Source organism: Alteribacter salitolerans (assembly GCF_016901055.1).
Taxonomy (GTDB): Bacteria; Bacillota; Bacilli; order Bacillales; family Salisediminibacteriaceae; genus Alteribacter; species Alteribacter keqinensis.
Genome location: NZ_JAFEUX010000001.1, coordinates 115,344 through 230,686, shown reverse-complemented (window position 1 = coordinate 230,686; position 115,343 = coordinate 115,344). Strand labels below are relative to the sequence as shown.

Annotated in this window: 111 protein-coding genes (2 of these 111 cut by a window edge); 16 read left to right on the top strand and 95 right to left on the bottom strand. The window is 44.6% G+C overall.

From position 1 onward, the window contains the following. On the bottom strand, positions 1 to 472 hold the 5' portion of the coding sequence (locus JSY36_RS01125) for a DUF3891 family protein (protein WP_205164889.1). 302 nt of this gene lie to the left of the window's left edge; 472 of the gene's 774 nt are visible here — the first part of the coding sequence; it begins with the start codon at positions 470 to 472; its stop codon lies off the left edge, out of view. 118 nt (positions 473 to 590) lie between these two features. Next, positions 591 to 722, bottom strand: a complete 132-nt coding sequence (yhfH, locus tag JSY36_RS01120) for a protein YhfH (protein ID WP_205164888.1) — start codon at positions 720 to 722, stop codon at positions 591 to 593. Positions 723 to 1,272: 550 nt separating this feature from the next. On the opposite strand from yhfH, the gene JSY36_RS01115 reads away from it, so the two are divergent. Further along, positions 1,273 to 1,470, top strand: coding sequence for a hypothetical protein (locus JSY36_RS01115; protein ID WP_122896949.1), 198 nt, complete (start codon positions 1,273 to 1,275; stop codon positions 1,468 to 1,470). Positions 1,471 to 1,602: 132 nt separating this feature from the next. On the opposite strand, the gene JSY36_RS01110 is transcribed toward JSY36_RS01115, so the two are convergent. From JSY36_RS01110 to JSY36_RS01090, 5 genes are read right to left on the bottom strand one after another with little or no spacing between them, the layout of a single operon-like run. After that, positions 1,603 to 2,391 (bottom strand): ABC transporter permease, encoded by a 789-nt coding sequence (locus JSY36_RS01110; protein ID WP_205164887.1) that lies wholly within the window; start codon positions 2,389 to 2,391, stop codon positions 1,603 to 1,605. Further along, complete coding sequence (locus tag JSY36_RS01105) at positions 2,388 to 3,089, bottom strand: ABC transporter ATP-binding protein (RefSeq protein WP_205164886.1); 702 nt, start codon at positions 3,087 to 3,089, stop codon at positions 2,388 to 2,390. The genes JSY36_RS01110 and JSY36_RS01105 overlap by 4 nt, the downstream gene beginning before the upstream one ends. Beyond that, the gene (locus tag JSY36_RS01100) at positions 3,070 to 3,462 is read right to left on the bottom strand and encodes a GntR family transcriptional regulator (RefSeq protein WP_122896952.1); all 393 of its coding nucleotides are present in this window, start codon (positions 3,460 to 3,462) and stop codon (positions 3,070 to 3,072) included. The genes JSY36_RS01105 and JSY36_RS01100 overlap by 20 nt, the downstream gene beginning before the upstream one ends. Positions 3,463 to 3,516: 54 nt before the next feature. After that, positions 3,517 to 4,473, bottom strand: a complete 957-nt coding sequence (locus JSY36_RS01095; RefSeq protein ID WP_205164885.1) for an ABC transporter permease — start codon at positions 4,471 to 4,473, stop codon at positions 3,517 to 3,519. Further along, complete coding sequence (locus JSY36_RS01090; protein WP_205164884.1) at positions 4,470 to 5,369, bottom strand: ABC transporter ATP-binding protein; 900 nt, start codon at positions 5,367 to 5,369, stop codon at positions 4,470 to 4,472. Before JSY36_RS01090 ends, JSY36_RS01095 begins: the two co-directional genes overlap by 4 nt. Positions 5,370 to 5,680: 311 nt before the next feature. On the opposite strand from JSY36_RS01090, the gene JSY36_RS01085 reads away from it, so the two are divergent. After that, on the top strand, positions 5,681 to 7,267 hold the full coding sequence (locus JSY36_RS01085; RefSeq protein ID WP_205164883.1) for an alpha-amylase family glycosyl hydrolase: 1,587 nt from the start codon (positions 5,681 to 5,683) through the stop codon (positions 7,265 to 7,267). A gap of 951 nt (positions 7,268 to 8,218) precedes the next feature. Here JSY36_RS01085 and JSY36_RS01080 read toward each other — a convergent pair. Next, entirely contained in the window at positions 8,219 to 8,770 is a 552-nt protein-coding gene (locus JSY36_RS01080) for a DUF5983 family protein (protein WP_205164882.1), read from the bottom strand. Between the two features lie 279 nt (positions 8,771 to 9,049). Here JSY36_RS01080 and JSY36_RS01075 point away from each other — a divergent pair, with 279 nt between their 5' ends. Beyond that, the gene (locus JSY36_RS01075) at positions 9,050 to 9,433 is read left to right on the top strand and encodes an alpha/beta hydrolase (RefSeq protein ID WP_205164881.1); all 384 of its coding nucleotides are present in this window, start codon (positions 9,050 to 9,052) and stop codon (positions 9,431 to 9,433) included. 93 nt (positions 9,434 to 9,526) lie between these two features. On the opposite strand, the gene JSY36_RS01070 is transcribed toward JSY36_RS01075, so the two are convergent. Beyond that, the gene (locus tag JSY36_RS01070; protein WP_205164880.1) at positions 9,527 to 10,252 is read right to left on the bottom strand and encodes a peptidylprolyl isomerase; all 726 of its coding nucleotides are present in this window, start codon (positions 10,250 to 10,252) and stop codon (positions 9,527 to 9,529) included. Between the two features lie 173 nt (positions 10,253 to 10,425). Between JSY36_RS01070 and JSY36_RS01065 the strand changes: the two genes are divergently transcribed. After that, positions 10,426 to 10,806, top strand: coding sequence for a YhjD family protein (locus JSY36_RS01065; protein ID WP_122896958.1), 381 nt, complete (start codon positions 10,426 to 10,428; stop codon positions 10,804 to 10,806). Positions 10,807 to 11,012: 206 nt separating this feature from the next. On the opposite strand, the gene JSY36_RS01060 is transcribed toward JSY36_RS01065, so the two are convergent. The 3 genes from JSY36_RS01060 to JSY36_RS01050 all read right to left on the bottom strand — a co-directional run bounded on the left by JSY36_RS01060 (position 11,013) and on the right by JSY36_RS01050 (position 15,597). Continuing rightward, positions 11,013 to 11,870, bottom strand: a complete 858-nt coding sequence (locus tag JSY36_RS01060) for an amidohydrolase family protein (protein ID WP_205164879.1) — start codon at positions 11,868 to 11,870, stop codon at positions 11,013 to 11,015. A 6-nt stretch (positions 11,871 to 11,876) separates the two neighbouring features. Further along, positions 11,877 to 14,996, bottom strand: a complete 3,120-nt coding sequence (locus JSY36_RS01055; protein ID WP_205164878.1) for a GNAT family N-acetyltransferase — start codon at positions 14,994 to 14,996, stop codon at positions 11,877 to 11,879. 79 nt (positions 14,997 to 15,075) lie between these two features. Next, positions 15,076 to 15,597 (bottom strand): YwpF-like family protein, encoded by a 522-nt coding sequence (locus JSY36_RS01050; protein WP_205164877.1) that lies wholly within the window; start codon positions 15,595 to 15,597, stop codon positions 15,076 to 15,078. A 500-nt stretch (positions 15,598 to 16,097) separates the two neighbouring features. On the opposite strand from JSY36_RS01050, the gene JSY36_RS01045 reads away from it, so the two are divergent. Beyond that, positions 16,098 to 16,841, top strand: coding sequence for a hypothetical protein (locus JSY36_RS01045; RefSeq protein WP_205164876.1), 744 nt, complete (start codon positions 16,098 to 16,100; stop codon positions 16,839 to 16,841). A gap of 176 nt (positions 16,842 to 17,017) precedes the next feature. Here the strand turns inward: JSY36_RS01045 and JSY36_RS01040 are convergent, their stop codons facing one another. From JSY36_RS01040 to JSY36_RS00970, 15 genes are all read right to left on the bottom strand, one after another. After that, positions 17,018 to 18,016 carry a DUF2207 family protein gene (locus tag JSY36_RS01040; RefSeq protein ID WP_205164875.1) on the bottom strand — a complete coding sequence of 333 codons (999 nt, stop codon included), beginning with the start codon at positions 18,014 to 18,016 and terminating at the stop codon, positions 17,018 to 17,020. A 158-nt stretch (positions 18,017 to 18,174) separates the two neighbouring features. After that, positions 18,175 to 18,867 (bottom strand): TVP38/TMEM64 family protein, encoded by a 693-nt coding sequence (locus JSY36_RS01035; RefSeq protein ID WP_205164874.1) that lies wholly within the window; start codon positions 18,865 to 18,867, stop codon positions 18,175 to 18,177. A 268-nt stretch (positions 18,868 to 19,135) separates the two neighbouring features. Beyond that, positions 19,136 to 20,821: a methyl-accepting chemotaxis protein gene (locus JSY36_RS01030; RefSeq protein ID WP_205164873.1), complete on the bottom strand. Its 1,686-nt coding sequence runs from the start codon at positions 20,819 to 20,821 to the stop codon at positions 19,136 to 19,138. Between the two features lie 171 nt (positions 20,822 to 20,992). Further along, complete coding sequence (locus tag JSY36_RS01025; protein WP_205164872.1) at positions 20,993 to 22,177, bottom strand: MFS transporter; 1,185 nt, start codon at positions 22,175 to 22,177, stop codon at positions 20,993 to 20,995. A gap of 199 nt (positions 22,178 to 22,376) precedes the next feature. After that, positions 22,377 to 23,597, bottom strand: a complete 1,221-nt coding sequence (locus JSY36_RS01020) for an EAL domain-containing protein (RefSeq protein WP_205164871.1) — start codon at positions 23,595 to 23,597, stop codon at positions 22,377 to 22,379. A gap of 250 nt (positions 23,598 to 23,847) precedes the next feature. Then, a complete protein-coding gene (locus JSY36_RS01015) occupies positions 23,848 to 24,900 on the bottom strand; it encodes a hypothetical protein (protein ID WP_205164870.1) in 1,053 nt (350 codons plus the stop codon). 65 nt (positions 24,901 to 24,965) lie between these two features. Next, positions 24,966 to 25,808: a PHP domain-containing protein gene (locus JSY36_RS01010; protein WP_122898576.1), complete on the bottom strand. Its 843-nt coding sequence runs from the start codon at positions 25,806 to 25,808 to the stop codon at positions 24,966 to 24,968. 3 nt (positions 25,809 to 25,811) lie between these two features. Next, positions 25,812 to 26,639 (bottom strand): ammonia-dependent NAD(+) synthetase, encoded by an 828-nt coding sequence (gene nadE / locus JSY36_RS01005; protein WP_236784365.1) that lies wholly within the window; start codon positions 26,637 to 26,639, stop codon positions 25,812 to 25,814. 22 nt (positions 26,640 to 26,661) lie between these two features. After that, positions 26,662 to 26,961, bottom strand: coding sequence for a hypothetical protein (locus tag JSY36_RS01000; protein ID WP_205165179.1), 300 nt, complete (start codon positions 26,959 to 26,961; stop codon positions 26,662 to 26,664). A 146-nt stretch (positions 26,962 to 27,107) separates the two neighbouring features. Further along, positions 27,108 to 27,338 (bottom strand): small acid-soluble spore protein Tlp, encoded by a 231-nt coding sequence (tlp, locus tag JSY36_RS00995; protein WP_205164869.1) that lies wholly within the window; start codon positions 27,336 to 27,338, stop codon positions 27,108 to 27,110. Positions 27,339 to 27,410: 72 nt separating this feature from the next. Beyond that, positions 27,411 to 27,827, bottom strand: a complete 417-nt coding sequence (locus tag JSY36_RS00990; RefSeq protein WP_205164868.1) for an acyl-CoA thioesterase — start codon at positions 27,825 to 27,827, stop codon at positions 27,411 to 27,413. Further along, the gene (locus tag JSY36_RS00985; protein WP_205164867.1) at positions 27,827 to 30,193 is read right to left on the bottom strand and encodes an AAA family ATPase; all 2,367 of its coding nucleotides are present in this window, start codon (positions 30,191 to 30,193) and stop codon (positions 27,827 to 27,829) included. The genes JSY36_RS00990 and JSY36_RS00985 overlap by 1 nt, the downstream gene beginning before the upstream one ends. Before the next feature lie 399 nt (positions 30,194 to 30,592). Then, on the bottom strand, positions 30,593 to 30,808 hold the full coding sequence (locus JSY36_RS00980) for a hypothetical protein (protein ID WP_122896974.1): 216 nt from the start codon (positions 30,806 to 30,808) through the stop codon (positions 30,593 to 30,595). 63 nt (positions 30,809 to 30,871) lie between these two features. Continuing rightward, positions 30,872 to 31,813 (bottom strand): DMT family transporter, encoded by a 942-nt coding sequence (locus JSY36_RS00975; protein WP_236784363.1) that lies wholly within the window; start codon positions 31,811 to 31,813, stop codon positions 30,872 to 30,874. A gap of 740 nt (positions 31,814 to 32,553) precedes the next feature. Further along, complete coding sequence (locus JSY36_RS00970) at positions 32,554 to 33,840, bottom strand: LysM peptidoglycan-binding domain-containing protein (protein ID WP_205164866.1); 1,287 nt, start codon at positions 33,838 to 33,840, stop codon at positions 32,554 to 32,556. Between the two features lie 164 nt (positions 33,841 to 34,004). Between JSY36_RS00970 and JSY36_RS00965 the strand changes: the two genes are divergently transcribed. Further along, positions 34,005 to 34,655, top strand: a complete 651-nt coding sequence (locus tag JSY36_RS00965) for a TVP38/TMEM64 family protein (protein ID WP_205164865.1) — start codon at positions 34,005 to 34,007, stop codon at positions 34,653 to 34,655. Between the two features lie 22 nt (positions 34,656 to 34,677). Here JSY36_RS00965 and JSY36_RS00960 read toward each other — a convergent pair whose 3' ends face one another. The 6 genes from JSY36_RS00960 to acnA all read right to left on the bottom strand — a co-directional run bounded on the left by JSY36_RS00960 (position 34,678) and on the right by acnA (position 40,475). Beyond that, entirely contained in the window at positions 34,678 to 35,205 is a 528-nt protein-coding gene (locus JSY36_RS00960; RefSeq protein WP_236784359.1) for a VanZ family protein, read from the bottom strand. Positions 35,206 to 35,842: 637 nt separating this feature from the next. Then, the gene (locus JSY36_RS00955; RefSeq protein WP_122896978.1) at positions 35,843 to 35,977 is read right to left on the bottom strand and encodes an acid-soluble spore protein N; all 135 of its coding nucleotides are present in this window, start codon (positions 35,975 to 35,977) and stop codon (positions 35,843 to 35,845) included. A gap of 60 nt (positions 35,978 to 36,037) precedes the next feature. Continuing rightward, positions 36,038 to 36,178, bottom strand: coding sequence for an FbpB family small basic protein (locus JSY36_RS00950; protein ID WP_122896979.1), 141 nt, complete (start codon positions 36,176 to 36,178; stop codon positions 36,038 to 36,040). Positions 36,179 to 36,230: 52 nt separating this feature from the next. Then, positions 36,231 to 36,974, bottom strand: a complete 744-nt coding sequence (locus JSY36_RS00945; protein WP_122896980.1) for a DUF421 domain-containing protein — start codon at positions 36,972 to 36,974, stop codon at positions 36,231 to 36,233. Positions 36,975 to 37,083: 109 nt separating this feature from the next. Next, positions 37,084 to 37,233, bottom strand: coding sequence for a hypothetical protein (locus tag JSY36_RS00940; RefSeq protein WP_183163735.1), 150 nt, complete (start codon positions 37,231 to 37,233; stop codon positions 37,084 to 37,086). Positions 37,234 to 37,739: 506 nt separating this feature from the next. Next, the gene (gene acnA, locus JSY36_RS00935) at positions 37,740 to 40,475 is read right to left on the bottom strand and encodes an aconitate hydratase AcnA (RefSeq protein ID WP_205164864.1); all 2,736 of its coding nucleotides are present in this window, start codon (positions 40,473 to 40,475) and stop codon (positions 37,740 to 37,742) included. Positions 40,476 to 40,706: 231 nt separating this feature from the next. Between acnA and sspO the strand changes: the two genes are divergently transcribed. Further along, complete coding sequence (sspO, locus tag JSY36_RS00930; RefSeq protein ID WP_122896982.1) at positions 40,707 to 40,856, top strand: small acid-soluble spore protein O; 150 nt, start codon at positions 40,707 to 40,709, stop codon at positions 40,854 to 40,856. Positions 40,857 to 40,937: 81 nt separating this feature from the next. Here sspO and JSY36_RS00925 read toward each other — a convergent pair whose 3' ends face one another. Further along, positions 40,938 to 41,195 (bottom strand): DUF1216 domain-containing protein, encoded by a 258-nt coding sequence (locus JSY36_RS00925; RefSeq protein ID WP_122896983.1) that lies wholly within the window; start codon positions 41,193 to 41,195, stop codon positions 40,938 to 40,940. 165 nt (positions 41,196 to 41,360) lie between these two features. Between JSY36_RS00925 and JSY36_RS00920 the strand changes: the two genes are divergently transcribed. Further along, the gene (locus tag JSY36_RS00920; protein ID WP_205164863.1) at positions 41,361 to 41,495 is read left to right on the top strand and encodes a small acid-soluble spore protein P; all 135 of its coding nucleotides are present in this window, start codon (positions 41,361 to 41,363) and stop codon (positions 41,493 to 41,495) included. Positions 41,496 to 42,025: 530 nt separating this feature from the next. Here the strand turns inward: JSY36_RS00920 and JSY36_RS20570 are convergent. The 3 genes from JSY36_RS20570 to JSY36_RS00910 all read right to left on the bottom strand — a co-directional run bounded on the left by JSY36_RS20570 (position 42,026) and on the right by JSY36_RS00910 (position 44,610). Further along, positions 42,026 to 42,154 carry a hypothetical protein gene (locus JSY36_RS20570; RefSeq protein ID WP_272873229.1) on the bottom strand — a complete coding sequence of 43 codons (129 nt, stop codon included), beginning with the start codon at positions 42,152 to 42,154 and terminating at the stop codon, positions 42,026 to 42,028. A 147-nt stretch (positions 42,155 to 42,301) separates the two neighbouring features. Beyond that, a complete protein-coding gene (locus JSY36_RS00915; protein ID WP_205164862.1) occupies positions 42,302 to 42,454 on the bottom strand; it encodes a hypothetical protein in 153 nt (50 codons plus the stop codon). A gap of 515 nt (positions 42,455 to 42,969) precedes the next feature. Continuing rightward, the gene (locus JSY36_RS00910) at positions 42,970 to 44,610 is read right to left on the bottom strand and encodes a PQQ-binding-like beta-propeller repeat protein (protein WP_122896985.1); all 1,641 of its coding nucleotides are present in this window, start codon (positions 44,608 to 44,610) and stop codon (positions 42,970 to 42,972) included. A gap of 320 nt (positions 44,611 to 44,930) precedes the next feature. On the opposite strand from JSY36_RS00910, the gene JSY36_RS00905 reads away from it, so the two are divergent. Continuing rightward, positions 44,931 to 45,473, top strand: coding sequence for a GNAT family N-acetyltransferase (locus JSY36_RS00905; protein WP_122896986.1), 543 nt, complete (start codon positions 44,931 to 44,933; stop codon positions 45,471 to 45,473). A gap of 68 nt (positions 45,474 to 45,541) precedes the next feature. Here the strand turns inward: JSY36_RS00905 and JSY36_RS00900 are convergent, their stop codons facing one another. Further along, positions 45,542 to 46,609 (bottom strand): SDR family oxidoreductase, encoded by a 1,068-nt coding sequence (locus JSY36_RS00900; RefSeq protein WP_205164861.1) that lies wholly within the window; start codon positions 46,607 to 46,609, stop codon positions 45,542 to 45,544. Positions 46,610 to 46,833: 224 nt separating this feature from the next. Here JSY36_RS00900 and JSY36_RS00895 point away from each other — a divergent pair, with 224 nt between their 5' ends. Beyond that, complete coding sequence (locus tag JSY36_RS00895) at positions 46,834 to 47,643, top strand: alpha/beta fold hydrolase (RefSeq protein ID WP_205164860.1); 810 nt, start codon at positions 46,834 to 46,836, stop codon at positions 47,641 to 47,643. A gap of 217 nt (positions 47,644 to 47,860) precedes the next feature. Here the strand turns inward: JSY36_RS00895 and JSY36_RS00890 are convergent, their stop codons facing one another. Continuing rightward, positions 47,861 to 48,655, bottom strand: a complete 795-nt coding sequence (locus JSY36_RS00890) for an alpha/beta fold hydrolase (RefSeq protein WP_205164859.1) — start codon at positions 48,653 to 48,655, stop codon at positions 47,861 to 47,863. 189 nt (positions 48,656 to 48,844) lie between these two features. Here JSY36_RS00890 and JSY36_RS00885 point away from each other — a divergent pair, with 189 nt between their 5' ends. From JSY36_RS00885 to JSY36_RS00875, 3 genes are all read left to right on the top strand, one after another. Next, positions 48,845 to 49,123 (top strand): hypothetical protein, encoded by a 279-nt coding sequence (locus tag JSY36_RS00885; RefSeq protein ID WP_205164858.1) that lies wholly within the window; start codon positions 48,845 to 48,847, stop codon positions 49,121 to 49,123. 126 nt (positions 49,124 to 49,249) lie between these two features. Beyond that, positions 49,250 to 49,447 (top strand): hypothetical protein, encoded by a 198-nt coding sequence (locus tag JSY36_RS00880; RefSeq protein WP_236784355.1) that lies wholly within the window; start codon positions 49,250 to 49,252, stop codon positions 49,445 to 49,447. 113 nt (positions 49,448 to 49,560) lie between these two features. After that, positions 49,561 to 49,974 carry a DUF2621 domain-containing protein gene (locus JSY36_RS00875; RefSeq protein WP_205165176.1) on the top strand — a complete coding sequence of 138 codons (414 nt, stop codon included), beginning with the start codon at positions 49,561 to 49,563 and terminating at the stop codon, positions 49,972 to 49,974. A gap of 291 nt (positions 49,975 to 50,265) precedes the next feature. Here the strand turns inward: JSY36_RS00875 and JSY36_RS00870 are convergent, their stop codons facing one another. The 19 genes from JSY36_RS00870 to yneA form a co-directional block, all read right to left on the bottom strand. Then, a complete protein-coding gene (locus tag JSY36_RS00870; RefSeq protein WP_272873228.1) occupies positions 50,266 to 50,778 on the bottom strand; it encodes a CcdC family protein in 513 nt (170 codons plus the stop codon). 134 nt (positions 50,779 to 50,912) lie between these two features. Next, the gene (copZ, locus tag JSY36_RS00865; RefSeq protein ID WP_205164855.1) at positions 50,913 to 51,119 is read right to left on the bottom strand and encodes a copper chaperone CopZ; all 207 of its coding nucleotides are present in this window, start codon (positions 51,117 to 51,119) and stop codon (positions 50,913 to 50,915) included. A 16-nt stretch (positions 51,120 to 51,135) separates the two neighbouring features. Beyond that, positions 51,136 to 51,459, bottom strand: coding sequence for a metal-sensitive transcriptional regulator (locus JSY36_RS00860; protein WP_205164854.1), 324 nt, complete (start codon positions 51,457 to 51,459; stop codon positions 51,136 to 51,138). Positions 51,460 to 51,509: 50 nt separating this feature from the next. Beyond that, positions 51,510 to 51,962 carry an SRPBCC family protein gene (locus JSY36_RS00855; protein WP_122896994.1) on the bottom strand — a complete coding sequence of 151 codons (453 nt, stop codon included), beginning with the start codon at positions 51,960 to 51,962 and terminating at the stop codon, positions 51,510 to 51,512. Between the two features lie 27 nt (positions 51,963 to 51,989). Further along, positions 51,990 to 53,783 carry an ABC transporter ATP-binding protein gene (locus JSY36_RS00850; protein WP_205164853.1) on the bottom strand — a complete coding sequence of 598 codons (1,794 nt, stop codon included), beginning with the start codon at positions 53,781 to 53,783 and terminating at the stop codon, positions 51,990 to 51,992. Continuing rightward, positions 53,780 to 55,537 carry an ABC transporter transmembrane domain-containing protein gene (locus JSY36_RS00845; protein ID WP_205164852.1) on the bottom strand — a complete coding sequence of 586 codons (1,758 nt, stop codon included), beginning with the start codon at positions 55,535 to 55,537 and terminating at the stop codon, positions 53,780 to 53,782. Before JSY36_RS00845 ends, JSY36_RS00850 begins: the two co-directional genes overlap by 4 nt. A 219-nt stretch (positions 55,538 to 55,756) precedes the next feature. After that, positions 55,757 to 56,395 carry a PepSY domain-containing protein gene (locus JSY36_RS00840; protein ID WP_205164851.1) on the bottom strand — a complete coding sequence of 213 codons (639 nt, stop codon included), beginning with the start codon at positions 56,393 to 56,395 and terminating at the stop codon, positions 55,757 to 55,759. Positions 56,396 to 56,499: 104 nt separating this feature from the next. Beyond that, positions 56,500 to 57,213 carry a PepSY domain-containing protein gene (locus JSY36_RS00835; RefSeq protein ID WP_205164850.1) on the bottom strand — a complete coding sequence of 238 codons (714 nt, stop codon included), beginning with the start codon at positions 57,211 to 57,213 and terminating at the stop codon, positions 56,500 to 56,502. After that, entirely contained in the window at positions 57,210 to 58,568 is a 1,359-nt protein-coding gene (locus JSY36_RS00830) for a sensor histidine kinase (protein ID WP_205164849.1), read from the bottom strand. Before JSY36_RS00830 ends, JSY36_RS00835 begins: the two co-directional genes overlap by 4 nt. 1 nt (position 58,569) lies before the next feature. Next, the gene (locus tag JSY36_RS00825; RefSeq protein WP_205164848.1) at positions 58,570 to 59,268 is read right to left on the bottom strand and encodes a response regulator; all 699 of its coding nucleotides are present in this window, start codon (positions 59,266 to 59,268) and stop codon (positions 58,570 to 58,572) included. 593 nt (positions 59,269 to 59,861) lie between these two features. Then, positions 59,862 to 61,382: a D-alanyl-D-alanine carboxypeptidase/D-alanyl-D-alanine endopeptidase gene (gene dacB / locus JSY36_RS00820; RefSeq protein WP_205164847.1), complete on the bottom strand. Its 1,521-nt coding sequence runs from the start codon at positions 61,380 to 61,382 to the stop codon at positions 59,862 to 59,864. 253 nt (positions 61,383 to 61,635) lie between these two features. Next, a complete protein-coding gene (locus JSY36_RS00815) occupies positions 61,636 to 61,845 on the bottom strand; it encodes a YneF family protein (RefSeq protein ID WP_110517864.1) in 210 nt (69 codons plus the stop codon). Between the two features lie 145 nt (positions 61,846 to 61,990). Beyond that, positions 61,991 to 62,440: a sporulation inhibitor of replication protein SirA gene (gene sirA / locus JSY36_RS00810; RefSeq protein ID WP_205164846.1), complete on the bottom strand. Its 450-nt coding sequence runs from the start codon at positions 62,438 to 62,440 to the stop codon at positions 61,991 to 61,993. Positions 62,441 to 62,594: 154 nt separating this feature from the next. Beyond that, the gene (gene tkt, locus JSY36_RS00805) at positions 62,595 to 64,592 is read right to left on the bottom strand and encodes a transketolase (RefSeq protein ID WP_205164845.1); all 1,998 of its coding nucleotides are present in this window, start codon (positions 64,590 to 64,592) and stop codon (positions 62,595 to 62,597) included. A 203-nt stretch (positions 64,593 to 64,795) separates the two neighbouring features. Further along, the gene (locus JSY36_RS00800; protein WP_205164844.1) at positions 64,796 to 66,265 is read right to left on the bottom strand and encodes a flotillin family protein; all 1,470 of its coding nucleotides are present in this window, start codon (positions 66,263 to 66,265) and stop codon (positions 64,796 to 64,798) included. Continuing rightward, positions 66,258 to 66,836 (bottom strand): NfeD family protein, encoded by a 579-nt coding sequence (locus JSY36_RS00795; protein WP_205164843.1) that lies wholly within the window; start codon positions 66,834 to 66,836, stop codon positions 66,258 to 66,260. The genes JSY36_RS00800 and JSY36_RS00795 overlap by 8 nt, the downstream gene beginning before the upstream one ends. Positions 66,837 to 67,428: 592 nt before the next feature. Beyond that, positions 67,429 to 67,671 carry a DUF896 domain-containing protein gene (locus tag JSY36_RS00790; RefSeq protein ID WP_122897007.1) on the bottom strand — a complete coding sequence of 81 codons (243 nt, stop codon included), beginning with the start codon at positions 67,669 to 67,671 and terminating at the stop codon, positions 67,429 to 67,431. A gap of 68 nt (positions 67,672 to 67,739) precedes the next feature. Next, positions 67,740 to 68,402: a YneB family resolvase-like protein gene (locus JSY36_RS00785; protein ID WP_205165175.1), complete on the bottom strand. Its 663-nt coding sequence runs from the start codon at positions 68,400 to 68,402 to the stop codon at positions 67,740 to 67,742. 4 nt (positions 68,403 to 68,406) lie between these two features. Beyond that, the gene (gene yneA, locus JSY36_RS00780; RefSeq protein ID WP_205164842.1) at positions 68,407 to 68,703 is read right to left on the bottom strand and encodes a cell division suppressor protein YneA; all 297 of its coding nucleotides are present in this window, start codon (positions 68,701 to 68,703) and stop codon (positions 68,407 to 68,409) included. A gap of 184 nt (positions 68,704 to 68,887) precedes the next feature. Between yneA and lexA the strand changes: the two genes are divergently transcribed. Next, positions 68,888 to 69,517 (top strand): transcriptional repressor LexA, encoded by a 630-nt coding sequence (gene lexA, locus JSY36_RS00775; protein WP_122897009.1) that lies wholly within the window; start codon positions 68,888 to 68,890, stop codon positions 69,515 to 69,517. A gap of 58 nt (positions 69,518 to 69,575) precedes the next feature. On the opposite strand, the gene JSY36_RS00770 is transcribed toward lexA, so the two are convergent. From JSY36_RS00770 to spoVK, 7 genes are all read right to left on the bottom strand, one after another. Continuing rightward, positions 69,576 to 69,758 carry a YqaE/Pmp3 family membrane protein gene (locus JSY36_RS00770; protein WP_122897010.1) on the bottom strand — a complete coding sequence of 61 codons (183 nt, stop codon included), beginning with the start codon at positions 69,756 to 69,758 and terminating at the stop codon, positions 69,576 to 69,578. A gap of 73 nt (positions 69,759 to 69,831) precedes the next feature. Continuing rightward, the gene (locus JSY36_RS00765) at positions 69,832 to 70,080 is read right to left on the bottom strand and encodes a hypothetical protein (RefSeq protein ID WP_122897011.1); all 249 of its coding nucleotides are present in this window, start codon (positions 70,078 to 70,080) and stop codon (positions 69,832 to 69,834) included. 593 nt (positions 70,081 to 70,673) lie between these two features. Beyond that, positions 70,674 to 71,006 carry a hypothetical protein gene (locus tag JSY36_RS00760; protein WP_205164841.1) on the bottom strand — a complete coding sequence of 111 codons (333 nt, stop codon included), beginning with the start codon at positions 71,004 to 71,006 and terminating at the stop codon, positions 70,674 to 70,676. Between the two features lie 710 nt (positions 71,007 to 71,716). After that, positions 71,717 to 73,054, bottom strand: a complete 1,338-nt coding sequence (gene glnA, locus JSY36_RS00755; protein WP_122897017.1) for a type I glutamate--ammonia ligase — start codon at positions 73,052 to 73,054, stop codon at positions 71,717 to 71,719. A gap of 359 nt (positions 73,055 to 73,413) precedes the next feature. Continuing rightward, complete coding sequence (locus JSY36_RS00750; RefSeq protein ID WP_205164840.1) at positions 73,414 to 74,706, bottom strand: methionine gamma-lyase family protein; 1,293 nt, start codon at positions 74,704 to 74,706, stop codon at positions 73,414 to 73,416. Positions 74,707 to 74,717: 11 nt separating this feature from the next. Beyond that, entirely contained in the window at positions 74,718 to 75,986 is a 1,269-nt protein-coding gene (gene hflX / locus JSY36_RS00745) for a GTPase HflX (RefSeq protein WP_205164839.1), read from the bottom strand. 14 nt (positions 75,987 to 76,000) lie between these two features. After that, on the bottom strand, positions 76,001 to 76,945 hold the full coding sequence (gene spoVK, locus JSY36_RS00740) for a stage V sporulation protein K (RefSeq protein ID WP_205164838.1): 945 nt from the start codon (positions 76,943 to 76,945) through the stop codon (positions 76,001 to 76,003). A gap of 160 nt (positions 76,946 to 77,105) precedes the next feature. On the opposite strand from spoVK, the gene JSY36_RS00735 reads away from it, so the two are divergent. Next, the gene (locus tag JSY36_RS00735) at positions 77,106 to 78,137 is read left to right on the top strand and encodes a tyrosine-type recombinase/integrase (protein WP_205164837.1); all 1,032 of its coding nucleotides are present in this window, start codon (positions 77,106 to 77,108) and stop codon (positions 78,135 to 78,137) included. Between the two features lie 102 nt (positions 78,138 to 78,239). On the opposite strand, the gene hfq is transcribed toward JSY36_RS00735, so the two are convergent. The 9 genes from hfq to miaB form a co-directional block, all read right to left on the bottom strand. Next, entirely contained in the window at positions 78,240 to 78,470 is a 231-nt protein-coding gene (gene hfq, locus JSY36_RS00730) for an RNA chaperone Hfq (RefSeq protein WP_122897022.1), read from the bottom strand. Positions 78,471 to 78,504: 34 nt separating this feature from the next. After that, entirely contained in the window at positions 78,505 to 79,452 is a 948-nt protein-coding gene (miaA, locus tag JSY36_RS00725; RefSeq protein ID WP_336511415.1) for a tRNA (adenosine(37)-N6)-dimethylallyltransferase MiaA, read from the bottom strand. A 7-nt stretch (positions 79,453 to 79,459) separates the two neighbouring features. After that, the gene (locus JSY36_RS00720; protein WP_205164835.1) at positions 79,460 to 80,266 is read right to left on the bottom strand and encodes a class I SAM-dependent methyltransferase; all 807 of its coding nucleotides are present in this window, start codon (positions 80,264 to 80,266) and stop codon (positions 79,460 to 79,462) included. 27 nt (positions 80,267 to 80,293) lie between these two features. Further along, on the bottom strand, positions 80,294 to 82,192 hold the full coding sequence (gene mutL / locus JSY36_RS00715; RefSeq protein WP_205164834.1) for a DNA mismatch repair endonuclease MutL: 1,899 nt from the start codon (positions 82,190 to 82,192) through the stop codon (positions 80,294 to 80,296). Between the two features lie 19 nt (positions 82,193 to 82,211). After that, positions 82,212 to 84,860: a DNA mismatch repair protein MutS gene (gene mutS, locus JSY36_RS00710; protein WP_205164833.1), complete on the bottom strand. Its 2,649-nt coding sequence runs from the start codon at positions 84,858 to 84,860 to the stop codon at positions 82,212 to 82,214. A 55-nt stretch (positions 84,861 to 84,915) separates the two neighbouring features. Further along, a complete protein-coding gene (locus JSY36_RS00705; protein ID WP_205164832.1) occupies positions 84,916 to 85,971 on the bottom strand; it encodes a putative amidoligase domain-containing protein in 1,056 nt (351 codons plus the stop codon). A 67-nt stretch (positions 85,972 to 86,038) separates the two neighbouring features. Continuing rightward, on the bottom strand, positions 86,039 to 86,611 hold the full coding sequence (locus JSY36_RS00700; protein WP_122897028.1) for an outer spore coat protein CotE: 573 nt from the start codon (positions 86,609 to 86,611) through the stop codon (positions 86,039 to 86,041). Between the two features lie 646 nt (positions 86,612 to 87,257). Further along, the gene (locus tag JSY36_RS00695) at positions 87,258 to 87,674 is read right to left on the bottom strand and encodes a YlbF/YmcA family competence regulator (RefSeq protein WP_122897029.1); all 417 of its coding nucleotides are present in this window, start codon (positions 87,672 to 87,674) and stop codon (positions 87,258 to 87,260) included. Position 87,675: 1 nt separating this feature from the next. Continuing rightward, positions 87,676 to 89,220: a tRNA (N6-isopentenyl adenosine(37)-C2)-methylthiotransferase MiaB gene (miaB, locus tag JSY36_RS00690; protein WP_205164831.1), complete on the bottom strand. Its 1,545-nt coding sequence runs from the start codon at positions 89,218 to 89,220 to the stop codon at positions 87,676 to 87,678. Between the two features lie 546 nt (positions 89,221 to 89,766). Here miaB and JSY36_RS00685 point away from each other — a divergent pair. After that, positions 89,767 to 91,080 carry a C40 family peptidase gene (locus tag JSY36_RS00685; RefSeq protein WP_205164830.1) on the top strand — a complete coding sequence of 438 codons (1,314 nt, stop codon included), beginning with the start codon at positions 89,767 to 89,769 and terminating at the stop codon, positions 91,078 to 91,080. A 126-nt stretch (positions 91,081 to 91,206) separates the two neighbouring features. On the opposite strand, the gene JSY36_RS00680 is transcribed toward JSY36_RS00685, so the two are convergent. The 21 genes from JSY36_RS00680 to JSY36_RS00580 form a co-directional block, all read right to left on the bottom strand. Then, entirely contained in the window at positions 91,207 to 92,382 is a 1,176-nt protein-coding gene (locus JSY36_RS00680; RefSeq protein WP_205164829.1) for a glycine C-acetyltransferase, read from the bottom strand. A gap of 48 nt (positions 92,383 to 92,430) precedes the next feature. Beyond that, the gene (tdh, locus tag JSY36_RS00675) at positions 92,431 to 93,471 is read right to left on the bottom strand and encodes an L-threonine 3-dehydrogenase (protein ID WP_205164828.1); all 1,041 of its coding nucleotides are present in this window, start codon (positions 93,469 to 93,471) and stop codon (positions 92,431 to 92,433) included. 224 nt (positions 93,472 to 93,695) lie between these two features. Further along, positions 93,696 to 94,562 carry a 2-oxoacid:ferredoxin oxidoreductase subunit beta gene (locus tag JSY36_RS00670; protein WP_122897034.1) on the bottom strand — a complete coding sequence of 289 codons (867 nt, stop codon included), beginning with the start codon at positions 94,560 to 94,562 and terminating at the stop codon, positions 93,696 to 93,698. 1 nt (position 94,563) lies between these two features. Next, positions 94,564 to 96,306: a 2-oxoacid:acceptor oxidoreductase subunit alpha gene (locus JSY36_RS00665; RefSeq protein ID WP_205164827.1), complete on the bottom strand. Its 1,743-nt coding sequence runs from the start codon at positions 96,304 to 96,306 to the stop codon at positions 94,564 to 94,566. 380 nt (positions 96,307 to 96,686) lie between these two features. Next, entirely contained in the window at positions 96,687 to 96,947 is a 261-nt protein-coding gene (locus tag JSY36_RS00660) for a stage V sporulation protein S (RefSeq protein ID WP_122897036.1), read from the bottom strand. A gap of 221 nt (positions 96,948 to 97,168) precedes the next feature. Then, positions 97,169 to 97,963: a TIGR00282 family metallophosphoesterase gene (locus JSY36_RS00655; protein ID WP_205164826.1), complete on the bottom strand. Its 795-nt coding sequence runs from the start codon at positions 97,961 to 97,963 to the stop codon at positions 97,169 to 97,171. Between the two features lie 101 nt (positions 97,964 to 98,064). After that, positions 98,065 to 99,633, bottom strand: coding sequence for a ribonuclease Y (gene rny, locus JSY36_RS00650; protein ID WP_205164825.1), 1,569 nt, complete (start codon positions 99,631 to 99,633; stop codon positions 98,065 to 98,067). A 555-nt stretch (positions 99,634 to 100,188) separates the two neighbouring features. Then, the gene (gene recA / locus JSY36_RS00645; RefSeq protein ID WP_205164824.1) at positions 100,189 to 101,247 is read right to left on the bottom strand and encodes a recombinase RecA; all 1,059 of its coding nucleotides are present in this window, start codon (positions 101,245 to 101,247) and stop codon (positions 100,189 to 100,191) included. Between the two features lie 258 nt (positions 101,248 to 101,505). Then, the gene (locus JSY36_RS00640; protein WP_122897040.1) at positions 101,506 to 101,838 is read right to left on the bottom strand and encodes a hypothetical protein; all 333 of its coding nucleotides are present in this window, start codon (positions 101,836 to 101,838) and stop codon (positions 101,506 to 101,508) included. Positions 101,839 to 102,249: 411 nt separating this feature from the next. Then, positions 102,250 to 103,857, bottom strand: a complete 1,608-nt coding sequence (locus JSY36_RS00635) for a DEAD/DEAH box helicase (protein ID WP_236784348.1) — start codon at positions 103,855 to 103,857, stop codon at positions 102,250 to 102,252. Then, entirely contained in the window at positions 103,857 to 105,083 is a 1,227-nt protein-coding gene (locus JSY36_RS00630) for a competence/damage-inducible protein A (protein WP_205164823.1), read from the bottom strand. Before JSY36_RS00630 ends, JSY36_RS00635 begins: the two co-directional genes overlap by 1 nt. 18 nt (positions 105,084 to 105,101) lie before the next feature. After that, positions 105,102 to 105,680: a CDP-diacylglycerol--glycerol-3-phosphate 3-phosphatidyltransferase gene (gene pgsA, locus JSY36_RS00625; protein ID WP_122897042.1), complete on the bottom strand. Its 579-nt coding sequence runs from the start codon at positions 105,678 to 105,680 to the stop codon at positions 105,102 to 105,104. Positions 105,681 to 105,824: 144 nt separating this feature from the next. After that, entirely contained in the window at positions 105,825 to 106,712 is an 888-nt protein-coding gene (locus JSY36_RS00620; RefSeq protein WP_205164822.1) for a helix-turn-helix domain-containing protein, read from the bottom strand. Positions 106,713 to 106,729: 17 nt separating this feature from the next. Further along, the gene (locus JSY36_RS00615) at positions 106,730 to 107,503 is read right to left on the bottom strand and encodes a DUF3388 domain-containing protein (RefSeq protein WP_122897044.1); all 774 of its coding nucleotides are present in this window, start codon (positions 107,501 to 107,503) and stop codon (positions 106,730 to 106,732) included. Between the two features lie 198 nt (positions 107,504 to 107,701). Further along, a complete protein-coding gene (locus JSY36_RS00610; RefSeq protein ID WP_122897045.1) occupies positions 107,702 to 107,950 on the bottom strand; it encodes a DUF3243 domain-containing protein in 249 nt (82 codons plus the stop codon). A gap of 75 nt (positions 107,951 to 108,025) precedes the next feature. Next, positions 108,026 to 108,751, bottom strand: a complete 726-nt coding sequence (ymfI, locus tag JSY36_RS00605) for an elongation factor P 5-aminopentanone reductase (protein ID WP_336511414.1) — start codon at positions 108,749 to 108,751, stop codon at positions 108,026 to 108,028. A gap of 1 nt (position 108,752) precedes the next feature. After that, entirely contained in the window at positions 108,753 to 110,048 is a 1,296-nt protein-coding gene (yfmH, locus tag JSY36_RS00600) for an EF-P 5-aminopentanol modification-associated protein YfmH (RefSeq protein ID WP_122897047.1), read from the bottom strand. Further along, positions 110,041 to 111,333, bottom strand: coding sequence for an EF-P 5-aminopentanol modification-associated protein YfmF (gene yfmF / locus JSY36_RS00595; RefSeq protein WP_205164820.1), 1,293 nt, complete (start codon positions 111,331 to 111,333; stop codon positions 110,041 to 110,043). The genes yfmH and yfmF overlap by 8 nt, the downstream gene beginning before the upstream one ends. A 186-nt stretch (positions 111,334 to 111,519) precedes the next feature. Continuing rightward, complete coding sequence (locus tag JSY36_RS00590; RefSeq protein WP_122897049.1) at positions 111,520 to 112,239, bottom strand: GntR family transcriptional regulator; 720 nt, start codon at positions 112,237 to 112,239, stop codon at positions 111,520 to 111,522. A gap of 311 nt (positions 112,240 to 112,550) precedes the next feature. After that, a complete protein-coding gene (locus JSY36_RS00585) occupies positions 112,551 to 114,965 on the bottom strand; it encodes a DNA translocase FtsK (RefSeq protein WP_205164819.1) in 2,415 nt (804 codons plus the stop codon). Positions 114,966 to 115,203: 238 nt separating this feature from the next. Then, on the bottom strand, positions 115,204 to 115,343 hold the 3' portion of the coding sequence (locus JSY36_RS00580) for a YlzJ-like family protein (RefSeq protein ID WP_205164818.1). 106 nt of this gene lie beyond the right edge of the window; the window shows 140 of its 246 coding nt (coding positions 107-246); its start codon lies beyond the right edge, outside the window; its stop codon occupies positions 115,204 to 115,206.

The window sequence follows — 115,343 nt, the reverse complement described above, 5'->3', positions numbered from 1 at the left end:
CTGAAAATTGAAGAAGATCGTAATGAAACTTCAGAGCCTGTTCATCTTTTTCGGTAAACGCTAAAGATTCCCTGAGCCTTGACTGCCGGTTCTGCTCTTCTTCTCTGAAGGTACAGCCGGCTATATCAAGCTTCCCCCTGAAAAAACTTGTATAATGCAGACTCATTAATAGCGCGCTGTACAGATTTATCTGTTCAATTTCATCAACCCCCTGTTTATAAACAGCTATTTTTTTCCTGAGGGGGTAATCAATAAAAGAAAGGGGACGTTTCGTCTTATGATGCAAAAGGATCTCCCTGTCGAGTAAAGCCCATCCTCTGTCGTGGTGTGTAATGGCAAGTCCTGTGCTTGTTCTCTTGTCAATCCCTGTAAAATACCTGTTATCCCACGCTTCGCTGATAATTCCAGACAGGTGCGCGTGCCGGTCCTGTTCGAACAGAAAAAAACCTGACTCATCTTCACGGACAATCACCTGTGTCGCCCCCCTTATAAAAACACCTTATCTTTTTCAATTCTTTGGAAATGACAATTTCCCTTCTAAAACTTAAACGCAAAAAAATCCTCCGGCCCATAAACCGGAGGATTTTAAACTATCGGATCTCTGATACGCATTTATCACATTTGTGATAATAACACTCTGCCATCTCTTCAAATACTTCGCCGCACTTTGTACACTCTTTTGGTGGAAGATTCTGAAAAAACTCTTTACTCGATTGGATCATGTTTTTCCCCTCCGTTTTCTTTGATATGGTCATTGTAATACAACAATAAATTAAAATCAACAGCTATTATAAAACAGTTAATGATCTTTACCTTGAATCATCCTGTATTAAACGTCTTTATTCCTTTTAATTCAGGTAAACACAATAAAACAGTTCTATTTCTTACTATTGTTATATGACAGATATCTGATTTGTTGACGGCTCTTCCCCTGAGATATTTTTATTAATGAGTATACCTCTTAGTCAGTGAGCCATTAAAGATCAAGTGATGGTCCTTGTTGTCATGCGCAGCTGAACACCAGCAGCGAGATTCCTGCGGCAGTGGGGGCCAGGAGAGACCCCGCAGGGCAGTGCCCGAGGAGGCTCACCGGCACCGTCGCGGAAAGCGAGCGGATGGTGTTCAGCGGAACTTTTACAACCACTTGTACTGAAGTAAGGGTAAATTCATATTTTTATTTTAGAACAACCTTTTGCCTTTCATCGCTCCGTTGTCTATAATTAAATTGAACGTTTTCCAAATGACGCAATGTTCGACAAGGAGGTATGACAGATGACATTAAAGAAATGGCTCTCATCAATGTTTTTATTTGCTGCCTTTTTCTTCACCCCAGTAATGATGACTTATGCTGCCGGCGGTGGCGGTGGTAATGGTGAAGAGGAATCAGTTTCATGGGTTACACAGCTGCCATTAACAATCATGGCTTTTGCAACGATTATTGTGATGATCTACTATGCGTTCCGTGACTGATAAAGAAACAGATACTTACAATCACCGGTAAATTACTTAATCAAAAAAAGCGGGGCGAACAAGTCGCCCCGCTTTTTTTATCGTTTTAAGTTTTTTTAGAAGGTTTGTTTGAGGTACAGCGCGTCCGGGCTGTTACACTTCTGCTTTTTTGTCAAACAGCCAGCAGATGCCGGCGAACGCAGCTGTGAGCAGTCCGAATTCAATAATGACCTGGCTCAGATACAAAACCTCGATGCTTCCCTGTGCATTTACAGGAAGGCCCTCCATTTCCAACTCTATACCTTCAGGGATGTTATCAATCTTGAGCAGGGGGATCCATTGTGCAATTCCCGTGTAAAGGGCTGTATCATTGACCCATGACCAGACGATGTTCAGCCCGATCGAGATTCCAATTCCCAACAGCCAGCCCAAAGGTTTAATGACTTTTGACAGCACGTAAATAAATAAGCCTGTAAGACCAAGCCACAGGGCCCCGTGAGTGATAAACGCAAAAATCCAGCCGAAGTATTCCAGGTACAGAGACGAAAAATCCGGAATTCCCATCCCTATAAACGCATCCCTTGAAGCCAGAAGTAAAGCATAAAGAGAAGTCATCGTAATCAAAAGTGAAGCCGTAAAAAGAATAAATGCCGAAGCCAGCTTGGCCGACAGCAACTTCCAGCCTCTGTGGGGCAGGTTCATCCAAAGCAGCGCCGTCCCCTCTTTCCATTCTCTTCTCATAGATACAAGGATAACGATAAACACGTAAAAAAGATGAAAGAAGACAACCGGTATCAAAAGAAAGATAAACATGGTGTTACCCGGGTTTCTGTCAACCTGGTACCATAGAAAGACAAGGATGACCAATAAAAGTGCCAGATTTAATCCTGCGACAAATGTATTCTGCCGCAACTCTTTTTTCAACAACATGAGCCAGCTCATTTCAGCACCTCCCTCATTGCCTCAACAACACTTTTCCCTTGTGTTTCCCTGAGGGTTTCTACATTCTCAGAAAGCAGAATCCGCCCTTCCTTCATAAACAAAATGTGATCAAGAAAGGGCTCCACCTCTGCCACTTCATGAGTGGATAGAATTGTCATCTGATTTTCGATGTCGGTATAGCGGATGATCATATTCAATATCTCTTCTCTTACAATCGGATCGAGACCGGACAGAGGTTCATCCAGCAGAAGAAGCGGAACATCCCTTGCAAGGGTGAGCGCTAATTTGACCCGTGCTCTATTTCCCTTGGAGAGGTGCTTGATTTTATCATTCAGGTCAATTTCCAGCTCCCTTAACATCTCCTTCGCTTTTTCCGGTGAAAATTCCGGGTACATCCGGCTGAAAAATGTCACAGCCTCTCCTGCTTTTTGATAATCATATAGGGAGTCCACTTCTGAGAGGTATGCTGTCTCCTTCGAGATCAGCCTGTCGGGCACTTGATTCATCACAAGTACTTTTCCTTTAGACGGCCTCAGCATTCCTGCAATAATTTTCAAAAGCGTTGACTTGCCGCTGCCATTTGGACCCACTAGGCCTACAATTCCCGGTTCATTCAGGTCGATGCTGACCCCGTTCAGTGCCGGCTTCCCAAGGTATTTCTTAGTCAGATCCTCTGTACTAACCCTTCTCGTGGTCATGTGCTTCACCTCTTTGGTTCAGATATTCGTGTAACAGTGTCAAAACTTCTTTTTCTGTATAGCCATACTGTGTAAGAGCGTCTACAAATCTCTCTGTCTCTTTTGTGGCTGCTGATTCTTTTAGCTCGTCAATGACCGACTGTTCTTTTGTAACAAAGGTCCCTTGTCCACGCTTGGTTTCAACGACTTTTTCTCTTTCCATTTCCATATACGTCCGTGAAATTGTATTCGGGTTTACCCCGGCGCTTACAGCCATCTCCCTTACAGAAGGCAGCTTGTCCCCGGGATTCAGTTCTCCCCGGCACACCTGTCCATAGACGTGCTCCATTACTTGTATATAAATCGGCCGGTTATGATCAAATGATAAAGTCACTTTCTCAAGCCTCCTTTTCCAGAGGTTTTCATAAGCTCTATTGTACCAAACCCATCAGTCTGCCACATCTCTTTTCATAAACACAACAAACGTCAGAAGCATAAAGGCGGTAAAATAAAGAATCAGCATCGTTACAGAAAAACCTGCCGTGAGCGATGGTATTAACGGTGCCCCATCAAGGAACTGGACGAGCCTGCTATTGGCAAACAGAATGTATTTTGCCCATTCATAGCCGCTCAGAAGGTAAACAACCTGTCCACCCATAAACATAGCCACCAGTGAAACCCCTACTGCCAGTGCCTGGTTTCTGAAAACGGTGCCTATCATAAAGGCCATTGCAGCGATCATGATGAGCTCGACAAACTGAAGGCTGTAGGCGCTCAGGATGTAGGAAATCACATGCCAGTCCCGGATCTCCCCGTTTATGACTTCTACATGACGAACAGGAGTAAAGTCAAAACCGAACACGAAGAGGCCCGTGATTAATGTTGATAAAAGCAGGATAGCCGTCATTAATAATGCAGTAAGAAGTGTCGCAGCCCATTTTGATAAAAGGATCCGCCACCGTCTTACAGGGCGTACGAGTAAAAGTTTAATCGTGCCTGTTGAGTGCTCCCCCGAAACGATTCCTGCCCCGATAATAACAGCAAAAACGGTCACAATGGATGTGAGCATGGCATGGTCAATGACAAGGGAGTAGGCATGATCACCTGGAAGCGGGGCCACTTCGTGTTCAAGGTGATACTCGTTTTTCATAAGTGTTTCCTGTAATTGATATTGCGTCCCTGGAGGAAGATTTTCTTCGGTGAGTTGCTCTTCGATTATCCGGTTTTCCGCTGCGAGCTGATCTTGCCAGTTTTCTGATGAAGAAGTGTTTTCGTCAGCTAAAAGAAACGATGTCATTACAGCTCCGAGGATAACGAAAGCAAGGAGCAAAAATACCATCACTTTTGTCCCTCTCCGCCGTCTGATTTTCATCCATTCATTTTGAATTAGCCTGATCATCATCATTTTGCTCCCCCTGTAACTAATAGGAATTCTTCTTCAAGACTAGCCTTTTTGATTGGTGAGACTTCATAAATACTGCACTCTTTTTCTACTAAAGAAGCAATCACTGAAGGAATTTGTTCTTTCTTGGCTTCAATCGTTACACTTCTTTCTTCTGCTGAGTAAAGGATGCCTTTTTCTGCAAGGACCTTTTCGGCTGTCTTTACCTCATTCAATAAGATGAGCCATTTCTGTTTTTTTGCCCCCACGAATGAATCCACTTGTTCTACACCAATCAATCTGCCTTTATCGATAATTGCAATTTGGTCACACATTTTCTCCATTTCAGCGAGAAGGTGACTTGAGACGATCACAGCTATTCCTTCTTCACGGGCAAGGCGTTTCAGGTACTCTCTCAATTCCCGAATGCCCGCCGGGTCGAGTCCGTTTGTCGGTTCATCAAGTATAAGTACCCCCGGTTTGTGCAGAAGCGACTGTGCAAGACCGAGACGCTGCCTCATGCCCAGAGAGTACGTTCTAACTTTTTCATGAATCCTTTCTTCAAGTCCCACAAGCCCGACTACTTCACTGATCCGGCCTTTCGTTATTGTTTTATGCATCCGGGCGTAGTGAAGAAGATTTTCGTACCCTGATAAATATCCATACATTTCAGGATTCTCTACAACCGCCCCTATATTTTCGATCGCTTTTTCAAATTCACCTGTAACGGAATAACCGGCGATTGTTACTTCCCCCTTCGTCGGTTTAATGAGCCCTGTAATCATTCTGATTGTGGTGGTTTTTCCTGCTCCGTTTGGTCCGAGAAGACCGAAAACCTCCCCTTTACCGATTAAAAGTGTTAAATCATCTACCAGTGTGTGCCGGCCGATCCGTTTAGTGAGTCCTTTAAGTTCAACCATTGCCGATTCCCCTCTACCCTGTATTTGCGTTCTAGTGTACTAACAAAATAGTACACTAGAACGCAAGATGTGGTCAAGAGAGAAAAATGCGTTTATGGGACCGGCCTGACTTTGTCTCACCGGTTAATATTGGAAGACCGCGAATGACCACTTTTAGACGTTAAATCAATTTGTAAAGTCGTTATTTACCACCACAAAGCCGTCAAAGAGAAATCTCATGCAGATAAAACGCATTGAATACGTTTACATAATGAGGTAAACTAGCTTTATAGAAATCAGTGCAATCGGTTGCATTTGAAGGGGAGAAAAAAATGAATAAGTACAGCTGGCTTGGTATTACTGCCCTTGCTCTTCTGCTTGCTTGTGAACAGAACGAAGATGCAGGAGGATCGGAAGAAGAAGAGGATTACTATACACCTGAGGTCCTTCAGAACGATGAGCAGTCCGGCCTCATCACCCATTTTCCCGAAACGGTTTTTTATGAAATCTTCCCCAGAGCGTTTTATGATACTACCGGTGACGGGATCGGAGATATCCAGGGAATGATTGAGAAGCTTGATTATCTGGATGAAATGGGCGTCGAAGGCTTGTGGCTCATGCCGATCCACCCTTCTCCCACATATCACGGATATGATGTCCTTGATTATTACGGTATCAACCCGGATTACGGAACAATGGAGGATTTTCGGGAGTTTGTAGAGCAAGCCCAGGCGCGGGATATTAAAGTTCTGGCAGACTACGTTGTTAATCACACAAGTGTGGAGCATCCCTGGTTTACAGATGCGGTCTCATCTGAAGACAGTGAATACCGGGACTGGTATATCTGGGCGGACGAAGATACGAGGCTCTCAGAGCGCGGAGAATGGGGCCAAAGGCTGTGGCACGGGGAAGCACCGAACCAGTATATGAGTGTTTTCTGGGAAGGCATGCCCGATTTAAATCTGGATAACCCTCAAGTAAGGGAAAAGCTAATTGAAATCGGCACCTTCTGGCTGGATGATGTAGGGGTGGACGGATTCAGGCTGGATGCGGCCAAACACATCTTCCCCGGCAAGCACGATAAAAACCTCGACTGGTGGGCAGAATTCCGCGAAGCAATGGAAGATGTAAAGGAAGACGTCTTTTTGGTCGGTGAGGTCTGGGATATTCCTTCTGTTACGGCACCTTACCTAGAAAACGGTCTTCACTCGGTCTTTCACTTTGACCTGGGAGAGGCAATGGTACAGGCTGCCCGGAGTGAAAGAGGAAGCCGTCTCGTGTCCGGCCTGAAGCGGGATCTTGACCGGTTTGACCAGTTTTCGGATGACTATGTATTATCAACCTTTCTAACTAATCACGATATGGATCGTGTGATGAGTGAACTGCGTGGTCATCCTGAGCGTGCCCGTATGGCAGCATCTCTCCTGCTGACGCTTCCAGGCAGCCCGTTCATCTATTACGGAGAGGAAATCGGTATGGAAGGCCAAAAGCCTGACGAACACATCCGTGAACCAATGGTCTGGTATGAAGACCGCGGCCAGGATGGGATGACAAGCTGGATTGAACCCCGTCACGATCAGGATGAAAAGGTTCTTTCAGTCGAAGAGCAATTGAACGATCCCGATTCCCTTCTTCGCCACTATCAGACGATGATTCACTTAAGACGAACGACACCGGCTCTTTTGTACGGGGAAATTGAAGAAGCCTACACAAACGAGCAAAGCATTGTTACTTTCTACCGGGAAGCTGACGACGAACGTGTTCTCGTTTTTCATAACTTGGGAGATGAGGAAGTCACAACCGATCTTCCTGAAGAGAATGAACTCTCATGGCACTTCCGTCAGTCGGACAATCAGACAATGATTAATGGAAGCCTCACCCTTCCGCCATACTCCACAGCCGTACTGACTGTCCGCTAGAGAGGGGTCACGGTGGGGTCTGGGGCAGGGCGGGGTCTGTCCCCGCACAATTCTGTGTAAAATTGTGGATGCAGCAGGAGATCAGGACAGTACACCTTGGTATTAAAAGAAGGAGGCCGGGACAAAAGTGTTTTAGTTGAACGAAAACCCGAACGAATAGTATGCGGTGTAATAAAACCGCTCCTGAAATATACTCCGCTTTCCGCGGGAAGCTGGTGAGCCTCCGTGTGCTATCGCACTCCGGGGTCTCACCTTTGCTTTTCCTCCCGCAGGAGTCTACGTATATTTCATCCGCTAAGCCAGCGCATAGTTCGGATTTTCAGCTAAACACTTTCTTTATGTCCCAGCCTCTTTGAAGTTTCACAGATCATTACCTCAGAACGCTCAGGGTGGACCAAGAAAGTAAAAGAGAACTTTATGACATTTAATAAAATCGCCAGGAAATGTACCGCTGAGAAAGACATCTCGCATTCAATTGAAGAGCTCATCGCCATTGTGGATGATTTATCATTAACTTTGAGAATGTCCGTACCAGCAATTATTAATAAAAGAAATGCTTAATTTTACAAGCCAAGTTAAAAGCGACCCTTCAACGCGTCATCCTAAAGAGTGAATGGAAACGGATTAAGGAAGAAGCGAGAAAGGGGCGGCTTTTATCTCAAATAAATTCCCTCACTGGGAGGTTGCATTAGATTTAAAGGATGAATCCATTAAAGGTGACACTTTACTAAACAAAACACCTGATCATTCTATCAATGTGACTTTTTAGGGAATGGAAACAATGGAGTCCTTGACCGAACCCTGAATCACATAAAAAACAAAAAGAGCTTTTCATCCCATACCTTTCCCTCCCCGAAAAAATCATGGAGACATTGTTGAAGGGAACTCATCAGAAGGTTATTTTAAACGATTGAAAAAGCGAAGAGGTTTTGCATCTTCGCTCTTTTGGCATTACCAGTCATATTCTGTTAATTTGTTCGTTAACCCGCCATCCTGATCGAGGCATACGATCGCACATTCGTGACGGTGCGCAAACTTCAGCACCTCAATCAGATCATCTGGGAGCCGGCGGTATAGCGCGTTATCGGGGGTCGGTGTTTCAATAAACCAGCTGTTTTCCCGCTTTTGGTAAACATTCAGCCCCTCAAATGACCGATACGCCAGTTTGGCAGCTGTTTTTTCACTCACATGTCCTGTTGAAAGTGTAATCATTTTTTCATGCTTCGGCGATTCATTCTTATTGATGTCCGAATCAACCACCAGCATGTACGTATTGTTTTTTAAACACTCTCGCGCTACCTTCCTGAAGCTCTTTGGCAGCTCCTTAACATCCTCTTCTGTAAAATCCGTGAAGTAAACGTACCATCCTTTCTCCCCTTTTGGATAGGTTACCAGAAGGTCTGATACGCCCATTTGGAGATCCTCCAGCGCTGCCTTGGTCAATTCCTCTTTTGAAATGGTTTTCGTATTCCTGATCTCCAGATTTTCGCTTGTCTTCATCATCAGCATTCATCCTTTCGTTCTGTGATACCTGCAGTATAAGCGCTTTTTCTCCCTAACATTGAAGTTTTCCCGAAAAGTACTCTGAAAACCCTGTTTTCATGCTATTTTATTAAGGATTACCATCTGCGAAAGGATGATGAAATTGGAACTGTCAAAAGTGTCATTCCCCCACCCCATCAGCAACAATGCAATTCTTTCTTCGCTTCGCTCGATCTTCATTCTGCTGCTTGCTCCCGCTGCGCTGGAGCGGATCGCAAACGCTGACATTGCAAAGACAATGTGGATGGGCTGATCCAGGGCACATACCGGGACCGTGCTAATATGCTGGCCGACTTTGGTGATCTGTTCTTTGGTAAAAAACCGAGCGAAGCCTATGCGAGTTGGTTTCACGCATTAGGAATGGAGGCTGCACCTCATTCAACCGTTAATTGTGCCCGTACACTGCGGGATGCTGATCTTCGAGGCGACCTGGGGTCTATTCATGTCCCCACCCTCATCCTGCATGGTAAAAAAGATGAGATTTGTCCGTTCGAACTGGCTGAACAGCTGCATACCGGCATCCCTGACGCCCATATTATTCCGTTTGAAGAAAGCGGCCACAGCCTCTTCCATGATGAAAGCATAAAATTTGACGGAGAGCTTCTCCGTTTCATTTCTGAATGACCACAGACCGCTGCTTACCGGACCGGCAACACGATCTTCTTCTCAGTAACACAAAAACAACGCCGGAATCCTAAAAGGATTCCGGCGTTTTCGTCAGTTTACCACTTCAATTTCTTCGATTACAACGTCTTCATCGGGACGTCCCTGCCCGTCGACGTTCACAGCAGCAATGTCATCGACAACGTCCATTCCGTCAATGACGTGGCCAAATACAGTATGACCACCATCGAGGTGAGGCGTTCCACCATTATCGATGTAGGTTTGGGCTGCTTCTTCGTCCAATTGCCCCTCTTCTACAGCATTTTCAACGGCCTCAACAACCTGGCTGTCCAGTTCGTCATTTTGTACGATGAAAAACTGGCTTGAGTTTGTATTCGGGCCCGCGTTTGCCATGGAAAGGGCTCCCCTGAAGTGTCTGAGTTCCTCAGCAAATTCGTCTTCAAAAGGTTCACCGTAAATACTTTCACCACCCATACCGGTTCCGTCAGGGTCTCCTCCCTGAATCATAAAGTCTTCAAGAACACGGTGGAAGATGACACCTTCGTAAAACCCTTCCTCTGCGTGAGTTACAAAGTTTTCAACCGCTTTTGGCGCGTATTCAGGAAAAAGCTTGAGGGTGATATCCCCCATTGAGGTTTTCATGATCACTTCCTGCTCGTCCTCGGCCACTTCCCCGTTTAGCTGTGGATAATCAGACGATCCTCCCTCGGGTGTATCTCCCTGAGTTTCTGATCCATTCTCTTCTCCGCCGCATGCGGTAAGCAAAAGTGCGGCACCGAGAAACAGGGTTCCTGCTTTCAATCGTGCTGTTTTTTTCATAGTGACGTCGTTCCCTTCTATGTATGCTATGTCTTTATTATGAAAGATTCTGCCATAGAAGTGCAAGCTAGAATTTTTTTCTTCTTGACTGATTTTTAAAAAACAGGGTAATATAAGAACAGAACAGGTGTTCGTAAAATCATAATTAGTCCAGTAAAAGGAGCGAACGGTCCATGGCTAAACTCACAGTTGAAGAAGAGCGTTTAAGCGAATCGTTTATTTTGTATGAACTTATGCGCAGAGTGCTGGAAAACGATTTGGTCAAAATGAACCAGGCTCCGGTGAAGCTGAAAACTCCTTATATTCACCTCGTGGAACAAACGCTGAGAGACCTGAGCCGGGAGCTTCACGAAACGAAACGCCACATGAAACGTCTGAATCTGAAGGTGGAATTAAATTCCCACGATAACACCTTCTCCGAATATACGATCTTTTACCGGGGCTATGCCCTGACTGCCAAATACTTAAATGCCCATTTGAAAAATCAGGTTTCCGAAAAAATTGAAGCATGGTTTTTGCACCGGAGACAGTCAAAAGAGGGCCCCGTCCATTAACGGAGCTCCTCCCTTACAAAAGGCGGCCACTGAAAAAGTACAAACCAACTTTTTCAGTGCCATTTATTTTAGTTGCAATGGCTCCGCTTGGTTGCGCACCTGTTACGAGAAACCCACTCATAACAGACTTCCAAAACATGCAATCGTTACGCACATTGCTCAGAAGGCACTGGAAAAAGTGAAAGACCCAACTTTTTCAGTGCCTTCTACAAAAGCGGCCTAATCTTTGGAAACACCCGGAGCGCTGTCTCATAAAACACATCGTCCCAGGAATGCTCAGGCATATGGGACTGAATAAACTCAATGTAGGGCCTGACCCGGACAAGAGGCCAGTCGGTACCGAACATAAATTTGTCATAATGGTCACAAAACGCGGTGGCGTGTTTAAAGTGATCAAAGAAATGAGGTGTGTTAACAATCCGGTCCACGGCTTTTTCTTCGCCTACGATAAGACCTGACAAATCGGCAAACACGTTCCGGTTTTTATAAACGACCTCTGCTGCGTCCAGCATCCACGGATCACCGAAATGAGCCATAATAAACGTCACATCTCTGTTAAACACCGCTGTTTCGTCAATGGTAAGGGGATGGGCATACTTCAGAAGACCCCGTTCGGAATAGGTATCCCCTGTATGAAAGACAACCGGCAGCCGGTAAGCTTTGGCCAGTTCATACACTGGACCGTAAACCTTGTCATACGCATAAAAAGGATAATAACCAAGGTAGATTTTGATCCCTACTGTTTCCGGCTTTAGCAGGGAGCTTTCCAGCTGCATGAGTTCCTGCTTCCCGAGACGGTAAGGATTTATCCCTGCACACACTCCCATATTCTTTGGAAGATGCGGTGCAAGGTCCAGTCCCATAGGGGTCGGTGGAGCCGAGTCCGGAAACCCTTCTCCCCCTTCAATCTCCCTTAACCCCATAGCAACGGAAAAGACAACGTTCGCATCGGCAAACTCTTTGTTATACCCTTCAAGGGAATAATCGATATGAGACAGAGTTTCAGCCGTATGGTGAAAGCTTTGTATGTGAGAAAAATGAACGTGGGCATCAATGATTTTCATAACAGCTTAACCCTTTCTCCATGTAGTATGATCAAACCGGACAGAGCGAAGATCGTGAGTTGCTTCCAGTGGCACTTCTTCATCACTGAACATGAAGAACATCGGCTCAGAGAAGAATGTCTCTTTGTCCCTGAGCGCAATTGTCCGTCTCGAATCCCCCACCACTACATGCTGATTCATATACAGCTCCATTTTGTCATTGGTTTGTTCCGGGAAAATATGAAGCTTTTCATTCCGTCCGGATTTGGAAGCTGTAAGGTGGCTGAACTGAGAAAGATGATGCTCGTGATGATGATGTCTGTAAGCCTCACTGTCATCACCGGCCTGAACCACCACACTGCCCGTCTCCTCGCCGGTATGAAGGTTAAACCCGGTGGCAATCGTTTGGTTATTCCACAGGACACCTGTTTCCTGTTTTATTTCATACATGGAACAAAGAACAGGCACCCCCGGGAGCATCAGAGCGTACTGCCTGACAGTAACCCCTCCGAAGACCGGATGATCGCTGATGGAGAACGTCAATTCAACACCGTTCCACTCATTTTTGTATTCGTCTTCTACAGACACAAAGGAAGCGTTTGTTTTTTCTTTCAGAATGCTTCTGGCAGACAGGCCAAAAAGCTCAAGGCGGATTCCTCCGATCCAGGGATTCCACCAGGATTTTGGCTCAGGCTCCGGAAATGAAGAAGCAAGCCACTCCTCTCCTTCATAAGACAGAGAATAGATTCCCGGATAAAAATCCGGTGCAGCTTTGATGGAAAGGACACCGTTATCAACCGTAAACACCTGTTTTCCTTTTTCTTTCGTTTCTTCAACAGCAGTACGATGATTCCCCGGCGGTAACAAAGCTGTGGTTTTTTTGAAATGGTAACCGGACAGTTGTCCCTGGATTGTCGCCAGAACAGCCTGTTCTGATGTGGTAACCGGCAGTGTGGCTTCCCATTTCCCTCCGCCGTCTTCACTGGACCAGCTGCCCTTTGCAGCCTCCTCTTCATTTGGCAGAGTGATGCGAAAATCCCCTTCTGTTGAACGGTTAACACGCTGAGCAAAAGCAAGGACCGCCGTATTTGATACAAAAGGGTTGCCATCTTTTGTTCCCCACTTCATAACATCAGATAAAACAGAAGGAGAAACGGCCGCTTTTTTCTCCGCAAAGCTTTTGACTTCATCTGCAGAGTGGAGTGCGCCGATTGAAAACGTGACAGGTGGCGTAAAAACCGTTTCACCTGAATTTATTGTTTTCACTACGTGTTCAAAATACATCATGTGCCATGTGTGAAAATGAAGTTTCACACCGGAACTCCATACAAGGGCTGCAGGCCACGTCTGGTTTCTTGAAAACAGCCAGTTACCCGTGAGTTTTTCACTCTCCCACACACTCACTTCACTGCTGTACGTTCCCCGGTTAAACACAATTTCACCGTCATACGGAAGCGTCGTCTCGCTTAAATCAAACATCAGCGGTTCATTTAAGTGAAGATCCCCCACAGGCTGGTCACTGCTGTTTTGAAGGCCGAAAGACTGGGTCATCATGCCATCCGCAGCCAGCTTAACTACTCTTTTGACGACCAGGCCGGGGAAATTTCGCGATAGATACGATAGCTCAACACCAATCCCTGACTCTTCTTCAAAAAAGGACACACTTTCAGGTTCCATCTTGGAAAACTCTTCTGAAAACGGCAGGCCGATCTTAGGATACATAAACGTATAGGAGCCTTTGTTTGCTCTTCCTCTCTCTGCAATCAGGGCGTTGTTTTCTTTTTTCAGGGCAACATGGGAAAGCCCCTGAAAGAGATGAATATAGGCGTTGCACTCGCCAAAGATTCCCCGCCCCTGGACGTTAAAGGGGAACGTAACGGTTTGCTGGAACATAATTTCAGTATCGTCCAGATTCGCTTTTACCGTAACGTCTTCACTGTAAAATAAAGGATTTCCCAACTCATATGGTACCGGTACGACCCGCTTTTCTTTTTTATCAAGAGAAAGTGAGAAAGAACATTCAGCAAAGACGACATTATCATTTGAAGGAAGCTCGAACACCACATCTACTTGTGTACTGCTGTTGTTTTCAACCTGAAGATAGGCCGTTTCCTTTTGATGAAGAAAGGACTGGTTACCAGGTAAAGCTCCTGACAGCGTTACCGGCGCTTTCGTGAGCACACCTGTTTTCATCGTCACCGTCCTGCCGTCGATCACCACAGCAGCTTCTACAGCAGGGTGCGTCTGCATGCTCTTTTGATCCCCCGTCTGCTCCAGCACGGCAAACGTTCCCGCAAGAACCTTTTCTTCGCCCGGTGAAAGTATCATTTCCCGTTTCCCGGAAAATCGGATGTTTTTGTTATCACGGCCGGAAAAAGAAAACGCAATCGTTTGATCAGACGTATTTTTAACCGTAAATGATGCCTCGTACTCCCGGCCTGAGATACAGGTGTGATGAGGAATGGTCATTGTAACGGCGTAGTCTTCTGTACGGAAAGAGGAAATGCCGCGGCCTGTCTTTTCAAACTCTACCCGGAGATTACGGCTGTCTTTTTTCCATTCGTACGTGTAACAGTCAAACCCGTTCGTTTTGTTTCCGTCAGGCTCCGTTTTAATTTCCCTCACACTGTCTTTGTACCAGTCCAGATGCTCAAAAAGAGGCTTGAATAATTCCTGGGTCATCACTGTCGGAAGAAAGTTCATCAGATGGACTGTATCATCACGGTTTTCCCAGAAGAAACCGCACTTTTTATAAAGGGGAACCGCTTTTGTATTTCCGGGCCATGTATAAAGATCAAGGCGTGGCCACTCCCGTCTGATTGTTTCTTCAAGAGCGGTAAGGATCAGCTTTTTGCCAATTTTCCGTCCGTGATAGTCGGTTCTCACATTCAGTAAAGGGATATACAGGGCACCCTCATCTTCACGGTATTCGGAAAGGCCGCAGTACCCGATAACCTCGTTATTGTCCATGGCGAGAAACGTATGAAGATTGGCTGAGTTCGCCTGCTGATCCCTGACATTAGTACCTGTTTTCACGTCAGAATGGCCGCCCCATCCTTCCCGGCTTAAGTTCCACATTTTCGCTACAGCTTCTGCATGGCCGGGTTCATACTCGCATAAAACGATCTGTTCTTCTGTTTTTTTCATCCTGAACTCCCCTTTTTATCACCAAAAAGAAGCTGTCCCTTTAATGTGAGAGCATTGGGGGGACAGCCTCCAGTTATGTTCATCCTTTATTTTCCGGTTCTTTCTCTGCTTCGTAGTACCCTTTTTCTTTTACTTGTTCATAAGCGGTCGTTAAAATACCCTGAATCGCCTGCCCCCGGTCTTTTTTGCGCTTCTTGAACTCTTCATAGAGCGCCTCGCCGCTGAATCCTTCTTTCACGAGATTTTTAAGGAGCATATCGGAAAGATCGTCTTTTTTGGCTACGATTACGCCATCCAGATGCACACTGAGATGCTCACTCAGCTCATTTACAGACTTTACTGAGCAGACAAGAGTTGCCGGATCGTTGGTTTTCTTTGTGATCGTCACTTCAGCCATGAACTGCTGATCGGCTTCTGCATACTCTTCAAAGAAACGTCTCCAATTTTTATCGACCACAGCTTCAACGAGCCAGTTTTTCTTCGCTTCTTCTTTGTTGATAATCAACCCATCCACGAGGGGAATCTGCTTACCTTCCAGATCTTCTTTCTCATGGTCGTCATCGAATAATACTGCCAAAGAACACAGCTTAAATGTTTTCATATGTACCCCTCCCTTTCTTACTGAACATCCTTCCCCTTTATTCTCCACTCGTTTGTAAAATCCTGCTTCCTCCATAATTTCACACACAATTGTGCGGGGACAGACCCCATAGCCGTCGGCCCCCACTCGTGCTAGGAGTCTTCGGACATTCCGGCTGCATCGGCTCATTCACATAATATGAAGGTTAATAAAACAGAAGATGACCTTATATATAAGAGGAAATATTTGATGAAGTAGAAATAGAATCTAAAAGTCACGAGAACTCAAACAAAATGAAATTTCACTTGTGTATGAAACAGAATGAAGCGGAATGCGTCCACACGAGGATAAAACAACAGCCTTAAGGATATCAGGAATAATTTTTCCTTCACTTAATGGATATGGACACCTTGACTTCCCGTGATACTTAGAAGGAGAATAACGATAGTCCTTATTTTCGTCAGCTTTTCCCTCCAATCATTCCCGGAAAAACGCTCACCTTGAGAAAGGAGAATACAAGCTTGGGAAATCGAGAAGCACTGCTCACCTCCCTGCCCGAAGATTCTTTTAACGAAACAGAGGCACTGGACATTTACACTGTTACAGCAACGAAAGTCTATTTACGCCTTGATGAAAGGAGTAAAAGACGGCACATGCCTTTTTGCTTTTTCAGACTCAGGGAGCTTTTTAATAAATATGACCGCATTTGGGTTCACGCGGTCCCTGTTCCTGATTCTGCTTTGTTACAAGGAAGGCAGTCAGCTTTATTCTTTACTGAAGCACTCCTGAACAATCTTGCCCGGCAAGCCGGCTGTGAGCTGATTTTTCTTACTCACCGTCACCAGCCATCATTAAAATCCACCGATCGCCTGCCCGGTTCCGCTGACTCCGTTCAGTGTATGCATTTGGCAACAAAGGACGATACAAGGGTTTTGGCAGAACATTATGCACATTGGCTGCCAAAAATCATCGGCGTGACAACATCTTTTACAGATAACCATTTCAGTATTAGCTTATTCGGTGTCCCGGTACTTGAAATGACTACAGTTGTTTACTGGCGTGAACTTGCATCGTTCAGACTCACCGGCGGTCTCCTTTTCCGAAGGTCGCAAAACCCTCCCGCTTATTTTCACTTTTTAGCAGACGAGTCCCGTCTCTATACAGCATTGATTCACTTTTCCCCTGCTTTGTGGTGGCCTTTGTACCGCATTTCCCAAGGTCCCATCCACAAAATGGTCATGCATGCCTACCGCTGCAATTTGTGAGTTTCCCATTGGCGGTGTGTCCAATCTTTCAGTCACGCGCTTTGTCAGGGATGAATGTCCCGCAGGCCTCAACACTGCAAATTATATAAATCACCACTAACCTTCAACACAGCCAAAAAAAAGCAGCTGTTCCACAAGGTCAGAAATGATGCTTGTGGAACAGCTGCTTTGTTCTTTCAAACGTTATCAAGTCCGGTTCCATCGGTATTGTCACCAAAAGCAACCGGAGCGTTTTCAACAAGGTCGAACCCCTGCTCGAGATCACGGTACATCTTCACCCCTTCAAGGGAAAGCACTGCGGTCCCCGTTGGCGCAACATAGTAAAGGGGAAAAGGTTCCTGAGACACCTTAATCTCCCCTGCTTCCTGGACAGAAAATCTCGTAAGAAAGCGGTCGGCCACCCTGAATGCCACAGCATAGACGAATGACTTCGTAATATCATCAGAATTAAATGCTTCACTTCCTGCATTTTTAATATACTCATAATACTTTTGCCACTTCTGTTCTTCCATACGACCGGCAGCGGTGTGGGGAGATATGAAATAAATAAGCCCAAGGCTTAAGAGAGAGGAGAGAAAGATACCCAGTCCTATGAAGGGAGCGAAAAATAAGAGAACACTGCCTGCTGCTATTCCCGCTGCTCCATTTCCAATCAAAACCATTCTCGGAAAATTGAGCGGCCTGTAAAACTGATGAGATTTCATTGTTTCAATAACTGATCGTTCCCACTCATACAGGTTGTGAAGGTATTCTTCCATTTTCCCGTTGTTACTTGTATAAACCTCTAAATCTGTCACATGAAATGTCCCGTTGCTGCCGATGTCATAACAGATCCACTCTAATAAAAAACGTTCATCCTGTGTGAGCTTCCCATCTCGTCCCCTGTGCGTCTGATCGATAAAGAATGGGGATTCAAAACCTTTTTTTTCAGAAAGACGTAACGCTTCTTTTGTCACGAGAGAAAGAAGGCCGGCTGTTACATCGTTGGCAGAGAGTCCTCTTCTTGAAAGCAATTTCACCACAACTGCTGGACTGAGAAAATCACGTTCATCAGGAACGTGTTTCTTTTCGTGTTCAAAAGAGAAAGGATCTTTTCGTTTCTTTATCTCTGACAACCAGACTGTTACAGTCACTGCATTAATGATAATAAGTAAAGCGAAACTGATTATGAGCATGCGAAACAACTCCTTTAAAAAAGAAATCATTTAAAATGGCTGTATATTCGTATCCACCCCTGCTATTTACTTTCTCTTTAACACGCAATTGCTATACAGAAGCCTCAAACATTCCTATGTCTGCTCGTGGATAACAAACCTGTACAAAAAATAAGCAGTTAAGAAATATACTTTTCAAAAGAGGGTTTCCCTCTTTTCCCATAAAAGGCCTTTCTTAGATAAAAGCCGGCAACCGTAAGAGCGAACAGCACATACCCTGAAAGGAAAGTGGTGTAAAACGCGTCATTACTCTCAAGCCATAAAGGCGCCGTAAGTAAAGACAACAGCCAGATCATAGACAGGTTTCCCACGACACAGGACCAGATATAAGCTTTCAGACTGATTGGTGTGAAAGCCGCGGCAAAAGAGATCAGATTGCTCGGGAAAACCGGAATACTGCGCAGGGCCACAATGGTAAACACCCCATACTCCTTTATCCACCGGTAATAACGGGACAGGCTGGACTTTCTCTTATTCCAGATCCGTTCAGTCCAGTTGAAGTTAAAATATTTTACGAGGAGAAAACATACCCATGCTCCCAGAACAGTCCCGGCCAGACTGTACAGCCCCCCCTCAAAAACCCCGAAAGCCATAATATGAACAAGGATAATCAGCACAATTGGAAAGAGTGTAAACACGTTCTGAATGATCATCAGCGGTATAGTAACGAGAAGAAGTCCGTAGCCCATATCCTCAAATAATGTATCAATAAAATACTCCACGTTGTTGCTTCTTGCTGCACTTACCCAGTCACTTTGCCAGGCAACAGTAAACAAGCCAAGGAGGACAGCCAAGATCAGCCATTTTTTCAAGCTTGCAACTCCTTCCGGTTTAAAAACCATTCGTTACTAAATGTTCCTAAATTATACCTAACCTGGACCCTTACCTCAATAAAAGAGTCTTATGGTACGCCTGTGCGAATCTATTGTCGGGTGTCTTTATCTCTGTGGCCCTGTAATGTCAGGTGGCTTTCGCGGGCAAAAGAAAAAACTGATTCAAAAGTGTATACACTTTTGAATCAGCCTCTATTTGTGACTAATTGATAAATCGTCTTTAGATTCCAGTTAAAGATCCTGCTCACTAAAATGAGAACCTGTTTACACTTTTCTTCAGATCTTCAGCCATGTGGTTCAGTTCCTCTGCTGAGGCTGCCACCTGCTGAATAGAGGAAAGCTGTCCTTCCGTACCTGATTTGACTTCATTGAACCGTGTCGAGGTCATGGCAGCCATTTCAGCCATCTCTTCAACTGAAGCTGTTACTTGTTCGGAGCTTGCCGACATTTCCTCAGAAACGGCAGAAACTTCCTGAATCTGTGTGCTCACGTGACCAATGGACTGGTGAATTCTGCCGAATGCTTCCCCCGCTCTTGTTACCAGCGTAATTCCACTGTTTACTTCAACAGTACCTGATTCCATCTGGCTGACGGCGAGCTTTGTCTGTACCTGAATCTCTTCTATGACCTCTCCGATTTCCTGGGCTGACTTCCGGGATTCCTCAGCTAGTTTTCTCACTTCATCTGCCACAACGGCAAAGCCCCGTCCGTGGTCTCCGGCCCTTGCCGCTTCGATTGCTGCATTAAGTGCAAGAAGGTTGGTCTGTTCTGAAATGGATGTAATCATTTCAATGATGGTCCCTATCTCTTCTGAACGTTCTCCGAGTTTGTTCATCACTTCGGCAGTTTCGCTTACAGAGTTGGAGATCAGGTTCATTTGCCCGACCGCAGATTGAATTTCACGGTTCCCTTCTTCTGCTTCACGGGTAGCATCCTGGGTAGATTCAGCCACAAGCATAGTCGATTCAGCGATGCGCTGAATACCGCTGCTCATCTCTTCCATGGCTTTTGCACTTTCCTGAGAGCTTTCTACTGTGTTTGATGCGCTTGCGGCTACCTGATCGGTTGTAGAGGCAATCTGTGTAGTAGCTGCTGTTGTATGCTGGGAGTGATTTGATAGTTCTGATGATGCACTTGCAACAGAGTCTGCAGTTTCAGATGCCTGTTTCAAAAGAGTCCTCAACTCAGTAACCATACGGTTAACAGAAGTGGTAAGGCGTCCGATTTCATCTTTTGACTTTGTTTCAATTCGTTCTCCGCTCAAATCTCCCTTTGCAACTTCTTCAATCTTGTTTGCAACCAGGAGAATCGGAGTGACAACCTGCCTTGCTACAAACAAGGCTACCAGAATGGCCACAATCACACCAGCACCCGTTGCAATAATATTAAACAGTGCTACCGTTTCCCCCTGGGCACTCATATCATTTCCTCTTGAAACAATACCGTCCTGCTCCTGGGAAGCAAGAGCTGTAAAGCCTTCCATAACCTCTTCCGCGATCGGGTCAAGCTGGTAACGGACAGTAATCAGCGCCGTATCCATTCCGTGTTCTTCATACATGGGAAAAACGCGGGAGATCGTAATATCATTCCAGTACTTACTGCGGTCAATCAAGTGTGCCACGTGTTCGTCTTCATTTGAAAAACCGAGGAGATCAGCACCAAGAACATTGCTCTCTTCGGCGAGTTCAATATAACGCTCTCTGTATTCATCGTCTCCGCTTAATATGTACCCTCTGATATTTGCCATGCGATCAGCCATGTTCAGGGCCATGCCGCTGCTGGTAGTGAGGTGCGGAAGCTCTTCACTCATGATACGGTCCACATTTTGATTAATCGTATAAAGGTTCACCATTGAGAACGATGAAATCCCAAGAAGGATAACCAAGATAATACCAAAACCCAATAGTATTTTTGCCCGTAAACTCTTTTTCATAACAGTCCCCCAGTCAAACAATTCAATTGTCTAAAATATCAAAAAAACATAAAAATACTATATCATATTACTCATGACTTTTGACTGAATAAATAGAAATATGCCCCATGCATAATAAAACAGGCATAAGAGTCCTATCTTATGCCTGTTTCTCATCAACCTATTCTATTTTTACCCGTTCATCTCTGCCAGCCGTTTTTTATCTTTCATTCCCTGGCGGGTTCTGAAGTAGTATGCTCTGTAAAACAATGAGCCAAACAGGCCGAGCAAAGCAAAACCAAACATCATGTAATAAAGGGTTCTGACCATAAATGTATCAATAACTGCTCCGCCAATAAGAGAGCCGATCACTCCTGATACACCGAAGAACACACTGATAAACAGGAGGTGTCCTGTTGATGTAAGTTCATCAGGTACCAGACGTGCTACGAATTGAAAGGCCGTTAAATAAAAGACACCGAAAGTCAGACCATGAAGGATCTGTAAATATAAAATGTCTCCAGGCCCTGACACGCTCCCCATAAGAAGCCACCGCAGCACATATAAAACAGCGGCAAACGTAATAAAAGTCAGAGGATGAAACCGCCTGAGCCACCAGGCACTCGCTGCAAACACAACCGCCTCTGTGATGACACCGATAAACCAGGCAGTCCCAATGATTGCTTCATTTCCTCCAAGCTCTACAATATACAGCCCGAGAAAAGTATCATTCATTCTGTGTGTCAGGCTGATCAGGAAAATCATGATTAAAAACAAAGCAAGAACAGGATCTTTCCCGAGCAGCAGTGCTTTCTTCAAATTCGCTTTCTTCCTGGAAGGCGTACTGTCCGGCGCCCTGGTACAAAACAGGATTGCAATAATTAAAAAGAACGCATAAAGATAGTAAATATTCTGGATCCCAAACGCTGCAAGGAGATACCCTGAAACAAGAGACGACGTACCAAAGCCGAGTGACCCCCACATCCGGATGCTTCCAAAGGAAACCCCCCGTTCATAGGATACCTTTTGTGCAAGGCTGTCGCCCAGTCCTCCTGCAGGGGACATAAAAGCAAAGAAGATAAATAATAAAAACATAATCCAGACAAACTCATTCATCTGAAACACAATAAAGCCGACAATCAGTGCTCCTGTCAGGCAGGTTAAAAGAATATATTTTACGGTTTTCCATCTGTCACTCATATAGCCCCAGAAAGGCTGTGACAAAATCGCAGCAAAAGGTCCCACAGCAAGTAAAATGCCGATTTGGGACCCTGAGAGACCGAGTGCCTGAAAATAGACAGGCATATAACTGATAATGATGGTCATGGCTGAATGGAAAAAGAACAGTGTTCCTTTCAGCTTCCATGTGTGGTTCATGTTATCGTTCCCTTTCCAAAAAGCTGTTTACATATCATTAGCTGGTTTTCATAACGCTGATTCGCAGATTGCTATTTTGACTTCTCTCATAAATTCCCTTAACGACTGAGAAGAAGTCTGCGTACACTTGGGGGCTCTGGCTTAAACACGCTTATTCCTCCAGCAGGTCTTGAAAAAACAGCTCCTAAAACCGGCTCCTTTATAGCAGCCACTCCCGCTCAAATAAAAAGAAAGGATCGATATCAAGAAACACAAAGCGGTTTCCGGACAAAGGATAGGAATAGGTCCGGACAAGTTCATTTGTCTCTATATCACGATAAACATCTGAGAGTATTCCAGTTTTTCTGCTCTCCATCTGAGCAACGTTTTCAAGAAAGTACGATCGCCAGCTCCAGTTCTTCCCCTTGGCAATTGTCTCCTCATACCATTTGCCTTCTTTATCTTTTTTCCAGTTTGATGTGAGCTGATAGCCAAATCTTTCACACATGTAAACACGGAAAACCATGTGACTTAACTGCTCTGCAATCGCTTTTGCCTCTTCATCATCAGACTTGTACCTGGTGAGGGATTTCCCGAAATTGGCCAGCTGCTCATCCAGTCTTAAAACAAATGCGATCTGTTCCTGTAATAGGCTGTTTGCACGGTGAATAAAGGAACGGACCTTTTCATCCAGGTTCTGTTTTACCATATCCCTGCTAATCCAGGAAAGACCGGGTTTATGCAGGTATCCCCCTTCAATAAAGCGTCCTCCATGCCCCCATGCAATATGGAGGTGATGAAGATCTTCTATTCCTTTAAACAGAAGAGTCGCTCCGATTTTCCGGGAGAAAATAGCAAGAGCCTCAAGAACGTTGCGGTAATCAAAAGCTGATTCGTGGTTTCCGATCCCTTCAAGGTCAATCTTCATCATGTTTGGCTCAAGCTTTGACAGACGGTCAAGGTTACTTCCGAATTTACCCAGGTCATCAATGGCTACCTGAATGCCGTTGGTTGTGAAGAACTTCATCAGATGACTCAGGCTTTCAATGTCCCCCTGGAAATCGTGTTCACGAAACTCCAGAACGATTTTTTTAAGGGGAAGACCTTGTTTTTCGTACTGAAAGAGAAGGTTTAATAACAATTCATGATTATCGAGCTCGTCCAGAACATTTGCATCAACGTTTAAAAATAAGAAAGGCTGCTCTTCCTGAGTAAGGTAGTGAGCAAACGCCTGGTTGTATATCTGTTCGTCAATTTCCCATTTGTATTCTGCCGGAACATTTCCATCCCTGAAAAAAGGGCCGAGGGACACCCAGTCTTTGTCGGTCTTCAAATGTCCAAGCACTTCATATCCTGCAATAATATGCTCATCACAGCTGATTACAGGCTGGTAAAACGGCGCAATGTTTTCTTTATGTAAAATGATATCTAAAGGATCCATAATCATTCCCCTTTTACTCCTTTTACCCAACTATTATAGCACGCTTTTCTATTAAGGGGATGAAATGTGCAGACATGAAAAAAGGAGCTTCTCATAAGACGTATAATGTCCTTTTAAGAAGCCCTTTGCAGCAATGAGCGAAGTCATACCCTCTTTGACAGCCCGGTACAGGCGGTCTTTTCGTGTTCATCGGGCAGCGAGTTGCGCCATGGCCATTCTGATTTGAACTTTTAAGATACCTTCAGGCGAATCACTCACAGCGGGTGGTAATCCTTTCGTTCAGCTCATTCACCAGTCCCATCATGCTTCTCTCATTTAAGCGTGACAGACAAAGCTGGTCAAGTTTATGCTCAAGTTTGAGCATCACTTTAAGCCCTTCTGTACCAGATTTCATTTTGCCTGTATAAAGTGCCGAAAGTTCCTGAAGTTCCGTTTCATATTCTTTTTCCACAGCCGGGTCCATACACCGTTCAAACATATCGATCACGTGATCTCCTTCTCTTGTAGGATTAATCACATGAGGAGCAGTACCATCAAGGATGGCATAGCTGAGCTCCGGAATCACAACCATGTCCAGACTGTCAGGATCGAGTCCGCACGGGAAGGAACGGACATCAAGGCCTGAATCTTCTGCGTGTTTGACTACTTTTCGCATAAGGGTCGACTTTCCGCTTCCGGATCTGCCTTTGATGATAATCCGGTTGGATAATGGCTGTGTAATGGAATGGATAAAGTTTACCGGTCCGTAGGCAGTAGCCCCGCCGAAAAAACGTTCGTCAGAAATGGAATCCGGCTTCCGGTGCCCTTTTCCATCAAACATGATGGTGATCACATCTTCTGCTGCTTTGTCAGCTTTTGAAAAGTCCATTCCCTTTAAATAATAGTCTTCCTTTTGAACGTGAATCGCTTTTCCTTCACCGAAAGAGCGGTGAACCTTTGTTTCCTGGTTACGAAGCTGCTCCATCAATTGGCTGAGTTCATCATTTTTTTCTGACGTTAGACAGCTGTTAAGATCAAAGGTCCGGGCCCCGACTTTAAGTGGATGAAGAGGATCATCACCGAGAATCAGCATCCTGTTACCGTCGGAAATTCCTTCAAGGGTCTTCCCGTCAGTCGGGTGTAAATACCTTACAAAATGTGCCCTGTTTTGTACCTGTTTATTTAAAAGAAGATTAAGGACATCTTCGCGCATCTTTTTGCTTCCGCCTGAAATAAGATGGATGTCTTCAAACTGATCAGCTGCTTTTTCAATAAGTGAGACATAGCCCCGGCTTGTATGGGCACGCCATAAGTAATTGCTCATTTTCCACACTCCCGCCCCGTATTGTGACGTTAGTATGGTATTCACCCAGGTGACAATTTGTGCGTTTACAGCCTCTCCAGAAACTGCTCCGCATGTTCATTGGGAAGTTTGGTTATTCCCAATTCTTCGCCTTCCCGCCCGAAGGATTCATGGTGAAAATCTGATCCGCCCGTGCGGAGCATTTTTCTCCCGCTTTCCCTTTCAATCTTATCGCAAAGAGATGAAAACCGTTCGATGGCTTTCTCTGAGTGATCCCGGTGATACACTTCGACACCGTCAAGCCCGGCATCCTTAGCCCATTCTTCAATCTGATCGTCAATGTCATAAAAAACGGGATGAGCAACAACAGCAATCCCCCCTGCTTTCTGAAGCACACTGATGGCTTCTTCAGGAGTAAGTTCCTCTTTTTTTGGTACATAAACAGGCCTGCCGTATCCGATATACTTGTCAAAAGCATCCTTCACCGTCTTTGCATACCCCTTGTCCACAAGGGCTTTAGCCATGTGGGGACGTGAATAGGTATGGCCTGTAACGTGGGGAAGAATATCAGACCATTCAATATCCATCCCAGCAGACTGGCACTTCTGAATCATCTCTTCCATTCTCCCTTTACGCATGCTTCTGTAATAAGCAATCGTTTCCTGAAAAGCCTCATCTTCCGGCCGGAAATTGTATCCTAAAATGTCCACACTCCGCCCGCCTTTTGCCCGGGTACTGAGTTCAATCCCCGGCACAAAGCGTATGCCGTGTTTTCGGGCTTGTTTTTGTGCCGCCTCAAGCCCGCCTGTAGTGTCGTGGTCGGTAAGGGCAATGACGGTAAGGCCTCCGCGGGCACATTTTTCAACAAGTTCCAAAGGATCGTAACCGCCATCTGAATACGTAGAATGCATATGCAGGTCTGCTTTCATCACCTACTGCCACCACTTGTCAAACACTGTAACCGGAAGCTGGCGTTTATGCTCGGTCATGTTGTAGCGGTTTTCGAGATTTTCTTTTGATGCGGCACTGATTTCTCTGCCTTCCAGGTAGTCATCGATTTCTTCATAGGTAATACCCAATGCCTCTTCGTCAGGAAGGAGGGGCTGATCGTCTTCAAGGTCTGCTGTCGGTTTTTTCGTATAAAGCCTTTCAGGAGCGCCAAGCTCTTTAAGGAGGGCCTGACCCTGCCGTTTATTCAAACCGAATAAAGGTGTCACATCACATGCACCATCCCCGTACTTTGTGTAAAAACCGGTAACCGCCTCTGCTGCGTGATCTGTTCCAGCAACCAGGCATCCGTAGTGGGCTGCCAGGTCAAATTGCACTTTCATCCGCTCACGGGCTTTTGTATTGCCTTTAATGAAATCACTCATTTCTTCTCCCGTTGCTTCTTTGAACTGGGAGTACGAAGCATCTACAGCCGATTTGATGTTCACCGTCACTCTGTTGTAAGGGTCAATAAAATCAAGGGCCAACTGTGCATCGTCCTCATCTTTTTGTACGCCGTGAGGAAGTCTAACTGCGTAGAAGGTATATTTATCGGTGTTTTCCTCTTCGTTGAGCTCTGTCATTGCAAGCTGGATCAGTTTTCCGAGGAGGGAGGAGTCCTGTCCTCCGCTGATCCCCAGTACATATCCGTTTGTTTTACTTTTCTTCGTATATGCTTTCAGGAAATCAAGGCGTTTTCTGATTTCTTCCTGAACATCAATCTCCGGTTTTACACTGAGTGCCGAAATGATCTCATCCTGTTTGTTAATCATATAAATCCCTCCTGATTTGTAGTTACTGCTTAAATTTTTCAAGCTGGGACTCAAGCCCTTCTTTTTTCAATACATCCCTTGCATTTTCTCCGAGCAGATCAAAGTGGGGCAGGCCTTTCTGGTAATGAATCCACTCACGTTTGAGTCCATACTGCTTTCCCCATTTAACAAGGGTTTCTACATTACTGCACCCTGCTTTTGTGACAGTCTTGTATTGGGGAAAGCGTTCATCGTACCAGTAATGTGTAAGGATGGCGATTTCCCCTCTTTGTGCCTTCTCTTTAAAAGCATTTAATTCTGATCTTGTAATGCCAAAGGCCATCATCATTCCCCTTTTCACATTCTGCTCTTATTTTATCATCGTCTTACTATCATTAATCAACTGATAAGGGCAAGGTGGATAAAAAAAAAGTGAAAAAGGCAAGGGCCTCTGCCCTTACCTTATCCGTTACCCCATTTTAGAGATTTTTAATATTCGCCGCGTTCACGGTCGCCCTGCTCGTCAGCAATTTCAGCTTTAAAGCTTTCAATACTCTCCTGGCGACGGTGGTTTTTATCCTGAATTGCCTTGCGGTCTTCCTCTGTCAAATCCAGATTGTCTGCTGTTTCCTCTGTTGCTTCGATGTTTTCCTGAGTGTTTTCAACCATCTGTTCCAGCTTTTCAACATTATCCTGGCGTTTATCCGGTTTTGCTTTCATCTCTGTCGATTCCTCCTTCAAAAATTACCTTTTTATTGTGGCGGAATCAACAGATATTATTCACCTGCCGGGTCACTTTTTGTGTTTTTCATAAGCTTCGTGCCAGTCAGGGAACTGTTTTTTTATGTTTATCGGACGGAACGTTTCTTTTTTTACACACACGTGCTCACTGAACCCGGCAACGCATTGCCGGCCTTCTTCATTAATAATTTCATACCCGTAGGTGACACGGATTCCTGTGTAGTCTTCAATCCACGTTCTGACGGTCACCTTTTCACCGTATTTTGCCGGCGCCTTATACGATAGGTTAATATTCGTAACAGGAGAAAGGATGCCGGACTTTTCCATATCAGCGTACCGAAAGCCAAGTGCTTCAATAAGTTCTGTCCGGCCGATTTCACACCAGACGAGATAATTGGCGTGGTACACCACCCCCATTTGATCAGTCTCTGCATAACGGACATTAATCTTCGACTCAGTAATAAGCATTATGAACTCCTCTTTTTTACGAATGTTTTAAAGTCATCGGGAATAAGCGTAGTCAGGTCTGTTTCAGCGTTCTGGAAGTTTTGCTCCTGTTCCATAATCCGATAGGAATGGTGCTGAATCGCATCTTCCACTGCATCCTTCATGGCACGGCCGTTTCCACTTGGTTTGTTACGCTCAATCTGACCTTTCAAATAATGACCCGTGTCCTTATCAATCCTGTACCCGAATTGATCGACATAATACATAAGAATGGAAAACATCTCATCCGAAGAGTAGTCGGCAAAGACGATTGATTTTTTAAACCTGGAAGAAAGTCCCGGGTTACTGTTCAGCAGTGCTTTCATCGGTTCGGGGTAACCGGCGAGAATAACAACGAGATTATCATTGTGCTTTGTCATTTCATCCACCAGTGTATCAATCGCCTCTTTCCCGTAGTCTTGTGTGCCTCCTGATAGAAGGCTGTATGCTTCATCAATAAACAGGACGCCTCCGAGGGCTTCACGAATCTTTTTCTTTGTTTTTTCGGCGGTCTGACCAACATATCCGCTCACCAGGTCACTCCTGCCAGTCACCACGAGATGGCCTCTCTTCAATAAATCCAGTTCATGGAGAATTTCAGAAAAGATTTTTGCGACCGTCGTTTTCCCTGTTCCGGGGTTACCCGTAAAGAGGCTGTGGAGCTGAACAGGCACTTCAGGAAGCCCGTTTTCCCGGCGCATAGCCTGGACTATTACAAATGAAGCGAGCGTCTTCACTTCTTTTTTTACTTCATTCAGACCAATCAATTCCTGAAGTCGTTCTTCTGCTTTTTTATCATCTGGTTCACCATCTTCGTCAACCAGAAAATCGTTTTTATCCAGAACAGTAAAGTCACTTTTGGTAAAGGACCCTCGTTCAGCGGCATTGGAACCTTTGGTAAAAATCGCATTGAGAACGATGTTTTTTGCCGTTCTCGCATTTCCAAATGACTCATCAACCTGCTCCTGTTCAATGCGTTTTTGAAGAGCTGGCAGGGCTTCCTCGGTAAGGGAAAAATCATTGTCCAAAGCCACGTGTTCTCCAATCTCCAAAAGCTCATCAACACTGTAATCGGGCAAGTGAATGTGATTACTTTCAGGAAAACGGCTGCGAAGGCCTGGATTACTCCATAAAAACCGGCGCATTTCTTCCGGGTAGCCTGCAAGAATAACAGCAAACTTTCCGGCGTATTCCCCGCTGGTCATGGCAGAAACGAGCGTGTCGACGGCAGTCTGACCGTAGTCATTTCCCCCTGCCCCTTCCCGCTTCAGACTGTATGCTTCATCGACAAACAGGACTCCGCCGACGGCATCTTTAATTACTGCCATTGTTTTTTCTTCTGTCTGTCCCACATAGGAACCAACGAGATGGGATCTGTCAACTTCAATCACGTCTTTCCGCGGGAGAACACCGAGCTCGTGATAAATCCTTGCCAGAAGCCTTGCAATCGTTGTTTTCCCTGTACCCGGATTTCCTGTAAGGATCATGTTCAGACTCTGCTCATCCTGAAAATGAAATCCCTGCTCTTTCCTTTCTTTCTGATACACGAGATATCTGTAATAGTTCCGAACCCGTTCTTTTACTGTTTCCAGGCCGACCATCGTATGAAGGTCTTTAAGAGCGGAAGGTTCTTCCCCTTTTTTCAGTGAATCCTCCTGTACCGACTGCCATTTAATTACAAGGGCTTCGAGTTCGGCTACAGCTTCTTTCACCCGAGCGAGATGCTCCTTTGAGTGATAAATTCCGGAGATGCTTGCTTTAAAGGCCAGAGCAGATTCCTGCAGGCGCTCACACGCTTCACGGAGAGAAGCAAGCAGTTGACTGACGTTGCCGCTGAAGGCATAGGCATCGTAATCGCTCACCCGCTGTGCATTTTCATCAAGACGGCCGGCCCTCGATGAAAGCTCCTGTTCTTTCGCCAGAAAACTGCCTGCCATCGCTAAATATTGTTCTACGACTGCTTTTTTTGCATGGCTGTGGTCAGTTTCCCTGATCTTCGGAAAGGTCTGGTTAAAAAGGTCAGTAAGGAGTGAAGAGTAGTCGAGATCCCGCATGAGTGAAGCCGTATACTTGTCTTCCGGCAAAAGGTTACGGGCATCCTCTGCCCACCGGGCTACTTTTTCGTCTTCCTTCTGTTTACGGTGAAACCTTGCTTTTCCTGCAAGTATGTACAGGTAGGCAAGTCTTTGCTCACTTGTGTAAAGTGTCCCGTGGTCTTCATCGGCATTTTCCGTAACAACCTGGATCAGACGGATGATTTCTGTTTCTTTTAGCTGTGCTTCAGGTTTATGTAAAAGTGTTTCAATCGATTCATCAATGGTAGGGCGGTTTGTCCGTTCACGTTCCATGTTCTTCCCTCGCTTTCTTTCACTCATATTGTATCACTGTTTTTTCTGAATTTCTAAGCGTGGCTGTGGCCGATTTCTTTTCTGGGCATATGATGAATAAAATCAAAAGAGAGATGGGATGAACGATGCCGCCAAAAAAGAAAAAGAAATATGTCGCACCGGACGCAGGCATTAAATTTAGGCATACGTGGAAGATTGTCATGAGTGATAAATGTGAAGCATGCACACAGCAGTGCGCACGGGGTATCACTTATATGGAAAAAATGCGAAAACCTGGCGCAATAGGGACAGGTGTTCCGTGCCACCTTACACGGGGAAAAGGAGCAAAATAAAAAGGGAGCTTCATGTGGAGAAGGTTTTCTCCCGGAAGCTCCCTTGTTTATTATGTTGAGCTCCGTTTCAGTGGCGGAGCCTTCTTATATAGCACTTGATTTCCTTTTCCAGCTTTTCTTCGTCAATCTCGATTCTTTCTTCCCCGGCTTTTCTTCTGAGAGATGTGAAAATGAGCTCGAGTTCTTCCTTTAACCCGTCCACCCTGAAGCCGTCATCAATATAGTTCTTCACCCGTGCGTAATAATTCATAAGTTCCTGGTATGAAAGGAATTGATCGTACATCCAGCCTCACGCTTTCGCTGTTTTTTTTCAGTTTATTCCCATCTGTAAAAAAGGTGTCAGTAACTATGAGGCTGTCTTTCTTGCTTTTCTTTTTTGCTGGTGAATCCATAAAGGTTTCGTTCTGGTACCCACCGTTACTCCGGTAAATACAAACATGGCTCCAATAATATGTGCCAAAAGCAATGGCTCGTCAAGGAAAATAACGGCCAAAATGACAGCCGATACCGGCATCAGATTGATAAACAGGGAAGCTTTAGCAGCGCCGATGATCTTTATTCCCTGATAATACATGAGAAAGCTGATCACAGTCACAATAATGCTCATATGAAGAATGGAAGACCAGACAACCCAGTCAGCCGCCTCTACCTGGGACCAGCTTGTTTCATAGACAGCAAATGGCATGAGCATCAGTGTCCCGATGGTAACCGCATAAGTAGTCGAAGTCAGAGCTGAAAATTTCTTTAACGCAACCTTTCCAAGAACACTGTACAGCGCCCAGCAGATAACAGCAAATAACAGGACGAGATCAATCGGCTCGAGACCGTTTCTCAAGGTTGCAAGAATCTGCCCGTTTGTAATAATAATGACTGCACCTGTTAAAGCAAGGACAAGCCCGGTCACATTACGTTTCGTAATGGTTTCCTTTAAGAACAAGCCTGATAAAAGAATGATCAGTACCGGATTGGATGCTATAAACAAGGAGCTTTTTACGATTGGCGCATATTTGGCAGCTGTAAAGAAAGCAATATTATAGATCGCAATACCCGTAAGTCCGAGGGATATGAGGAGAAGCCAGTCTGTTTTGGACGGCTTCGGCCGGTCTTTTTCCAGAATCATCATCATGGGAATCAGGATAAGAGCAGCAAAAAAGAAACGCAGAAACGAAACCGTTACCGGATCAAACGTTTCTGTGGCAAAGCGTCCTGCAACGAACGCACTTCCCCACGTACTGGTTGCAAAAGCAAGCATAAGATAGACAGGCCAAAGTCGTTGTTGTGTCACCATTCATCAGTCCGTTTCACTAAACTATTCGATATACGAAATATACATGAAAAAAAGCCTCTTGCCTAGAGTGAATGCAGAAAGAAGTGGAACTTATTAAAACATCTTGAACCAAAATAGTGAGGGCGATTCACAAGGTGGAAGATACCTTGTGAATCGCCCTTTGAAGCCGTGAACTGCTTCCTCTTCACGAGTAAAGCGGTTTTCTTGTTGTTTTAGGAAATTATAACTCTCTAAGATGTAGAAAACTTTATGAGGAATTTTTCCGAGTCCAACTCAGCGCCTGCGATCTCGAGGTCATTTCATGCCATCAACTGAATCCAAAGAGCGGCTTCAATATGATTGCCTGAAATCCTTAAACTAAAGTCTAAGGGCAAGTAAGTGGCTGGTAAATAAAGAATGTGTTTAGCTGAAAATCCGAACAATGAACTGACATAGCGGATGAAATATACGCAGACTCCTGCGGCTTAAAAGGCACCGGAAAAGTTAAAGATCGAACTTTTTCAGTGCCTTCTGAAAAGCAAAGGTGAGACCCCGCAACGAAGTGAAGAGGGTAACCCGCTTCCCGCGGAAAGGGAAGTATATTTCAGAAGCGGTTTATTTGCGCTTTATTTAATTTCGGATTCTTGTTGATAAAACACTTCTGTCCCATCCTCAAGTTTTCTTTATCGCTCGTGACCAATGCGCTTGCACAAAGTGTTGCTTGTGCCGATTCGTTTGGACATTCTTTATGTCTTAAGGCTTTATAATTTTTTCACATCATACCGGTCGCTGAGTATGAGCCAGTTCTGGGGAAAAGGCAATCCAAGTTTCCAGTAGCTGATTCCTCTCAGCCCGAGTTCATCAATCAGGTTAAACTTCTGTTCTATGCTTCTGGCATCCTCAAACCAAACCTCGTGTTCATCCCCTTCCTCATCTGTATACGTATAGGTAGGAGCCTGGGATTCTTCATCATACTCGATCGGAACATTGTATTCATACGCCCTCCTCACCGCTTCATTCGGGCTCACTGCTTCCGCCATATCCTCTCCGGGTGTGAATGGCAGTGTCCAGTCATATCCATATAAATTCTGTCCGAGCATGATTTTTTCTGCCGGCATCTCTGTGAGAGCATATTCAACAACTTCTCTCACGGGGCCAATCGGTGAAACGGCCATAGGGGGTCCCCCACTGTACCCCCATTCATATGTCATTAGAACAACGAAGTCCACAATTTCCCCGTGGGCGCCGTAGTCGTGTGCTTCGTACCATTTCCCTTCCTGGTCAGCACTCGTTTTCGGAGCCAGAGCAGTTGAAATCAGAAGCCCTTCCTGTCTGAGTCGTTCCGCAGCTTTCCTGAGAAAATCATTGTACCGCTCTTTGTCCTCAGGCCTTAAATATTCAAAGTCAAAATGGATATCCCCGTAGCCGACTTCCTGTGCTTCCTGGATAATTTCATCCAGCAAGGTGTTCTGGGCTTCCTCACTCGTAAGAATGGCCGCACCTAAATCATCACTGAACGCTCCCTCTTCAAGGTTTGTGACTACCATCATTAAAGCGGCACTGTTCTCCTCTGCTATTGCCGGGAAATCATCTAAAAGAGGTGGCTTTAACGTACCATCGCGGTTCAATTCATAGCTGAAAGGTGCAAGGTAGGTGAGAAACGGTGCTCTGTTACGAGCCGATTCAATGAGGTTTTCTGATACCTGATCCCCAATCGGTTCTACATAGGCATTCGTTTCTATTGTTGTTTTTGAAAGTGGTGGAATGTAGAGCCTTAACCCCACGTTCAACGGTTCATTCATGGAAACCTGGTTGATCCGGGCAAGCTCATCGACACTTATCCCGAACTTATCGGCGATCTCGAACAAGCTGTCCCCTTCCTGTACGTCATAAAAAGAACCGGTGATCGGAATGACAACACTTTGTCCTGCGACTAACCGGTCCGGCTCTGGAAGTTCATTGGCCTCTGCAATTTCAGCGGCCGAACTATTATACATTTGTGCAAGGCTGAATAGTGAATCGCCTTCTTCTACAATATGAATCTGCACACCTTGTTCCCCCCTATTCCCCCATATTCCTTTATCAGGCATGGTTCATCACCTCTATTTATACGCAGCAGGCCCTGAATTGATGAATAGGCGGAGGATTTTAATTTCACTATTTTACGGTTCATAGTATACTAAACAACAGTCAGTCTAAAGGAGTACATACTATGTTGCGCAAAATTCTTGTTACGTTGTTTTATGTAGGCATAGCCGTTTTTATTTATTTCATTCATGAACCACTCCTTCAATGGATTCGTCAGACCGACCGGGAATTTGCCGTTTTAACCGCCCTTGTTGCCACACTCATGTCGCTTTTTCCTGTCATACCATACCCGATTGTGGGTGGTGTCATCGGGGCTGCCTACGGGCCTGTTCTTGGAGGGTTTATTATCTGGTTCGGTTCAAGCATGGCTTCGGTGATTATGTTTGCCATTGTCCGCTACGGATACCAGGACTGGGGAATGAAGGTCCTCCATAAGTACAAATACCTTGGCAAATTAACGGTCCTTTTTGAGCGTAATGCCTTTTTGACGATTACGTTATTAAGAATGATCCCGGTCATTCCATCTATTATCATTAATGTATATGCAGCATTAAGCCGGGTCCGCTTTTTGTCATACGCCCTGGCCTCCTCTCTGGGCAAAATACCATCCATGATTCTGTTTGCCCTGATCGGCCATACAATCGTCACAGACCCTCAGGAAATTGTGTATATGATCCTTATATACGGAACGTTTCTTGCTGTGGTGTACGGAGGGTACCGCTATTTCCAGAAGAGAGCCGAAGCAAAATTTCAAACGGAGCATGAAGAAAATTAAAAAACAGCAAGGGACCACAGGGTCACCTTGCTGTTTTTACGTAAAGAACATGAAGTTTTACAGCGAGCCAGTATAACGAAGCGCCAATGAGCCCGCCAATCGTATTTAAAATAACATCATCCACATTTGCGACCCGGTACGTAAAGAAGTACTGGTTCACTTCGATAAAAACGGAAAGGACGAGCGCCAGAAACCCTACAGGCAGAATGCCGAGAAGAGATCTTCTCCACCTTCTGTACAGAAGAGGAAACAAAAATCCAAAAGGAATAAACATAACGATGTTGCCAAGAAGAATTCTGACAGGCACCCATATATCTGTGCTGTAGTAGTAGATATTATGAATACTCAATAATGGGACTACATTTAAGTTCCGGCCGTCTGCTCCGACAGGTCCGTATGATGAGCCGTAATTCCAGGCAAAGAATACGACATAAAAAAGACTGGCCATGTATAGGAGAAACAATAACGTCACAGCCGCTCTCGGTTTTCTTTTAATTTTAATACTATCCTCAGGTTTTTGCTGTGTATCATTCTTTTTCATCACTTGCATCTCTCACCCTGCTTTCTATCCGGACAGCTTGTTTACGTTCCTTTATTATCTTATGAAGGGCAAGCATGTGGCAACCCTTTTTCATTTAAATAAACACAACAATGTTGTTACAGGAACTTTTATAGTCCAAGTAACTCAAGTTTTGTTATCCGGATGGTTCAGCAGGGTTATTTCTTACGGTTTGCAGGCACCGCCAAAGAAAGTGAAATATAAAAGCTTCAATCTCTTTTGAAAATTGACAAAGAACAAAAGCTCAATCACCTTGGTCACGAGCGGTAAAGAAAACTTGAGGCTGGGACATAAGGAAAGAGTTTAGCTGAGAATCCGAACGATGCACGAACAAAGCGGATGAAATATACGTAGACTCCTGCGGGATGAAAAGCAAAGGTGAGACCCCACAGTGCGTAGCACGAGGAGGCTCACCAGCTTTCCGCGGAAAGCGAAGTATATTTCAGGAGCGATTCATTTGCACCGCATTTTATTCGTTCGGATTCTCGTTGAGTAAAACACTTCTGTCCCAGCCTCTTAGTTGCCCTTATGGACGCGGAAAAGTTTCATCATAAAGCTACCCACATCTTAGAGAGCTATAAATTCCTGGACAAAACAAAAAACCTGCCCTATAGGACAGGTTCTCATTTTATTTCCCCTTAGACGGAGCATAATCAGGCTGTTCACTGCTTTTATTGTTCATTTGTTTTCCTTTATTGGAATCACTTTTCCTAGGCTGTGTGCCCAGGTGGTTTGGTCTGTACTGGTCAAACTTATGGCTCATTGTATAGCCCTCCTTCCATATCCTTAATATGGCCGGACAGAAAGGAGGTATACACGATGATTACAGAGCATTGTCGAGGCGGTCCTGATGACGCTTATCAAGACGAAGCTCAATTCTTTCCATTTCTTTTGGATCGTTCATTAACTGCTGCTTATTTTCGTTGATCAGGTCTTCAAATCGTCTTTTCTTCGTTTTTTTCATTTCTTTCACCTCTATTTGCATTATTAACGCAAAAAGAGGAAGTTCATACCTCTTATTGTGAGTTCCCCAGGATATGGTTTTGTTCCTCCTTGGATAATCGCTTGCTCACATAGACATTTTCCGCTTCATCAAGGGTCAGTAAAAAACATTCTTTCGGTTCTTTTAAGCCGTGCTTAATGAGCTGCTCCTGAAGCCAGGAGCGTGATTTTACTTTTTTCAGGTTCGCATCGATTACCCGGCCGTCTGAAATGAGAACGGTTGGGTATCCCTTGGATTCTGGTGCTTTACCTATGTCCGCAGGAGATGCTGTGTCATACATGGTTTTTTTGATCACACTGATCTTACCGTTGGGCTCAAGAACAGCATAATCCACTTCTGTTAAATCAATTGCATTTTGGAGACGCAGATCCATCATTAAGGATTCAACAGTAATTTTCATTCTGTTTAATTCTTTATGAATGATTTGGCCATTTTTAACAAGAACAAGCGGTTCATCCTCAATCACCCGTCTAAATCTTGGAAGCTTTAATGCAATCCAGGATAAAAATAGATGGATTCCCGCAATGAATGCAGCGGCTGCCAACGGTCCGGGTAAAGGAACGTCTCCTGCTGCCAGGGGTTCTCCTACGATATCTCCAATGATAATGCCGAAAATAAAATCAAGAGGATCAAACGTACCGATCGAGCGCTGCCCGAGAATTTTAAGGAGAATAAAGATATATATGTAAACGATTATGGCACGAATTAAAAAATGATAAACCGGAAGATCGCTTGCGCCTTGCCAAAATTCAAACACGTTCATCACCCTTTAGTATCTTATCGATAATGGAAAAACCCAAGTTCATTAGGTGACCTTGGGTTTTCCTTTCCCCCGGAAACGAACAAAGCGCTTCCGTTTATCATCATTACTGGCCTGTTTGAGGCTGGTCGTTTCTCATTTTCTTTACTTCATAGTCCGCAAACGTTTCAAGCTCTGAAGCGTGGTTGTCTTTTCCTTGTTTTTTCGCATTTTTATTTCGCTCTGCATTTGCGTTTCCCTGCTTTTGTCTGCCCAAAATCATTTCCTCCTTTGTTTTCTTTTCTAGTATGTGATTTGTTTCTTTTGTTATGTATTTTTTAATATGGTATGTGAAATATCGAAAAGTTTTATTTCTAATCGTTTTTACAGAATGCTGTTCTCGTAAAGATTGAAGCTCTGTCTTCCTTATCATAACCACAGTAATTGTAGATTAAGCCGGAGTACACGTCGCTTTCCGCGGGGGCTCACCCTGACGCCCGCTCTGGCAGGACTCTTCCTTTTAACGAAGAACCACATTTTTTTTTGCGGAAACATCCTTTCATAAACAGGTTAGATGAAGCCTGCATCCTTTACCATGCATCTCACCGGGAATGCTCGGCGCGTGTACGGTGGTTGCGAGAGATTTGCTTTCAACGATGCTGATTTCACTGAAAGATTTTAGCACCTTATCTAAGGCTATTTCAGGCTGGCCTGTGAGCTTTAACAAAACTAAACGCAAAAAACCCCTTCCTGCACGATTGGCAGAAAGGGGTTCGTATCCGATTAGGATTTTGCTTTTTTCGTTTCTTTCAAGGCACGACGCAGTACCATCGGCAGGATTCCGCCATGACGGTAGTAGTCAATTTCAACTTCACTGTCGAAACGGGCAAGAACCTCAAATGATGTTTCTTTACCGGTTTCAGGGTGTTTTGCAGTGACTGTTACCATGTCACGCGGCTGAATATCGTTAGTTACTTTCACATCGAAATGCTCTTCACCTGTAAGTCCAAGTGATTCAGCGCTGTCCCCTTCTTTAAACTGAAGCGGAAGAACGCCCATCAGTACAAGGTTGCTGCGGTGAATACGCTCAAAGCTCTGAGCGATAACTGTCTTGATGCCAAGAAGGTTTGTACCTTTGGCAGCCCAGTCACGGGAACTTCCCATACCGTAGTCATTACCGGCAAGGACTACAAGACCTGTATCCTGTTCTTTGTATTTCATACACGCATCATAAATCGCCATTACTTCACCGGTAGGCCAGTATGTTGTATATCCGCCCTCTGTACCTGGTGCAAGCTGGTTTTTAATGCGGATGTTTGCAAACGTACCGCGCATCATTACTTCGTGGTTACCACGACGGGAACCGTAGGAATTAAACTGCGCAGGAGTTAATCCTTTTTCCATAAGGTATTTACCTGCAGGGCTGTCTTTTGCAATTGATCCCGCCGGAGAAATGTGGTCTGTTGTAACACTGTCTCCAAGCTTAGCCACTGCACGAAGGCTGTTAAGCTCTTTTACATCTTCAGGCTCTTCGCTCATGTCCTCGAAGAAAGGAGGGTTTTGAATGTAAGTAGACTCATCATCCCACTTGTAAAGTTCTCCTTCTGAAGTCTGAAGTTTATTCCAGCGTTCGTTGTTATCAAACACTTTTTCATACTCACGCTTAAATAACTCAGGAGCAACAGCATCATCCATATACTTCTTGATTTCTTCATGGCTTGGCCAGATATCTTTGAAGTATACGTCCTTACCGTCTTTATCCTGGCCGATTGCCTCTGTATGAAGGTCGATATTAACTGTTCCCGCAAGAGCATATGCCACAACCAATGGCGGTGATGCAAGGTAGTTGGCTTTAACAAGGGGGTGAATTCGTCCTTCAAAGTTACGGTTACCACTTAGAACAGAAGAAACGGTCAGATCATTATCTGCGATTGCTTTTTCGATTTCTTCAGGAAGCGGTCCACTGTTACCGATACATGTAGTACAACCGTATCCAACAAGGTTGAAGCCGAGTTTATCCAAGTAAGGCATAAGACCTGCATCTTCCAGGTAGCCAGTAACAACCTTGGATCCAGGTGCCAGACTGGTTTTTACATATTCAGGTACTTTCAGGCCTGCCTCTACTGCTTTTTTCGCCACAAGACCGGAACCAATCATAACGTGCGGGTTTGATGTGTTCGTACAGCTTGTAATCGCAGCAATTGTAACAGCACCTGTTTTCAGGCTGGATGTCTTTCCATTCGGGTGATCAACATCAACAGATTTATTAATTTCATCCGGATCGAGTCCGAATCCCTGATTACCCACCGGAGCTGTAAGTGACTTGTTCCACTCCTGCTTCATCTGGGAAAGAGGAATAAGATCCTGCGGACGCTTAGGTCCGGAAAGATTCGGTTCAATTGTAGAAAGATCTATTTCAACAACATCCGTAAATTCCGGATCGTCTTTACCAGGCTCATAGAACAGATCATTGGCTTTGCAGTATGCTTCTACCAGGTTTACCTGCTCTTCTGAACGGCCGGTAAAGCGCATGTAGTTTAATGCTTCTTCGTCAACCGGGAAGAAACCGCATGTCGCACCGTATTCAGGTGCCATATTGGATATCGTCGCACGGTCAGCAAGAGGCATCTCAGCAAGACCTGGTCCGAAGAACTCCACAAACTTGCCGACTACTTTCTTTTCACGAAGAACCTGTGTTACTTTCAGCGCAAGGTCAGTTGCGGTTGCGCCTTCAGGCAGGGCTCCTGTGAATTTAACACCGATAACTTCAGGCACCGGGAAGTAGGAAGGCTGCTGCAGCATACCGGCTTCTGCTTCGATACCTCCGACACCCCATCCAAGTACTCCGATTCCGTTAATCATTGTTGTATGGGAGTCTGTTCCCACAAGTGTATCCGGATAAGCTACGCGCTCTCCGTTATCGTTTTCATTTTCCTGAACAACATTGGCAAGGTACTCCAGGTTTACCTGGTGAACGATACCGGTTGCAGGTGGTACTGCTCTGTAATTATCAAGAGAATTCTGAGCCCAGCTCAGGAACTTGTAACGCTCTTCGTTACGCTGGAACTCAAGCTCCATGTTTTTAAGGAGTGAATCGGCACCGCCGAAATCATCTACCTGCACGGAGTGGTCGACAACCAGGTCAACAGGAATTGCCGGGTTGATTTCGTTCGGATCTCCACCCATATCTGCCATTGCTTTACGCAAAGAGGCAAGGTCTACCACAGCTGGTACCCCGGTGAAGTCCTGAAGGATAACACGGGAAGGCTTAAATGGTACATCCACCGCTTTCTGCTCATCTGTACCCCATTTAGCCAGGTTCTGCACATGCTCTTCTGTAATAACTCTGCCATCGTGCTGGCGAAGGACGCTTTCCAGAAGCACCTTTACAGAATAAGGAAGGTTGGAAACGGTTCCAACTCCCGCACTTTCAATTGCTTTTAAATCATAGTAGTGATACGTTTTTCCATTAACTTCAAAAGACTTTTTTGAGTTGTATAATGTTTGATCTTTCGACATATGTATTCCCTCCTTCAAGTACAATCATATAACAGAATGTCTAAATTGTCTAAAACCTTGTGAAAAAAGTGACAAGTTTCCTTTAGTACAATAACATGAATCGACTCAATATGGAATGGAAACGCTTCATTTTACACACATACAATAATTTCCCTTAAATCCGAATGATCAAACCCGGAATTTTATCCCTCCCCCTGTGCATCCTACTAAAGAAAACTGGAGGTGACTATGATGTCAAAGGATAAAGCCAATCACGTTCGTCCCGGTATGAATGATTCAAAAGCACAGGGAAAAGGCGCCGGCTACAACGAACGCTGGAATGATGAGCCCATGAGTGCCGAAGAAAGAATGTTTAATAAGAAGACAAAAAAACGTCAGTAATCTGATAAACAACCGCGAATGCTGTTTTTCTCATAAAGAAAAGGTGTACGAAAAGGACCAACGCCCTTTTCGTACACCTTTTTATTCTTCCATTAACTGCTGCTGGTACTTTCTTACTTCCTCTTCATAAATTCTTAACTGTTGTTTCTGGTGTTCCGATGCATTTACATGGGCTTTCTGGATCACCTGCATGGCTTCATTTAATTCCTGTTCGGCTGCTTTATGATGATGACCGTAATCTGCATCATCCGGTGCAAGATCGTTCATTGCACCCTGCAGTTGTACGAAAGCCTGCTGGGCAGCCTGGAATGCCTGTTGCTTGTTTTTATGGTATGGCATGTTCACCGTCTCCTTTCTATGACTGAACGTATTCCTCATTAGTGTGAAATTCAGTACGTTTTTTTATCCGGACGAGTTCAGGAAAGTTTTATTAAGATTGCTTAATTCTTCAACTGTACGTGTCTTTGTCCCTGGACACACTAGTATTGAAAGGAGGCGTTGACTGTGGAAAACAACACGTTCAAAAGCCAGCGCAGAAACCAGCCTAAAAACAACCGATCCAACCAGCCGCACCCTCAGAGTGGTTCCCATAAAACGAAAAAAGCGAACCATGTGGGCCAGACAGACGGTGAAAGTTAACGATTAAATCAATTTTCTTGTGTGTGCAGTGCTTTTAAAAGAGAGCATCAACGCTCATTGCTCTGACCCAAAAGGTAATAACCGACTTTTTGGGTCAGCCTTTTCTGCGCGGTGCCATTTTGCACTTTTTACCATTAGTAAAAGTCCGTAAAAAGATCATACTATATTTTGAAGAGAGAGCCACACGCTTTCTTTTCAGAGTAGATGCAGCAAAGCACCATCGAAGTGAAGTGTGAAACGAGGTATTCCTTAAGTCATCTTGAGGGGTGGTTAGCTTGTACCATTAACAAGCGGACGTGACACACGTTCTGAACGTAACATCACATCATTAAAAATGAGGTGTTTCCGAAGGACAAACATCGATAGTACCCCATACCTGTATCGACTCATAAGAAAAAGGCGGTCACATTGCTGACCACCTTTTTTCTTTTGGCTTTGTTAAACTCAGGGATTTCCGTTCACTGCACTGCGCGGCACAACCACTGCAATCAACTCTATTAATATCCAAAGCTCTTAAACACAGCGTTTTTTTACCTGCGGCCCTCTTTTTTTAGTTCACGCTGCTTTTCGATGTATTTGCCTTCAAGAAAATCTTTAATCAGGCCGAACACATAAAATGAAGCCCCGATTCCTGCACCGGCCATTAACATACGTTTCATCCTTTGTGCCTCCTTTTATTGTGATGCTGCTGCCATGCATCTGACTGCAAATACCGGGATCCACATGCAGGTGCATGAGATTCAGACAGATTATATTTGTATACTTTTTCCCCTGACAGCCTTATTTTAACCGCAATACACGGAAATTCACCTTTTCTCAGCGATAACAACAGCAAGTGTTGCAATAGGGCCAACTAAAAGAGACAGAAGAAACCAGTTTAAGCCGCTCCGGTTTTTCCCCTGGGCAATTCCCGCATTAATAAGTGATAACGTGCCCCAGCCAATATAATATTCCTGCACCTGAAAAACCTCCCCTCATAATCATCCGTTCGTTTTTATAAAAAAGCTGTTTTCGTATTGATTTGCTTTTACCACACCACCGCTACAGTCGGACGCTTTCCTCCCTTCAGCCTCCTCGGGAAAGACCACCAACGCTGGGTCTTCAGCTGATGCTATTCACGCTTGAGTCGCCGCCTTTCGCTCCATAATTAATATTGACAAAGCAACAATGTTTCTGAAAACAGCTATTACTAAAAAGCAAAAAATCTTTTATAAACGTAGTGATGAAGGCAAAGTTCCCGAGACTCCTGTGGCAGTAATCATGAAATTAGCTTCGAGTTGCTTCGACGCAGAAAACCGCGAAGCGTAACTAAAGAATGCAAAAACAGAAATGTGTTCCTCTTTATCCAGGATTCTTTTTTCCTGTTCGAATCTTGGCTCTTCATCTCTTCAAGGGAAAAGAACACCTTTGGATCAAACCTTTATGAATGAACGAAAAAACAAGCCCGGACGCAAAAGCTCCGGGCCTTTCCTGATTACTCGATTGTTATCCCGTGAATGTAACCGCTGCGGCTTGCCAGTACGACAGTGTTATTATAAACGGCCGGTGAAGCTTCAATATTCACACCCAAGCTCACCTGGTCAATCATTTGACCATTTTCCCCGTTGAGAAGGGTCACATCCCCATTAAAATCACCTTGAATGAGATAGGCATTTCCTTTTTTATCATACACATCAACAGGCGAGCTCCAGGCATAAAAAGGCATATCCCTTGTCCAAACTTCTTCACCCGTTTCTTTGTCCAGCGCAGCCATCAGACCACGGTACCGTCCCCCGTGTCTTGCGATCGTAAAGATAACAACGTCTTCGATTGCCTGTTTACCGAGAACAGGTGTTGCAAGTACCCCTCCGGCTACACCGGGATAATAGAACGCCGAATAACTTTTCTGCCAGACCACTTCACCTGTCATGCCGTTAATTTTCCTTAGGTGACAGTCACCGTCCCGGCCAATGTTATCAACTTCAGTACCTGTATAAAGATAAGGCACGTCATCCACTACTTCAACAACAATAGTGGAGTCTGTATCATCCAGCGGCGGGAGTGCCCATACAGGAGACATGGTCTGCAGGTTCACCGCCATGATGGATCCGCCATTGTCGGCGAAGAAGGCAAGGTTTTTGTAGACAGCAACCGAGTTTTCGATCCCCTGATAGTCATTGCCTTCCACTTCGTAACGAAGCTTCAGTTCATCAGGTGCAACAGAAACAGTTCCGGCATCTTTATCAAACAATGTATTTAACTTCACTTTATAAAAGATACCGTTTTCCCCACCTACTACGAGAGTATCTGTCTTACGGTTAACGAGAGCTGAGCTGTCAAAAGCCCCCCATTCCCTGAATGCAAAACCATCACGTCCTGATATGTGATGAAGCAACGAGCCGTCAATCAGGCTGTAAATGGAAAGACCGAAAGAGTCCTCGTAAGGTACGCCGTCTCCCACATATAACAGGGGATACCCCCGGCTGTCAGCAGATACGCTGCCTTTAATCGGATTTCCCACTTCAATCGGATGTCTTGTCTCTTTTCCTGTCTCCAAGTCAAGAAAATAGACGTTCCCATCGAGAGATCCTTGAATCACTTCAACAAAATCTTCGTCATTGATAAATGGAGAATAAATGTTCATCATTTCCCGAACGTCTTTTTCCCATTTAACTAGGGCCGGCTGTCCTGTCCACCCTGCTCCCCCTCCCCAGTCACTGTTAAAACCTGTCCGGTACTGCCAGGACTCTTCAATTCCAAAAACACCGGTGTCCAACTGTCCGTAAGCAGGTTGATCCCGCATTGGTCCGCCGCGAAAAGTAAGGACCCCTTCAACATTTGTATAATCCTCCGGGAAAACTTCATCCGTTTTTATGTATAAATGCTCTGATTCATTGTTATGTTTAAGGTCAAATGAAATATTGCTGTGATCATAATGTTCAACTTTAAAAGCTGTGAATTCTTTGACTTCCTCTGCCTCTTTTTTATCCAGCTGCTCTCTTTCAGTCAAATCCGCTTTATCAGCCCGGTCACCGGCGTAACTGAAGTATGCAGTTTCTTCCTTTGCTAATAACGTGCCTGAACTGCAGGCCGTCATTAAACACAGCCCAAAAAAGATGAAAACCCCTCTTTTCATCCATCATCCCCCTTACACCCCTTGTTTTTCCAATATATCACAAAACCTCCCTTTTCCGTACTTTTTTCTCTATTATTTAAGACTCTTTTTAAATAAACTTTCGACTTTTCTGACATTAGATGAAGAACGCGAATCCTGCTATAACGAAACAGGGCTTGTGGACCATGGTTCCCTTATGATGACGCGTTGCAATTTGTCTTAATCTGACAGGTTGTAAGACTCACGGACCATCTTTTAGTCAGCATTCAACTAATTACTGTTTTTTCTGATAATTTTAGGTTACGATAATAAAAATACGCTCTTGTGAAGGAGGCAGGATTGTGAAGAACCATGTCTATCTGGAATGTTTGTCAAATGTGACCTCTGCCGACCTTTTGGACTTCGAAAAGGTGAACAGAATGTTTTTTGATGAAATTATTCCGAAGCGCTCTGATTCCGATTACGACCGTGAACCCTTTGAAGATACCCTTTCTTCGTTTTTGCAGGAAATTGAACAGGAAAAGTGCTTTATGTTTGTAGTGAGGAAGACAGAGGATAAGAGGATTGTCGGAAGAGTCAACCTGGTTAATGTGAATGTATCAGAAGATGGTGTAAAAAAAGCAGAGATAGGCTACCGGATTGGGCAGAAATATAAAGGTAAAGGGTATGCGACCCTGGCTGTCCAGCTTGCCAGCCGGATTGCAGCGGCTAAGGATATTAATCTCATAACAGCCGTAACGTTTACTGATAATATCAGTTCTCAGGTTGTTCTTCTAAAGAACGGGTTTCATGAGGCCGGTTTAAAAAAGAATGCGCTTGAGTTTCACGGAGAGTGGCTTGATTCAATCCAGTTTGAAAAGAGGCTCTCAAAATTAAGTTCGTGAGTGAGGGGTGCCGTATTTTTAATATTAATAGAGGCTATCCCAAAAAACGGGACAGCCTCTTACCATTATTAAGCTTTTACCGGCGCACCGTGACAGTAGCTCATCACCATGTGTGTGAGCAGTTCCTCATTTACGTAGACAGGCTTTTCTCCAACCCGCTCCAGCATGGCTTTCGTATTGCTGTCATCAAAGGCTACGTTTTTACTCAAATATGTCTGGAAGACACTTAAAGGTTCATTCCAGCGAAGTTCTTCTGCCGTCAGCTGAGGCAGATAGTCTTTTGGCTTTAACACGACATTATCAAGATTGAGGGCATTTTTAATGATGGAAAAAATCGCACCATTGGACAGTTCATAACTGTTCGTAATATGGTAGATCTCACCTTTTTCGGCTTCATCAGCTCCTGTTGAGAGAACATTTACAACGTAATCAACCGGGACAAAGTTGGACGGTGTGTTTTCATCACACAGAAACGTATATCTTTTGCTCTGTTCGCTGATTCTTCTTTCTATCCGCTTTTTAAACAATTGAAAGCTACGCAGCATGCCGTAAAGGGCAAACGTTGTCTCTGCTTCTCCGGTTTTTGAATCTCCAATGATAATAGAAGGACGGAAAATGCTCACATCCAGTCTGTCCCGGTAGGAGTAGACGAGATGCTCTGCATGACATTTACTTTCTTCATAGCTGTTCACAAACGCGCCGTTCGTATCATGAAGGGTTTCTTTTGCGTATTCTTTCATACCGAGTGTATAAGCCGTACTAACATGAAAGAATTTTTTTGCACCAATTGTTACAGCGAAGTCCAGAATATTTCTGGTGCCCTCAACATTAATGTTAAACGACGTTTCTCTCTCTCTGTCATCAAAAGAGAGGTACGCAGCACTGTGGTAGACTATGTCAATTTTGTCTTCCGTAAGCTCTTTTACTCTATCTTCGTCAAGATTAAGAGAGGAATCTGAAAGACTTCCAAAAACGATATTAAAACGTTTCATAAGGCTTTGAGGTATTTTATCCAAGAGCGCCTTCTTTTTCCGCTCGCTTCTCACCAGGGCATAAACATGGTGTCCTTTTTCCAGCAGCTTCTCTGTAAGCTTTGAACCTACAAAGCCTGTCGCTCCAGTCACAAAAATCTTCATGTGACCACTCCTTTATCCAAATTTTCTAAAAACAATATATTACAATAAAAGTTAATGTTTTTCCTTAAATGTTAAAAGATGTATTAAATTCTGTTTTTATTACATTAGTTATCAGTAAAATTAACACATATTCTATAATAACATTGTTTTCCCCTCAACAATAAGGTATATTTGTACATAAATCTTTTTGTATACTAAAATAGCCTTTAAATGAGGGTACTATAATGCTATTAAACTTTCAAACACATTACTGTGACAACAATGAAGAATGGATTGTCCTTTTCCATGGACTCGGAGGAAACCACTCGATCTTCTATAAACAGATTGAGCCATTTAAAAAACATTTTAATCTGCTATGTATTGATTTTCCCGGTCACGGGGAATCGGGGTCTTTTGACGATCCTGATTATCTGACGCTGACCAGTGAAAAAGTAATTGAACTGATGAACCATCTGAAAATTAAAACAGCTCACTTTGTAGGGGTATCCCTTGGAACCATCGTCATGCAGGATATTTCCCTGCGTCACGGGCACCGCATCCGGTCCATGGTTCTTGCCGGCGCTGCTTCAAAATTTTTGAAGTGGGGTCAAATTCTCTGCAAGCTGACACTTGCAAAGCCTGTTCGTAAGGTTCTGCCTTATATGCTTCCCTACTCAATCTTTGCATTTTTACTGATGCCAAAGAAAAACCACAGGAAAGCAAGGACAATCTTTATCAGGGAAGCTTTCAAACTCGGAAAGAATGACTACCTGAAATGGGCCCACGTAGCAAAATACGCCTACAAAACGTATGACAGACTCACCCTTAGAAAAAACGTAATACCTAAGCTGTATATCTCAGGTTCCGAGGATCACATGTTCCTAAAGGGAATACAAAAGTTTGTAAAAACCGAAGCCAGCTCTGACCTCACAATTATTCCTGACTGCGGGCATGTATGCAACATTGAAAAAGCCGAAACGTTTAACAAAAAGGCTCTTGCATTCTTAAAGGATATCCGAGCGATCCATCAGCAGCAGAACAGAAAAGTTATCTGAAAAAAGCTGTCCCCGAAGGTCAACAAACCTTTTGGACAGCTTTTTTCATGTTATTGAACTAATGTGCTGTTAAGCAATGACGGTCTGTTTACAAAACGCCCAGTCAGACTCCATCTGCCTGCAAGGTCTCATCTACCCGCTTTTTACCGAAGTCTATTCAGCCAGACTCCGCAGAAAAAAATCTTATGTTAACGTTTTGCACCAGCCTGCCCCTGTTTTATATCCGCACTTTACCAGCTGTCTCTGTCATGAAGTTTTTTATCAGCTCATTTACCCGCGGGGCATTATCACGGTTCGTTGCATGGGCTGCATTTTCAATCACTTCCCATTTTGCCCCGGGGATGGTTTGTGCCATATACTCCTGCTGATGCCTGATGATAATGTCATGCTCTCCCTGGAGAATCAGAGTGGGACAGGATATCGTACTCAGTCTCTCCCGGCAGTCCATCCGGGTCAGGGCAGACCAGATACTGGACCAGTCTTTTTGCGTCAGGGATAATACAGCTTCTTCGATGAAAAGACGGTTTGAAGGATTGTAGCGGGAAAAGTAAATCCCTTGTGCTCTGGCGAAGGCTTTTATAGGGATAAAGTTGAACATGAGCCTCTGGATGGGTATCATCATTTGTTCGTATTTATTAAACCTGAACGAACACGGGGCCCCTATGGCAATAATGCCGGCAACCCGCCCAGGGTGCATTATGGCCGTCTGCATGCTGATTATGCCACCCATTGAAAGCCCGCATAGAACAGTTTTTTCAATTGACAGATGATCAAGAAGCTCAATGAGGTCCTGAATAAAAATCTCCCCATTAAGCTCCTGGTCCTCTTTGCAGCGGGATTTTCCATGTCCGCGCACATCCCACACGATGACTTTATATTTTTCTTTTAATGCATCAACCTGAGGCTCCCACAGCCGGTGATTCCATGAAGCACCATGAGTAAACAGGATGGGGATCCCTTCTCCGTAAACCTCATAATAGACAGGACCGTTTGTACCGTTTAAGAAAGCCACTCTCACTCCCCCCTTCTTAGGATGCAGATTCCGATACAATTTTCTTTTAATTCATTTTACGCCTTCCAAAATTGGATAACAATGGGTAATTATATAATCGATCCAATGAACTTGGGACTCATTGGAATGAATTTTGGATTTGTGATTATAAATCAATGAAGAGACTGTCTGACAATACGGGGTGAACAGATGAATTTCATGATCACGTGCGCGATCCTGCTGGTTGTTTTATTCTTATTGAGAGCAACTCAGCGATATTCCAAGCCATCAAAGAGGGCATGGTGGAAAAAATACGTTCCGTCTTTGATTACATTTACTGCATCCGCTGTATTTCTTGTAAAAGCTCATTACTTTTCCACCATTTATCAGCCGATTGTTGATATGACGTTCTTTATTCTTTTTGGTGTTTTGAGTATCGTTTCGTTTTTCATTGTTCTGATCTCCCACAGGTTCACAAAAGAAAAATAGAAGAAGGAGCAATTTGTAACAAAAACACAACTTAAGTCCACTTCAAAAATACGAACACCTGTTTTACTCTTAAGTGGGTGATGGTTTATGGAAATGCTTGACTACTCTTACTTAAAGAGGCGGGCTATGAAAGCCTGGTTTGATGAGTTCCCGAACAGCCCCGTCATTTTCCGCGTAATCGGACATTATTACTTTGTGTACCGGGTGATGTGGTCTAATGACGATCCAATTGTAGAACGGGAAGCGCTAATTGAGATGGAAAGACTGCTCAACAGAGAACTCGGTACAGAAGATGCCTACCTCAAACGCAAACGGATGGTGTAATGCCAGTCGCTTTTTCTTTTTGGTTTTGCACCGGACTTTTCACAGCCCCGGGATTATCGTACAATAGAAGTAGTATGCAATAGAGGTGAAGATCAGTGGCAAACGATCTGTTTATGTGGTTTATTTTCTTATGGTCAATCCTGTTAATGGGACTTGTGTCCATCGGCGGCTATTTTATGTTCAGGAAGTTTCTTAAGAAGCTGCCTAAAGAAGACGGAAAATCGATTCTTGACTGGCAGGATTACTATATTAATGAAACACTTCATTTATGGTCTGATGAAGATAAAGCGTTTTTAAACGAACTCGTAGAACCCGTTCCGGAACTCTTCCGTGACGTTGCGAAAGGTAAGATTGCAGGTAAAATCGGCGAATTTGCTCTGGAGGAAAAAGCAGACGAAATGACAGAGGATTTAATTATTAAAGGCTACATCGCAGCTACACCCAAACGCGATCACAAATTTCTGGTCAAAAAACTGCGGGAGAAAAAGATCGATATCAGTCAGTATGAAGGATATTTTCAGCAGTAGGTATCTAATAGAGGTGTCTCATCAGGTTGAAATAACCCTGTTGAGACACCTTTATTTTGACCAGCCGAAAAGCGAGAAGGATTTGTCGAAAATTGACTAATTCTCTTTAAACTGTCCAAAGTTATGCATAAATGTCTCTGGATTCTGTATACACGGACCAAAGTTCTCCATAAACACGCTTAAAGTCTGCATAAACACGCTGAAGTTATCCATAACCTACTGGGAATTCATAAGGAAATGCCATATGCGTTGTAAACAGTCTGTTTAAGTATAAAATTAACCCGCTACCAATTAAGGAAGCGGGTTTTCTGTCTGTAATTGCATTGAATTTGCCGTGTTCCGGTCGGTAAGTGTTCTTTGAACTTTTCTGAATTTCACCAGCATGGCAATCCGCCAGGGCAGAATCATTCCAAATGCAAGTACAAAAAACATTCCTGCAAGCTCTTCAACCTGGATTTGGTGGCCAAACGTCAGTTTAAAAATGACACGAAGCAAGAGCAGCCCCACAAGAATAAAAGCAAACGCTTTTGAGCGCATTAAGTAGATATCATTATTGCGTACTTCGAACTTGCTTGTTTTAATAAGCAGGATGGAAAACAAAACCCCTACTGAAAATGCTTCCAAAAACTGCAACGGGGTAATCCTGGCGGGTTCATATACAAACATTAAAAAGCCGGTGCTCATGGCAATCGGCGGGATAATAATTTTTCGGGCGTTTGCGGGCTTTTTCATGGCTCTCATCCGGATCATTAATGCAAAGAGACCCATAATAACGGCTAAAATTGTAAAAACAATACCAAGCAAGGGTTCATCCCCTCCAGACTGTACAATCATAAGATGCTCTATTTAGTATATCACCTCGTACAACCCCTTACCAGTTCATTTCAGAACAAAGAGAAAAAACAGCCTGGACCCAAAAGCGGATCCAGACCGTTCTATTATTTTACATCATAGCCCTGGTCGTCAATCTCTTCTTTCATGGCCTCGATCGTTACAGTCGAATCATCATACTCAACCGTCACATTTTTTTCTTTAAGATTAACTTCTGCTGCATGGACACCGGACATGTTCGTTAATGCCCCTTCTACAGCTGATTTACAGTGATTGCATGTCATACCTTCTACAAGAATTGCTTCTTTTTTCATCTTTGAGTCCCCCTTATTATGAGCGTGAAAACTGTTCAATAACTTTCATAAGTTCATCGATAGCCTCGTCACCGTCACCTTGCTCAACGGCATTTTTTACACAACCCCGGGTATGGTCTTCCAGCAACGTATAGCCGACTTTTTTTAAAGCTGCGCTGATAGCAGAAAGCTGTACAAGAACATCGATGCAGTAACGATCGTCCTCGATCATTCTCTGAATCCCTCTTACCTGGCCTTCAATACGTTTCATTCTGTTAATGAGCTTTTCTTTTTCATCGGACGTGCGCCTGGTGACAGTATGAGAAGGCACAAGCTCGATATCCAGTTTTTTTGACATCATTCTCACCTCAGTTTCTCTACATTCACCATACCCCCATTAGGTATTCTTTGTCAACTTTCAGTGTCATATTGCTCTTCTATTGCTCTCTTTAAACTAATCAGATGCTCACCATCTTCTTTCTTCAGCATCTTCACCATCAAAGGCCTCATCAGCTTCATTGAAAGCTTCGTCGCCGTAACTTCACCCGTGAACCTTACCCTGGTCTGACTGCCTTTGTCTTCAAAAACATAATGGTAAACAACTTCAAGCCCTTTATTAACACTTTTAATCGAGTATAGGTTCGGCGCTTGATACTTCACGACTTCGAGTACAGCACCGACTTTGCGGTTGCGGAACTCGCGAATTTCTTCAAATTGGGTACCTTCTCTTACAGGTCCCTCCGTGAGCTTGTTTACTTCTACTACGTTGGCTAAAACGTCTGTGCTGTTCTCAAGGTTACTTGCATACGAAAAAACTTCTTCCAGCGGCCGGTCAATCATCACTTCTTCTTTTAAATCCGCCAATGAACCTCAGCTCCTTTATTTTTTCAATTAAAGAGGATTTTCAAGTTTTTGTACTCCTTGTTGCAAGAGATACATTTTATGATAGAGCCCTTCTTCTTTTAACAGGGAGTCGTGAGTACCTCTTTCAACAATTTCACCCTGATGGAGTACAAGAATGTGGTCCGCATCTTTGATTGTCGACAGGCGGTGGGCAATGGCGATGGTCGTCCGTCCCAGTCTCATCTTTTCCAGTGCCTTTTGAATTTCAGTTTCCGTTTCTGTATCCACACTTGCTGTTGCTTCATCAAGAATGAGGATTTTCGGCTTTTTAGCCATCGTTCTTGCAAAGGATAAGAGCTGCCTTTGTCCGCTTGAGAACGTCGATCCCCTTTCACCTACCGGAGAATCATAGCCTTGTGGCATCCGGTCAATAAAGGAGTCGGCATGCACAAATCTTGCTGCGTCTATGACGTCGGCCTCCGAAATCCTGTCATCATACAATTTAATATTATGTCTGATGTCCCCGAAAAACAAGAAAGGATCCTGCAGGACAAGTCCGGTTTTTTCCCTCAGTTCTTTGTCTTCGAACGTAGTAAGGCTGTGGCCGTCTATTAGTATCTCACCCTTCCCGGGCGTATAAAAGCGCATCAGAAGATTAATAATCGAACTTTTTCCACTGCCCGTATGACCGACAAGAGCCAGTGTTCCTCCTTCTTTCACTTTAAAACTGATATTCTTCAACACATCCTGTTTCCCGTCATAGGAGAACGTGACATCTTTAAACTCTACCACACCTCGGGAAATGCCCGGGCTGTCAGTCCCTGTTTTCCCCGGTGCAAGCTCATCGTGATCCATGAGCCTAAACACTCTTCCTGCGGAAATGAGAGCCTGCTGGAAAATAGAGAGCCGCTGCATCATCTGGTTAACAGGTTCAAAAAAACGGTCGAGGTAGTTAACAAAGGCGTACAGGACACCGATCTCCACCGGACTGTTCAGAGATACGATGCCGAAGTAGCTGAGAACCATGACCAGAGCAAGAATTGAAATCACATCTACCGCAGGCCTTAGAAGAAGCCCGTCAAGCTTTATACTTTTATACCATGCCTCGTGATGCTTCTGGTTAATTTCCTGGAATTCACGGTTCATCCTTCGCTCCTGGCGAAAGACCTGAATGATCGCCATTCCCTGGATGGATTCATTTAACCGGGCATTTAACTGACTGAGCTTTTCACTCATCTCGGCATAGTACCTGGAACTGAACTTCCGGTACAGCTGCATGATGACCACAAGGAACGGCAGGATGAACAGGCAGAATAATGCCAATTGGACGTTTAAGTAGAACATGGCAAAAAATACACCAATGAGAAAAACAATGTTCTGTACAAAGACAGCCATCACACTTACATACAGTTCCTTTACCTGCTCTGTGTCATTGGTAATACGTGATACAAGTCCTCCGCCCGGGAACTGGTCAAAGAAGGAAAGTCCCAGTTTTTCTACTTTTTTAAATACATCAATCCGGAGCTCCTGGATGATGCCAAGTGCAACCTTTTGAAACATAAGGAGCTGTGCATAGTTCATAATTGCTGCAGAAAAATGCAGGCCCAGGTAGCCTGCCGCAAGCAGGACAAGGGGCTGTGTATCAAAAATCCCCTGGGTAAGGTAGTCATCAATGAAAATCTTCACAAGAATAGGTCCGAGAATTTCAGCTCCTGTCCCCCCGACCAAAAGGATAAAAGCAACTGTGAGCCATTTCCAATGAGGCTTTGCATAGGCAAGGAGACGTTTAAACACCAGGCTTTGTTTTAACGGTTCAAGGAGGTATGCATGTCTGTCTTTCATGAAGAGTGCCCTCCTTTTTCAATGAGTGATTCCAGTTGCTGGTGTTCATACATGCGCCTGTACCAGCCATCACTCTTCATCAGTTCTGTATGGGTTCCCCGTTCTGCAATCCGCCCCCGGTCCATGACAATGATCAGATCAGCATGATTGATGGCACTGAGTCTGTGAGCGGTAATAAAGGTGGTTTTTCCTTTCCTTACACTTCTCAAAGACTCGAGTATGGCTTCTTCCGTTTTTGCATCCACCGCAGAGAGGCTGTCATCCAGGATCAGGACTTCAGGATTCATAAGCAGAGCCCTTGCAATACTGATTCTCTGTTTCTGCCCTCCTGATAATGTCACTCCCCGTTCCCCTACAACTGTTTCATAACCTTCTTCAAACCTGACGATGTCTTCATGGATAGACGCGAGCTTTGCGGCTTTAATAATGTCACTGTAGGATGCATCCGGACATGCAAAGCTGATATTATCCGCAATGGTGGCTGAAAATAAAAAATGATCCTGCGGCACATACCCAAACGAAGTTCTGAGAGCATCCAGTGTATACGCTTCAGTTTTTTTCCCGCCAAAACGGATCTCACCGTCCGCTAAATTAAATTCACGCATGAGCGCTTTTACAAGTGTCGTTTTACCGCTCCCCGTCCTGCCCGCAATTCCGATCGTCTGACCCTTTTCGGAAGTGAAACGAATGTTCTCGAGGCTCGGTTCTTCAGCATTTTCATATGTAAAGCGTTCAATCTCAAAGTCAATGCTGCCTGTCGGAGGCTCGTCAACGGCTCCGGGCTCGTCAGATACATCCTGTTTTTCATTTAAAAGACTTGATACACGGTCATAGGAGGCCCTTCCCCGTTCAACAATATTAAACAGCCATCCGAATGCGAGCATCGGCCAGATTAACAGACCCAGATAAACAGTAAAACTTGTGAGCTGCCCGATTGTAATGTCGCCACTTACAACGAACCCTGCTCCAAATGCAACTGACAGGAAAAAGGACAGGCCTACAATGACGGAAATGGTCGGATCGAATAAAGCGTCGATACGGGCAACGGATACATTCCGCTTTACTACTTCAGCTGATTTTTCCCTGAATGCCTCCACTTCGTGATCCTCATATCCGAAGGCTTTTGTCACACGAATACCTGACATGCTCTCCTGTACTTTATCGTTTAAGGAAGAAAAGGCCGCCTGCGCTTTTCCGAAACGGGTGTGGAGCAGGGAACCGTACTTGCTCGTAGCATATGCCATTAAAGGCATGGGAATAAGGGCAATGAGCGTCAATTCCCAGCTGATGGTCACAGCCATGGTAATGATTACAAAGCCGCCCATTGTAAGAGAGTCGACCAGGGTGAGGACCCCTGCTCCCGCTGTCTGTTCAATGGCTCTGATATCATTTGTAGAATGAGCCATCAGATCCCCTGTCCGTTTTCGGTGATAAAAAGAAGTGGCCATTTTCGAAAAATGGTCGTACAGGTTATTTCTGAGAAGCCTGGCCAGCTTTATGGCAGACCCGAAAATCAGGATTCTCCACAAATAACGGAGAATATAAATAACAATGGCCAGGCCGCCAAGCGTGAGCATCCACTGCATCAGAATCTGCTCAGTAAGGGTGTTGTTGTTGATATGGTCCACGATCACACCGACCGTATAAGGGGGGATCAGGCTTAAAAATGAAACAACAGCAAGGACCAGAATCCCTCCACCGTACTGCCACTTTTCTCTCTTAAAATACCATAGTAAATCAATAAATACTTTCACGTGACACACCCCGGTTTTGTTCTATTCAGATTTTTCCAACGATAAAAACCCATGTTTATCATATCAGATATGAAAATAGTGGAAAAGTAAAAAATTGACCAGACGGATATGCCTGAATGATAAAAAAGAAATTCAGGTGTCTTTTCAGGCTGAGCGTAAGAAAAAGCCGGTCCATAAGGGGACTCCCTCACAGACCGGCTTCTGATACGTATTCATTGATTAGTCATGCTCTGTAAACAACACCTCACCTGTATAGGCATCAAGGTATACTTCAACTTCTTTGTCATTTCCATATTCAATTTCAACTTCATACATTAGCTTTCCTTTTTTCTTTTCGAGCTCGATATCATCAATGTATCCTTCTCCAATGTGGGCAAGGGCGATTTCTCCGGCTTTTTCAGAAGAAATTTTCTCTTCATTTTGCTCGTGGTCACTTGATTTGTTATCATTTTTGCCTTCAGACTGTCTGTTCTCCGCTTTTTTCAGATCAGAATCAACCTTAACAATCTCCCCGGTTACAGCGTCTACATAAACATCGCCGTCTTCGCCTTTATAATCAATTTCAACTTCATACACGAGTTTACCCTTTTCCTTTTCAAGCTCCACTTCATCGATTTTTGCATTTTCAAATCGTTCTTTCACAATAGCAACGGCGTCATTTTTAGTGAGCTGCTCTTTACTGTTTTGTTTTTTGCTGTTTTGGTCTTTTTGTTCTTCTGTTGTTTCTTCTGCTTCTGTTTCGAATGAAGAATCCAAGTCCACTGTATTGACTGAACCTTCATTTGAGTTGGCCATGGCCAGAGCGGATGTGCCTCCGATTACAAAAATACTTGTTAAAACGACTGAGAGTTTTTTCATTTCTGTGTTCCTCCTTGTTTTGTTGTTACTTACACTATAGCCAAGGAAGATGATAGAACCCTTAGACAAAAATGAGAAAACGATGAGAAATAGAAGAGGATTTATTAATCATCAAACGTAACCGAAATCACCTCACCCGTGTAGGCATCGATAATAATGTCTGCCTCAACGTCTGTGTCGTCATTTTCAATCTCAATATCATATACAAGGCGTCCGTCTTTCTGTTCAAGGTCGACGTCATCCACTTCACCCTGGAATTCACGGAGAGCAATTTCGATCGCTTCATCTTCAGAAATAGGCTCCTGCTGTTCAGGTTCATCTTCTTCCTGTGTATACAAAAGCACTTCCCCGCTTACGGCATCAAGCTCAAACGTACCTGTTCCACCTTCCTGATCCACCGTCACGTGGTAAATCGCACGCCCTTCTTCTTCACGCTGTTCAACTTCAAGGATCGTCGCGTCTCCATCGACAGAATCCAGTACCCGCTCACTGATTTCTTCAACCGTAAGGGTCTGCCGGTCTTTGCCTTCACCGTCTTCATTATGTTCAAGCAGTTCCATCTCAAGGATTTCGCCTGTTTCAGCTAAAACAACGATATAATACGTTCCCTCACGTGCAGCCAGCTCAACCTGGTAAATATCTTCTCCCTGTTCGTTACCGGATCTGATCTCCTTTACTTCACCATCGTACCGTTCTTCAAGCATGTCGCCAATTGCGTCTTCAGACAGGTTTGCACTTGCCTTCATATTTGTATAAATTACCGTTCCTGCGATTAGAATCAAAATGACGGTTAATGCTGCTATTACGTTTTTTTTCATAATCTCAGTCCTTCCTCAGGAAGGATAAGAGTAAACACAGACCCTTTTCCTTCCTCACTTTCAACTTTAATTGTTCCTTTGTGACTTTTGGCGATGGCCATGGCGATCGAGAGGCCAAGCCCTGTCCCCCCAGTTTTCCGCGTTCTTGCTTTATCGACTCTGAAAAAGCGTTCAAAAACAGAGTGCAGATCCTCTTCCGGGATACCGATCCCGAAATCCCGGACTTCAACATGCTGACTGCCGTCCACTTTTTTTACATTAACCGTCAGACCCTCTTCACTGTACTTTAATCCGTTGTCTATTAAAATAAAGAGAAGCTGGTTAAGCTTTCCTTCATCTCCATTTATAACGGCTTCTTCGGAGCATTGAACATCTACTTGTCTTTGATAAGCAGTGCCGAGCTTTTTCGCAATTTCCGAAGTCAGTCTGCACAAATCAACGTTCATCACCTGCAGCGTCTCCTCTGTTTCTCCTGACGCGAGGGCAAGCATCTGATTTGTCATCTCTTTCATCCTGCGGGATTCTGAATCAATGGCGTTTACTGCCTCCTCCAGCACCTCAGGACGCTCCATTCCCCACCTTTTCAACAGCCGTGCATAGCTGCAGATAACCGTCAGAGGGGTTTTTAATTCATGAGAAGCATCAGAGACAAACTGTTTTTGTTTATCAAAATTTTTCTTTAACAGATCAATCATATGATTAAATGAATGTCCCATCATGGCAAGTTCATCTTTTGCCCGTTCATCGATATCAATCTTCTTAAAGCTTCCCTCTTCCCTTATCTGGTTCATCGTCTGCACAAGATTTTGAACCGGAAGAAGAATAAAACGGCTTAACGCCCTCGCTGCAAAGAAAGAAGGAATTAAGATGACAATTGATGAAATGAGTAAAATAACCCGGAGAATACCCAGCGTTTCTTCATAGGTATTCATAGGTGCAATGAGCTCAAGGGAGGCAATGGATCCATCCGTCCAGATAACCGGGCTTCTTGCACTGGCGTATGCCTGCTCATTAAACGTGATGTCCTCTGTCGTTTCCCGTGGGGAAAACTCAGGACTGATCCCGTTCAATTCTATATTTTTAGTCACGGCAATCGGGGTTTCACTATTTTCCCGGACAACCCTGATCATACCGCCCTCAGGTACAGAAGCACCGATAAACGCCCCTGCATCATCCTCGTTGTTACCAGTCGTCTGCATGGCTTCAACCACAGTCCTCGCCTGACTCATAGCCCTGTCAAGCTCTGCATTCATTGTGTAATGGTGAAAGAGAAAATAGATGCTGGTATTGACTATCAGAAGCAAAACGAGAAGTGTAACTGTGGAATAGAGTGTAATGCGATGAGAGAGTTTCATTTTATTTCAACTCCTTCATTACATACCCTACTCCCCGTATGGTATGGATGAGCTGTGTTTCAAATGGTTTATCTGTTTTTTGCCTCAGGTACCTTATATACACATCCACAACATTGGTTTCACCGAAATAATCAAACCCCCAGACCTTTTCTAAAATCTGCTCTCTTGTAAGAACCTGCTTCGGATGTTCAAGCAAGTAAACAAGCAGGTCATATTCCCGGGGTGTAAGCTCAATTTGATTGCCGTTCCGCTTTACTTCTCTCGTTTTTGTATTTACAGACAAGTCCAGAAAAGTAAGCAGGGTATCATCATCTTTCTGATCTTTTTTACCTGCGGCCGATCTCAGGCAGGCACGGATTCTTGCCAGGAGTTCCTCAATTTCAAATGGCTTTGTGACATAGTCATTTGCACCCTGATCGAGACCGGTGACTTTATCGACGATGGCATCTCTTGCCGTCAGCATAATAACAGGCGTCTGATTATCACCAGCCCTCAGCCTCCTGAGCACTTCGATTCCGCTTATATGGGGAATCATCACGTCCAGAAGTATGAGATCCCATTCTTCTTTTTGAATGGCTTCCCATCCGGATCGTCCGTCTTCTTTTATCTCTACAGTATAGCCTTCATATTCAAGCTCAAGCTTAATAACCCGGGCGATATTTGCTTCGTCTTCTATAATTAAAATTCGGATTTGTTCCACCAGGATCAGCTCCTCATCTGAGAGGTGTTATTTTTTTATAGTGTACACGAAAAAAATGAGAGAATGATGAGAAACGCTTTTTCTTTTCGGTTTTGTTAAACTCAGGTGTTGATTTTCCCTCATTGCAGCGGGGGCGCCGGTGAACCTCCTGAAGGTTTATGCCTGGTTTTTCCTCTACCAGTAACGCTACACAGATATGGGCGTCAAAGCCATATACAGCTTATTCGCGGTGTAACTGATCGTTGCTCCAGCAGGAGTGTCGCGCATTCGTTGCAGTCAACATTGTTAACAACTGTACTCTAAAGGAAGTGAAATTGGCAAAAATCCATGGAAAAAAAACAAGAAAGAGGCTGGGACAGAAGTGTTTTAATCAACGAGAATCCGAACAAATAACATGCGGTGCAAATAAATCGCTCCTGAAATATACTCCGCTTTCCGCGGAAAGCGGGTGAGCCTCCTCGTGCTGCGCACTGCGGGGTCTCACCTTTGCTTTTCATTCCGCAGGAGTCTACGTATATTTCATCCGCTATGTTCGCGTATTGTTCGGATTCTCAGCTAAACACTTTCTTTATGTCCCAGCCTCTTTTTTGTTTTTATTCCAGACCTCTTGAAAACTCTGCGAGACGGACCACTATGGCGTCTTCAACAGACGTCGGTGATGAGCCGATGAAATTGTTGAGAATAATAGAAAAGGCAAGTTGTTCATCATCTTTTGTCTTCACATAACCCGAAAGTGATGTTTTGGAAGTAATCGTTCCGGTTTTAGCGTGGGCGTTACCTTCTGCAGCCGTACCTCTCATGCGAAGACGCAGTGTGCCTCCTTCCATGTGATCGTCCATACCTGCAACCGGCAGGGAATCATAATACAAATCAAACCAATCTTCTGTCTGAACGTCGAACAAAAGCTGGGTCATCTCCCGGGGAGGAATTTTGTTTAAGTGTGACATGCCTGAGCCGTCCCGAAGCTGGACAGTTGAAGTATCAACACCTGCACGTTCCAGATACTCTTCTACCACACTGAGCCCGTTATTCCACGTTCCCTCTCCCAAAACTTCTTTTCCTATCGTTTTCGTTAAATGTTCAGAATGATTGTTCTGACTGAGTTTCATATAAGGATACATCATTTCTGTAAGTGACATTGAATGATGACTCGTCAACGCTTGTGCATTTGAAGGTGTTTCTCCCAATGTGAGATCCCCGTGAACTTGGACACCATTTTCCTCAAGAGCCTGATTAAAAAGATTCAAAACCACTTCTGTCGGTTCCCATACGGCTACGTACTGCGTAATGCGGGCTCCATCTACAGGCAGCGTTCCTTCAAAAAAGATCTCATTTGTACCGTGCTCTCTTCCCCAGTCAAAGGCCCTGGTTCCGCCGGATTCAACCGTTTCAATGTCGTTTCGAATCGTAATCGCATCCGTTTCCGGTGTAACCTGTACTTTTGCAGGATCACCAGGGTTTTCACCCGGATGAATTTCAATGTAAACCGAAGCCGTATTGTACCGGTCAAGGGCTGCATCGGATAACAGTGACGCATCCGGCGCAAAGCTTAAGGCCGATACTTGTGCTCCAGTGTGACGCCGTTGATTAAACCACGATAAATCCAGACTTAATCGCATGTCATCAAAATACGTATCATCCGCCACAATATTACCGTGAATGTTTTTAATACCCATCTCTGCAATTTCCCCGGCCATCTGTTCATAATCTGCAGGAAGAATCGTCGGATCCCCTTCTCCTTTAATGAAGAGATCACCTTGTAAGACAGCTCCTCGCTGCTCACCATTTGTTAAGACTTCTGTGTTAAACGTGTGCTCCGGACCAAGACGATCCAAAGCGGCAGCCCCTGCCAAGAGCTTTTGTCCCGATGCGGGAACGAGACTCGTTCCTCCGTTAAAAGAAAAAAGCTCTACTCCGCTTTCTGCTGATCTAACATGAACCCCTGCAACTGCATGGTCAAGACGTTCATCCTGCAAAATCGTATGCAGGTCCTTTGCCAGTTCCTGTTCGGCAGTCAGATCCCCATCCATCTCTGCCGTTGTGAAATGAGCTGCACCCAGAACGAACAGCAACATAACCATGATTAACGTTGCCTTTTGACTGACTTTTTTCATCAAATACCCCTTTTCCCCCATTTATTTCGATACACGTATCATTTTAATGGAATCATTGACCCAGTTTCTATTATTATTTGAAAATTAGGAAAATAGACAATGAAAAATCGATCAATAGACTTCCTTTATTTTTCTTATTATTAGTACTTATGTTTTCTTTTTTACGCAAAAAAACCACTACTTCTTTAAAAAGATCGTAGTGGTTTCCATTTCGTTTATAAAGTAAAGAAAAAGCATCCTTATATAATGAAGGCTACTTCTGGTTCTGCATCGCTTTCATCATCTGATTAATCTTCTTCTGGGATGGGTTCATCCCCATCTGCATCATCATTACACGAAGCATTTTTTCATTAATTGGCGGATTCTTTTTCATATAGCTCATCATGTATTGTCTTGCAATAAAGAAGCCGATTGCGATTCCGCCCAGTAAGCTTAAAACACCGATTAAAATATTTACCCACATAAAACGGTGATCCTCCTTCTCTCTATGTTGTCTTCCATATCACTCGTCTTTATCCGAACTCCTATGGAACCTCATTTATTATAACGTAATGAGGGGGACAATGAAAGAGAATGTAAAAGAAATCCTGTTATAAATATTCAGTCTGTCAGCCCTGTTCCACAATTCTGAGACTCTTCAGGGGACGGAGCCATCCGTATTTTTCCCGGTCGTAATCGACCGCAAGAAAAAAATCATCAAACTCTTTTAACGTGTCAAAAAATCGGGTTTCAGCTTCAAATGTTCCACGAGATTTTATTGTCAGTTTCTCTTTTTGAACAGTAAGGACCGCCTGGCTTTCTTCATTATCTGAAATGAAAGTGTGGACCCATCTTTCATTTTTGTATCCTTTTTGATTGTTAAACCGGCGGATGAGCCAGGCATTCAGTTCAAGATAGTCATAGGGCTTTTGTATATATGAAACCTGACGTTTCGTTATATCTTTCAGAGGAGTCACAGCTTCGTGATGTTCTTTAAACAAATGAAACAGCTTTCCTTCAAAACCGTAATAAATGAATGCAACTTCTTCATTTATAAGATAGATTTCATAAGTTCGCACAGGCTCTCCCCCTAACTTTAAAATAAAGGTCTTTTTCCTATCCTACCCGAAAGCCTGTACAGTATTTGTCAGTATTTGAAGAAAAACAGCACTGTTTTTGTCGAATGCATAAAAAAAGCCCTGCGGCACTATTGCGCCGCAGGGCAAACGATATTTATCTTTCAAGCAGCTGCTTAAAGTTGGATACTACGTTTTCCACAGTAAATCCGTATTCTTCCATAATGCGGTCTCCAGGCGCTGAGGCACCGAACCCATCGATGGCAAGAACGGATCCGCCGTCTCCTGTGTAGCGCTCCCAGCCGAGGTTTGCTGCCATTTCGATGGCAAGACGCGGTTTAACATCCGTTGGGATAACCGATTTTTTGTACTCAGCTGACTGCTGTTCAAAGCGGTCCCAGCTTGGCATGCTTACGACAGAAACGAACAGGCCTTCTTTTTCAAGGGCTTTTTGTGCTTCTACAGCAAGGGAAACTTCAGAACCGGTGGCAAGAAGTACACCATCAATGTCGCCGTTTGCTTCAGAAACAACGTAAGCACCTTTTTTAACGCCTTCATAAGCTTTCTGGTCAGTCCCTTCAAGGGTAGGCAGACCTTGTCTTGTCAGGATGAGTGCAGTAGGAACATTTTTGCTTTCCATTGCGAGCTTGTAAGCTGCAGCCGTTTCATTGCCGTCAGCCGGACGGATGACAGAAAGGCCTGGAATCGCACGCATTGCCGGAAGCTGTTCAATCGGTTCATGGGTCGGGCCGTCTTCTCCTACAGCGATGCTGTCATGTGTAAATACGTATGTTACAGGAACCTGCATCAGGGCACTTAAACGTACAGCAGGACGGAGGTAGTCGGAAAACACAAAGAATGTTGCAGCATACGGTTTCACGCCCCCGTGAAGAGCCATACCATTTACCGCTGCAGCCATAGCAAATTCACGTACACCAAACCAGATATTGCGGCCGCTGTAGTTTTCGCTTGTGAAGTCCTCTACTCCATTCAGCATCGTTTTGTTGGATGATGCAAGGTCAGCCGATCCCCCAAACAGGTAACGGACGTTTTTACCGATTCCATTGATCACTTCACCACCGGATGCACGTGTGGCAAGCTTATCTCCCACCTGGTAAACCGGAACGTCTTTGTCCCAACCTTCCGGAAGTTCACCGCTCATAGCATGCTTAAGCTCTTTTGCAAGTTCAGGGTAGGCTTCTTTGTACCCTTCAAAGAGGTCATTCCACTGCTGTTCTTTTTCAGCTCCGTGTTCAGCAAGGGTTTTGTAATGATCACGGACTTCATCGGGAACGTGGAAGTCTTTTTCAAACGTCCACTTATAGTAATCTTTTGTAAGTTTGGCTTCGTCTTCACCAAGTGGAGCCCCGTGGGAAGCAGATTTACCACTCTTATTCGGTGAGCCGTAACCGATTGTTGTTTTTACTTCTATCATTGTAGGACGCTCGTCTTCTTTAGCCGACTCAATAGCGCGGTTGATTTCATCAAGGTTATTTCCGTCCTCTACACGGATAACCTGCCAGCCGTAGGCCTTATACCGGTCTTCAACGCTCTCGGTGAATGATTTGTCAAGGTCACCGTCAAGTGAGATATCGTTGGAATCATAAAGAACGATCAAGCGACCGAGCTTCAGGTGCCCTGCAAGGGATGCAGACTCTGCAGAAACCCCTTCCATTAAGTCACCATCACCGCAGATGGCATATGTATAATGATCAACAACATTATAGTTGTCACGGTTGTAGGTTGCAGCAAGGTGTCTTTCTGCCATAGCCATTCCTGTTGCCATTGCAAGTCCTTGTCCCAATGGACCTGTCGTCGCGTCTACACCCGGAGTATGGCCGTATTCAGGGTGACCTGGTGTTTTCGATCCCCATTGGCGGAATTCTTTTAAGTCTTCCATTGATACATCGTAACCGTGCAGGTGTAAAAGGCTGTATAGCAGCATGGATCCGTGTCCTGCAGACAATACAAAGCGGTCCCGGTTAAACCATTCAGGGTTTTTGGGGTTATGATTCATGTAATTTGAAAATAGCGTATACGCCATCGGAGCAGCACCCATTGGCATTCCAGGGTGTCCGGAATTTGCTTTTTCGATACTGTCGATTGCGAGCGTACGAATAGTGCTGATGGAAAGGTTTTCCACATTCGTAGACATGCACGATCATCCTCTCTTATCAATTCTTGTCGACTTCATTTCTCATGATATACCTTCCAACGGGAATAAACAACCATTTAATGAACAGGAAAGGGGATTTAAACCCTCTGTTAGTGTCTTTTGAATAAGCCATTTTTATACAGACAAAAGAGGCCGGCCCATAAGGGTTTACCTTATGGTACCGGCCTCTTAAAAATGAATGGTTACTGGTTTTTTTCAGTAGCTTTTGTTTCAGTAGTGTCCTTTGCTGATGCCACTTCACCTGCCAGGTTATCAATGCTGTCTTTCACATTTCCTTTACCGGCATAGCTTTCAAGGAGTTCTTTAATGTCCAGTCCTGAGGAAGCTTTAAGGGATTCCTGCAGTCCTGCCATTAAATTAGTCGCGTAACCTGTAACTTTGTTCGCGCCGCCGTTTGACCCACTTCCACCTGTATCAACGACCGTGATCTTATCGATATTACCAAGTGGCTGCGCAGCCTGTTTCGCGTATTCCGGAAGCATTTCTGTAATCATGTTCAGCATCGCAGCCTGACCGTACTTGCTGTAGGCTTCGGCAATCTTTTCTTTCGCCTCTGCTTCAGCTAGACCTTTGGATAGAATAACGTCGGCTTCAGCCTTACCTCGCTCACGCTCTGCTTCAGCAGCACGAAGTTCACGGGCTTTTTGCGCTTCTGCTTCCTGCTCTACAGCATAACGCTCGGCATCGGCTTTCTTCTTCACTTCTGCATCATACTGCTTTTCACGTCTCAGGATCTCTTTTTCTTCAAGCTCAATCTGCTTTTGTCTTTCAATAATGTTTACCTGCATACGTTCTTCTGTTACTTTCTGCTGGGCACGGGCTTCCTGCAGGGAGTATGCCTGGTCAGCCTGGGCTTTTGCTTCTTCCTGCTGCCTGCGGTACTCGGCAACTTTCAATTCTTTTTCCTTCTGGGAGTTTGCAATTTCAGCATCACGTGTATACTCCGCTGCTTTTGCTTCCTGTTCCGCACGGGCGTTTTCGATTCTTGCTTCTTTTTCACGTTCCGCACGTGCAATGGCAGCATCACGCTTTACAGCTGCAATCTGCGGCTGTCCGAGAGCATCCAGGTAGCCGTTTTTATCACTGACTTCATTTGTTGTAAAGGAAAGGATGCGCAGTCCCATTTTACTGAGGTCTGTGGCAGCCACCTTTTGAACTTCCTTGGCAAACACTTCACGGTCAGAGTTAATTTCCTCTACAGTCATTGAACTGAGAATCGCTCGTAAGTGTCCTTCAAGAACCTGGCGTGCTTCAGTTTTCAAATCATCATATTTTCCGATATACTGCTCAGCTGCAGTGGAGATTTCCTGAACGCTTGAGCCAATTTTAATAATCGCATTTCCGTTTACGGAAACAGGAACACCCTGTTTGGAGTAAACATTGTTTGCTCCAACTTCAAGCTTGTGGTTTTCAAGACTGATCCGTCTTGCCTGCTGAAGAACAGGGATGATAAATGCACCGCCACCGTGAATAATTTTCACTTTCTTTCCTTCGTCATCGGATACAACGCTTTTGCCTCCACCGAGCACGCTGCCGGTAACAATTAAGGCTTCGTTCTTCCCCACAGTCGTATATTTGGTTACAAATAGTAAAACGAGTACCAGAATAATAGCAAGGACGACACCGCCTACAATTAAACTAAGATCATTCATGTGTTTTTTCCTCCATCATCAGCTTTTTTTCTTCTACACTTACAATCAACACCTGGTTTTCCTTATCAATATCAACAATTTGAACTTCTTCCCCGCTGGCTACCGGCAGACCGCTCACAGATCTTGCAGGATACCCCTTAATGGAAAATGTTGTTTTTACAATGACTTCACCATAGTCATTTTCTTTCCCAATGGATGTTGTAACAGTCCCGTAGTCTCCGATCAAATCTGACATGTGATAGCCTACGCTGGATTCCGCTTTTGATAAAGGAGCCAGAACGAGCATATGTAGCAGCGTGACCAGAACAAGTGCAATCACTACGGAAATGAAAAGACCTGTGAGGCTTGAAAGCTGTGTACTGTTCTCAAAAACAAAACCCGCCCCGCAAAGGACTGCAACAAAACTGAGAACTACAGTCGGGTTAATAAATGCACCGGGCACCGACTCAAATAAAGCATCCAGAAGATCTCCGAACAAAGCATTAATAAGTGTTAATGAGCCAGCTATGATCAGTCCCGTCAGGTAAATGACAGAAAGCTCAACACCGAAAATCATGACTCTTTTCCGCAAGATTGCACCACGGATCTCCCTCCCTTCTTTCGTACATTATTTTTCCTGATCAGCTAAGGAAACCCTCAGCCAAACAGTCATCTCCAATTCTAGCAAATAATTACTATAATTGTCTAAAAGAGGATGGTTTATTGTGTCATTATTGTTTACGGTTGTGAAGAAATAAAGTTTCATGCATTCGGTACTTCATTCATTAAAGATTTAAATGAGTATACCCTTACGTCAGTTCATAAAGCTCCGCTGAACGCCATCCACTCGCTTTCCGCGGCGGTGCCGGCGAGCCTCCTCGGGCACTGCCCTGCGGGGTCTCTCCTGGCCCCCATTGCCGCTGGAGTCTCGTTCCTGGCGTTCAGCTGCGCTTGACAAAAAAGGAACCAGCTCTTCTCATTTAAAAAAAGATTCACTGACTAAGAGGTATACTCATCAAGAATTAAATGGCACAAAAAAAGCCCCCTTTTAAAGGGGGACTGACTGTTGAAAAAGATTTTGTCTTAGTGATGGTGACTGTTGATGCCGCCTGCATGTCCTTCGCTTTCCGCAGTGGGGCTTCCTCAAGATAAAAGAAGCCACTGGCCTGTGAAATACAGGCCTGTTAATGAAGAAGATCGGAATTGCTGTTTTCCTTGCTTTCTTTCAGTTTCTTCGGTGTTACGTCATTACCTTTGTCGTCGACGACTTTTACCGAATGGAGCTGATTTTTGAAAGACTGACGCATGCTTTTAAGGTACTCCTGTCTTAAAGCCTGCTGCTCTTTTGACTCACTTGCACTCAGTCCTTCGCCTTTTGATTTTCTTGCCAGTTCATTGATCCGGGCAATTTTATCTTTACTTAACACGTAAATCAATCCTCCACCAAACTTATTGTACGTTTATGCTACACGAGTTAATGGGGGCTTTCAAGTTTTTAAGCTTCTTCCCGGGCTTCAGTCTCTGCATTTTTTATGTATTCACGATACCTGCGGTTGGCAGTGGCTTTTGAAATATCGTAGCCGAATCCTCTGAGAGTGGCTGCAAGGTCGTGAAAAGTGAGACCGCTGTTTCTGAGTCTGACGATTTCTTCAATAGGTACATCTTTTCTTCTCCGTCCCCCGGCTCCGGTTGACTGAAGATTCTTTTCCGGCCTGTACCCTTTTTCTACCGCTGCTTTCATACCCCGCTTAATCTTGAGGTTATGAAGTTTTCTCTGATACTCTTCAACAATAGATACGATATCAAGAACCATCGTATCTGTCTCAGAAAGCCTGAGCGTCCCCTGGTCCTGAACAGTATAAACCGTCACTCCCAGCTTATGGAGCTGATGCAAAAGAGCCATTTTTGCATTCCCTCTGCCAAGCCTGGTATCATCCTGGACAAGAAGAACACCAGCCTGTTTTTCCTTGAATGTGTCCAGGAGTTCGAAGATTCCCTCCCTGTCCACGTCAAACCCGCTTGCCTGCTCTTCTATCGTTTTAATAACACGAAAGTCATGATCTGAGGCCAGTTTTTCCAACTCCCTGACCTGCCTTTCAAGAGAAGACTCCTGACTTTCCTTCTTCGTGCTGACACGCACATAGATGACTGCTTCCATCATATCATCCGTTCTCTCCTTTAACAGGAACCGTTAACTTCTGTCCGGCAATAATTATGGCACCATCAATATCATTGTGATCAGCAATCCATCCTACGATCGTTTCCTTATTGGAATTCAGTTCATGCTGCAGATCAGAAGCTATGGTCCATAATGTATCCCCTTCTGAAACAACAATTGTATCATACTCATATGCTTCCAGGTTTTTTCCGTCTACAGGGATCGTCGTAACAAGAACAAATACAAGAATGATAACAGCAGTAATCACATGGGAACTCTTTACGTTTATCAGTAAATTCATGATTAAACACCTCTTTACAGAATGTATGTTCGTATTCAGTATAATAGGAACACTTGTTCTAGTCAACACAAAAAACAGAACGAATGTTTGCACCCATATGCGCCTCATGGTATAATGTTCCTTACATCAGAGGTTTCTTAAATTTGTACGGATTCCTACATAATGAATAAAAAGAGGTGCTACTATGACAAAGCTATCCCGTCGCCAGCAGGACATTCTGGAATATATTAAAACTGAAGTAAAACAAAAAGGTTATCCACCTTCCGTAAGGGAGATCGGTGAAGCTGTCGGGCTTGCTTCAAGTTCGACCGTCCACGGCCATTTGTCACGTCTGGAGAAAAAAGGCCTGATCAGAAGAGATCCGACCAAACCACGCGCCATTGAAGTCATTGAGCTGGAAGAACAAAATGAAAGTTTACAAATTTCCGAGAGTCCGTCTGTGTACGTTCCCTTCATTGGTAAGGTTACCGCCGGCCAGCCCATTACAGCTATTGAAAATATTGAAGAGTACCTTCCGCTTCCTTCCCGTATGGTACAGGATGAAAAGTCATTTATTCTTGAAATCCAGGGTGATTCCATGATTGAAGCAGGAATTTTCGACGGGGATATGGTGGTTGTTCGTCAGCAGCAAAGCGCCAATAACGGAGATATTGTAGTAGCAATGACCGAAGAGGATGAGGCTACGGTTAAACGATTCTTCAAAGAAAAAGATCACATCCGCCTTCAGCCTGAAAACGCGTCTCTTGACCCGATCCTGTTAAAACATGTTTCTATTTTAGGTAAAGTCGTCGGTGTATTCCGCACCGTGCATTAAGCTTTGTGACGAAGAAAACCCTGAAGCCGGGAAAGCTTCAGGGTTTTCTTTATGTCAGTTATTCTTTTGAGTATTTTTTCATTCTCTTATCCTGCTTCTGGTCCGCTACAATAAAACATGCGTGAATGGCTCCAGGCAGCCAGAAAAAGAGCGTTAAAACCAAATTCAGCAATGCCTGAAACGGTCTTCCTACCAATAGTACAGCTACCGGGGGCAGTAAAATAGCCAGTAAGTACATCATATTACATGACTCCTTTCAAATTGGGCCTACAATAGTATAACCCTAAGAAAAGAAGACAAAACCTGTTTATGTATTAGTTCTTCTTATAACTCACATCACCGGAGTCGTCTACAAATCCCCAGCCGCCGATAATCTTCTCATTCACTTCAATGACATAGCCCACTTGTTCTTTCGCAAGTCTGAAAGCTTCATCCCGGTCCTCAAGGGGCGTACCGTAACCCTGGCGGTATTCCGGAATCATATTTGATCCGCTTTCTCCTCTCATAACAAGCTCTTTATCTGCGTTCTGTGCTGACTTTACTTTAAAGTATGTTTTATTCATTGAATGTCTCCTTCTTCCCAAATGATTTTCCTGTCCACTTAATGATTCGTTGCCTGGAGCTGTTGTCTGACTGTATAAGAGGATTCTTCTTCAAATCAGGGTATTGAATTAAGTAAAACCCCCACTCCCTCTTCTAAAAATAAATTTTCTCTACATGCCTCTACATACATAAAGAAAATTTCTTTTTCAGAAATTGACTTATTAAATATATAATCATTATTGATGTGAAAAGGAGAATAAGAATTAATGAAGACAAAAAAGGAATCAAGCAATATAATTTTGACAAAAAGTCTACCATGACCGCCCATAACTTTGAAATGAGATACAGCTTGAAAAATATTTTCCTCAGTGATATAAGCTGTTTATCCAGCCGGAATGTCCTTCGCTTTCCGCGGTGGTGCCGGCAAGCCTCCTCTAGCTATGCTCTGCGGGGTCTTACCTAGCCCCTACTACCGCAGGAGTCTTCGGACATTCCGGCTCTATTCTTTGTTTATCGCCCCAAGAGTGTTTGTGAAAGAAACTCTCCTACTTTTATAGAAGCGAGAAATTGAAGCTTCAAAATACGAAGGTTTCTCCACAACCTGAAGCACGGTTTAAGGTGTTTGTTTAGTAACTGTAATTATAAATTCTGCTACTTTAATTAAGTCTGCAGACAGTTCTTTTAGAGCTGGATAAGATTTTATTATAGTCAGAACTTTCATAAACCTTTTTTCATCTTTATTTTCAATGTCTGTGTTCGTTTCAATCTGCCTTTTTCCTTCAGCAACTTCAATAATTTCTTTAATTTCATCATTGTTCTTCTCGCTCACGTTATCTTTTACGGACTCAAAGCTACCTTTAATATCAAGGTATTCTTGAAGATTTTTAAGATTTTCTATTCCTTTCAGGTATCCCTCTAAGTGTACACTAACGCTATAAATCTCCATTCTTTTTAGTACATCAAATTGCTCCTAGACCAATTTCAAGTTTCGAATAGATTCAGCAATCATTTCACGATTTCTTTCTTTCTATCTCTCTAAAAGAAATTCTCCCATTCATTATCTCCGTTCATCAATTCATAAATTGTAACCAGAATGATTCACCTCCAATAGATATAGTTGCTCAGCCTACTTTACTGCAAGTTTTTTTTAGTATGGAAGGTATAACTCCTACATCTTCCACCACTTCGGACTTTAATTTACTCTACACTGTGTCATTTGCTATTGAAACAATGAGTACAAACCTTATATAGTGATATCACTAAGGTACCAAAGAATAAGCTGTTCATTTCACAATTCACACATGAACCAATTTTAGTTTTCCAAAAAAATAATCCGTTAAATGAAACCTTAACAGAAGAATACTTCCCCCCTGTTTTCTTTCGATCTTCAATCCGTGGCTCATTAAAATTCAAACATCCAATTCAGTGTTTCTTGAGATATTCCACAACTACAACTTTAAACAAAGATCAATAATTCCCTTTTTAAGGTAAATGGATGCAAGGAAATAGAAAAATCAAGGAAAAAATCCCTTTGATTCATCTTAATATTGCAGAATGTTACTATTAAATGTTTCTCAAATTTCTTATCAGTTGACTGCACAGTATGCACGACCAAAAAAAAACCCCAGAACCGTTGAGGCTCTGGGGTTTCTCATTTTAATACAAGCTCATGTACTGCTCGCGCTCCCATGGGTGCACTTGCGTACGGAACATATCCCACTCGATTTCCTTTGCTTCAACAAAGTGCTCGAGGGCGTGACCGCCAAGGGCTTTTTGCATTACTTCGCTGGACTGAAGGTTGTCGATCGCCTCTTTCAATGTTGCCGGGAGGGAGTCGATTCCTTCTTTTTCACGTTCAGGCCTATCCATTGCATAGATGTTGCTGTCAGTAGCTGCAGGTGGTGTCATCTTGTGACGGATGCCGTCAAGACCAGCTGCAAGCATTGCTGCAATGGCAAGGTAAGGGTTTGCCGCCGGGTCCGGGCTTCGCACTTCCACTCGCGTGCTCAGACCGCGGGAGGAAGGAATACGCACAAGCGGTGAACGGTTACGCATGGACCATGCAACGTAACAAGGTGCCTCGTAGCCTGGAACAAGACGCTTATAAGAGTTTACTGTCGGGTTAGTAAGAGCAGTATACGCTGTCGCGTGCTTCAGGATTCCTGCAAGAAACTGCATCGCTGTTTCACTTAACTGCGTATCTGTACTTTCGTCAAAGAAGACATTTTCTTTGCCTTTAAATAAACTCATGTTTGCGTGCATTCCGTTACCGTTAACACCGAACAGCGGCTTTGGCATGAACGTTGCGTGAAGTCCGTGTTTACGGGCAATTGTTTTAACTACAAGCTTAAACGTCTGGATGTTATCACATGTTGTGATTGCATCAGCGTATTTAAAGTCGATTTCGTGCTGGCCGGGGGCAACCTCGTGGTGGGATGCTTCAATTTCAAAGCCCATGTCCTCAAGCTCAAGCACGATGTCGCGACGGCAGTTTTCACCAAGATCTGTCGGAGCAAGGTCAAAGTATCCGCCTTTATCATTAAGCTCCAGCGTCGGCTCACCGTTTTCATCGTTCTTAAACAGAAAGAACTCCGGCTCCGGGCCGATGTTAAAGTCACTAAATCCTAAATCTTCAGCGTCTTTAAGTACTCGCTTTAGCACACCACGCGGATCACCTTCAAACGGTGTACCGTCCGGGTTATAAATGTCACAGATTAAACGGGCAACTTTACCCTTTTCAGGAGTCCACGGGAAGATGACCCATGTATCAAGATCCGGATACAGATACATATCGGATTCTTCGATTCGAACGAAACCTTCAATGGAAGATCCGTCAAACATCATAAGGTTATCCAGCGCTTTAGTCAGCTGGTCCACCGGGATCTCTACGTTTTTGATAATACCAAGTAAGTCAGTAAACTGCAGTCTGATAAATCGTACGTTTTCTTCATCAGCCATTTTCATAATGTCTTCTCTAGAAAATCTGCTTCCCATAGTAACTAATCTCCTCCTTGAATTTCCCGCTGGTTGCGGGCGTTGCTTCCTAAGTTGTTATTGTAATTGTCCCTTTAAGGATGAGCAAGAATGTCTGTTTCTATGCTCTAATGTTTGACCCGGATCCTCTTAAAACTTTGTCGTATTATGAAGAATGATAGTAGGTCAAAACACCTCGCTCTCCTTTGATAATTCTATCCTATACAAAATTTATTCCTTTGTGTGAGATGTTGTCAGATAATCTGACAAACTAATTCAAATAGATAACCCGGATCAATACCGGGTTATTATGTATGCCGGTTCATGTCTGCATACAAAAGGAAAAAGGACAGGGACATATATATCCCTACCCTTTCTCACTAGCCGTTAATCGTTTTTTTATCGTTTAATGTCAAAAGATTTTGCTCCATTAAAGAAAGCAGTGCGTCGGAAACGCCGATTTTCACATGCTCAAATGTGAGGCCGCCCTGAACGTAAGCTCTGTACGGAGCTCTCAGGGGCCCGTCTGCCGAGAGTTCAATACTTGCGCCCTGTATAAACGTTCCTGCAGCCATAATGACGTCATCTGCATATCCGGGCATGTAGCTGGGCTGGGGCATGACGTGTGCATCTACCGGTGATGCCCCCTGGATTGCCTGGCAGAAAGCTACCATCATCTCCCGGTTTGGAAATGTCACGCTCTGAATCAAATCCGTACGTTCTTCAGTCCAGTGAGGCGTCGTTACCATTCCTGCCTCTTCCAGAAGTTTTGAAGTAAACATCGCTCCTTTAACAGCCTGGTTAACTACGTGGGGGGCCAGGAAGAACCCCTGATACATTTCAAGCAGGCTGTACAGAGATGCTCCGCCTTCACTTCCGATTCCCGGAGCAGCGAGCCGGTTTGCACACTGATCGATCAGGTCCGTGCGGCCGACCAGGTAACCCCCGGTTTTAACAATTCCTCCCCCGGGGTTTTTTATAAGGGACCCTGCCATAAGGTCTGCCCCCACATTACAAGGTTCGATCGTTTCAACAAATTCTCCGTAACAGTTATCAACAAAAACAACCAGGTCCGGGTTGATGTCTTTGACAAGATCAATCATTGCCTTTATTTCCTCAACGAAGAAGGATGGACGGTCAGCATATCCGCATGAGCGCTGGATGCCGATTACTTTTGTCTTCTTAGTAATGGAAGACTTAATCTTTTCAGGGTCTGTCTTTCCTTCTTTCAGAGCGACAGAGGCATATGTGATACCAAAGTCTTTTAACGACCCGCTTGCTTCACCTCTCAGCCCGATGACTTCCTCGAGGGTGTCATAAGGATCGCCTGTGATGTACAGCAGCTCATCCCCTGGTCTTAACACACCGAACAGTGCCGTACTGATGGCATGTGTCCCGGATACAATTTGAGGGCGCACAAGGCCAGCTTCCGCTCCGAAAACATCTGCATACACTTTCTCAAGGGTGTCCCGCCCTGTATCGTCATAGCCGTAACCCGTCGATCCGTGAAAATGAAAGTCTGAAATCTGGTGCTTTTTAAAGCTTGCCATCACTTTCCGCTGGTTTCCTTCACTGATTTCATCCCGCTTTAAAAAATGCGGTCTTAATTCTTTTATTGCATTATCCGACAACCGTTTAATCGCCTTATGATTTTCTTTGTTGTATGTATCCATTTCTTTCTCCTTTAGCTGGTACTCTTTTTCTTTAATTCGTGGTAAATAGAAGACTGAGGAGAGGCGTATCCTCTTACAATGTAACGTTCATTTTCTTCATCAAATGTTCTTTCGACCAGAATCGTTTCTTCCTTCAGGCGGTGAAGCCACTTTCCTTCCCACGCTTCGATATGAACGTAGTAAGGCGCGAATTCTTTTTCCATGGATGTTTCGATTTTGTCCCTGAGCCTGTCCAGGTCTTCTTTAATATGAGCTGATATAAGAGCTGACGGAGCATCACCGGCAGGAAAGAAATCTCCTTCAAGCTGATCACGCTTATTATAGACTTTGAGCATCGGAATTTTATCTGCGTCCAGCTCTGAGAGAAGATCATTTACCGTTTTTTCATGGTTTACAAAATCCGGATGTGAAGCATCAACGACGTGCAGAATCAGGTCTGCTTCCTTTACTTCCTCCAGGGTGGAGCGAAAGGCAGCAACAAGTGTAGTGGGAAGCTGCTGGATAAATCCGACAGTGTCCGTCAACAATACATGCATACCACTCGGAAGTTTAATCTGCTTGGTGGTCGGATCAAGTGTCGCAAACAACTGATCTTCCACTAATGTCTCAGCTTGACTCAATGCTTTTAGTATTGTAGATTTGCCTGCATTTGTATAGCCGACAAGGGCAATCTGGAACGTCTGATTCTGCTTTCGCCGCTCTCTGTACCTTGAGCGGTGGGCAACGACCTGCTCGAGCTGGCGCCTGATCTCAGTCATTCGGTCACGGATATGGCGCTGATCAATTTCAAGCTGCGTTTCACCGGGTCCTCTTGTACCGATCCCCCCACCGAGCCTTGAGAGAACGTGTCCCTGTCCCCGGAGCCGTGGAAGAAGATAGCCCAGCTGTGCGAGCTCCACCTGGAGTTTCCCCTCTTTTGACTGGGCACGCTTGGCAAAGATATCGAGAATCAGCTGTGTACGGTCAATGATTTTCACATCAAGTTCCTTTGTAAGGTTCCTCACCTGTGAAGAACTTAATTCATCGTTAAACATGACGAGCTCTGATTCCGTTTCTTCCAGAATCATCTTCAGCTCTTCTACTTTCCCTTTTCCAATATAGGTTGTCCGGTCCGGATTATCACGGTTTTGAGTAAGTGTCATAGAAACATACCCGCCTGCCGTTTTAGTCAGTGCGCGAAGTTCCTCCAGCCGGTACTCAAACTCCTCGTCTGTCATGTCGCTGGTTTTTACACCAACGACGATGACTTGTTCTGAATCTATTTTCGCCCTTTCTGTCACGGTACCCCTCTTTTCTATTCACCTTCACTGGTTTTTTGATAGGCTGTTCTTAAATCACGGGCAGTAAGTGTCATGAGCGCTTCCCGGCCGTAATTCTCTTCCTCAAGAAGACGGACTGCCTGGGAGCGGATTGCTCTTTCAATCAGATTTCGTATAAAACGTCCGTTACTGAAATGCTCCACATCCTGTCCTTTGGCGTGTGTAAGGATGTTTTGAAGCTCCTCTGCTGCCGAATCATGGAGCCGGTACTGTCTTTTTTCAAGCATTTTTTCCCCTATCGTCATCAGCTCTTCCACATTATAGTTGGGAAAAGTTACTTTAAGGGGAAAACGCGAGGGAAGTCCCGGGTTTAAAGATAAAAAACGGTCCATCTCTTTCGGATAACCTGCAAGGATCAGGACAAAATCATGCTGGGAATCTTCCATTGCTTTCACAAGCGTGTCAATTGCTTCTTTTCCGAAGTCCTTCTCTCCGCCCCGGGCAAGAGAATAGGCTTCATCCACAAACAGTATCCCACCCATGGCTTTTTTAATCAAATCCCTCGTCTTTTGTGCCGTATGACCAATATATTCTCCTACAAGATCTGCTCGTTCCGCTTCTATTAAATGCCCTTTTTCAAGCACGCCCATCTCCCTGAACAATGTGGCTACCAGTCTTGCAACCGTTGTTTTTCCCGTACCCGGGTTTCCTTTGAAAACCATATGAAGCGTCTGTTTGTTCGGGATGAGACCCATTTCCTCACGCCGCTTATTTAAATAAAGCCAGGCATACACTTCTTTTATGAATGATTTCATCGTATGAAGCCCGACCAGTTCACCGAGTGCTCTCTCCACATGTTTGAATGGGGCATGTTCCTGGCTTTCAAACGTTTTTGTCTGCACAGGAGTGGTTTCCTGCTGTTGTTTTTTGAGCACGATGTTAATCTGCCCTTTTTTTCTCATGCTGTCCGCCTGATTCAAAGGGGTCACCACCCTATAGTGTAAGGTTAGATACTTCTCTTACCACTACTATACGCAGCAATATACAGTTCGTGACAAATGCCTATGACGTCGAAGATTTTACCAATACATCCCTCTGTTTGTTATAATAATGGAAACATCACCCAAGGGAGGAAACTTCATGACCACTGTTCTGAAAACTGAAATGATTATTGAGCCTTTTTTGTCAATTGAATGTTCAGAAAAGCAAGAAAGTACAGTAAAAAGATACCGGTATGATCTTATTCAGTTCTACGAATGGTGCCAAAAGGAAGGAATCCCCTTCAGCGAAGCCTATTCGCCGGATACCGTTGATGCCTACTACCTATACTTATGCAAAATAAAACGTTATTCCATCCTTACAATAAAAAGAATTCTGAGCGTTTTAAAGCAGCACAGCCTATTTGTAAACCCCAGTCCGAAGAAGGTTACACCTTTTGATGTATATCTTCAAAGAGACACGATCGACCATAAAAAAGCGGCTGGGGATTTTCTTAAAACCGGGCAGATAAAAAAGCTGCTTAAAATCATTCCAGGTGATTACGCACTCACCGATCATCAGCTGAAATACAGACATTTCTATTCGGAGCGCAACCAGGCTATCATTCACCTGATGCTGTTCTACGGCCTGACGGTTCAGGAAATCTCGGGTCTCACAATGAAAGACGTGCATTTTCAGACCGGTATTATCCATTTGTTCAGCCGCAAGAGAAAACCAAGAACCATCACCCTTCAGCGTAATGACAGACGTCTTCTGCACAGATATTATCAAACGGTTCCCATGGCCGTCAGACCACGCTGGCAGACCCGTGATCCGTTTTTTGCGAGTTTCGACTTTCAGAGGGGGACATACCGCTGGAGTTACGAGGATGACGCCCCGAAAAAGCTCACTGATGTTTCTGTTCAAAAAATGATCCGTCAGGAAATGCGCCGGGCAGGTCTTGGTCCGGGTTTCTCCGGTAGAGCTCTCAGAAACACGTATATTCTGCACAGGCTTCTTGACGGAGCCATGCCTGAAGAACTCAAAGAAGAGCTCGCTTTTGCCACCACCCAGCCGATTGAAAGCTTCACACGTTTTATCGATGAAGAAAAAGAAAACTTAAAGGACCTGACTCCTCTTTCACACGAAAAAAGGCAGGAAATCCTTGAAACATACACATTTTCAAAACCGTGATTGTGAGATAAAGAATCAGGGGGCTGATCCTTAAGGCTAAAAACCTTATGGATCAACCCCCTCTTTTTCGTATCGTAACCTGAGTGATGGTACGAGACGTGATTAGCCTTCCTGGTTCAACTGCACATTCCGCTGTGGAGAGAAAGTGGAAATGGCATGTTTATACACCAGCTGCTGTTTTCCATCTGTATCTAAAATGACGGTAAAATTATCAAAGCTCTTTACAAACCCTCTAAGTTGAAAGCCGTTTAGTAAAAAAACCGTCACCGGAATATTTTCTTTTCGCAGCTGGTTTAAAAACTGATCCTGAATGTTTACAGTTTGTGTCTTCATCGTCTCGTGACCTCCCTGAATTGACATAATTATCTTATTCGCTGTTTAAGATCAGCTTTCCTTCTACAAATTCATGAATTTCGCGAACCTTTTGCTCTGCGTCGTGTGTCATGTCAAACCAGGTAATGTCCATCTTATTACGAAACCAGGTAAGCTGGCGCTTTGCGTAACGTCTTGAATTCTGCTTAAGTGCGCTCACCGCTTCTTCAAGGGTCATGCGCCCCTCCAGGTATGCGTAAATTTCTTTATAGCCGATTGCCTGGACCGACTGACAGTCTCTTACTCCGCTGTCATAAAGCCGCTTCACTTCATCAAGAAGTCCCTGTTCCATCATCAGATCCACCCGGTAATCAATTCTCTCATAAAGCTTTTCTCTTTCCATCATAAGACCGATGAGGGTGACATCATATGGAGATTCCTTTTGTGCTGTTCCTTGTTCACTGAAAGGAACCCCGGTTGTCTCATAAACTTCAAGTGCTCTGATGACTCTCCGGACATTGTTTGGATGAATCGCTTCATAACTCTTGGGATCTTCATCTTTCAATTTCTCATGAAGTGCCTCTGCCCCGTGTTTTCTGGCGAACGCTTCCATCCGTTCTCGAAAACCTGCATCTTCTTTTACATCCGAAAATTCATATCCGTAAATGACCGAACTGACATAAAGACCTGTTCCACCAACAAGAAAAGGGATTTTTCCCTTACTGTGAATGTGATCAATCAAACAGGTGGCACATTCCTGAAATTCCTGCACAGAGAAAGAATCCCGGGGGTCTTTAAAGTCCAGCAGGTGGTGCTTTATTCCCTGTTTTTCTTCTTCTGTGATTTTTGCCGTACCAATATCCATCCCTTTGTATATCTGCATGGAGTCACCACTGATGATTTCTCCATTAAATGCCTTGGCAAGGGAGATGCTGGCGGCTGTTTTTCCTACAGCCGTTGGTCCTGCTAAAACAACTACTTCTTTTTTTTCCATGTTTTTCACCCGTCTGTTAATCCATTATGCCATCTCTTGATTTTTCCCATACCCCAAAATGATAAGTTGCCGAGGTGCGTACGGATACAGTAAAGGAACCTTCCTCAAATCTCCGGGAGCGGTAGTGGTCCTTTAATACAACGCGAACCTTTGCAACTCTTTTCGCCTCCGACAGCACTTTCAAAAAGGACGATCCATCCGCCGGGGAACTTAATGCAAGATGCTTCAAAGGAAGAATGCCCGGGGATCCTTTTACATCCTCTTCAAACATCGGATCAAAATAAACGACATCCACACTCGAATCCGGCTGTTCAGCAAGCCAATCCAGGTGATGCCGGTTCATCACCTTTATCCGCCGCATAGCTTGATTAATCAAATCATGATTGGTCTGATAAGTACGAAGCCCCTCCTTTAAAATGTAGCTGATGACTGGATTTGCTTCTGTACCGAAAACTTTCCCAGTTTTCCCCACAACTAAACTTGCGAGGACTGTATCACTCCCAAGTCCGAGGGTCATATCCGCTACACTCATACCGTTTTTAAGTCCGCATGCATTTATAAAAGGGTCTTTTTTTGTCTTTAAATACGACTTCGCCCTGAACATGGCGGAGTTTGGGTGGTAAAAAAACGGTTCTGTATTCAGGTCTTTGTAATAAATAAGCCGGTTCGCTTCTGCAATGAGGACAGGTTCATTGACTTTTTTCAGCATGTTACTTACAGAATTCCGCCCTCTCGGCCGGAATTCCGCACCAAATACGCGAGCTGCTTCAGATGCGTTTTTAATCATGATTTCTGTGGCTTTCGGCGCTGTCGTTACGATCATATTTGTCCACTCTCTCCAGGTTTTCTCTTACATGATCCGCTTGAACATTCTTTCCATTTCATACGTTGAAAAATGAAGAACGATCGGTCTTCCGTGGGGACATGTATAAGGCTCTTCGCATGTACGCAATGTCTCAAGAAGCTTGTACATCTCATCTTGTCTTAAATAGCGGTTCGCTTTAATCGCAGCCTTGCAAGACATGAGGATGGCCGCTTCTTCCCGCATTTTGGCAACATCCACAGCCTTCCCGTCAATCACAAGATCAATCATTTCACGAAGAAGTGATTCTTCCTCTCCCTTTGGGAGCCATACCGGATGAGCCCGGAGTAGATAAGTCCGCTGCCCAAAAGGCTCTAAAATGACCCCCACTGCACGAAGGCTGTCTTCGTTTGCCAGAATCAGAGATTCTTCTTTTTGTGTGAATTCAAACGTAAGCGGTACGAGAAGATCCTGCAGCCTCGGGTCCACTTCCCCGACTTTTTCCCGGAAGTATTCATATTTAATCCTTTCCTGGGCGGCATGCTGGTCAATAATATAAAGCCCCTCATCATTCTGGGCCATAATATATGTGCCGTGCAGCTGCCCGATCGGATACAGTGTCGGCATGAGACCGTCGGCATCCTCTTTTGCTTTTGTTTCCTCTGCATGCCCTGACACCGTTTCTCTTACCTGTTCTGCCTGTATTTTTACTTCAGGAGTGGTGATCTGCGGCTCTGCAGGATGAGGTTCAGGTTCCTGTCTTTTTGGTTCCAACGGCTCAAGCAAGGTTTCTGTTTCAGGCTCGGGCTTAGGTTCTTCATCATTACGGATAACCGGTTTATCGCTTACCTCTTCCTGATGGCTTTTCATGACCGGATTTTTCGCAGCTCCTGAAAAGCGCAGGGGTACTTGTTCACTTTTTTGTTTACGGGCAGGTGTCTTTTTAACATCAGGTATAAGAGTGGTTTTTTTAAACGTATCTTTAATTGTTTCTGCAATCAGTTCAGTAAGCTCCTGCTCTTTACTGAGCCTTACTTCAAGTTTTGACGGATGGACGTTCACATCAATAAGGATCGGATCCATCGTGACGCTCAGGACAACCACAGGGTGACGCCCGACAGGAAGAAGCGTATGATAGCCTTCGTGAATCGCTCTTGAAACCGCAAAGTTTTTTACAAAACGGCCATTGATTAAAAGAGAGATATACGACCGGTTTGACCTGGTGATTTCAGGCTTCGCAATATAGCCTTCCACGGAAAAGTCCAGGGAGGAAGCCTCTATCTTAAGCATGTTTTTTGCCACTTCGGTTCCGTAGATCGAAGCAATTACCCTGAGGCGGTCATTGTTTCCGTTCGTTTTTATAAGAGTTTTCTCATTATGATACAGCTCAAAGCTGATCCCCGGGTGTGCGAGGGCAAGGCGGTTTATTACATCTGTTGTATGTCCCAGTTCTGTATGGATTGTTCGCAGGTACTTAAGTCTTGCAGGAGTGTTGAAAAATAAGTTTTCAACGGTTACTTCCGTTCCTTTTCTTGCCGGTGCTTTTCCTTTGTCTGTCGTTTTACCGCCCTGGAAGGAAATAAACCGCCCTTCCCCTTCTCCCGTACTTGTTGTAAGTGTCAGATGGCTGACTGAAGCAATACTCGGAAGTGCCTCTCCGCGAAATCCAAGAGTTGAGATATGAAAGAGGTCTCTGTCATTTTTGATCTTACTTGTGGCATGCCTGAAAAAAGCCGTTTCCAGGTCATCTTCTTCTATGCCCTTCCCGTTATCCAGCACGCGTATGGAAGCCAGTCCACCTTCAGAGAGGTCAACACGGATCTGAGTACTGTCTGCATCAATGGCGTTTTCCACCAGTTCCTTTACAACAGATGCAGGACGTTCCACCACTTCCCCTGCCGCTATTTTGTTGGACAGCTGGTCGTCCAGCTTCCGAATGATTCCCATCTCCGGGTTCCTCCCTTCGTTACTTCCTCAGCTTTTGCTGCAATTGATGAATGGCTTGAATCGCCTCAAATGGCGTGACGTGCAAAAGGTCCATGGATTCAAGTTCCTTAATTACGTCCTTCTCTTTTTTCGACAGTTCCCTGTTACGTTTTTCAGCCTTTTTTTCGTCCTTAAACAGCGTACTGTCAAACAACGCCAGCTGACCCTGATCTTCATTTACGGAAAATGGGGCACTTTCTGTTTCCAGGATACCTGCTGCAACAGGTACTTTCTCAGGTAAAGCCTCTTTATTGTCTGTGTTTTCAAGCTCTTCAAGAATCACTTTAGCCCTCTCGATGAGTTTCTCCGGAAGTTCTGCAAGCTGTGCCACATAAATGCCGTAGCTCCGGTCTGCGGAGCCGTCTACTACTTTGTGAAGAAAAACGACTTCACCGTCTTCTTCAGAAGCGGAAACGTGAACATTCTTGAGTTTATCAAGCTCACTTTCGAGAGCAGTCAGTTCATGATAGTGGGTTGAGAAAAGAGTCTTCGCACCGATTTCATTATGAATATATTCCATTATCGCCTGTGCCAGGGCCATTCCGTCATAAGTTGACGTCCCCCGTCCGATCTCATCGAGGAGAATCAGACTCTGATCCGTGGCTTTTGAAACAGCATGCTTTGTTTCCATCATTTCAACCATAAACGTACTTTGGCCCGAAGCAAGGTCATCGGCCGCTCCGATCCGTGTAAAGATCTGATCAAACACAGGGAGCGTTGCTCTGGATGCAGGAACGTAGCATCCAATCTGCATCATGACTGAACACAGGGCAAGCTGCCTCATATACGTACTTTTACCTGCCATATTCGGACCGGTAATTAAAAGCATCCCGCTTCGCTCGTCCAGTTTAATGTCGTTTGGTACGTAATCGCCCTGGTCTATGACTTTTTCCACCACAGGGTGACGTCCGTCCACTATGTCTACTGTCCCTTCACTGCTAAGGTCCGGACGGGTAAAGTGATTGTCTTCGCTAACTTCGGCAAAGCTTTGGAGCACATCAAATGTACTAATGACCTTTGCGAGTTTCTGCAGCTTGGCAATATATCCTTTAACCTCTTCTCTTACAGACAGAAACAGTTCATATTCAAGCTTTCCGCTCTTTTCTTCGGCTTCAAGGATCAATGCTTCTTTCTCTTTCAGTTCAGGCGTAATAAACCGCTCTGCGTTTGAAAGGGTCTGCTTTCTCTCATAGCGCCCTTCCGGAAGGGAGGAGGCATTGGCTCTCGTGACTTCGATATAGTATCCGAAAACTTTATTAAATCCTACTTTTAACGACTTAATTCCGGTTTCCTGGCGCTCTTTCTGTTCAAGAGCCGCAATCCATGACTTTCCATTTTTCATGGCATCCCGGTATTCATCAAGCTGACTGTTGTACCCGTCCCGGATCATGCCCCCTTCGGTTATGGAAATACCAGGCTCGTTCATGAGGCTCTTCTCCAGGAGCTGCTGAAGTTCCGTACAGCGGTCTACACCAGCCATTAACTGATCAGCATAGGAGTGCTCAAGACGGTGGACGGTTTCAAATATCGCCGGGACCCGCTCCAGTGATTTTTTCAGCTGAATCAGATCACGGGCATTCACATTGCCGAACGAAACCTTTCCGGAAAGACGTTCAAGATCATAAACATCCCGGAGATTTTCTTTTAATTCTTCCCGCTCAAAAAAACGGTCCATTAATACTTCTACAAAGCCAAGGCGGTTCTCGATCTGGTTTTTATCAAGCAGGGGCCGCTCAATCCATTGTTTAAGGAGTCTTCCTCCCATGGCAGTAACGGTTTTATCCAACAGCCATAAAAGAGATCCGTGTTTCTTTTTTTCCCGGATCGTCTCGGTCAGCTCAAGGTTTCTTTTGGAGTGTACGTCAAGCTTCATATAATCTTTTGCAAAATAAAAGGCGGCTGGCTGCAAATGGTCAAGTGACCGCTTTTTTGTTCTGTACAGATAGTTTAATAGTCTGACAACGGTTAATCTATGTTTTTCATCCTCAATATTGTGAACGAGACGTGTCATTTCGCCAACACTTGCCGTACTGCTTTCTTCAGAAAACGTGACATGAAGGATATGGGAAATACGCTTTCGTCTCTCTTCAGGAAAAGCAGGAGGTATGACAATTTCCTTTGGTGTGTAGGAGGCTGCTTCATGAATCACGTCGTCCAGCGATTCGGTACAGGTGACACGTACCTCCCCTGTTGTTAAATCAGCGGCAGCCAGGCCGAACTGGCCTCCTTCAAATTCAGACAAAGAAAGAAGATAGTTGTTTTCTTTCTCTTGTATTGTTGTCCCTTCCATTACTGTTCCCGGGGTAATGAGCTGGACAACTTCCCGCTTGACGACCCCTTTTGCCTGGGCCGGGTCTTCTGTCTGTTCACAGATAGCTACTTTATAGCCTTTCTCGATAAGCTGGGTAATATACCCTGAGCATGCATGGTAAGGAACACCACACATAGGGATTTTATCTTCCCCTTTTCCTCTCGCTGTCAGCGTAATCTCCAGCTCTTTGGCCGCTTTTACCGCATCTTCAAAGAAAAGCTCGTAAAAATCACCTAATCTGAAAAATAAAAAGGCATCCTCGTACTCTGCCTTTATCTTTAAGTATTGTTTTATCATCGGGGTTTGTTGTTTCGACATAATCTTCCTCCAGCTCGCATCATTCGTCGGTTTATTATAACATACGCACGACTGTTCATGAGAGAGGAATACGCGCCTTTGCCACCCAGGAATAAAAGTCTTCTATCTTTTTTTTGTCCCCCGGTTTAGGGAACTTTTTGATAAGAGATTGAAATACATTCTGCACAAATCCCTCTGCTGTATTTAAGTCCCCGCTGTGATAGGAACGGACAACTGCATCCGGAATATCAAAATAAGGAAGAAGCTCATTCTTAACCACCCACTCCACCCAGTTAAACATCATCAGACTTCCCGGAATCCGGCCGTACCATGAAGAAAGAGTCCGGTACTCAAATCCGTTAAATGAATTGGACCTCACATTTCCGAGTCCTCCGTAACGAGAGTTTCTTCTTTCCTTTCCCCCAGCCCCGTCCACCAGTGACATTGGCAGTGCTACAAGTGTATCCAGCTGGCTCGTTTTTTTAAAGGATGGACAGAGGTTTCCAAAGTGAAGATGCCCCCCGAGAAAAAACCGGTCCCTCGGATTGGAGGTGGATATCGTTTCATAGGAACTGTTCCCTACCCTCTTTTCCTGCCGGGAAAAAAGTGTAAGGAGGTTTTCATGCAGCTCCCCGCTGCTGAATCCTGGTGCCGGATGGAGTTCAAATACAGGCTTATAAAAAGTATGTCCTTTTCGGATAAGAGCGCCGTCTGTATGCTCTTCTGCTTTATCACGGTTGATCATCAGACTTTGAAACATTCCGGTTTTTTTGCAAAGAATCATATATTCAACGTCAGCCCCGAACGTGACCGGTTCCTTTACTATCTTCCTTTTATACATTGTTGTCGTATTCTCTTTCAGGTCAGTAATGATAATCTTTTTTCCTTCCCGCTGAAGTTTACAATAAAACCCGGGCAGCTTTTGTGCGTAGGCTGCCCGAAATGCGGTATCGATCATTTCCTGTCCCATATAATAATTTTTCAGTTGATGAACGGATACTGTCTGCCGTTCCTGATACGGGGAGGTAATCGAAACGGACTCGGGCTCATATTCAAAACTTCTTACTTCCATACGAAAAAAACGCCGGTTTTCCTCTCCGGCGTCCAGTTGAAATGCTTCAAGACGGTTCAATGGCACCCCTCCCTGATAATCAGATAAAAAGAAATAAGGAAGAAGAGGTTTCTTCTTCCCTAAACTCTTATTCTTCTAGGTCTCCCATCAGGAAGTTAGGATCCAGATCTTCAAATGCCTCGTCTTCTACATCGTAATCCCAGATTTTTTCATCCCAGCTGTCGCCGGAAAAATCAGGATTGCAGTAAACACACACTTTTGTTTCCCCGATGACCTCTACCATGAATTCTCTTTCAACCTGAACGTTTACATCGGTAGCATTGCCTGCAATTGTGGCCTCCAATGTATTCGGCTGCTGTATCGCCCGGGCAAGCACTTCCATCTCTTCAGAGAGGACGTTCTTATCCTGTAAAGCCAGAGGTACTACATCTGTGTAGGCAACTGTTTCAGTAGCCACATTTGTTTTCGTATTGTTGTCATACGAATACCAGATGTTAATGTCGTACTTCCCGTTCACTTCGATAGCGTCTCCCTTTTTCTCTGCATCATACTTGTGGTTGATGATCCAGCACCCTAAAATGCTGGTCGGCTTATGCGTAGGACTGATATTGTGACTTGCTTGAGAAAACTTCCTTCCTTTTCCGCACACAGCCTTGGTAATAATCTCTCTGTAATTAAGCTCTTTGTCGCTTAGTGACATGCCGTTCCCTCCTCAAACAAATAATTGACTCTCGGCAATCCAAAAACCTAGGAATCATGACAGTTTCATATGCATCCTATGCGGGACATTTGACCAGTGTGATAAAAAGTTTTGTACTGCGTTACTTCAGCCTATGTGAACAGATGCTTTTTGCTACTGCGCTCCACCTTTACAGTAAGTTCAATTATGTATATGAGGTGTTTTGCTTGTTCATGCATTTTGTTTTATTTCGAAGAAGAGAAATTATGTGTTTCATATATATGATTGAGTACGGTACGTGAAATATACCAAACCGGGAATGGTGTCTCTGTTTTTTGTAGAAGGCAGTCCAGCTGGGCTTTTCTGTTATGGAATCAAAAAAACCACCTTATCATGCGGTCAGGCTGGAATAAAACCCAGTTAAAAAGATTGCCCTCACCATTGATGAGAGCCAAATAAAAGTATTCAGAAGCGGGCGACGAGCGGTTACTACAATGATAAGCTGCGAGTTGTTTCGACGCCGGTATCTGCGTAGTGTTACTGGTAGAGGAAGAAACAGGCATAAGCCACCTGCAGGCTCACCGGCGCTGCAATGAGCGTAAATCTCAAAAAGAAAAGGCTGTCGAAAAGAAACTTTCTCGACAGCCTTTTCAGGCGGTTTTTATGATCAGCATCCGGAGTTAAACGGGTTTTTTGTTGTAGTTCCCTGCAATACGTCTCCACCGGTGGATTTAATAATTTCGTCTGTAACGCTGTTTGAGATCGTAGTAGAAACAAGCTGCAGGAGACCGTTTACTTCTGTCTGGGACTGCTTGAATTCTTTTACAATCGGAATTTCGTCAAGTTCATCCTGAAGGGCGTCAATTTTTGCTTCAACTTCTTTTAATCCCTCAGTTTTATTGTAGTGCTGCAGGTTTACGGCTTCTTTCTGGAGCTTTTTAATCTGTCCGATAATTTCCTGAACACGGAGATTTTCATTGATTTGAAGTTCAGCACGTTTGAAGAAATCAACTTCTTCTGTTTCTGCCATCACTTTCGCAAGTTCTTTCGCTTTTTCAATAACTTCTTTTTTTGTATGTGCCATCCTATTTCACCTCTGCTGTTTCGACTACCTGACCATTAAGAGACCAGGTTTTCGCTTCTGTTATTTTAACGTGGATAAGCTCCCCGATGCAAGATTTAGGAGCTTTAAAGTTTACAAGGCGGTTCGTTCGTGTACGTCCTGCAAGGACTTCCGGATCTTTTTTACTTTCTCCTTCAACGAGAACTTCCATGATCTTCCCTTCAACAGCTTTGTTTTTCTTTGCTGAAAGGTCGTTTACCATTTCATTGAGCCTGCGAAGGCGGTCCCGCTTGACTTCATGGGGAACATTATCCTCCATTTTAGCCGCAGGTGTGCCGTCACGCGGAGAGTAAATGTACGTAAAGCAACTGTCGTACTCCATCTCTTTTACAAGAGAAAGTGTATCTTCGAACTGTTCTTCCGTTTCGTTTGGGAAACCGACAATGATATCGGTTGTAAACGAAGCATGGGGCATTGCTTTTTTAATTCTACCGGCGAGCTCGATATAGCTTTCACGGGTATATTTACGCGCCATGAGTTTAAGAACTTCGTTGTTTCCGCTTTGAACCGGTAAGTGAATGTGTTCAACCAGGTTACCGCCTTTTGCCAATACTTCGATCAGATGATCATCAAAGTCCCGTGGGTGACTCGTTGTAAATCGTACCCTCGGAATGTCAATCTTACGGATTTCATCCATCAGATCTCCAAGACCATAGTTCATATCAGCGAGATCTTTGCCGTAGGCATTTACATTTTGTCCAAGGAGGGTAATTTCTTTGTATCCGTTACGGGCAAGGTGACGTACCTCTTCGATTATGTCTTCAGGACGGCGGCTTCTCTCTTTTCCTCTTGTATAAGGCACAATACAGTACGTACAGAATTTATCACAGCCGTACATAATGTTAACCCAGCCCTGAATCTGGCCTTTCCGTGCACGGGGCATGCTTTCAATAATGTCCCCTTCTTTAGACCATACTTCAATGACCATCTCTTTGGAAAGAATGGCATCACGCATGAGGTGCGGAAGGCGGTGGATGTTGTGGGTACCAAAGATAAGGTCCACCTGCTGGTGCTTTTGCATGATTTTGTTTACGACGCTTTCTTCCTGGGACATACATCCGCACACACCGATGATGAGCTCAGGACGTTCACGCTTCATCGTTTTTAAGTGACCGATTTCACCGAACACTTTGTTCTCGGCATTTTCCCGGATCGCACATGTATTCAGAAGAATGACATCAGCATCGTCTGTGCTGGCTGTTGATTCAAAGCCCATATCAAGTAAAATACCGGCCATGTTCTCGGAATCGTGTTCGTTCATCTGACACCCGTATGTACGGATGAGAAACTTCTTGCCTTTGCCGATTTCACGCATGGATTCAGGAACTTCAAAATCGTAATGAATTTCTACGTTTTCTTTTCCCCGCTTTTTAGCCTGCTTAAGGTTTGGCGGGACATAGGTTGTCTGAAAGTACTGAGAGAAATCCTTTTCCTGGCCGGATTTTTTGTCCGCGGCATAAGTCTCCTTCTCATTGACGGTTTGTTTTTTTCGCTGTTCTTCGTTCATTGATCCCTCGACCCCTTTATACTGCAATAGTCTTCCAACCTATAAGTATAAAGGGTTTTCAGGTGTTTCACAATACTCTTTGGTAACTCCGCGCTGTAATCCGCTTGTTTTGCATAAATATGGTATTACTGTTACACTGCAGGGAGTTTACAGAATAATGACAAATTAAAGAGCTCTTTAGTTTTACATTGATAATAAGGGGAGATATCGATGCTGTCTATATGCACTCGATTTCCACGGTGGCCGGTGATCTCATGTTTTCTCATTTCGGAGCCTCCCCCCGGCTCCAGCTCCCGCGCGTGGAAACAGCATTCTCCTTTCATTTAAAAGGATCCAGTAAATAAATATGATTCTTAAAGTTTTGTTTTGAAGAAGCATGTATGCAAAGGATGATCCTGAATCGCTCTAAAAGAGAACGCAATGAGCGGAAATCATCAACCGAGGTTAAGATATACACCCTTTTCAAACATTTAAAAGTAATGCGTAATAAAGCTTTTTCACTTCACATTTAGAAAAAGCAATTAAACCGGTAAAGGGGGAATTTATTTGTCTCGGTGGTTGAAACGTAACAAGTGGATGCTTCTTTTCTGGACAGGTATCTTTGTCTTTATTGTTCTTTTGTTCCGTCCCTGGGAGATGATGTTTGATGATAATGTTTCAGAGCCTGCTTCAGGCGGAAGCGGGGATTTGATAAGGGATTACGGGGACCTTGATCCCGATGTTGAAAACATTCTTGCAGCGGGCGAAAGCCTTCTTGGAACCCCCTTTCTATCAGGGGGGCGCGATCCGGATGAAGGATTTAATTCTTCTGGATTTGTCCAGTATGTGTACCAGGAATCAACAGGAATACGCATGCCCCGGATCGCCGCTCACCAGCATGACCTGGGAGAGGAAATAAAGAAAGAAGACCTGTATCCCGGTGATCTCGTGTTTTTTGAAGCAGAAACGGTTATGAGCGGGATATACACGGGGAACGGAGAGTTTCTTACCGTTTCCAGCACCAACGGCGTAGAAAAGGTGTCTCTTGCAAGAGACACCTTTTGGAGCAGGCATTTTATTGGGGGAAAACGGCTTACAAAAGAAGAAATGCAGGGCCTGCATCCAGGTACGTATACAGAACACTCCCATCCAGCTGTGAGAGAAGCTGTCCAGTACCTGGATACGCCCTATATTTTTGGAGGGAATACGCTGAATGGGTTTGACTGCTCTTTTTTCATACAGGATGTTTTCAGGGAAAGCTCAGACATTTACTTGCCAAGAGTGACGAAAGACCAATACGAGCTTGGTGAAGAAATTGACAAAAAAGACCTTAAACCTGGGGATGTTCTGTTCTTTGCGGGTGCTGATGGGGATGAAGACGACCCGCGCAGTGATTGGGACGTTAACCATACAGGCATCTATGCAGGAGGGAATTTTATGATTCATGCGAGCCGCACTGAAGGAATGACACAGGTTTCATACCTGAATGAATACTGGGACGATGCATTTACCGGTATCAGACGCTACGATGATATGAGTCTCAATCATGAGCACCCCGTCGTGCAAGAAGCAGCTTCCCACCTGTTCAGTGAAGACTTTACGACACCGGGTTTTGTCCGGCATGTATACAGGAAAAGTCTTGGAATAACACTGCCGCAGAGGGCTGAAGATCAGTGGAACAGCGGTTCCCCCGTGGAGAGGGATGACCTTGAAATCGGGGATGTTCTGTTTTTTGAAGGAACAAACAGTTACCTGGCTGCTCTTTATACAGGCCATGACCTTGCCTTGTTTGCGAGCGCGTCTTCAGGGGTGACAACGCGTCACCTTGAATACGATGAATTCTTCTCGGAAAATTATCTCGGAGCAAGACGATACGATTAACCTGATGGCTTGGGAGATTTCACTCTTCTGATCCTGCGTTGGTTACATAATATTATTATGGTTGATTAAAAACGAGACACAAATAAACCCGGACAAGGGAAGCTCGCCTATGTCCGGGTTTTAATATTAGATGATATTTAATTCTTTCCCTGCTTTTTCAAATGCATCGAGAGCTTCCTGTAATACTTCCTTGGTGTGCTCCGCAGTTACGATTGTACGAACGCGTGCCTGGCCTTTTGCAACGGTCGGGAATGCAATTCCCTGTGCAAATACGCCGTATTCAAGGAGCTTGTCTGACAGCTGGTGAGCTTTTGCTTCATCGCCGACAACAACTGGTGTAACAGGAGTATCACTTCTTCCTGTATCAAAGCCAAGATTCTGAAGACCTTTTTTAAAGAACTTCGTGTTTTCCCACAGACGGTCAATCAGCTCCGGCTCTTCAAGCAGGACATCAATTGCCGCTGAGCATGCCGCAGTTACCGCTGGAGGATGGGATGTGCTGAATAAGAATGGACGCCCTTTGTGAATGAGGTAGTCTCGGACAGACTGGGTACTTGCCACATATCCTCCAAGGACACCAATCGCTTTACTTAACGTACCTACCTGGATGTGAACGCGGCCGTTCAGGTCAAAATGGTCCACTGTGCCCCGTCCGTTCCGGCCCAGAACACCACTTGCGTGGGCATCATCAACCATAACAAGAGCGTCGTATTTTTCACAAAGCTCAACAATTTCCGGTAGAGGAGCAATGTTCCCGTCCATACTGAAAACGCCGTCAGTAACAACAAGGCGCTTACGGTAGTCGCCGCTCTCTTTCAACGCTTCCTCCAGACTTTTAAGGTCTACGTGTTTGTAAATCTTACGGGCAGCTTTCGTCAGACGAATGCCGTCAATAATCGAAGCGTGGTTCAGCTCATCGGAAATAACAACATCCTCTTTTGTAAGAATGGAGCTTAAAATCGCCTGATTTGCTGTAAAGCCTGATTGCAGTACGAGTGTCGCTTCAGTGTGCTTAAATTCTGCAAGCTTTTTCTCAAATTCCTCGTGAAGTGAAAAAGTTCCTGCGATTGTTCGGACAGAACCGGTCCCTGCTCCGTATTTCTCAACGGCTTCAATCGCTGCCTGCTTCATCTTCGGGTGTGTGGTAAGACCAAGATAGTTGTTGGAAGAAAGCTGAATGACTTCTTTCCCATTAATCACCACTTTTGCCCCCTGATCGGACTCAAGCGGCACCAGGGAGCGGAAAACACCCTCTGCTTTCATTGAATCGAGCTCTTCTTGTAAATATTCAAATCCCTTCACAAAAACCCCTCCATTTAGTGTATCAGATTCCTTCATTATTACCGTGTTCTAAGGGTGAAGTACGACTTTCCCGCATTTTCCTTCAATCATAAGGTTAAATCCTTTTTCGAATTCTTCGAGAGGGAAATGGTGCGTAATCATCGGTTTTACATCTACTTGACCGGAGCTTAACAGACCGGAAACCTGCTGCCACGTTTCATACATTTTTCGTCCTGTAATCCCCTGAACTGTAATACCCTTGAAGACAATATCATTTGTTACATCAATTTCTACAGGGCGTACCGGAAGGCTGAGAATCGAAACGCGCCCGCCGTTGGTAACCATTTTAAACCCCTGATTCATGGCGATAGGATGTCCGCTCATTTCACAGACAACGTCGACACCTTCTCCGCCGGTGAGCCGGTTTACAACCTCCAGTGGATCTTCATTCATGGAGTTTACAACGGCTGTGGCCCCCATTTTTGTGGCAAGATCGAGCCGGTATTCGTTTAAATCAAAGGCAATAACCTGGGAGGCACCACATGCCTTTGCCACACCTACCGCCATAATACCAATCGGTCCGCAGCCAATGACAGCAACGGTTTTCCCGGCAACATCTCCTGCTAAAACAGTATGTACACCGTTTCCGAAGGGCTCCTGTACACTGGCAACATCAAAAGGAAGCTCAGGATCGTTTTTCCACAGATTCACAGCCGGAAGTGCTACATATTCTGCAAAACAGCCGTCTCTGTCAACTCCGATAATCTGGGTGTTTGCACAGATATGTGCCTGACCCGTAAGACACTGTTTGCATTCACCACAAACAATGTGGGTTTCAGCACTTACGTGGTCTCCAACTTCTACATTTGTTACATTGCTGCCTTTTTCAACAACGACGCCGGCAAACTCATGACCGAAGACGTAAGGTGGATTTACCCGGCTCTGTGACCATTCATCCCATGCATATATATGAACATCTGTACCGCATATGGACGTTGCCTTTACTTGTATCAGTACTTCACTATCATTTATTGTCGGGATCAAAACCGTATCAAGTTTCGCCCCAGGGGCTCTTTCCGGTTTTACAATTGCTTTCATTGTTCCTTCCATAACATCTACACCCCTCTTATTCACTTTATATCACGTTCATTTTATCACGGCCCGTCTGAACGCGTAAACAGAACTGTCCGCCAGACATGGACACTTGAACGCGCTGAAAAATTTCTTTGAAATTATTTTTGATACATACTAGATTTTGTAAAATAGTACCCTTTTATCCGGCTTTTCAGACAAAAGAAAGACGCCTTTAAACAAACAGGCGTCTTGTTTTGTGTCTACATAAATTCATTGACAAGCTGGTCGAATTTATCTTTTTTAAGCTCCAAAGGCTGACTTGCAAGTGCTTCATCTTTAAAGCCATCCACCAGCTGTTCATAGGAAGGCTTCTCTTTATTCTGGTAGATCAGTCCCGTCACCAGGCCGTTATGTTTCATGAGTGTATTCATTGCCATCCCGCGGTCGGAGGGGTCGTACCCCTCAATTGTTGAAAGCTTCGTAATGTTTTCTTTAAACCAGTCGTAAGTATTCACTTTATTGAATGTCACACACGGGCTGAATACATTAATTAACGAAAAGCCTTTATGTGCGATCCCTTGTTCGATAATGGAGGTGAGCTCCTTTAAATCCGTGGAGAAGCTCTGCGCAACGAAGGTTCCGCCGGCAGATAACGCCATTTCCATCACATTCAATGCCGACTCAATTGAACCGCCCGGTGTACTTTTCGTTTTGAATCCCATGTCACTTCGCGGGGATGTCTGACCTTTTGTAAGACCGTAAATCTGGTTATCCATTACGATGTAGGTAACATCGATATTTCTCCTGATTGCATGAATCGTATGACCCATACCTATGGCAAAACCGTCGCCATCCCCACCGGATGCAATGACCGTTAATTCACGGTTCGCCATTTTTACACCTTGTGCGATCGGGAGAGAACGTCCGTGAATACCGTGAAAGCCATAGGAGTTAATGTATCCGCTGATACGTCCGGAACAGCCGATGCCACTTACAACAGCCAGGTTTTCAGGTGTCAGACCTGCGCTTGCTGCCGCTCGCTGAATGGCTGCCTGAACGGAAAAGTCACCGCATCCGGGACACCAGTTTGGCTTAACGTTGTTTCTGAAATCTTTAAATGTTGCCATCCTATAACAACTCCTTGCATGATTGATAGACTTCCTGCGGCAGGAACGGATTGCCGTCATACTTATTCAGGGTTTTAAGTTTATCCTGGCCCACTTCCATTTTGATGAGCTGGGCGAGCTGGCCTGTTGCGTTATTTTCGATCACAACAACCTGCTTTGCCCGGTCAATCATCTCTTTGACTTGTTCTTTCGGAAAAGGATGAAGAAGACGGACATGGGCATGATTCACTTTTAATCCGTCATTTTCCAGGCGGGGCATGACTTCCTGAATGGTTCCCCGGGTTGAGTTAAACCCGACAATAAGGAGATCTGCCTCTTCGTGTCTTTCATCTTTATATACAGGTGTCTTAAAGTTTTCAGCCAAATTGGCGAGCTTTCTGAGCCTTTTATCCATCTGGATCTTACGGTTATCAGGACTTTCAGAAGGTTTGCCCTGCTCGTTATGTTCTACACCTGTCACGTGGTGGATGGCGTTTTTCATTCCCGGAATAACACGTTTTGAAATGCCGTCTTCCGCTTCTTCATAGCGTTTGTAGTAAACATTCTTCTCAAGTTCCGGAAGCTCTTCCGACGGATCAAACTTCCCTCTGCGGATTTCGATTTTATCGTAGTCCAGAGGTTCAACGGTCTGCTTCCCAAGTGAGAGGGCCAGATCAGACACAAGAATAACCGGGCACTGGTATTCTTCTGCCAGATTGAATGCTTCGATTGTGTCGTAGAATGCTTCTTCTACTGTCGAAGGTGCCATGACGATTTTCGGAATCTCGCCATGAGTCCCATAAATCATTGCCATAATATCGGATTGTTCCTGTTTCGTGGGCAGCCCCGTACTTGGTCCTCCCCGCTGGGTATCTACTATTACAAGAGGAGTTTCAGTAATTCCGGACAGGCCGATCGATTCCATCATAAGCGACAACCCCGGACCTGCAGAGGCGGTCAGGGATCGGACCCCTGCGTAGTTGGCTCCGATCGCCATCGTACATGCGGCAATTTCATCTTCAGTCTGTATAACGGTACCCCCATACTCAGGCAGCTTTTTAATCAGGTATTCCATGATTTCAGACGCAGGAGTAATCGGGTATGCAGGCATAAAACGGGCACCTCCGGCCAGAGCTCCGAGAGCGATGGCATCGTTGCCGATCATGAACATACGTCCTTTCATTTCTACCGGTTCCAGACGGAAATCCAGGGCCTCGTCTTTTGCTTCTTTATTAAAATAATCCATGCCTTTCTTAATGGCCTGCATGTTTTTTTCAACTACGGCTTCTCCTTTTCTGGAGAAAATTTGTTTCACTACACTTGAGAAGTCTTCCGGCTTAACTCCGAGAAGCGCACTTGAAGCTCCCACAGCCACCATGTTTTTCATAAGAGAAGTACCAAGTTCGTTGGCGATCTCTGTAAATGGAATAGAAAAAAGGCTTGCTTTTGCCCCATCTGGTTTCAAAGGGTTAAATTTACTGTCAGCAATAATCACACCGCCATCAACCAGCTCATGATGGTTCAAGTCGATCGTCTCCTGATCGAATGCCACAAGGATATTCAGATCATCACTGATTGCGTTCATTGGTGTCGTGCTCACACGGATTTTATTATTCGTGTGGCCGCCTTTAATGCGTGATGAAAAGTGACGGTAGCCATACAGATAATAACCAAGGCGGTTTAAAGCCATGGAGAAAATCTCTCCGGTACTCTCGATCCCTTCCCCCTGCTGTCCGCCTACTTTCCAAGATAATTGTTTCATCATCTTCCTGCACCCCTTTAAAAACGTCCGTCTTTTATTAAGCCATCGTGCAGCCTTGTTTTTGAGTTTTTTATGCCGCACATGTTGTCTTCTGTCTTCTGTCTTCTGACTTCGGTCAGTTCCAGTCAGTATCGTTTAATCCACATATGTAGAGTTACAGACTTATCCCTGTAAAATAGTGGATACTTTCATAAACTTCTTATATTGTATCACATTTTTATTTCTCTTAAATAAAAATCTCTCGTCCTTCCAATGTATAAATCGTTCTGCACATCATGCCGTGATCGGTAATGATGTCGGTTTTTACGGCTTCCGGTCGAACATTGAAGGATTGTCAGGAAATAAAAAAACTGCCTGACATCATCTGTCAGGCAGTTGTACTCTTAGCGAGGTTCAATAATTAACTTAATTGCTGTCCGTTCGTCCCCGTCAATCAGGATATCGGTAAAGGCTGGTATACAGATTAGATCGATTCCACTTGGAGCAACGAAGCCTCTTGCAATGGCTATGGCTTTAACCGATTGATTTAATGCACCTGCTCCGATGGCCTGGATTTCGGCTGATCCCCGTTCCCGGATCACGCCTGCCAGAGCGCCGGCTACAGAGTTAGGGTTGGATTTTGCTGAAACTTTTAATACTTCCACTTTAGGACCTCCTTAGGATGATTTATAGGACTGATTGATAGTAGTGAAAATAACGAACATATTGCCATTTTAAAACTAAATCCTTCTGTCTCTGTGATCATGATGTTCGTTATTCGGTTTGCAGGAGACTTTTCACTATACCCATTCATTTACCTCATTTGGTATATATTCAAAACCTATAAATATATTCCTCCGGAAAGAATTGACGGTACATAGGAAGTTTAGTCGAAAAACGGCTGATCTTCGTTAATCATGATCCGCTTGATGGATTCGGCATGACCGGTCTGTTTATTTAGCGATACGAACACTCCGTTTAACTGTTCCCGCCCTTTCGTAACTTCAAACCTCGTTGGAAGGTTTGTTGTGAACTTATGAAGGACAGCTTCTTTCTCAACCCCAAGGATCCCGTCATAAGGTCCTGTCATCCCTGCGTCAGTAATAAATCCTGTACCTTCAGGAAGCACCCTGTTATCTGCCGTCTGTACATGAGTGTGCGTACCTGCTACAACAGACGCCCTGCCATCCAGATACCAGCCCATTGCCTGCTTTTCGCTTGTGGCTTCAGCATGAAAATCAACAAATATAAACCGTGTGTTTGCTGCGGCTTCTTCCACAAGTTCATCTGCCCGTTCAAAGGGACAGTCAATAGGAGGCATAAACGTCCGTCCCTGGAGGCTGATCACAGCGAGGGTGTTCCCTCCCACTTTTTTATATGTAATCCCCCGTCCGGGATTGCTTCTTGGGAAATTGGCAGGTCTGATCATATCATCTTTATCTTCAATGAAGTCAAAGATCTCTTTTTTATCCCATGTATGGTTTCCAAGCGTGACGATATCCGCTCCTGCTTCCTTGATTTCATGGTAGACCTTTTCAGTAATCCCTTTTCCTGCTGCTGCATTTTCCCCATTGACTACCGTGACATCCGGACGGTACTTTGTCTTAAGTTTTTTCAAATATTCCTTCAGCATATGTCTTCCCGGTGATCCGACGACGTCTCCAATAAACAATACTTTCATAACACGAAAACTCCTTTGTATTCTTGTTGCGTTTTTTACTATCATAGCCTGTCTTGGCCTCAAAATGTCCGTATAATAAAAATAAAGTGGCAAAAGCCACTTTATTTTGCATACTCAACTGCCCTCGTCTCACGAATTACGGTCACCTTAATGTGGCCGGGATAATCGAGCTCGTCTTCGATTTTTTTAGTAATTTCTCTGGCCAGCTTGTAAGATTCATCATCGTTGATGGAATCAGGTCTGACCATGATACGAACTTCCCGTCCTGCCTGTATGGCAAAGGTTTTTTCAACACCCTCAAAGGATTCGGAGATCTCTTCAAGTTTTTCAAGGCGTTTAATATACGTCTCAAGCGTCTCGCGTCTTGCTCCTGGTCTGGCTGCTGATAAAGCATCAGCTGCCGCCACAAGGGAAGCAATAACAGACGTCGGTTCCGTATCTCCGTGATGCGATGCAATACTGTTAATGACAACTGGATGTTCTTTGTATTTCGTGCCGAGTTCCACCCCGATTTCAACGTGGCTTCCCTCAACTTCATGGTCAATCGCTTTTCCGATATCGTGCAGCAATCCAGCCCGTTTCGCCAGTGTCACGTCTTCTCCAAGCTCACTGGCCATTAAGCCTGTAAGGTAGGAAACCTCCATTGAATGCTTGAGAACGTTCTGTCCGTAACTTGTACGGAATTTAAGACGTCCAAGGATTTTAATGAGGTCCGGATGGAGTCCGTGGATACCAACTTCAAAGGTGGTTTGTTCACCGTACTCCCGAATCAGCTCATCTACTTCGCGGCGGGATTTCTCCACCATTTCCTCAATACGGGCAGGGTGAATACGTCCGTCCTGAACGAGTTTTTCAAGAGTCGTTTTTGCGATTTCACGGCGGATTGGATCAAAGCCTGACAAAATAACGGCTTCCGGTGTATCATCAATGATCAGGTCAATACCGGTCAGTGTTTCGAGAGCACGGATGTTCCGTCCTTCACGGCCGATAATTCGCCCTTTCATTTCATCGTTTGGCAGGGAAACCACACTTACAGTTGTTTCTGCTACATGGTCTGCTGCACAACGCTGAATCGCCACCGAAAGAATTTCTTTTGCTTTTTTATCAGCTTCATTTTTGGCATTGGTGACTGCCTCTTTGATCATAATCGCTTTTTCATGGCTTAATTCATCTTCAACGGACTTCATGATAATATCTCTGGCTTCATCTTTTGTGAAGCCTGAAATCCTTGCGAGTTCATCCTGTTGCTTTTGAAGCAACTCCTCAACTTTGCTATTCATCTCGTCGATATTCTGCTGGCGTCTGACCAGCTCTTCTTCGCGTTTTTCCAAAGAATCTTCTTTTTTGTCCAAGGTTTCACTTTTACGGTCTAATACTTCTTCTTTTTGTACTAAGCGGTTTTCCGTCTTCGAAATATCATTTCGGCGTTCCCGTGCTTCACGCTCGGATTCGATACGGAGTTTATGAGCTTCATCTTTCGCTTCAAGAATCGCTTCTTTTTTGCTTGATTCCGCTTCTCGCTTTGCTTCTTCGATGGTCTGTTTTGCCAGTTGTTCCGCACTGGAAATCTTGGCTTCTGCAATGGATTTACGTACGAAGTATCCGATGACGACACTAATTGCTGCAGTGACTAGCAAAATGAGGATGAGAACAAAAATGTTGTCAATCATGACTGATTCACCTCCTCATGCTATTCTTGTTGTGTTTCGTTTTTTGATGTTGATACGTGTCATTTTTAATGGTTCGGTATTAGCGCACATCCAGCACAGGTAATACTTAACAAATTGAGTATGTGGTAAGGCAGTATTCTTTTTAATTGTATGTTCCAAAACGGCCATTGTCAAGCATTGGTAGGATTGGTTATCAAAGAATTTATTCACCGAAGGCTGTTGAAAATATCCGCTCCTTTCCCATAGATCCTTGGGTTTTGATGGAAAATATGTCAACTTGCCCCTCGTAAAATTTAAACGATCGTTTAAATTTCTGACTCAGTTAACTTTGGCTTTGGTTCTGGTTAGTATACTTTCCGCGGACAGTCTCTGAGTCTTTCGGGAACACGCTGTCCCCACAGGGTCGTGGCGGATTCTCTCCATTTAATAAATTTCCATTGACCTTTATCATAGGGGGAATGTAAAGCCGGGTATGTAAAAAGGCTGTCTGAAGAAGGTCTTTTTCCCTTCTCAGTCAGCCTCTTTAAGAAATCCGGCAGTACCGGTTCATTGAAATTACTTCAAATCGAGCGGAAGATCTTCTTTTTCTCCTTCGAAATCAGCTTCCCCGGGTGGTACTTCCTGAGGTTCAAGTAAACCATGATACTCGCGGATACGGTTTTCAATGATTTCCGTAATATCAGAGTTTTCCTTCAGGAACTGTTTTGCATTTTCACGTCCCTGGCCCAGTCGGTCCTCGTTATAGGAATACCAGGCACCACTCTTTTGAACGATGTCAAGATCAGACCCGATGTCAAGAATCGAACCTTCCCTGGAAATTCCTTCGCCGTACATAATGTCTACTTCAGCAGTTCTGAACGGAGGCGCTACTTTATTCTTAACAATCTTGATTTTCGTTTTATTCCCGACCATGTCGTTCCCTTGCTTTAACGCCTCTGCACGACGGACTTCCAGTCTTACGGACGAGTAAAATTTCAGGGCACGTCCGCCTGGCGTCGTTTCAGGGTTACCGAACATAACACCGACTTTTTCACGGATCTGGTTAATAAACACGGCGATGGTTTTGGATTTGTTAACCGCTCCGGAAAGCTTTCGGAGAGCCTGGGACATAAGACGTGCCTGAAGACCAACGTGGCTGTCTCCCATCTCACCTTCAATCTCTGCTTTCGGAACAAGTGCCGCAACTGAGTCGACAACGATCATATCAACCGCGCCGCTCCGGACAAGTGCTTCAGCGATTTCAAGAGCCTGCTCACCTGTATCCGGTTGTGAAAGAAGAAGCTCATCGATATTAACGCCAAGATTTTGAGCGTAAATCGGATCGAGTGCATGCTCCGCATCAATAAAGGCAGCCTGTCCTCCCTGACGCTGAATCTCTGCAATCGCATGAAGAGCAACCGTTGTTTTACCTGATGATTCCGGTCCGTAAATTTCTACTACTCTTCCTTTCGGGTAGCCGCCTACCCCAAGAGCTATATCTAATGCAAGTGTACCACTGGATACAGTGGAAACCCGCTGTTCTGCCTGTTCCCCTAATTTCATGATCGAGCCTTTACCAAACTGTTTTTCAATCTGGCGCAGGGCCATATCCAACGCTTGTTTGCGGTCTGACATTCTAACCTCTCCTTTTGGCTCTCTACAATCTGTCGAGCCGTTTCAGTTCATAATCCTATTTTAACTTCTTTTGAGATATTTGCCAAGCTTTTTGCAAACATTCGTTCGCATTTTTTTAGATCAGGAGATTTATATATAAAACATGCGGTTACCCTCGCTGTTCGCGCACAAGCTGCTCTTGTATAATTTTCCCCATTACCCTCTGACTTCAAAAGAAGCCCGGATAACGGGGAACAGAATAATTCCGGCAGTTTTCATTTAGTGACAGTAGGCCGTTCCAAAGGAGTCATACTGTCCCGTTACATCAAATGTCAGCCCGGCTTTTGTCGGACTCTCCATTCTCACTGCTGCTTCATACACATTGTCATTTTGATCTTTTAATTTTACCGCATATCGCCCCTGGCTCCTTGAATATAAAGAAGATACCGGTGTGAGACTGTCTTCCTCAAGACTGTATTCAGTTGCTATAAAAGAGGACGCATGGTTTTTGGCTGCGGAATGGGTCCAAGGAGCACCAGTAAGATGCCAGTATACAGATGCAGATGCGAAAATAATCATGAGGGAGGTGCCTGTTATAATCCAGATCTTCATACCCGACTCCCCTTTACGAAATGTTCTTGTAACCAGTATAAGGGAGACGGAATCGATTTGGAACTATTTCCGACTATTTTTATCAGAAAAGTAACTAAACAAGTTTGTGTTGTTGATATTTTCTTATTAACCCGGTACTAGCAGATAAAGCCTGCGTGCCCTATGCTTTCCTCGGTGGTGCGGGCAAACCTCCTCGCCCGTGAGGAGGCCACTGATAAAAGTCCCTTTTTTGCTAACAGGCTTCTTTAAATTCAGGTGTTGATTTGCACTCATTTCACTTTCCGCGGGCGGTTCAGGAGTATACTCAGCCTGCTGTTTATTCATAAAGCAGCATTTGCACCCTGCGGGGTCGCTCCGGAACAAAAAAACAGGAAGCTGTTCCAAAGGGTTTTGGAACAGCTTCTCATGTCATCAGCGTCGTTTTGGACGCGGTTTGGCTGGTTCTAGATTTACTCGTGCTCCGTTCAGACGGGAATACTTAATTGCTTCATATACAAACGGGGCCGCTTCTTCAGGAACTTCAATGAACGTGAAGTTTTCAAAAATATCGATCTTCCCGATTGTACGTCCGGGAATTCCTGCCAGGTCAGCTACTTCTTCAACAAGCTTCTTCGGAGTAAGATCAACGTTGCGCCCTACATTTATAAAGAAACGCGTCATTCCTTTTTGTGCACCTGTATCACCGAAGTTATAGGTTTCATCGGACAGGTTATCATGGCCGTAAAAAGCGAGTTTAAACAGGGAGGTGACAACTTTTTCAGCAGGATATTCCTGAAGAAGGTCGGTTACGATTGATTCGTAAAGATCCGTTTCATCATGCTGTTCCATCAGATCAATAATCTGTTTCTTCCAAGATTCCTGCTGTTTTTCCACTACTTCTTCAATTGAAGGAAGGTTCTGGGATGGAATCGTCATTTTAATCTCCAGTTCGATTGAACGAAGGTGCTTCATCTCTCTCGGTGTTACGAGAGTTAAAGCAAGTCCTTCCCTGCCGGCACGGCCGGTACGTCCGATACGGTGAACATAGCTTTCAGGATCCTGCGGGATATCATAGTTAATAACATGTGAGACGTTTTCAACATCAAGACCCCGCGCTGCAACGTCTGTTGCCACAAGAAACTCAATGTTTGAGTCTCTGAATTTACGCATAACCCCGTCTCGCTGGGACTGTGTCAGATCACCGTGAAGGCCGTCTGCCATATACCCTCTCGCCTGGAGAGCCTCAGTGAGCTCGGCTACACCTTTTTTGGTGCGGCAGAAGATAATCCCGAGTTCGATGTGTTCACTGTCGATAACACGGCAGAGAGATTCGAGCTTGTTTTTTTCAAGAACCTTATAGTAAACCTGTGAAATGGAAGGAGCCGTCACTTCCCCCTTGCTGATCGTCACCTGCTTTGGCTGGTTCATATACTTGTTTGAAAGCTTACGGATCGGAGGCGGCATCGTAGCAGAGAAAAGCATCATCTGCCGGTCTCTGTTTACCATTTTAAGCACTTTTTCAATGTCTTCAATAAAGCCCATGTCAAGCATTTCATCTGCTTCATCCAGAATAAATGTATGAATGTCGGAGAGCTTCAGCGTTTTACGGTTGAGGTGGTCAAGAACCCGTCCCGGGGTTCCGACAACGACATGAACGCCTCGTTTAAGAGCTTTAATCTGGTGTCCGATTGACTGCCCTCCGTAAATTGGAAGAGTCCTGACCTGTTTATGTTTTGAAAGCTTCTGCAGTTCTCCTGCAACCTGAATGGCAAGCTCTCTTGTCGGCGTGAGAATAATAGCCTGTACGTGATTCGCAGGTGTAACTTTTTCAATTAATGGAATACCAAAAGCCGCAGTTTTACCCGTTCCCGTCTGAGCCTGACCTATGACATCGTTGCCATCAAGGATAACAGGAATGACTTTTTCCTGTATCGGGGACGGAGCTTCAAAGCCCATATCTTTAATCGCTTTTCTAATCGGCTCAGATATTTGAAAATCTTCGAATTTCATATACTTCTCATCCACCTTTAACTCTTTCATTAGTTCAATTCTCTAAGTAAGTAAAAACATCCGTACATGGCTGCCCGTTCACGGATCTGGGCACGGCTCCCCGCAAGGTTCAGAGGGTAACTTTTCGTGCCTGACGGAGTAGAGATACCTAAAAACACGATTCCCGGTTCCTTGTTTTCCAGGGAATGGGGGCCGGCTACACCTGTGAAACTGATCCCGATGTCTGAACCGAGAACTGCTTTTACATTTACAGCAAGCTCTTCTGCACATTCAGCACTCACAGTACCATAGTTACGGACGGTCTCCTCTTTTACATTGAGGACGTTTTGTTTCACTTTAGCATCATAACAAATTACGCCGCCATTATAAAAGGAAGAAGCCCCGGAATGCTCTGTCATCCATTCACCAAACAATCCCCCGGTCAGACTTTCGGCAGATGCAATGGTCATGTTGCTTGATTTAAGCTTCTCTGCAGCTACCTTTGAAAGGGGATCGTTTCCATAACCGTAAAAAAAGTCGTTCACAGAAGAAAGGATCGTTGATTCCAGTTCATCAAGAGCTTTTTTATTTGACAGACTGGCTCCTTTAGCCGTCAGCCTCAGGGTCACTTCCCCGCCTGAAGCAAGGGGGGCAATGGTAGGATTTTCCTGATTCTCGATAAGATCGTCAAACATATCCGCAAGTGCAGACTCGCCGATTCCGAAGAACCGTAATACCCTCGAGGTAATCTCAACCCCGGAGCCTCCCTTTCCTGCTAAATAGGGAATCACTTCTTCTTCCACCATCGGATACATTTCTTTTGGCGGGCCCGGAAGAAGGAGAAATGAAGGAGTTGTATCGGTCACCATGCCACAGGCAAGTCCGTGATTATTTTTAAAGACATGGGATCCTTTGATCACCTGAGCCTGTTTTTTATTGTTCGCTGTCATAGGCTGCCTGCGCTTTTCAAAAAAACGGGTAATCACATCTAAAGTCTGTCCATCTATAACGAGCTCTTTATCAAGGTACTCTGCTAAAGTTTCTTTGGTCAGGTCGTCTTTCGTCGGGCCGAGACCTCCTGTCATGATTACCAGATCCGCCCGCCCGCTGGCGACCCGGATCGCTTCAGTAAGACGTTCCCGGTTATCGCCTACAGTGGTATGGTAATACACGTTGATGCCAAGGCCTGTCATTTTTTCAGACAGAAAACGGGCGTTTGAATTGGTAATTTGACCGAGCAATAGTTCTGAACCAACAGCAATCACTTCTGCATTCATTCAGTTCCTCCTGCTTTATTATGTGGATTTTGATAACACATGTTTGTTTTTTACAAAATAATCCCAACCGGAAAAGACGGTTAAAATGACGGCAATATAGATCATAATTGTATCAAATGGGATGTTGAGCGCTTCAAAAATCATATTATGTAGCATAATTGCTGATGCAGCGACGATCTGGCTCACTGTCTTCCACTTTCCCCAGTTACTTGCAGCAATAACATCCCCGTCCGCTGCTGCAACGAGTCTGAGACCTGTAACAGCAAATTCACGGCTTAAAATCAGGATCGCTGCCCAAGCAGGAAACATCCCCAATTCAACAAGTGAAACAAATGCTGCAGTGATTAACAGCTTGTCTGCCAATGGATCTAAAAATTTCCCCATATTGGTTACAAGGTTAAATTTCCGTGCATAGTAGCCATCCAGCCAGTCTGTTGATGCTGCGATGATAAAGATGAGGGCGGCCACAAAGTGACTTACTGGAATTTCTGCTCCGAGGATATACCATACACCCCAGTCAAAGGGAATGAGCAGGAAGATCATAAATAAAGGAATCAGAAAAATTCTGGAGATTGTTATTTGATTTGGTACGTTCATGTTGAGCCTCCTTTGTAAAACTGGCAATCAACTTCCTGGTTTCCACCTCTAGAATCTTTTTCAATTTTACCAAACTAAACCAAGGAATGCGAATAATACTTCGGAAAAACAAAACGCTGCTCACAAAGGAGCAGCAAAATTGTTTTATTCATCCTCGAATGAGATTGTCAGGCGCTGTACATCACGTTCCTGGGGAAACTCTACCGGTTCATCATTAATCGTGAGATCAATACCGTAGGCATTACCTGTATAAATGAAGAGTTCCTGTCCGGCGCTCAGTTCATAAGAAAGGTCATCACCGCTGCTGTAGGTACTCTGATCCACTTCTTCTCCGTCTATTTGTACAACAGTCCAGCTGTTTGCCGTGAATTCCAGAAGTACCTCATATTCCCCTGAACCGGACACAAATAATTCAGACTGATTACCATTAATGCTTCCTTCAGTGATCTCAAGCTCCTCTTCCTGAGGATCCGGCTCAGACTCGGCTTCCTCTTCGTCTTCTTCAGTTCCATCTTCCTGAGATTCCACACCGGTTTCCGGCTCTTCCTCCTCATCAACAGGAGCTCCGCTTTCATCAAAATCTCCAGGTGTCTCACTGTCCCGCGGAACAGCACCTGAATCTTCAAAGTCCAGGTTAAAAAGCCAGAGTACGACAATAAAAACGATGATAATAAATGCCACGACCAGGGTCGAAATAAGCGATGAAAATCTTGAATTTTTTTTCACCGGTGCCGGTTTTGTTTCTGTGCTTTTTTTCCGGCTCACCCGGGGCGGCAGCTCGGTTGGTTCTTTTCTGGACCGGGGCAGTTCATCTTTGTGTTCGTCAAAAAGAAGCTCCGGATCAAGCCCTACTGATTCTGCGTAGCTTTTCACGAAGGCTCTTGCATAAAATTCCCCCGGCAGGCGGTCAAATGCTCCTTCTTCAATGGCAATCAGATAGCGTTTTTGAATTTTGGTTCTAACTTGCATTTCTTCAAGAGAAAGCCCGCGCTCTTCCCGGGCTGATTTAAGACGTAATCCTAATTCTGACAATGCTAACACCTTCCATACTAACTGATATCAAAGGATGAAAAACCGGAATCTACAGCGTCATATGTAATTTCTTCAGATTCATCGCTTCTTAGTTCAATAATATAATCAAAATCCTCGAGTGAATACTCTGTTTCCCTGACAAAGATATCCGGGTGTTCAACTACTTTTGTGGCAGGCAGCCGCATAATTTCAGAAACAAGCATACGGTGCTTTTCAGAGGCCCTCATGGTGGAGACAATACCGTCAATAATATAGATATGATTTTCGGAAAACTCATCGTCAGCCAGCTGGCTACGGATGGTCTGCCTTAAAAGGGTGGATGAAAGAAAGGACCAGCGTTTGCTGGCACAAACACTCGCAGCAACCACCGACTCGGTTTTTCCCACTCGCGGCATCCCTCTGATACCGACCAGCCGGTGTCCGTCTTTTTTAAACAATTCCGCCATAAAATCCACAAGGACACCAAGCTCATCCCGGACGAAGCGAAACGTTTTCTTTTCATCTTCATCACGTTCAATATACCGGCCGTGGCGCACGGCCAGGCGGTCTCTGAGTTTAGGTTCACGGATCTTTCTGAGGGTAATAATATCCATTGTTTCAAGAATGAATTTCAGCCGCTGGATGGCTTCGTCACTTTCACTGCGGATCAGCATGCCCCGTCTTCTGTGCTCAACGCCGTTAATCGTCACAATATTGATACGGAGCATCCCGAGAAGAGAAGCAATCTCCCCTAACAGACCGGGGCGGTTTTCATGTATTTGATATTCGAGGTACCACTCTTTTTTTTCCATGCATGTGCTCCTCTCATCTGCGCTCCTCAAAAATCTGAGCTTTCATTCTATTATCATAAAGTATTTTTTTCATCTTTAAAAGAGGTACATTGGAAAGTTTCACCTTTAGACCTACATTTTTTTCACAGAGTACCCCTTTTACAAAAAAAACAGGTAAAACGACAAAAGTGCCGCCTGGAGGCGACACCATTTGTACGATTATTTTTCCTGTACAAGTTTTACCATCATGTTGGCAATCGCATGCTGCTCTTCTTCAGAGGCAACGCGCCACATATCTGCAAGAACAGCTTCCTGCTCGTTTTTAGGCTCGACTTGTTCAGCCAGGTACTCTCCGACTTGATAAGCCACTTCAGAAACGACCTGATTGTTCATCCCTTCGTGTTTACCCTGCTCCAAACGATCACCTAAAAAGTGTTTCCATTGATCCCAGTTGTCTAAGACACTCATGGTGTACCCTCCCTTTATTTATTTCTCCTATAGTTTTTCTTAGGTGAAGAAGAACTATACATAAAGGGAGAATCTTTAACAGTGCCATGCGCCGTTCACACTCAGGATATGGCCGCTTACATAAGCAGCACCGGGGGACGCCAGGTAGGATACGGCTTCAGCTACTTCTTCAGGCGTTCCCGGGCGCCCGGCCGGAATATCCTCCACAAGTGCTGCAGACTCTTCTTGTGTGAGGCCATCGTTCATCGCTGTGCTGATCAGACCGGGAGCCACGCCGTTAACCTGTATGCCGGAAGGCCCCAGTTCTTTTGCCAGTGCTTTAACGTATGAATTGAGTCCGCCTTTAATCATGGAGTACAGCACCTCACAGGAAGCACCTGTCAGTCCCCAGACGGAGGAAATGACAATGATTTTTCCTGACTTTCGGCTCAGCATGCCCGGCAAAAATGCATTTGTGATCTGATAGGGGGCAATAAGACCAAGCTGCAGTGCCTGTTCCAAGTCCTTTTGGCCAAAGTCCTGAACAAGGCCGGTATAGCTTTTCCCGCTGTTGTGGACAATGACGTCAGGCGTTCCCCGTACTTTTTCCGAAATGTCCCTCAAAGATTCAGGTTCGGTCAGGTCTCCCTGGATAAGTACAGGCTCGCTCCCCCCGGCCAGCACAGCCCGCTCAGCTGTTTTCAAAGCTCCTTCTTTATTCCTGTTATAGTGAAGTACAAGGGAATACCCTTTTTGGGCAAGCGTCACCGCAATCGCCTGGCCAATTGCTCCGCTTGCCCCGGTTACAAATGCTAAAGGCACATCAGCTGTCCCCTTTTGGCTTGACAAGACACTTGCTGTACTGGGTATCCGTTTTAAAATGTTCGGCCATGGCTGCATTTAAATCCTCAATTGTAATAGACTCCAGTGTAGGGATCACATCAAACAGGTTCATATCATTAAATTGATAACGGGTAAACTGGTTGGCAATATATTCAGGAGAATTAAGGGACTTCAGGAAGTAGCCGATTTTTTTCTTTCTGATGCTTTCCATCGTCTCTTCATGCAGCTCACGTTTCACGAATTCCTCCACCATGGATTTGATCCGATCTGACAGTTCATCGGGTTTTGATGTATCCCCGCCGATAACAGAAAATCCAAAGCCAAGCTCTCCCGAATAATCAAAGGAGAAGGTGTCATCAATCAGGCCTTCTTCGTACAGTGTTTCATAATTCTCCGAGCTTGGACCGAACATCATTTCAAGAAGAATGTTTATGGAAAGCTCATGCTTTAATAAAGCCTCTCCCTGACGGTCAGGAGAACGGTCCTTAAAGCCAACGAGGCATTTACCCGTTTTCACGTTCATGGCAATTTCCTGTGACGCTTGATCAACCTCAGGAGGCTCAGCTTCAAAGAACCGGTCAATTTTTTCAGGCTTGGAAAACTCTTTAGCAGCCTGATTTTCTTTTACAAGCTTCATCATTTCTTCAGGATCTACATTGCCTACGATAAAAAGAAGCATGTTGTTCGGATGGTAAAACGTCTCATAGCACGTGTAGAGGAGGTCTTTTGTGACCTCATTGATTGATTCAATGGTTCCGGCAATATCAATTTTCACCGGGTGGTATTCATACAGATTACTGATCAGGCCAAAATAGCCGCGCCAGTCAGGATTATCATCGTACATTTTGATTTCCTGTCCGATAATTCCTTTTTCCTTTTCCACACTCTCTTCGGTAAAGTATGGCTTCTGCACAAAGTCCAACAGGGTTTTCAGGTTTTGCTCCACACTCGAGGTGCTTGAGAACAAATAGGCTGTCCTGGTAAAGCTCGTAAATGCATTGGCGGATGCCCCTTGTTTACTGAAGAGCTGAAATACATCTCCGTCTTCATCTTCAAAAAGCTTGTGCTCAAGGAAGTGGGCAATGCCGTCAGGAACTTTTAGTGCATCTTTTTTACCCAGAGGGATGAAATGGTTGTCAATGGAGCCGTACTTTGTTGTAAACGTGGCGAAGGACTTATTAAACCCTGCCTTCGGAAGAATATAAACGTCCAGTCCATTATCAAGCTGTTCGTAATAAAGCGTTTCATTGAGCTGGTCAAAAGTCTGTTTATTCACCGGAATCATCCTCCGTTCCTTTTAGGAAGTAAATAGTATCGAGTTCAATTTTCTCTGCCACCGAAACGACATCTTCCTTTGTTACTTTTTCAATGCCCGGGATCCATTCATCAAGTTCCCGCTTTTTCTCTCCAAGTTCGTTATGATACATCAGCTCAACGAGTCCTCTGGGTGCATCCATTGTTTCAAGAAGCTGGTTTTTAAGGACTGCTTTTGTCTGTTCGAGCTGTGCATCATCGAAGTCTCCGTTCTTCATCGCTTCCATCTGCTCACGGATGATTCTTACGGCTTTGTCATAGTTGGACGTTTCAATCCCGCTCATGACCATTAAAAGACCTTTATGGCTTTCTACCCTGGATGCTGCATAATACGCAAGGCTTGCCTTTTCACGGACGTTAATGAAAAGTTTGGAATGGGAAAATCCGCCGAACAGCCCGTTAAACAATTGAAGTGCAAAATATTCGTCATCCTGATACGTAATATTTGTACGGTAACCAAGGTGAAGCTTCCCTTGTTTGAGATCCTGCTGTTCGATGATTTCATTTTCCTCTGTGGTGCGGGTTTTTTCTTTTTCAGCAGAGGATGTTGTCTGGTCTTTACGCTCGGGAAAAGCAAGATGCGCCTGGACGAGCTTTTTAATCTCATCCACTTCCACATCTCCCACTACATAGAGGTCCAGAACGTCTTCTTGCATAATTTTTTTATAATAATCATAAAGGGCAGCAGGCGTAATTTCATCAAGTTCACCGGCATTGCCGTAGACAAACAGCCCGTAAGGTTCATCTTTGCACATTTCCTCGTTCAGCCTCATGTTGGCGTAACGGATTTTATCATCGTATACGCTTTCAATACGCTGCTTTAAGTTTCTTTTCTCGCTTGTCAGTATGCTGTCTTTAAACCCGCCATCTTCAACGAGGGGATTTGCAACAACCGATGTCATCATTTTAAACGCTTCTTCCAGAAGAGGCGTATTATCTTTTAAATAGCGCTCATTAGCGACTTCAAGTCTGAAGGAAATAAGATGGTTTTCACCTTTTTTATTCACATCTCCTGTAAGGGACGCCCCGTACAATTCATCAAGGGATTGGCGGATTTTCTGCCTTGTAGGATAGTCTTTTGATCCGCTTTGCATAACAAGGGGAAGTAAGGCTCGTTTCGTGTGATCTTCCTTCGTGAGAGGAGCCCGGATATGTAACACAAGCGTATTTGTTTTATACGTTTTTGACTGAATTACATGGACACATACAGGGCCTTCTGTAAACTGATTGACATTTACTGCTTCCATTTGAAACCCTCCTTTAATTTCCGTTGCATATAAGTCCTTTATGCTTCTTTATTAGGATACCTTTCTTTTTCCTTTATACACTGATTGTAGCGAAAAAGACATCGCTTATGCAAAATATTCCACTCAATTAAAGCATGAAAAAAAAGAACGCAGAATAATCGGATATTCCGGCGTTCTTTCATCAGCTTATACACGTTTTCTAATAACATGAAATTTAAACTTATCAGCTCTGAAGTAGTTAATGGAATAGAGAACAGGCGTCTCCTGCAGATTGAAATGCATCTGCTTCAGTGTTAAAAGTGACGTTTCCGGTTCACATTCAAGGATCTCAGATACTTTCTCGTGAAACCCGACCGGCTCGATTTGTGTATGAGCATAACTGATTGACGTACCCGAGGATTCAAGCTGGTTAAAAATCGACTCTTCCTTATGGGAAACATAATCAGGCAGCAGCCTTTTCGGAAGCTTGTCCAGGCAGTAGACAACCGGTTTCCCGTCAGCAGTACGAACACGCTCGATTACGATGATCTCCTTAAGATTAAGATCGTTAAATCTGACGCAGTCATCTTCTGATGCCGGCTGCACAGTTGAAGATAAAAAGATGGTGCCGGGCTCCATGTTGCTTGTTTTAATCATATCGGTTACACTGTTGAGCTCTTCAATACCCGAGGTGAACAGCGGTTTCGAATTTACGAAAGTTCCCACTCCGTGTCTTCTTATAATTACGCTTTCATCTTCAAGCATTCTTAATGCTTCTCTTAATGTAGCCCGGCTTACACCAAGCTGTTTGGACAGGCCGAACTCTGATGGCAGTCTCTCCCCTGGTTCGTAATGACCTTTGTCAATGTCGTCTTTTATCCGGTCAATGACCTGCAAATAAAGCGGCCGATGGTCGGACTTAATCATAAATCCACTCCCCTTACACCCATATATCTCTCTTTTTTCGCAGAACAGAAATCACTAAATTAACTTTATCACGAAACCTGGAATTACACTAGCATTTTTAAAAGCGCTTTCCGCGGTGGTGACGGCGAGCTGCCAAGAGGTTTATGCCTGTTTCTTCCACGCTACGCAGATATGTACGTCGAAGCACCTCGCAGCTTATTCGTGGTGTAACTGCTCGTTGCTCCTTGCAGGAGGGTCGTGCACTCGCGAAACGGGATAAAAAAAGCTGCTTTATCAAAGGGGGACTCCCTCTGAATAAAACAGCCTTTCTCCTAACCGTTTGACACCTGGTCGTCCTGTCCTTTAGCGACGAGTACTTCCCTCGGCTTGCTTCCTTCGTAGGGTCCCACTACACCGCGGACCTCCATTTCATCAATAAGTCGGGCGGCTCTCGTGTAACCGATACGAAAGCGCCTTTGAAGCATGGATACCGAAGCGGTCTGCATTTCTGTGATGAGCTGGACTGCTTCATCATACAGATCATCCTCAACGGCCCCATGGGATTCCTGCTCCCCTTCCTGAGGAATCATTTCTTCTGCGTACTGTGCCTTCTGCTGTTCAATACAGAAGTTTACAATCCGCTCAACTTCATCATCACTTAGGAAAGCACCTTGTATTCTTGTAGGTTTGGATGCTCCCACAGGAATGAACAGCATGTCTCCCCGTCCGAGAAGCTTTTCTGCACCGTTCATATCCAGGATTGTTCTGGAGTCAGTCTGACTGGATACCCCAAAAGCAATTCTGGATGGTATGTTTGCTTTGATTACACCTGTAATAACATCCACAGACGGTCGCTGTGTGGCAATAATCAAGTGAATACCTGCAGCCCGGGCCATCTGGGCAAGACGTGTAATGGAGTCTTCCACGTCTGAAGAGGCGACCATCATAAGGTCTGCAAGCTCATCGACGATAACGACGATAAACGGCAGGTACGGATGGTGATCCTCTTCAGGCCTCTTCGCATTTTCTCTTTTCATGTAGGCATTGTACCCTTCAATGTTCCTTGTACCTGAATCTGCAAAAAGTTCATAGCGTCTTTCCATTTCAGATACAACTTTTTTAAGGGCCTGTGATGCTTTTTTCGGGTCCGTCACTACCGGTGAAAGAAGATGTGGTATGCCGTTGTATACATTCAGCTCAACCATTTTCGGGTCGATCATCATCAGCTTTACTTCGTGGGGCTTGCTTCGCATCAGAATACTTACGACGATTCCGTTTATACATACACTTTTCCCGCTTCCTGTTGCCCCTGCAACAAGAAGGTGGGGCATTTTATTGAGCTCTGCAATAACGGCTTCCCCTGATATGTTACGGCCAAGACCGATAGCGAGAGGGTTATCGGAATCAAGCATCTGTTTTGCTTCAAGCACTTCTTTCAGGGTCACCAGAGACACTTCCTGATTTGGAACTTCAATCCCGATTGCTGATTTTCCCGGAATCGGCGCTTCAATACGGATATCCTTGGCAGCCAGTGCCAGAGCAAGGTCATCACTAAGGTTTACGATCTTGCTTACTTTTACACCGGCAGACGGGTACACTTCGTATTTCGTCACCGACGGACCGAGATGAACTTCTGTGACTCTTGCTTTTACTCCGAAGCTTTCAAGAGTCTGCTCCAGCTTCCGGGCATTTTTCGAAAGAAGGTGATGCTCTTTCGTCTGATTTGTCTTTTTCGGATTGTTTAAAAGCCCGCTGTCCGGGAGCTCATAGTTTTCGTTCTCTCTTGAGATGACCGCAAGAGAAGCAGTAGGAACAGGAACCGCTTCTTCTTCCTCTTCATCAGGTATGGGCTTTTTAGCCTGCGGGTCTTCACTTGAAGGAGTCTTTGAAGAAAGAGGTGCTGTACCTTCGGAAGAGTCCTGCAGCCCTGATCCGTCTTCGTACGCTTTTGTTGAAAAGTCGTAAATAATCGGCTCTTCCTCCGGTTGATCGCTGCCTGAAGATACAGGTTCGGGAGCAATGGACGTTTGAGGGGCTTCGGGCTTTTTACCGGCTTTTTTCTTTTCCTCTGCTTCCTGTTTTAACGCTTTTCGTCTCTCGTTTACCGCCTCTTTCATGGAATGAAAGCTCTCAATGAGCCAGGCTCCGAGAGAAGTGAACATTTTTTTCAGAGAATCGATTACCCTGTCTGTACCCTTTTTAAGTACATCTGTAACCGACCGCCCTGTAATCAGTATGATGGCTGCAATAATCAGACCGATTGAAAAAGCGATGGTTCCGCCGGATGCAAACAAAAAGTGGGTCATACTGAAACCCAGAGCTCCGACCATCCCCCCGCCAAGGCTTTCAATGGCTGCATCACCGCTGAGCTGCATCATAAAGAGATAGTACGTATTCATAATAACAGAACGGTCTGTAAACGCTTCGGCTTCGGCGAGGGCTTCAAACAACCGTACGTGGGTAAGTAAAGCGATGGCAAAAACCAATACGTACATACCGGTCATTCGTCTCGTCCAGAACGTGGGCCATTTTCGTTTGATCATAAAATAAAAGGATAGAAGAAGAAGCCCGATCGTCAGAATCGTATGCCAGTCTCCAAGAACAAACCTGAACAGCTGGACGATGCCTTCTCCGGCAAATCCGAGCCGCGCAAATGCCACGGTGGATATGACAAGGAGAAAAACACCTGCAAGTTCGTATGTGAGCTGGGATTTCCATTTTTGTTTTTTTCGTTTTCTTTTTGTCATTTACAACACCTCAACTTATGTAAAGGCTCTCTTCATGTACTATTCGAGAACCTTGTATGAAAAGCCTTTGTCTTATTTTGTCAGCCTTTCTCCGCAATCTTTGCAGGAGAAGTGCTGTTATTCTAAAACTCCCACAAAGAAAACAAGCAGCCATACGATTGGCTGCCTGTCGAACGCTTGTTTTCATTTTATCATACCCTTACTGGTGAAGGAAGGGAGCATTGGCCTCATTTTCCTCTTATTCCAACCCTCCGTTAAGGTTTCCCGGATCGAGGAGACTTCCCGGCTGGTAATGACTGTGGAGGTACATGTTCGGATCGGTACTTAATAAACGTACTACCCGGTACTTCCCGGGACCTTCGGAAGCATTTACCGCTT

Excerpts from the sequence above, each read along its gene's own strand:
- yhfH (WP_205164888.1), bottom strand. The coding sequence starts at position 722 with ATGATCCAATCGAGTAAAGAGTTTTTTCAGAATCTTCCACCAAAAGAG.
- JSY36_RS01115 (WP_122896949.1), top strand. The coding sequence starts at position 1,273 with ATGACATTAAAGAAATGGCTCTCATCAATGTTTTTATTTGCTGCCTTT.
- JSY36_RS01110 (WP_205164887.1), bottom strand. The coding sequence starts at position 2,391 with ATGAGCTGGCTCATGTTGTTGAAAAAAGAGTTGCGGCAGAATACATTT.
- JSY36_RS01105 (WP_205164886.1), bottom strand. The coding sequence starts at position 3,089 with ATGACCACGAGAAGGGTTAGTACAGAGGATCTGACTAAGAAATACCTT.
- JSY36_RS01095 (WP_205164885.1), bottom strand. The coding sequence starts at position 4,473 with ATGATGATGATCAGGCTAATTCAAAATGAATGGATGAAAATCAGACGG.
- JSY36_RS01090 (WP_205164884.1), bottom strand. The coding sequence starts at position 5,369 with ATGGTTGAACTTAAAGGACTCACTAAACGGATCGGCCGGCACACACTG.
- JSY36_RS01085 (WP_205164883.1), top strand. The coding sequence starts at position 5,681 with ATGAATAAGTACAGCTGGCTTGGTATTACTGCCCTTGCTCTTCTGCTT.
- JSY36_RS01080 (WP_205164882.1), bottom strand. The coding sequence starts at position 8,770 with ATGATGAAGACAAGCGAAAATCTGGAGATCAGGAATACGAAAACCATT.
- JSY36_RS01070 (WP_205164880.1), bottom strand. The coding sequence starts at position 10,252 with ATGAAAAAAACAGCACGATTGAAAGCAGGAACCCTGTTTCTCGGTGCC.
- JSY36_RS01065 (WP_122896958.1), top strand. The coding sequence starts at position 10,426 with ATGGCTAAACTCACAGTTGAAGAAGAGCGTTTAAGCGAATCGTTTATT.
- JSY36_RS01060 (WP_205164879.1), bottom strand. The coding sequence starts at position 11,870 with ATGAAAATCATTGATGCCCACGTTCATTTTTCTCACATACAAAGCTTT.
- JSY36_RS01055 (WP_205164878.1), bottom strand. The coding sequence starts at position 14,996 with ATGAAAAAAACAGAAGAACAGATCGTTTTATGCGAGTATGAACCCGGC.
- JSY36_RS01050 (WP_205164877.1), bottom strand. The coding sequence starts at position 15,597 with ATGAAAACATTTAAGCTGTGTTCTTTGGCAGTATTATTCGATGACGAC.
- JSY36_RS01040 (WP_205164875.1), bottom strand. The coding sequence starts at position 18,016 with ATGCTCATAATCAGTTTCGCTTTACTTATTATCATTAATGCAGTGACT.
- JSY36_RS01030 (WP_205164873.1), bottom strand. The coding sequence starts at position 20,821 with ATGAAAAAGAGTTTACGGGCAAAAATACTATTGGGTTTTGGTATTATC.
- JSY36_RS01025 (WP_205164872.1), bottom strand. The coding sequence starts at position 22,177 with ATGAACCACACATGGAAGCTGAAAGGAACACTGTTCTTTTTCCATTCA.
- JSY36_RS01020 (WP_205164871.1), bottom strand. The coding sequence starts at position 23,597 with ATGGATCCTTTAGATATCATTTTACATAAAGAAAACATTGCGCCGTTT.
- JSY36_RS01015 (WP_205164870.1), bottom strand. The coding sequence starts at position 24,900 with ATGAGCAATTACTTATGGCGTGCCCATACAAGCCGGGGCTATGTCTCA.
- JSY36_RS01010 (WP_122898576.1), bottom strand. The coding sequence starts at position 25,808 with ATGAAAGCAGACCTGCATATGCATTCTACGTATTCAGATGGCGGTTAC.
- nadE (WP_236784365.1), bottom strand. The coding sequence starts at position 26,639 with ATGATTAACAAACAGGATGAGATCATTTCGGCACTCAGTGTAAAACCG.
- JSY36_RS01000 (WP_205165179.1), bottom strand. The coding sequence starts at position 26,961 with ATGGCCTTTGGCATTACAAGATCAGAATTAAATGCTTTTAAAGAGAAG.
- tlp (WP_205164869.1), bottom strand. The coding sequence starts at position 27,338 with ATGAAAGCAAAACCGGATAAACGCCAGGATAATGTTGAAAAGCTGGAA.
- JSY36_RS00990 (WP_205164868.1), bottom strand. The coding sequence starts at position 27,827 with ATGCTTATTACTGAGTCGAAGATTAATGTCCGTTATGCAGAGACTGAT.
- JSY36_RS00985 (WP_205164867.1), bottom strand. The coding sequence starts at position 30,193 with ATGGAACGTGAACGGACAAACCGCCCTACCATTGATGAATCGATTGAA.
- JSY36_RS00980 (WP_122896974.1), bottom strand. The coding sequence starts at position 30,808 with ATGTACGATCAATTCCTTTCATACCAGGAACTTATGAATTATTACGCA.
- JSY36_RS00975 (WP_236784363.1), bottom strand. The coding sequence starts at position 31,813 with ATGGTGACACAACAACGACTTTGGCCTGTCTATCTTATGCTTGCTTTT.
- JSY36_RS00965 (WP_205164865.1), top strand. The coding sequence starts at position 34,005 with ATGTTGCGCAAAATTCTTGTTACGTTGTTTTATGTAGGCATAGCCGTT.
- JSY36_RS00960 (WP_236784359.1), bottom strand. The coding sequence starts at position 35,205 with ATGCAAGTGATGAAAAAGAATGATACACAGCAAAAACCTGAGGATAGT.
- JSY36_RS00955 (WP_122896978.1), bottom strand. The coding sequence starts at position 35,977 with ATGAGCCATAAGTTTGACCAGTACAGACCAAACCACCTGGGCACACAG.
- JSY36_RS00950 (WP_122896979.1), bottom strand. The coding sequence starts at position 36,178 with ATGAAAAAAACGAAGAAAAGACGATTTGAAGACCTGATCAACGAAAAT.
- acnA (WP_205164864.1), bottom strand. The coding sequence starts at position 40,475 with ATGTCGAAAGATCAAACATTATACAACTCAAAAAAGTCTTTTGAAGTT.
- sspO (WP_122896982.1), top strand. The coding sequence starts at position 40,707 with ATGTCAAAGGATAAAGCCAATCACGTTCGTCCCGGTATGAATGATTCA.
- JSY36_RS00925 (WP_122896983.1), bottom strand. The coding sequence starts at position 41,195 with ATGCCATACCATAAAAACAAGCAACAGGCATTCCAGGCTGCCCAGCAG.
- JSY36_RS20570 (WP_272873229.1), bottom strand. The coding sequence starts at position 42,154 with ATGAAACGTATGTTAATGGCCGGTGCAGGAATCGGGGCTTCATTTTAT.
- JSY36_RS00910 (WP_122896985.1), bottom strand. The coding sequence starts at position 44,610 with ATGAAAAGAGGGGTTTTCATCTTTTTTGGGCTGTGTTTAATGACGGCC.
- JSY36_RS00900 (WP_205164861.1), bottom strand. The coding sequence starts at position 46,609 with ATGAAGATTTTTGTGACTGGAGCGACAGGCTTTGTAGGTTCAAAGCTT.
- JSY36_RS00895 (WP_205164860.1), top strand. The coding sequence starts at position 46,834 with ATGCTATTAAACTTTCAAACACATTACTGTGACAACAATGAAGAATGG.
- JSY36_RS00885 (WP_205164858.1), top strand. The coding sequence starts at position 48,845 with ATGAATTTCATGATCACGTGCGCGATCCTGCTGGTTGTTTTATTCTTA.
- JSY36_RS00880 (WP_236784355.1), top strand. The coding sequence starts at position 49,250 with ATGAAAGCCTGGTTTGATGAGTTCCCGAACAGCCCCGTCATTTTCCGC.
- JSY36_RS00875 (WP_205165176.1), top strand. The coding sequence starts at position 49,561 with ATGTGGTTTATTTTCTTATGGTCAATCCTGTTAATGGGACTTGTGTCC.
- copZ (WP_205164855.1), bottom strand. The coding sequence starts at position 51,119 with ATGAAAAAAGAAGCAATTCTTGTAGAAGGTATGACATGCAATCACTGT.
- JSY36_RS00860 (WP_205164854.1), bottom strand. The coding sequence starts at position 51,459 with ATGATGTCAAAAAAACTGGATATCGAGCTTGTGCCTTCTCATACTGTC.
- JSY36_RS00850 (WP_205164853.1), bottom strand. The coding sequence starts at position 53,783 with ATGAAAGACAGACATGCATACCTCCTTGAACCGTTAAAACAAAGCCTG.
- JSY36_RS00840 (WP_205164851.1), bottom strand. The coding sequence starts at position 56,395 with ATGAAAAAACTCTCAGTCGTTTTAACAAGTATTTTTGTAATCGGAGGC.
- JSY36_RS00835 (WP_205164850.1), bottom strand. The coding sequence starts at position 57,213 with ATGAAAAAAAACGTAATAGCAGCATTAACCGTCATTTTGATTCTAATC.
- JSY36_RS00830 (WP_205164849.1), bottom strand. The coding sequence starts at position 58,568 with ATGAAACTCTCTCATCGCATTACACTCTATTCCACAGTTACACTTCTC.
- dacB (WP_205164847.1), bottom strand. The coding sequence starts at position 61,382 with ATGAAAAAAGTCAGTCAAAAGGCAACGTTAATCATGGTTATGTTGCTG.
- JSY36_RS00815 (WP_110517864.1), bottom strand. The coding sequence starts at position 61,845 with ATGTGGGTAAATATTTTAATCGGTGTTTTAAGCTTACTGGGCGGAATC.
- tkt (WP_205164845.1), bottom strand. The coding sequence starts at position 64,592 with ATGTCTACGAATGTGGAAAACCTTTCCATCAGCACTATTCGTACGCTC.
- JSY36_RS00800 (WP_205164844.1), bottom strand. The coding sequence starts at position 66,265 with ATGAATGATCTTAGTTTAATTGTAGGCGGTGTCGTCCTTGCTATTATT.
- JSY36_RS00785 (WP_205165175.1), bottom strand. The coding sequence starts at position 68,402 with ATGGAAGCAGTCATCTATGTGCGTGTCAGCACGAAGAAGGAAAGTCAG.
- yneA (WP_205164842.1), bottom strand. The coding sequence starts at position 68,703 with ATGAATTTACTGATAAACGTAAAGAGTTCCCATGTGATTACTGCTGTT.
- lexA (WP_122897009.1), top strand. The coding sequence starts at position 68,888 with ATGACAAAGCTATCCCGTCGCCAGCAGGACATTCTGGAATATATTAAA.
- JSY36_RS00770 (WP_122897010.1), bottom strand. The coding sequence starts at position 69,758 with ATGATGTACTTACTGGCTATTTTACTGCCCCCGGTAGCTGTACTATTG.
- JSY36_RS00765 (WP_122897011.1), bottom strand. The coding sequence starts at position 70,080 with ATGAATAAAACATACTTTAAAGTAAAGTCAGCACAGAACGCAGATAAA.
- JSY36_RS00760 (WP_205164841.1), bottom strand. The coding sequence starts at position 71,006 with ATGGAGATTTATAGCGTTAGTGTACACTTAGAGGGATACCTGAAAGGA.
- glnA (WP_122897017.1), bottom strand. The coding sequence starts at position 73,054 with ATGGGAAGCAGATTTTCTAGAGAAGACATTATGAAAATGGCTGATGAA.
- JSY36_RS00750 (WP_205164840.1), bottom strand. The coding sequence starts at position 74,706 with ATGGATACATACAACAAAGAAAATCATAAGGCGATTAAACGGTTGTCG.
- JSY36_RS00735 (WP_205164837.1), top strand. The coding sequence starts at position 77,106 with ATGACCACTGTTCTGAAAACTGAAATGATTATTGAGCCTTTTTTGTCA.
- hfq (WP_122897022.1), bottom strand. The coding sequence starts at position 78,470 with ATGAAGACACAAACTGTAAACATTCAGGATCAGTTTTTAAACCAGCTG.
- JSY36_RS00720 (WP_205164835.1), bottom strand. The coding sequence starts at position 80,266 with ATGATCGTAACGACAGCGCCGAAAGCCACAGAAATCATGATTAAAAAC.
- mutL (WP_205164834.1), bottom strand. The coding sequence starts at position 82,192 with ATGGGAATCATTCGGAAGCTGGACGACCAGCTGTCCAACAAAATAGCG.
- mutS (WP_205164833.1), bottom strand. The coding sequence starts at position 84,860 with ATGTCGAAACAACAAACCCCGATGATAAAACAATACTTAAAGATAAAG.
- JSY36_RS00700 (WP_122897028.1), bottom strand. The coding sequence starts at position 86,611 with ATGTCACTAAGCGACAAAGAGCTTAATTACAGAGAGATTATTACCAAG.
- JSY36_RS00695 (WP_122897029.1), bottom strand. The coding sequence starts at position 87,674 with ATGGCACATACAAAAAAAGAAGTTATTGAAAAAGCGAAAGAACTTGCG.
- miaB (WP_205164831.1), bottom strand. The coding sequence starts at position 89,220 with ATGAACGAAGAACAGCGAAAAAAACAAACCGTCAATGAGAAGGAGACT.
- tdh (WP_205164828.1), bottom strand. The coding sequence starts at position 93,471 with ATGGAAGGAACAATGAAAGCAATTGTAAAACCGGAAAGAGCCCCTGGG.
- JSY36_RS00670 (WP_122897034.1), bottom strand. The coding sequence starts at position 94,562 with ATGGCAACATTTAAAGATTTCAGAAACAACGTTAAGCCAAACTGGTGT.
- JSY36_RS00665 (WP_205164827.1), bottom strand. The coding sequence starts at position 96,306 with ATGATGAAACAATTATCTTGGAAAGTAGGCGGACAGCAGGGGGAAGGG.
- JSY36_RS00655 (WP_205164826.1), bottom strand. The coding sequence starts at position 97,963 with ATGAAAGTATTGTTTATTGGAGACGTCGTCGGATCACCGGGAAGACAT.
- rny (WP_205164825.1), bottom strand. The coding sequence starts at position 99,633 with ATGATTGACAACATTTTTGTTCTCATCCTCATTTTGCTAGTCACTGCA.
- recA (WP_205164824.1), bottom strand. The coding sequence starts at position 101,247 with ATGTCAGACCGCAAACAAGCGTTGGATATGGCCCTGCGCCAGATTGAA.
- JSY36_RS00640 (WP_122897040.1), bottom strand. The coding sequence starts at position 101,838 with ATGAAGATCTGGATTATAACAGGCACCTCCCTCATGATTATTTTCGCA.
- JSY36_RS00635 (WP_236784348.1), bottom strand. The coding sequence starts at position 103,857 with ATGAAAGAGTTAAAGGTGGATGAGAAGTATATGAAATTCGAAGATTTT.
- JSY36_RS00630 (WP_205164823.1), bottom strand. The coding sequence starts at position 105,083 with ATGAATGCAGAAGTGATTGCTGTTGGTTCAGAACTATTGCTCGGTCAA.
- pgsA (WP_122897042.1), bottom strand. The coding sequence starts at position 105,680 with ATGAACGTACCAAATCAAATAACAATCTCCAGAATTTTTCTGATTCCT.
- JSY36_RS00615 (WP_122897044.1), bottom strand. The coding sequence starts at position 107,503 with ATGGAAAAAAAAGAGTGGTACCTCGAATATCAAATACATGAAAACCGC.
- JSY36_RS00610 (WP_122897045.1), bottom strand. The coding sequence starts at position 107,950 with ATGAGTGTCTTAGACAACTGGGATCAATGGAAACACTTTTTAGGTGAT.
- yfmF (WP_205164820.1), bottom strand. The coding sequence starts at position 111,333 with ATGGAAGCAGTAAATGTCAATCAGTTTACAGAAGGCCCTGTATGTGTC.
- JSY36_RS00590 (WP_122897049.1), bottom strand. The coding sequence starts at position 112,239 with ATGATTAAGTCCGACCATCGGCCGCTTTATTTGCAGGTCATTGACCGG.
- JSY36_RS00585 (WP_205164819.1), bottom strand. The coding sequence starts at position 114,965 with ATGACAAAAAGAAAACGAAAAAAACAAAAATGGAAATCCCAGCTCACA.